We start from the raw sequence: 114,547 nt of genomic DNA on the forward strand, positions 1-114,547 counted from the left end.
CCGAGAAGCGGGGTGGCGGGGAGTTCGACGAGGAGGACGAGGCGATCGTCGTGGCGCTGGCCACGGCGGCGGGTGTGGCGGTGGAGAACGCCCGGCTGTACGAGGAGACGCGGCGCAGGGAGACGTGGTTGCAGGCCTCCTCGGAGATCACCACCAGCCTGCTGTCGGGGGCCGCCTCGCACGACGTGCTCAGCATGCTCGCCGCCAGCGCCCGCAGGATGACCGGCGCCGACGCGGTCATGGTCCTGCTGCCCGAGGCGCCAGGGGAGGGACTGTCGGTGGCCGTCGCCGAGGGTGAGGACGCCGAGGACCTGCTCGGCACCGGCTTCCCGCTGGAGGGAAGCGCCGTCGGCGCCGTCTACACCAACGGGGAGTCCAGGCTCGAGAAGAGCATGCACGACTCCGCCGGCCCTGACGCGCCCGGCCTGCTGGTGCCGCTGGGCACGGCGCTCCCGGTGCGCGGCGTGCTGGCCCTGGTCAAGCAGCCCGGCCGGATGCCGTTCACCGGCGCGAACGTGGAGATGCTCGGCTCCTTCGCCGCGCAGGCCGCGCTGGCCTTCGAACTGGCCGAAGCGCGCAAGGACGCCGAACGGCTCGGCCTGCTGGAGGACCGCGACCGCATCGCCAAGGACCTGCACGACGTGGTCATCCAGCGGCTTTTCGCCGTCGCCATGACGCTGATGGGCGCGGTACGGCTGGTCGAGCACCCTGAGGCGGCCGACCGCGTGCAGCACGCGATCGACGAGCTCGACGAGACCATCAGGCAGATCCGCTCGACCATCTTCGCCTTGCAGGTGCCGCGCGATTCCGGCTCGCCCAGCCTGCGGGCCCGCGTCGTCGACCTCGTCGAGAACGCGCGCGGTCACCTCGGGTTCATGCCCGGCCTGCGCATGGAGGGCCCGCTCGACCACCAGGTGCCCGAGGAGGTCGCCGCCCACCTGCTGGCGGTGCTGCGCGAAGCGCTGTCCAACGTCGTCCGCCATGCCAAGGCCTCCAGGGCGGAGGTGTCGGTCGAGATCGCCGACGGCACGCTCACGCTCGTGGCGCAGGACGACGGCGTGGGGATGGGCGACGGCGGTCACCGCAGCGGCCTGCGCAACCTGGAGGACCGCGCCACCCAGCTCAACGGCGTGCTGGAGGTCGAGGAGCCGGCCGGCGGCGGCACGCGGATCTGCTGGCGGGTCCCGCTCTGAACCCCCCGCCCGGCGCCTCCCGCCGCGGCGCGCGTCAGCGCCCGCGATCGGCCTTCAACCTGGCGGCCATGGCCGCGACCTGAGTACGGCGCTGCAGGTTGAGCTTGCCGAGCAGGTTGGAGACGTAGTTCTTGACGGTCTTCTCCGCCAGGTGCAGCCGCTGACCGATCTGCCGGTTGGTGAGGCCCTCGCCGATCAGCTCCAGGATGTGGCGCTCCTGCTCCGACAGCGCCTTGAGCGGATCGGTCCGGTCGGCCTGCTCGCGCAGCCGCTGCAGCATCGTCGCGGTCGTCTGCGGATCGAGCAGCGACTGCCCCTTCGCCACCGTGCGCACCGCGCCGACCAGGTCGGAGCCGTGGATCTGCTTGAGCACGTACCCCGCGGCGCCCGCCATGACGGCCTCGAACAGCGCGTCGTCGTCGGCATAGGAGGTCAGCATCAGGCACTGCAGCTCGGGCATCTGCGAGCGGACCTCGCGGCAGACGTCGACGCCGTCGCCGTCCGGCAGGCGCACGTCGAGGACCGCCACGTCGGGCCGGAGCGCGGGGATACGAGCCAGGGCCGAGGACGCGGTGCCCGCCTCGCCGACCACCTCGATGTCGTCCTCGGACTCCAGCAGGGCGGCGACGCCCCGTCGTACCACCTCGTGATCGTCGAGGAGGAACACGCGAATCATGATGCCGACGCTATCCATTCGGCATGGGCGCTGGTAGGGACCAAAGTCCCGGACACTTCGGCGGGCGGTGGCGCCATAGGTGCCTTATGGAAGGGTTGCAATGACGCCATGATGGCGCCATAGTGATGCCATGCACCTCGCGCCGTATGTCGACCGCCTCCACCACGAGCTCGCCGCCTCCGCGGAGGCGGCCGGCGAGGACGCCCGCGCGCTCGCCGAGCGGCTCGTCGTCCCGCTCGACTCCACCGCCAGGCTCGTCCTCCTCGAGGCGCTCTCGACGGCCGCCGTCGAGATCACCCGCGATCTCGCGCCGGGCTCGGTCGAGCTGCGTCTGCGCGGCCGGGATCCCTGCTTCGTCGTGACGCCGCCGCCGGGCGGCCCCGCCGTACCGCCCGGCTCCCACCCGTCCGCCCTCTCCTCGGCCTTCCCGCCCGCTGCCCCGCCCGCCGACGGCGAGGAGAGCGGCACCTCGCGGATCTCCCTGCGCGTCCCCGACCCGCTCAAGCACCGCATCGAGACGGCCGCCGGCGGTGAAGGGCTGTCGGTCAACGCCTGGCTCGTCCGAGCGGCCGGCGCCGCGCTCGACCGCGACGGCGGGCGGCGGCACACCGGCTGGGTGCGCTGAAAGCCGCCCGCTCTCCCTCCCCGACTCCCCCGAAAGGGCCTGAACGTGTCCGAACACACCGGCCGAGACCCCCGCCGCTGGTGGGTCCTCGTCGTCCTCTGCCTGAGCCTGATGGTGCTGGTCATCGACACCACCGTGCTCAACGTCGCCATCCCGTCACTGATGACCGACCTCGGCGCCACCCCCTCCGACATCCAGTGGATCATCAACGCCTACGTGCTGGTCTACGCCGGTCTGCTGCTCACCACGGGCAACCTGTCCGACCGGTACGGCAGGCGCCGCCTGCTCGTCCTCGGCCTGGCCGTGTTCGGCGGCGCCTCCCTGCTGGCCACGCTGGCGACGCAGCCGTGGCACCTGATCTCCGCCCGCGCCCTGATGGGCGTCGGTGGCGCCATGTTGATGCCATCCACGCTGTCCATCCTGATCACCACGTTCGACGACGACGAGCGGCGCAAGGCCATGGCCGCCTGGAGCGTCGTGGCGACGGTCGGCGTGATCGGCGGGCCCACCCTCGGCGGGTTCCTGATCGAGCGCTTCTCGTGGAACTCGGTGTTCCTGCTCAACGTCCCCGTCGCGGTGATCGCGATCGTGGCCGCGTACGCGCTGATGCCCGAACGGCGCGGCCCCGAGCGCAGCCTCGACCCGCTCGGCGTGCTGCTGTCCACCGTCGGGCTGACCGCGCTCGTCTACGTGGTGATCGAGGCGCCCCAGCAGGGCGTGAACCTGCCGGTGGCCGTCATCGCCGCCGTCGCCCTCGGCGGCTTCGCGCTCTGGGAGCGCAGGACGCCGCACCCGATGCTGCCGCTGGAGCTGTTCCGCAGCCGCGACTTCACCGGGGCCTCGTTCTCGATCCTGCTGATGTCGTTCGGCATCGGCGCGGTGATGCTGATGCTCACCCAGTACCTGCAGTTCGTGCTCGGCTACGGGGCCACGCAGGCGGGCCTGGGGCTGCTGCCGTACGCGCTGGCGGCCACGGTCTTCAACTACGTCGGCGTGGCGCTCGGCCAGAAGGTCTCCAACCGGACGCTGGTCGCCGTCGGACTGGCCGTGATGGCCGTCTCCTTCGCGGGCCTGGCCATGACCGGCGGCTACTGGTCGATGTTCGCCTCCATGCTGGTCATGGGGGCCGGTGGCGGCCTGGCGGGGCCGGCCGCCTACACGACGCTGATGGGCGCGGTGCCCGTGGAGCGGGCCGGTGCCGGCTCCGCGCTGAACGACACCGTCCAGCAGGTGGGCATGGCGCTCAGCATCGCCGTCCTCGGCAGCGTGCTGGCCGGGGTCTACACCGCCCGGATGCCGCACTCCGCGCCCGCGGCGGCCCGCGAGTCGATCGGCCAGGCGGTCGTGCTGGGTGATCCCGCCGTGCTCGCCGCCGCGCGCGACGCCTTCGGCGCGGCGATGTCGCTCGGCTCGTGGGTGGGCGTGGCCTGCAGCCTGGCGGCCGCGGCCCTGGCGATGGCCGTGCTGCGCCGTACGGCGCCGGCGCCCGCCCCGGCCCCCGCCAGGGAGGACAGCGAAGTCACCGCGTAAACCCCTCAGGACGGCCGGACCGTCGATCCAGCAGGCCGGCGCGGTGCGCGCCCCCGGTCTGCTGGATCCTCTCGTCCAGGCGTCGCCTGGTAGCCGGATTCTGTCAGTAGTGATCTCTACTGTCCCGCGCATGACATCTGCGACGCAGGCGTACAGCTACGCCGCGCCCTCGACTCTGGTGGACGGCCGCCTCGGACTGTCGACGTCCGGCGGCACCGCGCTCAGCGGCCCCGCCCTCGCGCCCCGGTTCTTCAGCGGGGTGGTGACGCAGGCCGCGCCCGCGGCCGCGGCGCTGCTCGGCGTGGCCGACGTGGCCCTCACCCGCTACCACCAGCCCCGTCCGGGCTGGACCCGCGACCCGGTCGTCACGTGCGGCGGCGACCGGCTCAGGTTCGAGTCGTTCTCCGCCTGCGGCGGCGTCTACGCCCGCCTCGACCTGCTCGACGGAGCCCTGGACGGCGAGGTGTTCGACCGGGGCACCACCAACGTCGACGTCAACGGCCCGCTGCGCGAGGCGCTGGCCAGGGTCGGCCCGCGTGACCCGCTCCACCTCGGCGTCGGCGCCGACGAGCTGACCGTGACGACCCTCGACGGCGCGGTCGTGGAGAAGAAGGTGCCGCTGCCCGAGCGCTGGCTGAGGGGCTTCGCCGAGGTGCAGGTGATCGCGGCGGGCATGGACCTGAAGGCCGAGCTGCCGGGGATGAACGCGGTGCGGTTCCTGCGGTCGCTGCCCAAGCGGGCCACGGCCGACCTGTGGGTCACTCCCGTGGGCCGCGAGCTGCGGATGGGCGACCGGCCCGGCGCGGGCGCGGTGTGCCTGTCCGGCGTGGGCCGCCTGGCGACGCTCCTGCCGCTGCTGCGCTTCGCCAGAAGCCTGCGGGTGTACGGCCCGGCCGGCGGCGCCGGCGGCGCGGCGTCGAGCGCCTGGGAGCTTGAACTGCCCGGCATGCGCTACACCCTCGCCCTGTCGCCGGAGCGCTGGCGCGGTTTCTCGGGGGAGGGCGCGGTGCTGGAGGACCTGTCGTCCGAGGAGGCCGAGGCCGACGCCGACGTGGTCGGCATGCTGCTCAACTTCGAGCCCGAGGTGGAGATCGGCCTGCTGGCCGACCGGGCGGGCCTGCCCACCGCCCGGGTCCGGGCCGCGCTCACCCAGCTGGGTACGGCGGGCCGCGTCGGCTACGACCTGTCCGACGCCGCGCACTTCCACCGCGAGCTGCCCTACGACAGGGAGCACGTGCAGAACCTCAATCCCCGCCTGGCCGCCGCGAAGGCGCTGGTGGCGGCCGCTGCCGTACGGATCGAGGGGGACACGGCGCGGGTGCGGACCGGCGGCGGGGTGCGCGAGGTGAGGGTGAGCGACGGCTCGTGCACCTGCCCGTGGTGGTGGGACCACCGCGGCTCGCGCGGACCGTGCAAGCACGTGCTGGCGGCCAGGATCGCCGCCCGCGCCGACGTGGCGGCCGTGCGATGAGCGTCTGGCAGGAGGTGCGTGACCTCGTCACCGAGCGCAAGACCGTGGCGCTCGCCGACCTGGTGACCACGCTGACCGAGGCCGAGCGGGCCGAGGCGGGCCGCCGGCTGCCGGGCTTCCTCAAGGAGTTGCGCGAGACCGCGACGCGGATGGCCAGGGAGAGCCGGCGGGGCGGGGGTGCCGAGGGCGACGCCGCCGAGGACGACGACCCCGAGTGGATGCGGCTGGAGGTGCGCTGGGCGGTGGCCGACGCGGTCAGCGCGTTCGGGCCGCCGCTTCTGGTCGCCGGCGCGGGCACGCTCTCCGCCCCCGCGGCCACGGCCGCCTGGCTGACCCGCCGTGACCTGGTGCCGGCCCCGGACCCGTGGCGTGAAGAGCCGGACGAGCTGGACGAGGTGTTCCGCGCGCTGGCCGCGCGCCCCGTCGCCTTCCAGGCCGATGTGGCCGCACGGCTGGCGGCGAAGATCCGCAGGCCGCGCGACCGCGTCGTCCCGCTGGCCCTCGGGGCGCTGCGGGCCTCGGGCGCCGAGCCGCCCGAGCACGACCCGCTCGTGGTCGCCTGGCTGTCGGCCCCTCCCGTGGACGACGACCCGCTGGTCGGCCCGCTGCTGCCGAGGATCTTCCACGCGGAGGGCGCCGGCCGGGCCCTCAGGGACGAACGGCCGAAGCCAGGACCCACCCGCTGGCTCGCCCTGTTCGGGCAGCTCCTGGCGGCGGGCACGGTGTCGCGCGAGGAGATCCTCGACGGCTGCGTGAGCCGGTTCCTGCGCGGCGGCGACGCCATCGACCTGCGCTTCTTCGTCCGCCTGCACGAGCTGGTCGACCCGCGGCCGCACGAGTCGGCCGGGCGGGCCCGCGACTATCTGCGGCTGCTGCCCGCCGCCCCCGGCACGGTCGCCGAGCTGGCGATGGCCCAGCTGCGCCGCACCGGACCCCACGACGCCGCCGACGTCGTCGACGCGGTCGACGCGCTGACCTTCCGTCCCGAGGCCAAGCTGGCCCGCGCCGGCCTGACCTGGCTGGAGGAGGAGGTACGGCAGGCGCCCGGGCGCGCCGCCGACCTGGCGCCCGCGCTCGTCACGGCGTTCTCCCACACCTCCTACGAGGTGCGGCGGCGCGCGGCCGCCCTCGCGGTCAAGCACGCCACCGCGTTCGGCCCGGCGGCTCCGCTGATCGCCGAGGCCGTCCCCGCCCTGCCCGCCGACCTCGGCGCGCAGGTGGCGGCGGTGTTCGGCGGCGACCTCGCGGCCGAGGAGGCGCCGGAGCCGTTCACCCCCGCGCCGCTGCCCGTCCTGCCGGGCCCCGGACGGTTCCCCGCGCCCGCGCTCGACGCGTGGCAGCGGTACCGGCGCGGATGGACGCAGGACGAGCGGTGGCTGGCCGCCTTCGTGGCGGCCGCGGGCGACCGTCCGGCCCTGCGCGCGAAGCTGAAGCGCGCCTTCGACGACGACCCCGCTCAGCTGGACGACCCCGCTCAGCTGTACGCCAAGGAGCGCTGGACAGAGACCGGCGACTGGATCGCCGCCCTGGTCAGGGAGGTGATCACGCCGGGCGCCGATCCGGGTGTGCCCGCCGCCGAGCCCGCCGACCGGTGGATGTCGACAGCGGGGCCGCACCCGCTGACCGGTCACGAACAGGAGCCCGACCCCGCGGCGGAGCTGCGCAGGCGGCAGCGGCTGCCCGACCCGGGGCGGGCCTCGCCGCCGCACCTGTTCCTGCTGCGCCGGCTGAGCGAGATCTACGTGGCCCTGCGGGAGGGAACGCTGCCGCCCGTCCTGCTGGCCACGCCCACCCTGATGACCGGGCACCTGGACCCCGCGACGCTGGTGGACCGGCTCGAGGCGTGCGCCGCCGCCGGTGTCGAGCCGCTGGCCGCCGACCTGGGACAGGCGCTGCTGCGGCTGCCGCGCGGAGCCCACCCCGCCGCCGCCGAGCGGGCCGCACGCGTGGGCTCGCGGGGAGCAGTCCAGGCCGCCGCCTGGCTGTCCGCGGGCGGCCCGCCCGACCCGGAGACCGGCGTGGCGTGGGCCTACGTCGAGGGCGGCACCCGCCATCTCTTCGAGGAGCGCACGCCCGAAGACGCCACGCAGGTCGAGCTGGTGTCGGTGCTCCGCGCCGAGCCGACCGGGCACGACCTGGTCGACGAGCTGCTGAGCGAGCCGTCGTCCTGGCACTGGGACGACCACAGCAACTCCATGGCCTGGTGGGCGGCGGTCCTGCCGTCGCACCGCGAGGTCGTCGCCGTCAACTACCTGCCCTACCTGCTGTACCGGTGGACCCGCCCCGGGATCCACCCGCCGCACCTGGCGATACTCGCCGACGCCGACGGCCCGGCCGGTGACGCCATCGCGGTCATGCTCGCCTACTTCCTCGCCAAGGGCGAACCGAAGGCGGTGCCGCTGCTGCTGCGGATGGCGGCCCGGGACAGCCTGCCCGCCGAGGCGGTCGGCCGCCAGCTCGCGTTCCTGATCCGCCGCGCCGGACACCCGATCCCTCCGGTGCTGGACTCCCTCGCCGGCGCCGCCCGCCGGGGCGCGCACGAGCAGGTCTGGGACATCCTCAGGGGGATGCTGCCGGTGCTGCTGCCGGGCCGGGGGGAGCGGCCGACCGCCGGCCACACCGCGGCGGTGGCGCTGGCCACCGACGTGGCGGCGTGGACCGGCGCCCGAGGCGAGATCCCGTGCGTGTCCGACCACGCGGACAGCGGGCGCGGCACCCGCTTCGCCTACGAGTGCGCCCGCCTGCGCGACCGGCTCCGCTGACCGCGGAGGGCCCGCCCGTAGGAGGGGTTCTCCCGGATGGGCTTCGCGCGGGCATTCCCACCCGGCGGCCGGGCGCAGGTCACCGGTCGCCGGTCCAGCGGTCGTGGTGGACGGCGGCGTCCAGCGGGCGGCGCCGTCGCCAGCCGTGCCGTTCCAGGTCAGGGACCTCCTCCAGGTGGGAGACGGGGCCCACGCACAGCCACGCGACCGGTCGCACCACGCCGGGGACGCCCAGCAGGTCCCGCAGGAAGGACTCGCGGTAGAACGACACCCAGCCGACGCCGAGCCCTTCGGCGGTGGCGGCCAGCCACAGGTTCTGGATGGCCAGGCACACCGAGTAGAGCCCGGCATCGGCGATGGCGTGGCGGCCGAGCACCGCGGGCCCGCCCCGGTCAGGGTCGTAGGTGATCACGACGGACAGCGTCGACTCGAGCACCCCGTCGATCTTGATCCGGGCGAACCGCCGGGCGGCCTCGCCGTCGAGGGTGGCCGCGAACGTGTCCCGCTCCTGCCGTACGTGATCGTGGAAGGCGGCGCGGACGGCGCGGTCGCGCACCAGGATGAAGTCCCACGGCTGGGACAGGCCGACGCTGGGCGCCGCGTGCGCGGCCGACAGCACGCGGTGCAGCACCTCGTCGGGCACCGGCGCGCCGGTGAACTCGCCGCGCACGTCGCGGCGGCGGTGGATGACGTCGTACAGCTGGCTGATCATGGGCAGGCTCCCGCTGACTCGCGCCCCCGTGGGGGCGGTGAACGCGAGGCCGGTCTTCGGACTCCCGGATCAGCGCCTGCCCGCCGGCCTTCCCAGCCCTGTCGGGCCAGTGACTGCGCTCGCGCGCGTGGGCGGAGGCTCCCCGGTAACCGCGGCGGGCCCGTGCCGGACTCTCACCGGCTTCCCGATTCTCCCCGCGAACGCGGGGCACCTCGCAACAGTTCGCCGGGCAGTACGGTAGCCGATCACTTCACCCGCCCGGCCGGCGAGGTCGGCCGGGACTCCGGCGCCCTGCCCGCGGTCGTGTCACCACGGCCGGTGCGGGCTCGTCCAGGCTTCCTCGCGCGAGAGGGGCGGACGCGTGCGCCGCGACGTCTGCCGTGCCTGGACGGTTGTCACCGCCGGGGGGACAGCCGCAGGACGACCCGGTCGGCGGACAGGGACAGCACCTGGACGCCGATGCCGTTGACCGATCCGGTGGTGCCCGCGCCCAGTCGCGCCTGCGAGCTGACGCCTGGACCGGTGCCCTTCACCTTCACCTGGTCGCCGGTGAAGGTGACGGCCAGCCTGGTGATGCCGAAGCGCGAGCTGACGCGGAAGGACACCGCCCGGCTGAGGGAGAGCCTGCACGCGCCGTCGTAGCAGGCGCGCAGGTCGGGCGCGGGGGAGAGGCCGGTGACCGGGGACGCGGCGGTCACCAGCACGGGGGCGGTCGAAAGGCGACGGGTGGCGGCGGGCAGGGGTGCGGTCGCGCCTGCGGTGATGGGGGGCGGAGGGGCGGTGGTGCCTGCGGTGAGGGTCGCGGCGAGAAGCGCGAGGGTGGCGACTGCGAGCGGCATGGTCCTCTCTTCCTACGGTGGGTCGGGTCGGCGGCCGTTCTCCCACCCTGGGTCAGGCGCCACGCTCCGTCCACCCGTTCGGCGCAGGAGGTGGTGCTCGAGGTCGGTTGTGCGGCGAAGAATCCGCTTTGGGAGGCGGCGGGTAAGCGTGGGATGATGGCCGGGCCATGTCAGCCACGATGCCGCTTCGAGCTCTGCGAGCCGCCGCCTTCGCCGCGGTCTCGGTCATGCTCGGCATCGCCGCCCATGCGTTCGCCGGCGGGTCGGTGTCGGCGCCGTCGGTGGTGGTGGCGCTGCTGGTGTCGTTCCTGCCGGCCCAGGCGCTGGCCGGGCGGGAGCGGTCGGCGGCCGTGATCGCCGTGACCCTGGCCGCCACGCAGCTGGTGCTGCACGTGCTGTTCGCCGGCGCCCATGCCGTCGAGCCGGTGGTCGCGGGGCACGCGCACGGCCAGTCCTGGCTGGTGCCGGGCCTCGGCATGCTGGTCATGCACGGATGGGCGATCGGGCTGACGGCGCTGTGGATGTCGCACGGCGAGGCGGCCCTGTGGGCGCTGCTGCGGCGGCTGGCCGTACGGCTGCTCGTCGCGGTGCTGGCGTTCGTCGATCCGGCGGCCCGCACGGCCGTCCCCGCGCCGGCCGAGCGGCCGGCGATCCTGCGCTCCATCCTGCTCGGCCACGAGATGGGCCGGCGCGGCCCTCCTGGCGTCATGCGCACCGTTCCCGCCTGACCTCCCGTTCGAGGAGGCCGATGCGGGCCACCCCGGGAAAGGGGTGCTCCCCGGCGTCCCTGTCGTGACGGGCGCCGGGTCGACATCAGTGCCATGACACCAGTGCCGGCTCAGCCGGAAGAAGGGCTTTCCATGTTCTCGCGCGTCATCGTCGTTGTCGTCGGCGTGGCCAGCTTGGCCGCCTGTGGCGTCCAGGAGGCGGCCGACTCCGTTCCGAAGCAGGTCGCCGTGGCCTCACCCTCCGGGCCGTCCGGGCAGTCGGCTGCCGCTTCCGCGCTCACCATCACCGACCCGTGGATCAAGACCACGAAGAAGGGGATGACCGCCGCCTTCGGCACGCTCGTCAACAACTCCGGCACGGCCGTCGCCGTCGTGGCGGGCAGCAGCCCCCTGTCGCCGAAGGTGGAGCTGCACGAGGTGGTGGAGTCCGGCGGGAAGATGGTGATGCAGCCGAAGAAGGGCGGCTTCGTCATCCCCGCCAGGAGCTCCCACGTGCTGAAGCCCGGTGGCGACCACATCATGCTCATGGGGGTCACCGAGGAGGTGAAGCCGGGCGCGGAGGTTCCGTTCACGCTCGTCCTCGAGGGCGGCGGCACGTTCACCTTCACCGCCATGGGCAAGGACTTCGCCGGGGGCAAGGAGGACTACCAGCCCGGCATGGACATGAGTGGCGACCATGGCTGAGCTCGGGCTCGCGGTGAATCGCCGCCGGTTGCTGGCGGGCGGGGCCGTGGCGGCGGTGGCCGCCGTCGCCGGCTCCGTCCCCGCCGCGGGGGCGGGCACGGTCACGGCACCCCCGGTGGTCGCCGACGGCAGGGCGGTCGAGCCGTTCCACGGCCCGCACCAGGCGGGCGTGGCGACCGCGCCGCAGGCGCACGCCGTGTTCGTCGGGCTCGACCTGCGCAAGGGCATCGGCCGCGAGGAGGTGTCCAGGATGATGCGGCTGCTGACCGACGACGCCCGGCGGCTGACCCAGGGACGGCCCGCGCTCGCCGACACCGAGCCTGAGCTGGCGGCGCTGCCGTCCAGGCTGACCGTCACGTTCGGGTTCGGCCCCGGCCTGTTCGCCGCGGCCGGGCAGTCCGGGCGGCGGCCCGCGTCGGTGGCCCCGCTGCCCGCCTTCAAGATCGACAAGTTGGAGAAGCGCTGGAGCGGCGGGGACCTGCTCGTCCAGATCTGCGCCGACGATCCGCTCACCGTCGCCCACACGCTGCGGATGGTGGTCAAGGACGCCAGGGCGTTCGCGAAGGTGCGCTGGACCCAGCGCGGGTTCAGGCGGGCCGCGCACACGCAGCCGAGCGGGCTGACCCAGCGCAACGTCATGGGGCAGCTCGACGGGACGGTCAACCCGGTTCCCGGCACGCCGGAGTTCGAGCGGGCGGTCTGGATCCCGGCGGAGGGCGGCCGGCTGCAGGGCGGCACCACCCTGGTGCTGCGGCGGATCAGGGCCGAGATGGAGACGTGGGACGCCGCCGACACCGTGGCCAAGGAGTTCACGGTGGGCCGCCGCCTGGCCGACGGCGCCCCGCTGACCGGCGGGCGCGAGCACGACGCGCCCGACTACGCCAAGCTCACCCCCGCCGGATTCCCCGTCATTTCCGAGTACGCGCACATCCGCCGGGCCCACGTCGCCGACCCGAACCTGCGGATGCTGCGCCGGGTCTACAACTACGACGAGGGCGTCGCGGCCGACGGCCGCGCCGACACCGGGTTGCTGTTCGCCTCCTACCAGGCCGACATCGCCCGCCAGTTCGTGCCCGTGCAGGAACGGCTGGCCGAGGCGGACCTGCTGAACGAATGGACCACGCCGATCGGTTCGGCGGTTTTCGCCATACCGCCGGGCTGCGGCCCTGACGGCTGGATCGGAGAGGGGCTGCTGTCATGAGCAAGGGATCGGTTCGCAGGGGCCTCGTGCTGGTGGCCGCCTGCTGGTTGCTGGTGGTGCTCGGTGCCACGCCGGCGCTGGCGCACGACCGGCTCAAGAGCAGCTCGCCGGCCAGGAACGCCACGGTGGCGTCCGTGGAGGAGATCGAGCTGGAGTTCACCTCCTCGGTACGGCTGCCCGCGATCGTGCTGCACGACGGTGACGGCTCGGCCGTCACCCTCAGGAAGCCGAAGGTGGATGACAAGATCGTCACCGTGGCGGTGCCGGAGCCGCTGCCTGCCGGGCGGTACGTCATCGGGTGGCGCGTGGTCTCCACCGACGGGCACCCGATCGAGGGGGAGATCCCGTTCTCGGTGAAGGGCGGCCCCTCCGCCACCCCGACGCCGACCGCCTCGGCCGCACCGTCCTCCTCGGGGGACCCCGCGACCGCCGCATCGGCGGAAGCCACGCCCGCCGTCTCGGGAGAGGCCACGCCGGGATCGTCGGCGGAAGCCGCGCCGGATTCCTCGGCGGTGCCCGCGCCCGCGGTGACCGGGTCCTCGCCGGGGGCGCCGGACGCGGTGGCCGCCACCCCGGCCGCGAATCCGGCAGCCGATGGCGTGCCGGTGTGGTTGTGGGCGACGGCCGGCGTCCTGGCGGTGGCCGGCGGCGCCCTGCTGCTGCTCAGGCGCCGCCGGGAGGAGCCCGACGAGGAGGAGTGACCCTGGCGGACGCTTCAGGTGGGGATCGGCGGGTTGTGCCTGGAGTACCCGCCGAACTCCCAGCGCAGCGGCGAGGCCGCCGTCACCTCCACCACGCCGTCCACCTCGAAACGGACCGTGCGCTCGGCGCCCCATTCGACGTGCGCCCGCCCCGTGACGTGCAGGGCGTCGCCGGTGTCCCAGTCGGGGAACAGCAGGCCGCAGGCAGGGTCGAGCTCCAGGTTGCCCAGCGTCATGTACATCGAGTTGCCCACGTAGTCGGGCCAGGCCAGGTGCCGTTCGTCCAGCACCGTGACGAATCCGGGGTTGCCGCCGCGATGCGAGGCGTCGGCGCCGAGACCTTCGGCGTGGGTGGCCACGAAGAAGGTGTCCGCCTCGGAGATCCACTCCTGCTGCCGCCCGCTGAGCGTGTTCGAGGTACGGGCGGCGGGGGAGGTGACGGCCGGTCCTGGGATGATCGTTCTGGCCTGGATGTACTTGGGGCAGTTGCTGTAGACCTGTTCGGTGTGCACGAGCAGGCCGGCGCCGGCCGCGTGCGCGGTGCCGTTGACCCGCATCCTGCGCCGGGTGGCGGGTTCGATGGCGATCATGCCGATCTCGTGTTCGCTGGCGAACGCCCCGGCCAGCGGGTCGCCGGGCCCCGGCAGGGCGCCCACCATGATGCGCCGCTCGTCCAGCGCCTGGGCGAAGCCTTCAGGGCCGGTCAGCGCGCCGGCCCACATCCGGCCGTGGGTGTCGGCGGCGGCGACGACGAGCAGGCGCTGCCGGCTCAGGAAGTCGGCGGCCACCTCGGGGATCTCCGGCCGGGCCCGGGCCGATCCCCACGTCCCCGCACTGGGCACTCCCGCCCGGCGCTGGACGGCGGCCTCTCCGGGGTGCTCCATGGCCTAGAAGAACCCGCACGTGGGGGCGGAGCCGCTGGGGGCCCGCCGGTCGCCCGCGGCGTCGGGGGCGTAGATCTCCAGGCGGATGCCGTCGGGGTCCTCGAAGAACAGGCCGCCGGAGGAGGCGCCCTCGCGGTGCGGAACGATGCCGCCGTGGTGGATGGTCGCGCCGATCTCGCGCAGCACCGCCTCGGCCTGCTGGACCTCGTGCAGGTTCCCGACCTGGAACGACAGATGGTGCAGCCCGGGCTGCGCGGTGGGGAAGCGGCCCTCGCTCTGCCGCCACAGGGTGAGCCTCAGGGTGCCGTCCTGGGCGAGGAAGGCGAACTCCTTGCCGTCCTGGTCGGACCTGCCGCTCACCTCGAAGCCGAAGACACGCTGGTAGAAGTCGGCCGAGCGGTCGAGGTCGGTGACGTTGAGGCCGATGTGGCCGGTCTGGAAGGTGGACATCGAGAACTCCTCCGTCGATTCGATACCCACGAATATAACGGAGTTTGATGCGTTATCCCATTAGAAGTTTGTGGTGTGCGTCACTCACTCCGCCTTGTGGGCGCGGTAGTGGCGCGCGGCCCTGGCCCGGTTGCCGCAGGCCGTCGAGCACCATTCCTGGCGCGGGTGCTCCTTGACGAAATACAGCACGCACCGAGGAGCGGGGCAGGTGCGCAGCTCCGCGACCTCGGGACCGGCCAGGAACCGCAGGGCGGCCTGCGCGAGGCGCGCGGCCAGGAACGCCGCCGGAGGTCCGACGGGCACGAGCGACAGCGCCGGCCCGTCCTCGTCCCAGGCCAGCTGAGGCGCCGCCGGTACGGCGAGCGCCGCCGCGTTCACCTGGGCGAGCGCCAGGTCGAAGGCGGGCAGCCGGGCGGCGTCGGCCGCGCTGGGCGGCCTCGGCGCGACGGCCCTGGCGAACAGCGCCCTGACGGCCAGCCGCAGCTCGACGACCTGGCGCCACTGCTCGGACGTGGCGGTGAAGCCAGGATCCAGGCCCAGCTCGCCGGCGCGCGAGCGGGCCCACGCGGTGAGCGCGTCGGGATCGGACAGGGCGTCGAGGAGACCGCTGCGCGTCGCGCGGATCGTGCTGACGAAGTCGAGGGCGAGCATCCCTCCAGGCTAATGGGTGATATGCGGTCTCCCCGTTAGGCGGAGCAGGGTCCGGCTGCTCCGGTGCCCGGCCGCGCTAGTCGAGACAGGGCTCGGCGTGCGGCCCGCCCTTGAGCTCGTGGAAACCCGGGGTCGCCGCGACCAGCAGGGTGGCGTCCCAGAGCCGGCCGGCGGCCTCCCCTCTGGGGATGCGGGACATCACCGGACCGAAGAAGGCGACGTCACCCGTCGCGATGATCGGGGTGCCGACGTGGTTGCCGACCCGGCTCACACCGTCGGCGGTCGAGGCCCGCAGGTGGTCGTCGTACGACGTCGTGGTGGCGGCCTCGGCCAGCTCCTCGGGCAGGCCGGCGGCGGCCAGCGCGGGGGCGAGGTCCCAGCCGCCGAGATCGTGCAGGGTCTCGTAAAAGCGGCCGAGCGCCGCCGTGCCGTACCGGAGCTCGACCGCCGCGCACACCCGTGCCGGGTACCAGAGGTAGCCCTCGGTGTCGCCTTCCGGGTTCACCTCGAGGTGCTCGTTGAGCGCGGACAGGCTGAGCAGCCGCCAGCGGATCTCGATCGGGCGCACCCGGGCGGCCTCGGCCAGCCACCGCGAGGTCACCCAGGTGTACGGACACGTCGGGTCGAACCAGAAGTCAGTGATCACCGCACGAAAGTACCGACTCGGCCGCGCCCGCTTCAGGAAAGTCGCACCACCGGGCTCGAGAGGAGGTCAGCGACGGGAGAACAGCCAGGGGTCGCGCAGGTCGTAGAAGACCAGCTCGCTCTCGTACAGCGCCATCTCCTCGTCGAAGAGCTCCTTCAGATCGGCGGGAGGCTGCTTGCGCTCGCCCTCCCTGGCCGCCGACTCGGAGGTGAAGTAGATGGCCTGGGTGAACGAGCCGTCGTCGTACAGGGCCGCGATGCCGCCCAGGACGTCGGGGCGGAAGTTGCTGAACTGCGCCTCGTACAGCTCGTTGAGCTCGCGCAGCCGCCGCACGTCGCGCACCCTGCCCTCGATCACCTGCACGAAGCCCGCCTCGTCCGAGCCGCCGCCGAGGAACGGCACGACCTCGGCGGAGTCGTGGAAGACGACGTCGCCGCTGAGCAGCTTGGAGGTCTCCATCCACCACTGGTGCTGCTCGGAGCGCCCGCTGTTGGCGCGGGCGGCGTCCTCGGACTCGAAGCGGGCCAGGTTGACGAAGGTCCCGTCGTCGGTGACGCCCGCGGTCGTGCCGAGCCATCCCGGCGCGCCGGAGGACAGCTCCTCGACCCACCGGTCGAGCGCGGCGCGCAGCTGGCCGGGGTCGCCGGTGCGGCCCTTGATGACCTGGATGAACATGGTGACCTCCGCCTTCCCCGCCCCTCCCGATCTCCGAGGCTACGGTGGCCGCACCGCCCGGTCGAGCCGCGCCGATGCAGGGTTGGGACAAGCAATGGCAAACGCGTGGAGGCGGCCGGCCCGGTGGGGAGGCGGGCCCCGCCGAGCCGGGAGCGCTACGGCCGGCTCGACGGCGTGGCGTACTCGGCGGCGCCACCCGAGAAGTCGTACACCACGCACTGCTGGTCGCCGACCACCCACGCGTCGTGGCCGGGCGGGCAGACGAAGACGTCGCCGGGCCCCATCTCGGCCTCGGCGCCGTCGTTCATGCGGATGCGGAGCCTGCCGGAGACGACGAAGCCGTTGTGGTGGACCTCGCACGAGTCGGTGCCCGCGATGGGTCTGACCGACTCCGACCAGCGCCACCCGGGCTCGAACGTGGCCACGCCGAAAGCCAGGCCGGTCAGGTGGCATACCTCCAGGTGACCGTTCGGGAAGTCGCGACGCTCGTCCGGCTTGTCGATGCTCTTGACCTCGATCATGACGTCCCCCCTTCCGTCGGCTCCAGTCTCGCACCGGGCCGTGGGCCCAACAACCTGCCCGCTCAGGCGTCGGCCGGCCGCGGCAGCGCGGCCATCAGCGCCACCAGGACGATCGCCACCGGCACGCCCCAGGCGAGCACCTCGGGGATCGCCGCGCCCACGCCCCGGCCGTGCGGCTGCCGGGCGAGCAGGCTGCCGAAGAGCGCGACGCCGAGCGACAGGCCGAGCCCGCGCGCCGACAGCGCGGCCGACGTGACGGCGGCCAGGTCCGCGGGGACGGCGGCGTTCTGCGCGACGACCACCAGGTTCTGCATCAGCAGCCCGAACCCGAGGCCGAGCACGCCGAACTCCACGGCCACCAGCGCGTACGGGGTGCCGGGCTCGAGCCGGCTCAGCAGCGCGAAGCCCGCCACCACGATCACCGCCCCGGCGACCAGGTAAGGCTGGGGACGGCCGGCGACGCGCGCCCCCGACACCGAGGCGACCGCCATGAACGTGATGACGTACGGCGTGAGCGCCAGGCCCGCCTGCATGGCGCCCATGCCGTAGGTGGCCTGCAGGTAGCCGGGCAGGTACACGATCGAGCCGCCGAGCAGCGCGCCGAGCAGGGCGGTGGCCGCCAGCGTGACGCGCAGCGCCGGGACGGCGAACAGCCGCGGCGGCAGCAGCGGGTTGTCCGCGCGGCGCTGCCGCCACACGAACAGCGCCAGCAGCGCCGCGCAGGTCGCGGCCGGCGTGAGGACCGCGCCGGAGGTCCACGCGTGGACCCGCCCGCCCCATTCGGCCACCAGCAGCAGGCTCACCGTCGCGCCCGCGAGCAGCACCCCGCCCGCGACGTCGATCCTGCCGCCGCCGGGTGTGGGCAGCCGCAGGGCGAGGCCGACGAGCGCGATGCTGAGCAGGCCCAGCGGGAGGTTGACGAAAAAGATCCAGCGCCAGCCAGCGAGGTCGGTGATCGCGCCGCCGGCCAGCGGGCCGCCGATGCTGGCCAGCGCGAAGACCCCGCCGGTCAGGCCCTGGACCCTGCCGCGCAGGCGCTGGGGGTACAGCTCCGACAGCGCGATCGTCGGCAGCACGAACAGCGCGCCCGCGCCGATGCCCTGGACGGTTCTGGCGGCCACCAGCTCGGGCAGGGTCCGCGCCAGGCCGCACAGCATCGAGCCGGCCAGGAAGACGGCCACCGCGGTGACGAAGACGGCGCGGCGCCCGAACCGGTCGCTGACGCGCCCGTAGAGCGCGCCGGTGGTGGTCGAGGCCAGCACGTAGGAGGTGACGATCCAGCCGATCGCGTCCGTGCCGCCGAGGTTGGCGGCGATGTCCGGCAGCGCGATGGCGACCACCGTCTGGTCCAGGACCGACAGCAGCATGCCGATGAGCAGTCCGGCGGTGGCCGGCGCCACGCGCGCGGGCGTGCTCCTGGCGAGGTGGGTGGTGCTCACGGCGCTCATCCCTTCGCGCCGGCGAACGGGCCGGGCAGGCCGAAGTCGTCGCCGAGCAGGTCCTGGTCCAACGCGGCCCCGGCGACGGCGCCGCTGGCCGCGGCGGCCACGACCGCGGCCAGCGGCACGGGTACGGTGGCCCGCCGTGCCATGTCGCCGGCCGCGTAGACGCCGTGCACGCTGGTCCGGGCGAACTCGTCGACCTCGACGCACCCGTCGGCGAAGGTCGCGCAGCCGAGTCGGGCGGCCAGGTCGGAGCGCTGGCGCGGCGCGTTGACGACGAACACCGCCTCCCTGGCCAGCGGCGGTCCGCTCTCGAACACGATCTGGTCGAGCCGGTCGCCGCTCCCCTCCAGCCTGGCGACGGCCTCGCAGCGTACCGCGACGCCGTTCGCCTCCAGCGTGGCCCGCTGGGCGGGGTCGAGCGGCCGGCCGTCGGTGCACAGCGTGACGTCGGCGGCCAGGCGGGTGAGCTGCAGCGCCAGCCGTACCCGTGCCGGCTCGGCGCCGAGGACCGCGACGGTCCTGCCGGTGCACTCGTAGCCGTGGCAGTAGGGGCAGTGGAAGGCCGAGCGGCCCCACAGCGGGCCGACGCCGCGCGGGCCGGGCAGGTCGTCGGCCAGTCCGGTGGCCAGCAGCAGCCGCCTGGCCTGTGCCGTGCCGCCGCCGGACAGCTGGAGGCGGAAGCCGGCCCGTACGCCGGTCACGGTCTCCTCGCGGACCTCGACGGTGGCGTAGGCCGACAGCTCCTGCCTGCCGAGCTCTCGCAGCCGGGAGGGCGGCGTGCCGTCCCTGGTCAGGAAGTTGTGCACGGCCTCGGCGGGGGCGTTGCGGCCGTGGCCGGCGTCGAGGAGGAGCACGCTGCGGCGCATCCGGCCCAGGGTCAGGGCCGCGGCCATGCCGGCGGGACCGCCGCCGACGACCGCGACATCGAAGATGTTTGACATGCGCGCAAGTCTGCAAGTTAATGTCAACATGAAGTCAAGTGGTTCGATGCGCATCGGGGAGCTGGCCGAGCGGTTCGATCTGGCGCCGCACGTGCTGCGCCACTGGGAGGCGATGGGCCTGCTGACCCCTGCCACCAGGGTGAACGGCAGGCGCCTCTACACCCGCGACCATGTCGTCAGGGTGCTGACGATCATCCGGGCGAAGGCGGCGGGGATGAGCCTGGAGCAGGTGGGGGAGGTCCTCAACTCGGCCGGCCACGCCGAGCGCACGGCGATCCTCGAGCGGCACCACGCCGAGCTGGAGCGGCGGCTGCGCGAGATCGCCGCGTCCAAGGCGCTGATCGAGCACATCATGCAGTGCACGGCCGACGACTTCACCCGCTGCCCCGGCTACCTGCGCGTGGCCGAGAGCGCGGCGGGCCTGACCGACCCCGGCCAGGCCACCTGCGTGGTCAGGGCGGATCCGCCCGCGTGACCGGGCACTGACAGCCGGCGGGCAGGGCGTCAGCCGGGCAGGGTCTCGCCGCCGACCGGGGCCAGGATCTCGCCGGTGTAGTAGGACGACAGCCGTTCGGCGGCGAAGAACACGTACGAGGGCGCGATCTCGTCGGGGTCGGCCGCCCGCTGCATCGGGGCCTGCTTGCCGAACTGCTCCACCTTCTCCTGCGGGAACGTGGCCGGGATCAGCGGCGTCCAGACCGGACCCGGAGCGACCGCGTTGACCCGGATGTGCCGTTCGATCAGGGTCTGCGCCATGGAGTAGGTGAAAGCGTTGATCGCGCCCTTGGTGGCGGCGTAGTCGATGAGCGACTTGTTGCCGCGCAGGCCGTTGATGGAGGAGGTGTTGATGATCGCGCTGCCCTCGCGCAGGTGCGGCAGGGCCGCCTTGGTCACGCGGAAGTAGCTGTGGATGTTGACCGCGAACGTGTGCTCCCACTGCTCGTCGGTCAGCTCCTCCAACGCGTCGACCGGCTTCTGGTAGGCGACGTTGTTCACGACGATGTCCAGCCCGCCCAGCTCGGCCACCGCCTGCTCGACCACCGCGATGCAGTGGTCGGGGTCGGCCAGGTCGCCCGGCAGCAGCACGCACCGCCGGCCCTCGGCCTCCACCACCTTCCTGGTGTGGTTGGCGTCCTCGTGCTCGCTCAGATAGGCGATGGCCACGTCGGCGCCCTCCTTGGCGAACGCGACGGCGACGGCCCTGCCGATCCCCGAGTCACCCCCGGTGATCAGTGCTTTCTTGCCGCGCAGCAGGTCACGGCCCGCGTAGCCGCGCATCTCGTCGCGCGGCTCCGGCGACATCTGGCCGGTCGTGCCCGGGTACTGCTGGCGCTGGGCGGGCGGTGTGGCATTCGGTTCTTCTGGCATGACGTGCGATTGCCCAGGTCCGCGCCCCTCTAACGGCGAAAGGTCCGCGCCCCTCTAACGGCGAAGCGGCACGGCGCGCGATCGCACCGTGCCGCGACGGGTCACTACCCCCTGGCGAGCCTCGCGCCCGGCCCCAGCCTGCGGGGGCCTTCGCGGGTCACAGCGGCGGCACCAGGGCGAAGTAGCGGTCGAGCCGGTCCCGCTCGCCCGTGACCTGCAGCCGTCCGGCCGGGATCCGCCCCCACAGGAACAGCATCAGATCCGACGCCGTGCCGCTCACCTCGACGTCGCCCGGCGTGCCGTCACGGGTCAGCACGACCTCGTCGCCGTCGAAGCGGACCGTCCAGTCGCCCAGGCCGTCGCTCTGCCGGAACCTGAACCGCTCGCCGGCCCCGGGCGGGGCCTGCCGCACCATCCGGCGGGCCGGCGCCATGACGGTGAAGGTCTGCTCGACGGCGTCCGCGGCCAGCTCGGCCGCGACCGGCTGGGCGGTCCCGACCGCGCCCTCGGCGTCCCAGCGGTGCACGGCCGCCTCGATGGTCTGCATCCGCAGCCAGAACCCGGCGGTCTGCTCGGGCGCCCACGTCCACACGCGCTCGTCCAGCGGGGTCTTCCTGAACACCGACTCCAGCGCGAAGGCGCCCTCGCCGAACCACTCGATCAGGCTCGGCGGGACCGGTCCGGTCGTCGGTTCGTGCCCGGGGCCCTGCCAGCCGCGAAGGTCCTCCGGCAGCCCCATCAGGTCGGGGTCGAGCGCCTCCGGCGGCTGCCGCAGGCGCTCGGTGATGATGCGGGCCACGAACCGGTGCACCCAGCCCAGGTGTCCCACCAGATCTGACATCGACCATTCGGGGCACGACGGCACGACGGGCGCCGTGGTGGCCTTGGCCGCGGTGCGGGCGGCGGTCTCGAAGGCGAGGATCTCGCGACGGAAGTGGGGAAGGAGGTCCATGCCTCCACTGTGTCATCCGGCCGCGGAGACTTTCCAGGCTAGACCAGCCGGGTGACCTGGCCGGTGTCGAGCGAGTAGTAACAACCCACGATCTTGAGCTGCTTCCGGCGGACGCGCGGGGCCACGGGACACACGGGCGGCTCACGAGCCGGAATCCCGCAGCCGGGAGCGGTACTGGCGGGGCGACAGGCCGTAGGCCGCGCGGAACGTCCTGCTGAAATGGAACGGGCTGGCGAAGCCGCAGGCCGTGGCGACCTGCCCGACATCCATGTCGGTCACCTCCAGCAGCCGGGCCGCGTGTCGTACCCGGGCCTCCCGTACGGCCTGCATCGGCGACCTGCCGGTCTGCGCCGAGAACAGATGCGCGAACCGCGACGGTGACAGCGCCACCGACGCCGCCAGCGACGTGACACTGTGGCGGGCGTCGGGCTCGGCCGCGATGAGCGCCTCGGCCTGCCGGACACGGGGGTCGCCGCCCTCCTCGGGCCCCGCCGTCGCGGCGCAGGCCAGCATGATCACCTCCTCGACGGCGTTGAGCACCAGCTCGCGCGCCAGCGGCGCCGCGGCGACGGCCGGGCTGGGCGGCCGTCGCGCCGGCGCGGGCGGTGCGCCCTGCCCCGGCCGGCGGGCGTCGGCGTCGGCCCGGCGGAAGGCGCGGTCCAGACGCCCGTGCAGCGCCTCCGGCACCCCGCACAGCAGATGGCAGCGCGAACCCCGCGCGTACGGGCGCAGCCAGGTCAGCCAGGACGGGCGGGGCTGGAAGTGGACCCACCAGAACGCCCAGTGGGCGGCCCCGGGCGCGACCCGGTAGTGGTGGCCGGTCATGGAGCCCAGCACGACCAGGTCTCCGGGGCCGACCGTGCAGGCCACCTCGCCCTGCTCCACATGACCCGCCCCGGCCTGCGTCCACATCAGCAGCCAGCTGGGCGCGCCCGTGCCGCGGCGCACGGCGTAGCCCGGCGTCCGGTCGAAGTGTCCGACGATCACCAGGTCGGCGGCAGGAACGGACATGTCCTCAGCCGTCGCAGGCATACCTTTCACCGGTTGGCCCTCCTAGCGTGGGAATCAGCCGAACAAGGAGTGAACGTATCGTGCTGACCTTCGACGAACCGCAGCTGAAGACCTTCCACGACGAGGGGTTCGCGCTCGTGCGCGGGCTGCTGACCGCCGGTGAGGCCGCCGCGCTGCGGGAGGAGTTCATGGCCCTGCACGCGGCCGGACCGGTGCCCGGGCACTTCACGCCCGGACCGCAGGATCCCGGCGCCCCCTATGACATCCTGCGCGACTATCCCCGGGTCATGCACCCGCACCAGATCAACGACCTCGCCCTGCGCTACCTGCTCGACGGCCGGATCACCGCGATCGTCGGCCGGATGCTCGGCGAGGAGCCGGTGGCAGCCCAGAGCATGTTCTACTTCAAGCCGCCCGGCGCCCGCGGCCAGGCGCTGCACCAGGACAACTTCTACCTGAGGGTCGAGCCGGGCACGTGCGTGGCCGCCTGGATCGCCCTCGACCGGATCGACCGCGACAACGGCGGCCTCGAGGTGGTGCCCGGCACCCACCGCATGGACCTGTTCTGCCCGGAGGAGGCCGACCCCGGCCTGTCCTTCACCCGGGAGTACGTCCCGCCCCCGCCGGGGCTGGCGCGGGTGCCGGTCGACATGGACCCCGGCGACGTGCTGTTCTTCAACGGCAACCTGGTCCACGGCTCCGAGCCGAACACGACCGCCGACCGCTTCCGCCGCAGCTTCATCTGCCACTACGTCGGCCGTTCGACCGAGCGGATCTCCTCCTACTACCCCACGCTCACGCTGGACGGGCAACGGGTGTTCTTCGCGGAGGCGGCGGGCGGCGGCCCGTGCGGCACCGACGCCGGGGGACCGCACTAGCCCGCCACCGCCGGCCGGCCCCCGCACGCTGGCGCCGCCATGTCCAGGCGGGCCGTGCGGCGAAGGCGGGCCGTACGGCGAAGGCGGCCCGTGCGGCGGAGCGTCCAGGCGGGCCGTGCGGCGGAGCTTCTAGGCGGGCCGTACGGCGAAGCGGAGCCTGAAGTGGTCGAGCGTCCCCGGCAGCGGCGTGGGCAGCGCGGTCACGGGCCGCACCCGCCTGGTGCGCAGCAGCGCGGCGAGCACGGTCTCGGCGGTGAACAGCACGAGGTCCCGGCCGGGGCACCGGGCGAAGCCCGCGCCGAATGGGATGCCGGTCCAGCCCGTGCGCCCGGGGACGAAGGCGTCGGGGTCGTCGATCGCGTGCGGGTCACGGTTGGCGTACGGGCTGAAGATCGCCACCATCGTGCCCTCCGGCAGGATCTCGCCCCGCCACTCGATCGGTTCGGTCGTGTCCCTGAGCACGGCCAGCGTCGTCGGCCAGAGCCGGACCGACTCCTCCACCGCGGCACGCAGGTCCTCGGTGCCCGGGTGGGCGGCGACCAGCGCCAGCGCCCGGTAGGCGGCGATGCCCGCGGCGTCGAAGGCGAACAGCCAGTGCGGGGCCTGCCCTTCGGCGTGCACGTCGGGATCGGCGTGGGCCGCCATCAGGAGGGGGGCGAGGCTGCCGGGTTCGGCCCGCCGGAGGTGGACGTCGAGGCGGCGCTGGAAGGCCGCCCGCGCCTGGTTGTGGCGCCGCCTCAGGTAGAACCAGTTGGCGTCGGCCCGCAGCCGGTTCAGCAGCAGGGTCAGCCGCTCGTCGCCGCGGGCGCCGTCGCCCAGCACCAGGCGGCGGGCGATCCGCCCGTGCGCGGCGGTGAACACCGGCCAGGTCAGCTCGCCCTCGCTCGGCAGCGCGGCCACCTCCTCCTCGATCACCGCGGTGAACGGGCCGGCGAGGCTGTGGCGCGGCCGGCCGGGCTCCAGTATCTGCTCGTTGAGCCGGCGGCGGCGCTCGCGCAGGCCGGGGTCCAGGGTGATGAGCACCCCGTGCGGCTGGAAGTGGCCGAGGGCGGCGCGCTTCTCCAGGTTGGCGGGGGTGAAGGCGTGATCCTCCAGTACCCGGCGCACGTCGGCGGCGGCCAGCGGGATCAGCGCCGGGCCCCGCACCGGGATCCGGACCAGCAGCGGGCCCTCGCCGTGCCTGGCCCTGAGCCGTTCGAGAAGGCGCGCGCCGCGCCGGTCGGCGTCGAGGAGGGCGGCCAGCCGTACGCCGAGGGGCCGGCGGAGGACGACGCCCTGGGCAAGCGCGGGCAGCAACACGCCCACGCCCAGGCGCGCGCTCTCCAGCACCGAGGCGCGCGGCAGACCTGCGCGGCCGAGCCGGGAACGCGCGTAGGCCCTGCCGCGCAGGCGCTGCACCCAGCCGGCGGGCCGCAGCGCGGGGTGGTGGTTGACGATCGGGTCGAAGTCGGCCTCGCCCTCGGCGTGCCCGGTCAGGCGCAGGATCGCGATCCTGCGCCCGTTGGCCTTGAGCGCGAAGGCGAGCGGCGGATGCGCGCGCACGGGGTCGGCGGGCGGCTGCTCGCCGAGCGGTTCGGCGGTGAAGCGGACCCGTCCCCCGTCGTGCCGGTAGGACAGGATCGTCGAGTAGTGCCGGGTGCCGGGAAGGCAGGACAGCAGCAGGTCCAGGTCCCCGTCCGGGCTCAGGATCTTGATGGCGAGGCCGAGCACGTCGGGCAGCGAGCCCGGCAGCGACAGGCCCTTGGACAGCCGTGCCCGCACCGGCCGCGGCCCGCGGTCCAGCGCGGGCACGCCCAGCGGCGGGTGCTCGTCGATCTCGAGCGTGCCGGTGAAGAGCTCGCCCACGGTGTGGAGGGCTCGTCCCTGCCGGAAGTGCGCGACTCGGGTGATCGTCGACATGCGGGAACGGCTACCCCGTGCCGTGGCGATGACACCGTGCCCCCTGTCAGCTCCCGCCATGGTTTCCCTACATGACCGCCAGCTGGCCGCCGTCGATGACCAGCTCGGTGCCGTGGATGAAGGCCGCGTCGTCGGAGGCCAGGAAGGCGTAGCCGGCCGCGACCTCCGCGGCGAGCCCGGCCCGGCCCAGGGGGATGTGGTCGCGCTCGTAGGAGGAGACGAAGTCGCCGGCGAGCCCGGCCGAGATGGCGGCGTTGAGCGGGGTCCTGATGTAGCCGGGGCACAGGGCGTTCACCCTGATGCCGTGCTTGCCGAGCTCGACCGCCATGGTCCTGGTGAGCAGCAGCACGCCGCCCTTGGAGGCGTTGTAGTGGGCGTAGTCGGCCTCACCGCCCAGCCCGTTGGTCGAGGACATGTTGAGGATGACGCCGCCCTCGCCCCGCTCGACCAGGTGCCGGGCCACGGCCTGGGCGACCAGGAACATGCCGCGCAGGTTCACCGCGATGATCCGGTCCCAGTGCTCGGGGGTGATCTCCAGGAACGGCTCGCGCCATGCCGTGCCGGCGTTGTTGACCAGGACGTCGATGCCGCCCGTCGCCGCGATCGCCCCCTCCACCAGGCGGGTGACGTCGGCCTCCGCGCGCACGTCGCCCGCCAGCCCGCGCACCTCGCCGAGGCAGGACAGCTCGGCCACGGTCGCCTCGACCTCGTCCCGGTCGAGCCCGCCGAGCACGACCCTGGCACCCTCCTCCAGGAACCTGCGGGCCGTGGCGGCGCCGATCCCGCTGCTGCCGCCGCTGATCAGCACCCGCTTGCCGGCCAGTCCGCGCATGGCATGCCTTCCTTCAACGCACCGCGCCGCGAGCGGCGACGCGTAGTTCGGTGATGACGTGTCCATCCTCGACGCCGTGGGCGACGTCGAAGAGGTTGACGACGGAGCAGGCGTGGCCGGGGACGAACACCACCCGCTCCGGGGTGGGCCTGGCGATGACGGTGGCCAGCACGCGGGCGGCCGTGGTCGCCTCGGTCGCCACGCCCAGGCGCACCATCGAGGCGTCGTTGAAGATGTAGGTGCCCGGCCTGATCTCGGTCACGCCCGTCACCCCCGCGTCCGGGCGGTGGGGGGTGGAGCCGACGCTGATCTCGCGCAGCTCGATCCCGTCACGGGCGCACAGCGCGGCGGTGGCCACCAGGTCCTCGCCCTCGCGGCGGGCGGTCGTGGCCAGTTCCTCGGCGGTGCGCGCGTGGTAGGCGTGACCGGCCAGCGTGAGCAGGCCCACCACCTCGACGCCGGGGACCGCGGCGATCTCGGCGACCAGGTCGGCGGTGGGCCGGCCGGGTGGGCGGCCCAGGCGGTGCTGGCCGGTGTCGACCTCCACCAGCACCTCCACGGGCGGCCCGCCGAGGCGGCCGAGCCCCGCGGCGACCTCGGGCGAGTCGAGGCTGACCCGTACCCTGACCCGCTCACGGAGCGCGGCCAGGCGGCGCAGCTTCGGCTCGCCCCAGATCGGAAAGGCCAGCAGGATGTCGTCGATGCCTGCCTCGGCCATGATCTCCGCCTCGCCCAGCTTGGCGCAGGTGATGCCGGTGGCTCCGGCCTCGAGCTGCATCCTGGCCAGCTCGGGCATCTTGTGGGTCTTGACGTGCGGTCGCAGCCTGACGCCGTTGCGTGCCGCCACCTTGGCCATCTCGGTGATGTTGGCGCCGACCACGTCGAGGTCGATGACCAGCGCGGGGGTGTCGATCTCGGGGTACATCGGTGGACCTCCCCTCTCGAAGGTCTCCAGAACGTAGCATTCATTCCGTATCGTGCACCAGCATTCTGTATGACGGAACAGCCAGTCTCCTGCGGATGACCCTTGACAGCCGCCCCGCATGCTGGTGTCCTTGCGCTGATTCGGAACAGCATTCTGCGATACGGAATGGAGCACTATGAGGCTGGGCACGGTACGGGTCGGCGGGGCCCGTTTCGCCGCCACGGAACGCGAGGGACTCTGGTACGCGCTGGACGTCCCCCCCGGCACCCCCATGGGAACGGTCCTGGTCGATGGGCCCGAGGAGGTCGCCCGCCTGGCGGTCTCGGCGGCCAGGCCCCTCACGGGGGCGACGCCTGTGGCGCCGCTGCGGCCGGGCAAGATCGTGGCCATCGGCCTGAACTACCTCGACCACATCCGCGAGGCGGGGACGGACAAGCCCGAGCGGCCGCTGATGTTCGCCAAGTTCCCCTCGAGCGTGATCGGGCCCGGCGAGCCCATCGTGATCGACGCCGGCCTCACCGAGCGGGTGGACTGGGAGGTCGAGCTGGCGGTGGTCGTCGGCACGCCGCTGCGGCACGCGTCCCCCGCGCAGGCGCTGGCGGGAGTGGCCGGCTACACCGTGGCCAACGACGTCTCCGCCCGCGACCTGCAGTTCGCCGACGGCCAGTGGACGCGCGGCAAGAGCCTGGACACCTTCTGCCCGCTCGGGCCGGTCATCGTGACCCCCGACGAGCTCGGCGACCCCCAGGCGCTGCGGCTGTGGACGGCGGTCAACGGCGAGACCGTGCAGGACTCCAGCACCGCCGAGATGCTCTTCGGCGTCGCCGACCTGCTCGCCTTCTGCTCGCGCGCCTTCACCCTCGAACCCGGCGACGTCGTGCTGACCGGCACCCCGTGGGGCTGCGGCGAGTTCATGGACCCGCGCCGCAGCCTGCGGCCGGGCGACACGGTCGAGGTGGGCGTCGAGGGGATCGGCACGCTGACCAACCCCGTGGCGGGAGGCGCCAGGTGAAGGCGCTGGTGTTCACCGGGCCCGGCGCCGTCGAGATGCGCGAGGTGCCCGAACCCTCGGTCGGCGAGGGCGAGGTGCTGGTCCACGTGGTCGCCTCCGGCATCTGCGGGAGCGAGCTGCACGGGGTCAGGACGCCGGGCTTCCGGGTGCCGCCGCTGGTGATGGGGCACGAGTTCGCCGGCCGTACGGACGACGGGCGGCAGGTGATCGTCAACCCCATCCTGTCGTGCGGCGACTGCGACGTGTGCGCGCTGGGGCTGCGGAACGTGTGCAGGCGACGCCAGATCGTCGGCGTGCACCGGCCTGGAGGCTTCGCCGAGCGCGTGGCCGTGCCCGCGACGGCCGTCACCACCCTGCCCAGGGAGCGGGACTGGACGGCGGCGGGCGTCGTGGAGCCGGCCGCGAACGCCGTGCACGCCTGGTCGCTGGCCGCGCCCGCGCCGGGAGCCCGCGTGGGGATCATCGGCGCGGGCGCGATCGGGCTGGCCTGCCTGCAGGTCGCCCTGTCCCGCAAGGCCGCCCGCATCGAGGTCGCCGACCGCGCGGAAAGCCGCCGCTCGATCGCGGGACGCCTCGGCGCGGACGCGGCCGTCGCCGAGCTGACCGGCGAGTACGACGTGATCTTCGACGCGGTCGGCGCCGCCGCCACCCACGAGCGGTCGCTCGCCCTGCTGCGGCCCGGCGGGGTCGCGGTGTGGCTGGGCCTGGCCGATCCTGTCGCGGGCTTCGACGCCGCCGCCCTCGTGCGCGGGGAGAAGCGGGTGCTCGGCTCCTTCGCCTACACCGACACGGACTTCGCCACGGCCGCCGAGCTGGTCGGCGGCTGGGATCTCGGCTGGGTCGACACCTTCCCGCTGAGCGAGGGCGCCGAGGTCTTCACCGCCCTGATGAACGGTGCCACCGTTCCCGTCAAGGCCCTGCTCACGCCATGAAGCGAGGCAGCGTGGACCTCCTCCTGTCCCAGTACCGCCCGGTCTCCCAGCTGCGGGTCCCCGTCACCACGGTCGAGCGGGCGCGCGTACCGGCCGTGGACGCCCACGCCCACCCCGGCCGCCGGCTCGCCGACGACGGCGGCTGGGCGGTGCGTCACCCCGGACGGGTGCTGTCGAGACCGACGAGATCCCGACGCACCCCCGACGTCCACCGCATCCACTTCCGCTTCACGGAGACCGCCGACGAGGCCTTCGCCCACTCGCTGGAGGACCCGCCGCTGATGGGGCGGTGGACCATCAGCGGGCTCGACCTGCCCGAAGAGGCGCTCGGGCAGGTCGACGCCGGCAACGCGCTCAAGCTCGTGCCGAGGCTGGCATGAGCGGGCGGCCCCGCGTCCGGCCGGGCCGCGGCGCGGGCTCACCTACACGGCTTGTACGGCTTGTCGTACAGCGAGTAGTCGGTGGCCTTCTTGATGGAGTTGAACTTCAGCTGGTTCGCCTTGGCGCAGTAGCCGCCGGGCGAGGTCTTGTACTCCACCTGGAAGACCGGCTTGCCGGCCCTGACGAAGGCCGACAGGGCGGAGCACTCCTGCCACTGGAAGCACTCCTCGTTGACGGCGTAGTCGAAGACCGACACCAGCTCGTCGATCTGGCTGAGGTCGTTCTTCAGCGCCACGGACAGGCCCTTGCGGTGCGCCATGTCGGCCAGCGCCTTGTTGTAGACCAGCTGGGTCTGCGGGCTGATGTCCCAGCCGGTGACCGACCTGCCCTCCTCGTGGGCGTGGACGACGTCGAACTCGACGCCGTCGAAGCCGGCCTGCACGCACTTGTCGACGCGGGCCTCCATCATCTTCAGCAGGAAGTCGCGCTGGCCCTTGTCGTTGTTGATGTTGGCCCACCGCTCGTTCGGGAACTCGTCGCTGAACGGCTTGCCCAGCAGGGACTTGCCGTGGCTCTCGTGCCAGTCGACGAACTCCTGGTAGTCCGGCCGGAAGTCCTCGATGGAGCCGGCGTCGACGTAGCAGACGGCCTTGGCGCTCCTGGCGTGGATCGCCTTGACGGCCGCGGTGTTGAGCGTGGTGTTGTTGCCGGCGATCTCGGCGTCCGCGTACAGGTCGATGTCGAAGACGCTGGGCCGTACGCAGGCCCCGCCGCTCTGCGGCGTCTCGCAGATGCCGACGTTGATGCCGCCGGTCGCGGCGAAGGCCTTGGTGCCCTGGAGCTGGTACTGCCAGCGGCTCTGCACCGGCGGGCGCCAGATCGCCGCGCTTGCGCCCGACCGCCCGCCGCTCGTGGCGGCGCCCGTGACGGCGCTCGCAGCGCCGCCCGACGCCGTGCCACCCGCCGGGCCTGCCGTGGCGGCGCCGGCGGTGACGGTGACACCGGTGGTCCCGGGCGCCGCCGTCGTGGCGGCCTCGGCGGAGGCGTACAGGCCGGTGACGGCGAGCGGCAGTAAGGCCGTGACCGCGGTCAACCGGGTCGAGATCGATCGGAGCGTGGTCAATCCACTCACCTGCTATTCCATATAGCGGAACGATATTCCGCGATCAAGGAAATCGGCCTTGATCGGAGGTTGTCAACCTTCATCTTGGTGTCGAGAAGTCCGCAAAAAGGATGAACGCCGCCAGTTCTCCGAGGCTGTCCAGATCGTTCCGCATGACGGAACTCTGGTCTGTATCGCGGATGGATGGCTATACTCGCCGCACGCAGTGGGCCCTCACGCCCGCCGCGTGCTCTGTGGAGGGAACCCCATGGCACGCATCGTCTTCATCGGCGCCGGCAGCGTCGAGTTCACCAAGAACGTCCTCTCCGACATCCTGACCTTTCCAGAGCTCGGGGAGTCCTCTCTGGTCCTGCACGACATCGACCCCGAACGGCTGGCCACGGCCGAGGCCATGGCCGGCTGGATGGTCACCAGGCTCGGCCTGGGCGCCAAGGTGGAGGCGCACCTCGACCGCCGTGCCGCCGTTGACGGCGCCGACTACGTGATCAACGAGATCGCCGTCGGCGGACACGCCGCCACCCGCGTCGACTTCGAGATCCCCCGTCGCTACGGACTGCGCCAGACGATAGCCGACACCCTCGGCATCGGGGGCATCTTCCGGGCACTCCGCACGATTCCGGTGATGGTCGGGCTGGGCGACGACCTGGCCGAGTTGGCGCCGCACGCGCTGCTGCTCAGCTACACCAACCCGATGGCGATGATCCCGCGCGCCGTCTACCAGGGCACGCCCTTCACGAACGTGGTGGGTCTCTGCCACTCCGTGCGCGACACCCAGGCCCGGCTGGCCGCGCTGGTGGGCCTGCCGGTGGAGGAGATCTCCTTCGTCACGGCCGGCGCCAACCACCAGGCGTTCGTGCTGACGTTCGAGCACCAGGGCCACGACCTGTACCCGGTGCTCGACGAGGTCATCGCGCGCGACCCGGAGCTGCGCAGGACCGTGCGGGTGGAGATGTACCGCCGCTTCGGCCGCTTCCCGACCGAGTCCAGCGAGCACGGCTCGGAGTACCTGCCCTGGTTCCTGCGCCACGACGACCAGGTCGAGCACTTCCGCATCCCCGTCGAGATCTACCTGCGCTGGTCGGAGGACAACCTCGACACCTACGAGGAGACCAGGCGGCGGCTGGCGGCGGGGGAGGGCGTCGAGATCGAGCCGGCCATGGAGCTGGCCTCGGAGGTCATCCACTCCATCGAGACGGGCACCCCCAGGGTTGTCCACGGCAACGTGCGCAACGGGGGCCTGATCGCCAACCTGCCCGCCGACGCGTGCGTCGAGGTGCCGTGCCTGGTGGACAGGGCCGGGATGCGCCCCACCCGGATCGGCGAGCTGCCGCCCCAGCTCGCCGCGCTGAACAGCACCTTCCTCAACGTGGGGGAGCTGACCGTGCGGGCGGCCCTCGAAGGCCGCCGCGACCACGTCTACCACGCGGCCATGCTCGATCCCAACGCGTCGGCGACGCTGACCCTCCAGCAGATCCACGACCTCGTGGACGAGATGATCGCCGCCCACGGCGAGCTGCTGCCGGAGGGCGTCCGATGAGGCGGGCGCCGGCCGCCGCCGCGCTCGTCGGGCTGGTCGTCCTGCTGACCGCCGCGGCGTGCGGCGGCGGCGGGCCGGAGCAGGCGGCCGGCGGCCCCGTCGAGATCACCATCTGGCACGGCCAGGAGGACGCCTCCGCCAAGTCGATCGAGAAGCTGGTGGCGCGGTTCAACCAGAGCCGGCGGGACATCAAGGTCAACACCGAGTCCGGCGGGGCCACGGCCGACGGCCTGCTGCCCAAGATCACCGCCGCGCTCACCTCCGACGCCTACCCCGACATCGCCTACCTCTACGGCTCGTGGGCGCCCAACATCGCCAGGAACCCGAAGACGGCCGACCTCACGGAGTTCGTCAAGGACCCGGCCGTGCGCTGGCAGGACTTCTGGGACAACGAGCGCGAGGCCGTCACCGTCCAGGGCAAGGTCATCGGCTTCCCCGCCGTGGTCGACAACATGGTCGTCCTCTACAACAAGAAGGTGCTGGCCAAGGCGGGCGTCGAGCCGCCCGGTCCGGACTGGACGTGGGACGACTTCAGGGCCATGGCCAAACGGGCGACCGACGTCGATTCCGGCGTCTTCGGCACCACCTGGCCGATCAGCGGCGGCGAGGAGGCGGTCTGGGGCCTGTGGCCGATGATCTGGCAGGCAGGCGGCGACATCCTCACACCCGACCACAAGAAGGCCGTCTTCAACAGCGCCGCGGGCCAGCAGGCGCTGGGCAGGCTGCGCGCCATGGCGGTCGACGACAAGTCCGTCTACCTCGACTCCAGCCCCGCGGAGAAGGGGCAGAAGCTGTTCGAGTCCGGCCGGCTCGGCATGTTCCTGTCGGGGCCGTGGGTGCTGCCCGACCTGCAGGCGGCCAAGGTCGACTACGGCGTCTCGCCGCTGCCGGGCACCGACGGCAACCACGAGACGGTCTCCGGGCCCGACAACTGGGTGGTCTTCGAGCACGACGAACGCCGGGTCAAGGCCGCGGCCACGTTCCTGACCTGGCTGACCGCGGCCGAGCAGCAACTGGAGTGGATGACCGACACCGGCTCGCTGCCGATCAGGGAGTCGATCACCAAGCTGACCGGCTACCAGGGCTACCTCGACAAGTACCAGGGCATCGAGGTGATCTCGGACAACCTGGCCAACGCCAGGCGGGTCAGGCCGCCGACCACCAGGTACCCCCGGGTGTCCGCCTTCGTGGCCGAGGCCATCGCGCAGGCGCTGCTGGGCAGGAGCGACGCCAGGACGGCCCTCGACGAGGCGGCTACCAAGGCCGACGCGGCGCTGGCCGTACCGGGATCATGAGCAGCACCACCGCGGTCGGCGCGGCCGCCACGCGGCACGGGCGGCCGAGGGACCGCAGGAAGCTCGGCGACACCGTCGCCGGCTGGTCCTTCGCCGGGCCGGCGACGCTGGTCATCCTCGGCTTCTCGCTGGTGCCGATGGCGTGGGCGCTGGCGCTGTCGTTCACCGACTCCGACCTGATGTCGCCGGGACGCAACGTCGGGCTCGACAACTACCGGGCGCTGCTCGAGGATCCGGTCTTCTTCCAGGCGCTGCGGAACACCGGGTTGCTGCTGGTGCTCTACATCCCCGCGTCGCTGGTCGCCGGGCTGCTCGTGGCGGTGCTGCTGAACAGGAAGGTGCGCGGGATCGGGTTCTACCGGACGTGCTTCCTGGTGCCCTACGTCGTCTCGGCCACCGCGACGGGCCTGCTCATGGGCTTCGTCTTCGACCGCGACTTCGGCCTGGTGAACGGGCTGCTCGTGCAGCTCGGGCTGCCCGTCCAGGGGCTGCTCAGCAGCCCCTCCGAGGCGATGTTCGTCCTCACGCTGATCTTCTTCTGGACCCGCTTCGGCTTCTCCGTGGTGATCTACCTGGCCGCCATCCAGGAGATCAGCAAGGAGGTGATGGAGGCCGCCGCGATCGACGGCGCCGGGCGGTGGACTACCTTCAGGCACATCATCGTGCCGTCGGTGCGCCCGATGACGATCTTCCTCGCGGTCTGGGGCGTGATCGACGCGCTGCAGTTCTTCGACCTGGTCATGACCACGACGAAGGGCGGCCCGGCCAACGCGACCGTGACCATCGTCTACTACGTCTGGCAGCTGGCCTTCTCCTTCTCCACCGCCGGGTACGGCGCCGCCGTGGCCTACGTCCTGTTCGCCGGAACCCTCCTGCTGATCGTCGCGGGCCTGCTGGTCGCGCGGCGGAGGGGAGCCATGACATGAGACGCCTGCGCCTGCCCGGCAAGTGGCACCTGGTGCTGGTGCCGATCTCGGCGGTGGTCGTGCTGCCGTTCGTCTGGCTGCTGCTCAGCTCGGTGATGACCCAGGCCGAGCTCAACAGGTTCCCTCCGGCGATCTGGCCCGAGGGCATCGACCTGGGCGGCTACCGCACGGTCGTCGAGCGCTCGAACTTCCCGCGCTGGTTCCTCAACAGCGTCATCGTCTCGGGGGCGATCGTGGCGGCCCAGGTCGTGCTGTGCAGCATGGCCGGCTACGCCTTCGCCAGGATCAGGTTCGCCGGCGCCAAGGTGGTCCTGGTCCTGGTCATCGCCACCGCGCTGATCCCGTTCCAGCTCACGGTGATCCCCACCTTCCTGATCTTCAACCAGGCCGGGCTCACCGACACGCTGGGCGCGCTGATCCTGCCCCAGCTCAGCTCGGCGGTCGGCATCTACCTGATGACCTCCTTCTTCCAGTCCTTCCCGAAGGAACTGGAGGAGGCGGCGCGCATCGACGGCTGCTCGCGCGTCGCGGTGTTCTACCGGGTGGTGCTGCCGGTGGCCAGGCCCGCCCTGGCCGCGCTGGCCGTCATCACGTTCATCACGGCGTGGAACGACCTGTTCTGGCCGCTGGTGGCGATCAACTCGGAGGACAACTACACGGTGCAGGTCGGGTTGACGACCTTCCAGGGCCAGCACCGCGCCGACTGGCCGGCGATCATGGCGGGCACGGTGCTGACGACGGTGCCGGTGCTCGCGGTGTTCCTCGCCGGCCAGCGCCGCTTCGTCCAGGCGCTGACCGGCGCGGTGAAAGGCTGACGGCGCATACCGCACCCACCGGCGCCGTCAGCCGACGTCCCGGCGGGCAGACCTGCGCGCTCCCCGCCGGGACGTTCAGACCTGCTCGGCGACCGCCCGCTTGAGCACGTTGCCCACCTCTTCCATCCTGGCCGTGGACATGCGGTCCTTGATCGCCGTCACGCTCACCGCCGCCACGGGCGCCGTCCTGCCCATGAAGACGGGGGCGGCCACACACCGCACGCCCGGCTCGTTCTCCTCCAGGTCGAGCGCGTAACCGCGCTGCCGTACCTGGTCGAGATGCGTGGCCAGCTTCGCCGGGTTGGTGATCGTGTTGCGGGTCCTGGCCGCCAGCGGGCCGTACCTGTCGGCCCACGCCTTGATCGCCTCGTCGGTCGGGTACGTCCAGGCCAGCAGCGCCTTGCCGACGCCGGTGCAGTGGGCGGCGTTGCGGCCGCCCACGACCGAGGTCATCGTGATCGACCGCACCGCCTCGACCTTGTCGAGGTAGACGACCTCGCCGCCGTCGAGCATGGCCATGTGCACCGTCTCGGTGAACTCCTCGCTCAGCCGCAGCAGCAGGGGACGCACCAGCGTGCGCAGGTCCATCGTCTCGTAGAACCTGAACGCGGTCGCCAGCATCTCGGTGCCGAGGAAGTAGGGGCCGCTCGGCTCGGGCTGGGCGGCGAACCCGCGGTGCTTCAGCGCGCCCAGCAGGCGGTGGAGCGAGCTCTTGGGGAGGCCGAGCCTGGTGGCCAGCTCGTCGAGCGTAACGCCCCTGCTGTGTTTTCCGATCTCCTGCAGGATGAGCAGGGCGCGATCGACGCTGCCGACGGGGGACTGGACCTCAGCCACTGCACTCTCCTCCAAGTTCCGCTTTGTGGAATGCTAGCGCGTGATACGGAACTTGGCGCGCTTCGCGAGCCGCGGGTTCACGTCACCGGGACGATCCGCGCCTCCGCCAGCACCCCGTGCTCGATCGTCAGCACCCCCAGCGTCCCGTACGGCTGGCGCCGCCGGTCCGTGGGCGAACCGGGGTTGAAGATGCGCAACCCCTCGCCCGACTCATCCAGCGGGATGTGCGAGTGGCCGAACACGACCAGGTCGGCCTCGGGGAACAACCGGCGCATCCGCGCGAGCCTGCCCCTGGCGGGGCCGCTGTCGTGGACCATGCCCACCCGCAGACCGTCGAGCGTCAGCTTCAGCGTCTCGGGCGCCGCCAGCTCGGGGCCGTCGTTGTTGCCCTTCACCACATGAACCGGCGCGAACGCGGCCAGCTCCGCCAGCACGGACGGCACGCAGACGTCCCCCGCGTGCAGGATCGCGTCGGCGCCGCGCAGATGCTCGGCCACCCTCGGCGGGCATGACCTCCAGCGGCGCGGCGCGTGCGTGTCGGACAGCACCACGACGTTCATGGGCTGTCCCTACCCGTCAACCGCCGAAACCCGATGAACCGCCGAAACCCGATGAACCGCCGAAACCCGACGAACCGCCGAAACCGATCGACCGAGGAGACCGATCAACCGCCGAAATAGGTGACCGCGTTCTTGGTCGCCACCGACGTCCACGGCACGATGACGACGCCGCCGTTCCGCTCGAACACCATGGCGTTGTCGCCCTCGGTGCCGAACTCCTGCGGCAACGTCGCCACCGGCGTCGCCTTGCCCGACGCGGCGTCGAGCCGTACCAGTCTGGGGGCCAGGTCCCGCCGGTCACCCACCTCCAGCGCCAGCAGCCCCTTGTCGTCGGCGCGGACGTAGGTGAGCTTGGTGGCGTTGGTGCCCGACGACTCCCACAGCCGCCTGCCCGTCTTGAGATCGAAGGCCAGCGCCTTGTTGCTGGAGCGGAGCTCGTTCGGCACGTTCTCGGGGAAGGTCGCCAGGTACAACCGGTCGCCGTGGACGGCGTAGCGGTACTTCTCCGCCATGCCGTCGAACGTCGCGACCTTGTTCATGCTCAACATGTCCACGTGGCCGGGCTTGATGGTGACCTCGCGGCCCCCCGCGTCGAAGGCGAGGAAGATCTCCTCACCCCCGCGTTCCACCTGGACGATGACAGGGTCGGCCGACAGGACGGAGGGGCCGAGGCCCGTCTCGCCCAGCGGATAGCGCTTGACGGCCTTGCCGCTGTGCGGGTCCAGCACCTCCACGCGGTTCGGGGTGCCGGCGAACGAGCAGTCGTAGATCACGACCACGCGGGCGGCGGCCGCGTCGACGTCCTCCAGGTGGCAGCCCTCGGGCGGCGCGACGGTCCACCGCTTCGCGCCGTCGGACAGCCGGTGGCCGTACACCGTCTCCTTCACCGACAGCACCACCATGTCGCCCGCGCTCATCAGCTGCGGCGCGGTGATCATGTTGGCCAGGCTGGACTTCTCCGCCGGAATCTTGATCTTCCAGGTGAGCCGGCCCTTGGCCGCGTCGACGCCCGCCAGGTGGTCGCACAGGCTGGCGCTGCCGTACGCGACGGCGCCCTTGCCCGCCGCCAGCTGGCCGGTGCCACCGCAGAGCTGCTCGCCGGGGGAGGGCACGCCCCACGCTCGCTTGCCGTTCTTGAGGTCGTAGGCGAGCAGGCCGTCCTTCTGGGCGCGGACGATCGTGGTGTCGGTGAGCCATGCCGCGAAGGCCATGCCCGCGGTGAAGTCGGTGCTGTCGGCGTTCGTCAGCGGCACCGCCCACTGGCCGAGCGCCTCGCCGTCGCCGCTCTGCGCGGTCGTCCCCTGCGGTCCGGAGCCCGAGGTGGCGACGAACCACGCGGTGCCGGTGCCCACGGCCAGCAACGCCACGAGGCCGAGCACGACGAACAGCGCGGTGCGGCCCTTGCTCCCCTGCGCCTGCCGCGGCGGCTGCTGCGCCCCGGCCGGGCCGGTCGGGTACGGCGCCTGCTGGTTCCACGACTCGGCCTGCTGGCCGGGCCCCGAGGGCGGGCCGTAGGAGGGCCCGCCGGGCGGCCCGAAGGAGGGCTGGGCCTGGGGCGGCGGACCATAGGGAGGCTGCGCCTGGTTCGGTGGCCCGTAGCCGGGCTGCCCGTGGTCGTGGTTCGGCGGCGCCGGCTGAGCGGGGTGCGCCTGGCTCGGCGGCCCGTAGGGCGGCTGACCCTGGGGAGCTCCATAGCCCGGCTGGCTTTGAGGAGGGCCATAGCTCGGCTGGCCCTGAGGAGGTCCATAGCCCGGCTGGCTCTCAGGAGGCCCATAGCCGGGCTGGGCCTCAGGGGCGCCGTAACCCGGCTGGCCCTGGTGTGGGGGCCCGTAGGCCGGGTGGCCCCCGGTCGGGGAACCGTACCCGGGCTGCCCGCCGTACCCGGGCTGCCCGCCGTACCCGGGCTGCCCGCCGTACTGGTGGCCGTTGTGCTGATCGGTCATCCCCGCCCCCCCTTACGCCAGCTGGCGGCGAACGTAGGCCGCCCACTGCCGCTCGAACTCCGCCTTGCTCACGCCGAGCACCTCGAACAGCGCCGCCTCGCTCTCGCCGCCCTTCGCCCGGTAGGCCGCGACCACGCCTTCGGCCAGCTTGCGCTCGCCGAACTTCGTCGCGATGAAGCGCATGGCGAGGTTGCCCATGAAGTAGTTGGTGTTGACCATGTTCTTGTAGTCCCAGAACACGTTGTCGGGCAGCCGGCCGTCGAAGGGCCTGGCCATCCGTCCCGCCACATAGGCCCTGCCATCCGGGTACCGGCGCACCTGGGCGACGCTCTGGTGCCGCGTGGCGACGTAGTCGGCGAAGCCCTCGACGATCCAGTTGGGCTTGCCGAACAGGGACATCTCGGCGCTGTCGAGGCTCGCGACCAGCGAGTGGGCGATCTCGTGCTGGCTGACCTCCTTGATGCCCGCGGTGTCGGAGAAGAAGGGCGAGGTGGTGTCGAGCACGATCCGGCTACCGCCGATCTTGACGTCGTCGCCGGGGCGCCAGCTCAGCATCGGGATCGACACGCCCGCCTCGTGCGCCTTCTCCTTGCGGAACAGGTTGCCCAGCTGTGCCTGGCCCTTGGTCAACGCGACCACGAACCCGCTCGGCACGGTGGCGTCCGGCGGCCCGTTGCGCCGCCAGTAGCCCAGGTCGTCGGCGGTGGCCTGGGCGACGGTCGGCGCGATGCGCCTGGCCAGTCCGGCGTCCTCCGGTCTGGCCAGCACGAGGCTGGGGCCCGCCTCCACCACGGCCACGCCGGGCCAGATGTCCCAGGGGCCGGGGTAGTACACGGTCTTGGAGCCCTCACCGCCCGTGATCGGCGGCGGCGCGCCGCCGACCTTGGTGACGACCAGCGGGGCGTCGGCCGACGCCTTCTTGATCGTCCAGCGGTACCACTCCGAGACCGGCTTCAGGTCGATGCGGGTGAAACGGTGGACGAACGCGACGTCCTGGGTGAAGGTCACGCCGCGCCCGAAGCTGTCCTCCGCCCGGCCGTTGCGGCGCAGCGTCTGGTAGGACATCTCGCTCAACGGCATCTTGCGCAGGTTGGCGAAGAGCCTGGCCTGGCCACGGACCAAAGCCGCGTTCCCCGGGTCGAAGATCGAGGTGAACGCCTTGGCGTCGCCCGCGGTCAGCGCGGCGCCGTGCGACTTCAGCAGCGCGTCGATCTCCTGGTCGGTGACCACGACGGCGGCGGGATCCTGCCCCTTGCCGTTCTGTCCCTTCTCGGCCGCTCCGGTCGGGGCCGGGTCGAGGGCGCTCGCCGAGCTCCCGCCCCTCAGCACCAGTCCCACGCCCGCGCCGACGCCGATCACCAGGACCAAGGACAGGACGCCGAGCGTCACCCACAGCCCGGTCCTGCGCCTGGGTGACGGCGGCGGGGGCGGGGGAGGCGGTGGCTGCTGCCACTGCGCCTGCTGCCCCTCCTGCCACTGCCCTTGCTGCCCCAGCTGCCACGGCGCCTGGTACTGCTGCTGTCCCTGCGCCTGCGGCCACTGCGCCTGATACGGCTCCTGCGCCTGCTGCCCCTGCTGCCACGGCGGAGACTGCGCCGGGTACTGCTGCTGAAAACCGGGCCCCGTCGTCACAATTGCCCCGTTAGAGCTCGTAGGTCACGAAAGGCCAAAATCGTATCAGCGGTTACAGAGACGGTCATGCAGGGTCAGGGGATCAGGCCATCCTTCATCACCGGCGTGCCCTGCGGCGCCTGGAGCGGTCAGCAGTCCGCGCTCCCCACGGGCGGCCGCCGCGAAGGAGGACCTCAGTCATGGCAGCTCCCTGACGTTCCGTCCGGCGGGGCGGGCGGGCGGCCGCCCAGGTGGGTGAGGTAGTGGTGGAGGTGGCCTGAGCCCTCCAGCATGGCCGTGGCCCGCTCGACCAGCTCCGCCTGGCGCTGGGCGATGGCCGCGCGCAGCGCGTCGCTGCTGCCCGTGCGGCGCAGGCCGTCCAGGATGACGTGGATCTGCGGGAACAGGTAGCGGCCCCGCCTGAGCATGCTGATCATCCGGGCGTCGCGCACGTCGGCGGGGCCGAAGACGCGGTACCGCGTGCCGGGCTCGCGCCTGGGGGACAGCAGGCCCGCCGACTCCCACACCCGCAGCGCCGAGGTGCGCACGCCGAGGTAGGCGGCCACCTCGCCGATGCGCATGCCCGCACGGGGCAGCGCCGAGTCGTCCGGTGCCTGCTCGGCGACCGCCTCCAGCGCCTCGCCCACCGCCTGGAGGGACAGCCGCTGCTCGTGCAGCGCCGCGTGCCCCGCGTTCACGAGGGTGAGCGCCTCGGGCAGGTCGCCCGCGTGAACGGCCTGCATGACCGAGCGCGCGGTGTCCCACCCGTATCCCCTGGCGAGCGTCCGGTAGGTCACCAGCGCGGCGCGGTGCCCCTCGTCGAATCGGCGGTATCCGGCGGCCGTCCGGGGGCTGGGGGGCAGGATGCCGGTGTCGGCGTAGTTGCGGATCTGCTGGGTGGATATGCCGGCCATGCGCGCCAGATCGATCGGACGCAGCGCCGTCCGCTGTGGGCTCATCGCCTCTCCCCTTACGTCGTGGTTGAAGGTTATCGGTACCCAGCCTCGGCGAGAGCGCCGGATCTTCGGAAAAAGTCTTCACGAGCACTTCAATGAGACACTTGAAGCGCGGATGCCGGCGGCGGCGACGGCCGCCCGATCACCGGCTCGCTCCCTCTTTCCGGGCACGCACGGGCATCCGCCTGACCTCTCGGCCGCAGTGACCATCACACGAGTATGGAAAGGTTTCCGTGGTTTCCAGCCAGCAGGCAGACAACCTTCGTCATGACAGCGTCCGCGGATCGCAGCACACCGCCGCGGACGGCCACGATCTCATCCAGGTGCGTGGCGCCAGGGAGAACAACCTGACCGGGGTGTCGCTCGACATCCCGAAGCGACGGCTCAGCGTGTTCACCGGGGTCTCCGGATCCGGCAAGTCCTCGCTCGTCTTCGACACGATCGCCGCCGAGTCGCGGCGGCTGATCAACGAGACCTACACGGCCTTCGTCCAGAACTTCATGCCGAGTCTCAACCGTCCGGACGTCGACGCGCTGCGCAACCTCAGCGCGGCGATCATCGTCGACCAGGAGCGGATGGGCGCCAACGCGCGATCCACGGTGGGCACCGCCACCGACGCCCACACGATGCTGCGGATCATGTTCAGCCGGATCGGCCTCCCGCACGTCGGCCCGCCCTTCGCCTTCAGCTTCAACAGGGCCGAGGGTATGTGCCCGGAGTGCGAGGGGCTGGGCAAGGTCACCGACATCGACATCGACGAGCTGGTCGACAGGGAGCGGTCGCTGAACGAGGGGGCGATCAAGGTCCCCGGGTTCGCGGTCGACACCTGGTACTGGCAGCTCATGGCGCACTCGGGCCTGTTCGACCCCGACCTGAAGCTGCAGGACTTCACCCCCGAGCAGTGGGAGGACTTCCTCCACAAGCCCGCCACCAAGATCAAGATCGGCTCGAACAACCTCACCTACGAGGGACTCGTCACCAAGGTCAGGCGGCTCTACCTGGCCAAGGACCGCGAGTCCATGCAGCCGGGAGCCCGCGCGTTCGCCGACCGGGCGGTCAAGCTCACCGGCTGTCCCGCCTGCGGCGGCACCCGGCTGAACGCCGCCGCCAGGTCCGCCCTGATCAACGGCCGCGGCATCGCCGAATGCTCGGCCATGCAGATCAACGACCTGGCCGCGTTCGTCCGCGACATCGACGACGCCTCCGTGGCGCCGCTGCTGGCCGCCCTGCTCGAAACCCTCGACGCGCTGGTCGAGATCGGCCTCGGCTATCTCAGCCTCGACCGGGAGTCCGGCACGCTGTCCGGCGGCGAGGCGCAGCGCGTGCGGATGGTGCGCCACCTCACCTCGAGCCTGACCGACGTCACCTACGTCTTCGACGAGCCCACCGCGGGGCTGCACCCGCACGACATCCAGCGCATGAACGGCCTGCTGCTCAGGCTGCGCGACAAGGGCAACACGGTCCTGGTCGTCGAGCACAAGCCGGAGACGATCGCGATCGCCGACCACGTGGTCGACCTCGGCCCCGGCGCCGGCACGGCGGGCGGCCGGGTCTGCTACGCCGGAGACCTGGACGGCCTGCGCGCCTCCGGCACCCTGACCGGGCGCTACCTCGACCACCGGGTCAGCCTGCGCGAGAAGGTCCGCACGCCGGCCGGGCAGCTGCCGATCCGGGGCGCCTCGCTGCACAACCTCAGGGACGTCGCCGTCGACATCCCCCTCGGCGTGCTCACCGTCGTCACCGGCGTCGCCGGATCGGGCAAGAGCTCGCTGATCCACGGCTACGTCGCCGGGCGCGACGGCGTGATCGTCGCCGACCAGTCGGCCATCCGCGGCTCTCGCCGCAGCAACCCGGCCACCTACACCGGGCTCCTCGACCCGATCAGGGCGGCCTTCGCCAAGGCCAACGGCGTCAAGCCCGGCCTGTTCAGCGCCAACTCCGAAGGCGCGTGCCCCGCCTGCAAGGGCATCGGCCTCATCTACACCGACCTGGCGATGATGGCCGAGGTGGCGACGGTGTGCGAGGAATGCGAGGGCCGGCGCTTCACCCCCGAGGTGCTGACCTACCGGCTGCGCGGCAAGAACATCAGCGAGGTCCTCGGCATGTCGGTGTCCGAGGCGCGCGAGTTCTTCACCACCGGCCAGGCCAGGACCATCCTCGACCGGCTGACGTCGGTCGGGCTCGGCTACCTCGGTCTCGGCCAGCCGCTCACCACGCTGTCCGGAGGCGAACGGCAGCGGCTCAAGCTGGCGATCCACATGGCGAAGAACGGCACGACCTACGTGCTGGACGAGCCGACCACCGGGCTGCACCTGGCCGACGTCGACCAGTTGCTGGACCTGCTCGACCGGCTCGTCGACGACGGGAACACCGTCATCGTGATCGAGCACCACCAGGCGGTCATGGCCCGCGCGGACTGGATCATCGACCTCGGGCCTGGAGCCGGCCACGACGGCGGGCAGGTCGTGTTCGCCGGACCGCCGGCCGACCTGGTCGACACCGGGACCTCGCTGACCGCCCAGCACCTGCGCCGGTACGTCGGCTGAGCGACGGGGTGCTCCCGGTTGCCTGGGGCACCCCACCCGTCGCCCGGTGTTCCGGGGGACGCGCCGGCGACGGCGTCGCGTGTCAGGCAGGGGGTGGGGTGCCTGCCGTACGGGCAGGCCGATTCACGAGCCGACGTGGTCGTGCGCGTCCTGACCGCCGACGGGCGGCGGGGTGCGCTACGGCTTGCGGGCGATCCCGCCGTACATCAGCCGCTGCCCCACCGTCAGCTTGGCGGGGACGTCCTGCTCGGGGCGCCACAGCGGCAGCGGCACCACGCCCGGCTCGACCAGCTCGAACCCGTCGAAGAACGCGGTGATCTCCGCGGCGGTGCGGAAGCGGCCGGTCCCGAGCAGCGCGAGGAACTTCTTCTCCGCGTCGCGCGAGTCCTGGCTGGAGTCGCAGAAGTGCGTGATGAACAGGTGGCTGCCCGACGGGACCGCGTTCATGTAGGCCTCGACGATCCCGCGAGGGTCCTCGTCGTCGTGCAGGTGGTGCAGGATGCCCACCAGCATCACGCCCACCGGGCGGTCGAAGTCGATCAGCCGCTGGACGGCCGCGTCCTTGAGGATGGCCTGCGGGTCGCGCAGGTCGGAGGTGACGACCGCGGTGCGCTCGTTCTCCGCAAGCAGCGCCCTGCCGTGGGCCAGCACCATCGGGTCGTTGTCGACGTAGATGACGTGCGCCGCGGGGTTCGCGCGCTGGGCCACCTGATGGGTGTTCTCGACCGTCGGCAGCCCGGAGCCGAGGTCGACGAACTGGGTGATGCCCTGCTCGACCATGAACCGCACGCCACGGCCGAGGACCTGCCGGTTGTAGGTGGCAACGTCGTAGATCTCGGGGACGACCTTCACGATCTCGGCGACGAACTCACGGTCGACCTCGAAGTTGTCCTTGCCGTTGAGGACGACGTCGTAGGCCCTCGCGATGCTCGGCCTGGTCGTGTCGATGGCGTTGTTCCACTCGGGCTGCTGGTCGGCCACAGGTTCCTCCTCACGGGCAGTGAAGATCATCATAGGGCCCCGGTACGGCGGGCAGAGCGCGATTCGGCAGAGACTGTCGCTTTCGTTCCGCCTGGCAGACCCCGCCGGCCCTCGGCCCGGGAAGGACGTGCCCGATCGGGACCTGACCCCATCGGGCACGCCTCTCTCCTCGCCGGGGGATGGCGCTGCCATCCACGCGGGCGCCCTGGCCGAGCCTGCGCATGATCCCCGCGGCCTGCTCGGGGCGAGACCGCCCGGGACCGCCGCTGCCCTCGCCGACCCCGTGCGGGCCACCCCTTCCACGGCCGCGAGGGCGTCCCGCTCCACTCACGGCCGCGAGGACGTTCCGGACTCGGCGGCCGGGCGGCCGGGGCGTCACGTCAGGGCGTAGATACGCAGGTAGTCGACCTCCATCCAGGCATCACCCGCACTGCCCTCGCCGGGGAACCAGTCCAGCTGCAGGCACGCCGACATCGGGGTGGTCGCCGCGATCGAGGACCTGAACCACTCCTGGCCGTCGATGTAGCCGACCACGCCCTCGGGGGAGTTCTCCACCGCGTAGGTGTGCCAGGTGGTCATGTCGAGGTCGGCGTGCGCCTCCTGCCGTCCCGAGGGGCTGTGCATGAAGAAGTTCGGGCGCTGCCGTTCCGGATCGTCGATGACCTCGAGGAAGTCGATCTCCTGACCGCCGTTGGGCACCACGCCGCCTCCTCCGCCGGCCGGCCACAGCAGCGCGACCGGATGGTAGGAGCCCGCGCCGGGATACAGGCGGATGCGCGCCTCCCACCGCCCGTACAGCTGGGTGTACCTGGCCGCGAGGCCGGCGGTGGTGCCGTCGGCCGCGCCGTACAGGAACAGTGAGCCGTCGCCCAGGTACAGCTGGCCGGGCGAGCGACGGCCGTTGCCGGCGTGGCCGGCGGAGTCGTAGACGGCCCACTCGTTGGGGTCGAGATAGTCGTCGAACTCGGCGCACCACACCGGCTGCCCCCAGCCGCGCTGGTCGGGAAGCTGCGCGCAGGGGGCGGCCGTGGCGACGCCGACGAACCCCGGTGTGCTCCAGTACAGCGCCGCCACCACCCCGATGACGGCGAGGCGGGATCGCGTGGTCGACCTCACGGCGCACCCCCTTCCGCCCTGGCGCAGCCGGCCGCGGGCCCGAACACCCAGCACATCGTAGGACCGAGGGTCGCTTGGGCGGCGCCGGTTCCGGCCGGCTCACCGGACACGGCCGGCGGCTGGGCCGCGGGTGCACCGGCCAGGTCACCGATCGCGCGGGCGCCGGGCTGCCTGCCGTCCGTGGTGAACGGCCGGTCGCCGGCGGCGAACGGCTGGGCCCCGGTGGTCAACGGCTGGGCGCCGGTGGTGAACGGCTGGGCGGCGGCGGGCGGGACGAAGGCCCACCCGGGTGCCGGCGCCTGCACGCCCGTCCCGGTGCCGGCCGTGCCGTGCCACGGCGACAGGCCCCAGCAGGCGGCGCTGTCCTGGGCGAGGCAGGTCTGCCCGGTGGTGGTGGCCGGAGGAGCGAGCGCGGGCAGCGGCAGGACGGTCCGGGCGGTGAGGGCGTTGAGCGGGTTGAGGGCGAGCGCGCGGGGCGCGGCCTGTCCGGTGCTCGGGGCGGGCTGGGCGGTGGGGGCGCTCACGGAAGCGGGCGGCGCGGAGGGAAGCGCCACCGGAGGAGGCGCCGAGGCGGGCACCGAGGGGGGCACCGAGGGAGGCACCGAGGGCGGGACGGAAGCCGGGGGGCTCGCCTCCGCCGGCACCGGCGGCTGGGGGGCGGGTTCGCGGGCCGGGGTCGACGCCCGGACCGGTCCCGTCGTGACGGCGGGCTGCTTGACGGGGGGCTGTTTGACCGCGGGCGGTTGACCGGCGGGCGTCGGGCGGGCGCCGGGCTCGGCGGTGCTCTTGGGGGCACTCGTCGCGGCCCCGGTGGGCGTGACCTTGACGGGCGTGGGTTTGGGCGCTGTGCTTGCCGTCGGTTTCGGCGCGGTGCTGGCCGTCGGCTTGGGCGCGGCGCTGTTCGTGGCGGCGGGCTTGGGGACGCTCGGCACGGTCGGCTTGGCCGTGCTGCCCTTGCCGGGCAGCGGGAGGGGGAACTCCACCTTGGCGGGCGGCCACTCGACCGGCGCGGGCCGATCGGACGGCAGCGGCTTCGGCTCCTCCTGCTTGGGCGCCGGCTTCGCGGTGGCAGGAGGGTCGGGCTTCTTCCTCTCGGGCGAGTGCGTGGCCTTGGGGGCCTTCGTCGCCGTGGGGCTGTCGGATGCCGTGGGCGTGTCGGTCGGCTCCTCGCTCGGCTCCGCCGTCGATCGTCCGGTCGGTTCCCCGGACGGTTCCGATGTCGGTTCCGACGTCGGTTCCGAGGTCGGTTTCGAGGTCGGCTCCTCCGTCGGCTCAGGGGCAGGCTCGGGAGCCGGCTCAGGGGCGGGCTCGGGAGCCGGCTCGGGCGCGATCGTCCCCGCGGGACCTCCCTCAGGCGAGGACGGGTCGACGTCGGCGTGCGAGGTCCACGGCTGGGCGAGCGCTCCGCCACCCACGACGGACACGCAGGCCAGCAGCAGGCCGGAGGCTAAGGAAAGGCGCCGGGAGGGGCGGCTGGGGGTCATGAGCGGCTGTCTCCTGGAGTCACGAGGTGGGCTGGGTACGGGCGATGGGCCGCCAGCCCGCCGCGGTGAACTGGGGGGTGCCCGGCGCGGCCGCGGGCGGCGCCGCGGCGGGCCGGGTGTCGGGGGTGTTGACCCAGTCCCCGCCGCGCAGCGTGGGGTGCCAGGTCATGAGCAGGTTCATGGCGTAGGGGCTGGAGTAGACCGGGCCCGAGTCGCCCTTGGTGGCCGTCACCTGGACGAGGACCGAGACGAGGATCTGGTCCTCGGCGCGCTCCTGCCAGCGGATGCCGATCGTGCTCGACCGCATCGCCGCTCCCGCGGGCAGCGACCCCACCTCGGGCAGGCCGAGGGTGCGCCGCCAGCCCTTGGTCGCGCTCACGGCGCCCGCGCGGGCCGCCTCCTGCTGCTCCGGCGGCGCGTACAGCTGCGCGGCGGCCGTCGCCTGCACGTCGTCGAGCGACCAGGCCGCCTCCAACGTCGCGGCGGCGGCCGAGGCGGCGCCCAGCTCGGTGTGCGGGAAACCGATGGGGAAACCCGCCGCGCCGTGGTACCCGGCGGGCTCGGCCAGGGTGACGGGCCCGTCGTCCGCTCCTGGACGCAGCAGCGTCCAGGCGGCCACGGCCAGCGCGAGGACCGCGACCACCGCGATCGCCACCCGGCGTGCGCGGTGGCGGCGCCGTACCGGACCCAGATCCCAGCGCAGGGCCGGGTCCTCCATCACCGGCGGCACTAGCGGCCCCGATCGGGACGCAGGCTGAAGGCCTGCCCGGCGGCGGCGGCCAGACGCAGGTAGGCGCCCGCCGTGGTCGGCCGCAGCCGCAGCAGGTCGACCTCGGCGCCCTCCTTCAGGTGCGGGTCGAACGGCACGCGGATGACGGTCCTGCAGCGGGCCGCGAAGTGCTGCTCCAGCAGGTCCACATCGACGTCGCAGCGCTCCTCGACGGCGTTCAGCACCACGATCGCGTTCTTGACCAGGTCGGCGTGCCCGTGCGCGGTGAGCCAGTCGAGCGTGGCCGCCGCCGAGTTGGCGCCGTCCACGGCCACCAGGCTGACCAGGACGATCTGGTCGGCCAGGTCCAGGGTCGCGCCCATCGCGCCGTGCAGCAGCCCGGTGCCGCAGTCGGTGATGCAGATGGAGTAGTAGCGCTCGATCAGCCCGGCCACCGTACGGTAGTCGTCGGCGTCGAACGCGTCGCTCACCGCGGGATCGGTGTCGGAGGCGAGCACCTCCAGGCGCGCGGGCGACTGTGAGGTGAAGGCCCGCGCGTCGGCGTACCTGACGATGTGCTCGGCCTCGGCCAGCAGCGTGCGGATGGTCGCGGCGGTCTCCGACTTCACCTTCAGCCCCAGCGTCCCCCTGTCGGGGTTGGCGTCGATGGCGATGACCCTGTCACCCCGCAGCGACGCGAGCGTGTTGCCCAGCGCGGCCGTGGTGGTGGTCTTGCCGACGCCCCCCTTCAGGCTCATGACCGCGATCCTGTGGTGCCCGCTGGCCACCGGGGTCTGCGCCTGGGCGATCAGCTTGCGGCGCTCAACCTCGGCCGTCGACTCGGCGGGGATGTACCGGCGACCCGACAGCTGCCACACCAGGCGCCGCCAGCCGGAGGCAGGTTCGGGCCGCCGGTTGGTCAGCAGGCGTTCGGCGGTGAGCGGGATGGTCTGGTCGAACTGCTCCGCCTGTGTGGCCGGCTTCTGCAGTTTGGAAGGGGTCTCCGTCATGGCAAGCGTCCTTTCACAGGGGTCAGCAGGTGTTCCAGCGAACGCGGGTGGTGAGCGAGTCGGCGGGTCCCTGCACGGTCAGCACGATCTCGACCGGCGACGGGTCGCCGCACCAGTGCCGGAAGCGCACGGCCCGCACGTGGATCACCGCCGGGTCGCCGTCTCCCGAGGTGCCGCTCGACGGCGTGACGGCGAGGCCGGGTGCGATGATCCGCCAGCTCACCGGCTCGCCGGGAAGATTCAGCGTGATCGTGCCCCTGCCGAACTCGTCCAGCGTGACCGAAGCGGGAAGGGTCAGCCGCCCCACGAGCGCGTCGCTGCCCGACGAGGGGGTGAACGTGGTCTCCCGCGGCGGTTCCGGGGCGGGCCCGAGGATCTGCAGGCCGGTGACCATGCCGGCCGTACCCGCGACGAGCATGATGGCGACCTTGACCGCGGTACGGCGGGTGCGCGCCCCGGCGGCGGCCAGCGCCTCCGGCAGCCGCGAGCGCGGCCGCAGCGACGGGCGCAGCGATGGCCGCAGGGAAGGACGCGGCGATGGCGGGGACTCGGTGGGCGACAGCGCCGTCTCGCCCGGCCGGTCCTGGACCGGATGGGCGGGCGGCGCGCTCGCCTGGTCGGTGGGGGAGAGCACCTCGCGCGCCCACACCACCGACGCCAGCGCGTTGAACAGCGGCGTGTCCTGGCCGGGGGTCGGGATGGCGGGCGGCCGCACGTCGAGATCGGCCCCGGGCTCGGCGGGCGTGGCCTGGCGCGGAACGGCCGGCGGCGAGGGGTCGGGCACGGCGGGCAGCAGGCCCAGCACCTCCTCCCGCCGCGCGGCGCTCAGCGGGGCCACCGGCACCTGGTCGATCATCTGCGGGACGGTGTAGTGGATGTTGAACGGCCGGTTGCACGCCGCGCACTCGATCATGTGCGTGACCAGGTCGGCGCGCGCCGCGTCGGAGCCGGCGGGGAAGGCCGCCGACACCAGCGCCACGAGGCCGTCACACGTCGGACGGCCGCGGGCGAGCGCGTCCAGCCCGCTCACCAGCGTCTCGATGAGGTCCTGCGTCCTGGTGACCAGCCGGTGCGCCTCGGCCTCCGGCAGCCCCAGGACATGGGACAGGTCGGCCAGCGTCAGCTCGTGCCGGAACAGCAGCAGCAGCGCCTCCACGCCCAGCGGGTCGACGAGTCCCCAGGCCCGCGCCATGAGCTCGGCGTCGGGCAGGCCGGGCCCCGTCCCCGGGTGGTAACCGTCCCGGCACGCCGGATCGGCCAGGCACACGCCCCGCAACGCCGCGAACAGCAGGCCGCGCTCGGAGACGTTCTCCGGCACGGCACGCCAGTGCGACGCGCCGAGCGCGGCGGCGACGGCGGCCGGCGCCGCCGCCTCGCCGAGCCGGTAGCAGGCGTAGTCCATGAGGTGGCCGCCGTGCTCCCGCACCCACGCGGCCGCCCGATCGGGTCCGAGGATGGCGCTTCCCGTGTCGTGAAGAGAGCTCATGGCCCCTGATCCGGGTCGACCGCGCCCGGCGCGGTCTCGGGCGGCTGGAGGCTTGCCCTGTTCGGGTCGACGACCACGAGCTGGAGGTTCCGGTCGGGCAGGCCGGTGAACTTCGTCCAGTTGCTCACCTCGCCGGGGGCGGGATCGGCGTACAGCCAGCGGATGAAGGCCGGCCACAGGCACGAGTCGCGCGGCAGGCTGGCGGGCGAGGCGGTGGAGACCCCCATGGCCTGCAGTTGCTGCTCGCTGTAGTCACGGCATTCGGGAGTACCGGGCGGGGCGACGGTGAGGTCCCACTCGCCGTTGGCGTCGACGTAGGACCTGGTGCCGTCGAGGCCGAGGGCCTCCTCGGCGCGGCGCATGAGCGCCGGATCCTGGAAGATCGGCAGGCTCTCGCCCTCGACGGTGGCCGGACGCAGGGCCGTGCCGTCGCCGACGCGCGGGCCCGAGGTGGCGGGCGCCCCGGTGCGCCGGCCCGGGCTGGCGGCGGGCCGCAGCGACGTCGGCATGGACGGCTGCGCTGTCCTGGCGGTCCCCTTCACGGTGGCCCTGGGGGTGGCCTTGGGCGCCGCGGTGGGCGTGGTCCTGCCGGTCGGCGGCGCGGGCCTGGCCGTCGGCAACGCGGTCTGCGCGGGGTCCTCGCAGCCGGGGGCGATCCTGCCGGCCACGGCCGGGCGCAGCGCGTTGCCGTCGGGGCCGGTCACCAGGCACTGCCGGTCGTCGGGGGGCCGGACCGTCGGGTTGCCTCCAGGGGGAGGGGCCGTGGGAACGCGGGTGGGGACCCGCGGGGCCGGCTGGCGGGCCGTGGGGTACTGGTCCGGCGGCCGGACGGTCGGATGCCGGCGTGGCGTTCCCTGGTCCGGGGTGCCGCGATCCGGGGTGCCGCGGTCCGGCGGGTTCTGGCTCGGTGGGGTCCGCCGCGGCGGATTCTGTGGCGGGTTCTGCCGTGGTGGGTTCTGGCTGGACGGGTTCTGGCCCGGCGGCACCTGGTCGGGCGGGTTCTGGTCGGCGGGGCGGGGCCGTACCGGCTGGCGGGGCGGGCCGCTGGGCAGCGGCTGCGCGTTGGGTTCGACGGCCCGCAGCGTGCCCTTCGGGAAGCCAGGCGCCGGGACCTCGGCCTTCTTGTCCTCCTTCCTATCGTTCTCGTCCTTCCTGTCGTTCTCGTTCTTCCTGTCCGCCTCCGGCTCGCTCTTCCTCGGCGCGGGGGGCTCGCTGCGCCTGGGCGCGGGAGCCTCGCTCCTCCTGGGCTCGGGGGAGTCGTCCCGCTCCCTCGCGGGCGGCCGCGGGTCGGATCGCTGCGGCGGCGGCTCGTTCATCCGCGTGGCCGGCGGCGGATCGCTCTTCTTGGGCGCGGGATCCTTCGGCTCCGGCGCCTTCGGCACCGGCGTGGACCGCTCCGCCGGGTTTCCGGGGCGCAGCAGGGGCGGATCCGTCATCTCCTTGCCCAGCAGGGGGATGGACGCGCACGCCTCACCGGACCCCTGGACAGCCAGCCAGTCGACGGTGGCCGCCAGGCACAACGGCGGGCCCCCCGAACCGCCCGACAGCGTGCTGCCGCCGTCCGCGCCGGTGAGCGAGCGGGCGGTGAGCGCGTCCGAGGACGACCCGCCCTCCTGCTCGTCCAGCTGATAGGTGCCCGCCGCCAGGCGGAGGACCTCGCTGCGGGGCTCGGGGGCACGACTCTGGAGGAAACCGCCGAGTCCCGCCCCGGCGCCGAACACGCCGATCGTGAGTGCTGTCGTGACGACCGTTGACCTGGAAGGTCTGCGTGGGGATGTCGCCATGGTGCTCCTCTTATCTGGTGGTCCGTCAGGTGCCGTGGCTCTCCAGTACGTCTGTCCAGTCGCCCAGGACCCTGATGGGCTCGGTGGAGTCGATCGGCGGAACGTACGCCAGGTACATCCGCCCGTAGGTCGCGCTGGCCGTCTGAGCGAACGGCCGGTTGGCGGTGCGGACGGCGGCCGAGCCCTTCAGCGTCACCGTGGTGCCCGGCCGCTCGGCCGTGCGCACCTCGGTGGAGCGGGCCGCGTACCAGACCAGGGCGCCGCCGTCGACGGTCCTGAGCGCCCGCACCTTCCCGGTCAGGCGGTAGGACAGCTCGAGCTTCCAGCCGGCCTTGCGGAGCTGGGCGCGTTCGCGCTGCCAGAGCCGCACCGCCGTCGACGTCCACGGCCCGTCGGCGAACCGCTCGTCGTCGGTGGCCCGTTCCAGGCTTCTCAGGTGCGCGAGCGCGACCTGTTTGGGCGTGCCGCGCAGGCCTGAGGTGAACTCGTCCAGGCTGGTGGCGTACCCGTCGGCGTCGACGGCGATGGCCGGCAGCTCGGGCGCGGGGGTGCGGGTGTCGGCGGTGGAGGCCACCAGCCGCCACCCCTGCTTCGTCCTGACCAGCACGTCGGTCACGCGCGCCACGCCCGGCTCGTGCATGGCGGCCACGAACCACTCGCCTGCCTCAGCCGTACGGCGTGGCACCCACACCTTGGTGCCCGGCCAGATGCCGGCCGCCACCGGGTCGTCGCGCAGCCTGGCCGTCTCGAAGCTCGCCCTGGTCATCTCCAGCGCCAGCCCCTGCTCGAGCTGGGCCACGGCCTTGTCGTCCATGTCGAGCTGGACGGCCGACAGGTCGCGCTGGAAGCGGTCGTGCACCCGCCTGGCCTCCCGGGTCGAGACCGCGGGCTCGGCTCCGCCCCCTCGCGGCGGCGCCGAAGCCCCCGGCTCGACCGGCTCGCCCGAGGTCCCGGGTCCGACCGGCGTGGCCTGCTGCTGCGCCGCCCCGGCCTGGGCGGATCCCCGGTCGGTCGCCGGCGCGGACGCGCTGGCCACGGGCGTGACCACGCTCGGCGCGGGCGTCCACGACGAGCGAATCGCGCCGATCCCGATCCCCACCACGGTCAGCGCGACGAATACGGTCCCCGCACGAATGATCAGCCGCCACGGGCCTGCGGACAGCCGTTCGGGCTCCCACTCCTCCGGCGGCTGCGGCTGCGACCTGTGCCTGGCAAGCGGAGGGATGGGAGCTGTCACGGCGGTGTCATCGGAGTGGCCGGGTGGCCAGACCTGCTTGTCCGGCAAGTCCGATGGATCATGGGACACAAACCCAGATATTAGACTTACGGCCCGTCCTTTCAAGGGCCATTAATCTAGTAATCGAACTTTCCGGATGTTATTAGAACGCCATTTCGGCATTTCTATAGAGAAGTACCAAAAGGTATAATTTGCGTTCTTGACTGGCTCCTGGCGGTGCGTTATAGATAGACGGCCCGTCCGTCGTGCCCCGGCCCCTCTAGATCATTTGGGCGGCGTCGGGATGAACGTCTTCAGTTCCGCCCGCCGGCTCGTCGTCAGGCAGGACGGGGAGGGTCGCCAGAGTCGCCGCGAGCGGCGAGCCGGTGGCTGGATCGACCGGCCTATGGTGATCAGCAGGCGCAGCCCGGCGACCGCCATGTCCGCGATCACATTCTTGGCCCGGCCGAACGGCAGGCCGCGCACGCGAAGCGCCTCCGGCGCCGGGCGCTGAAGCTCGTGCGCATCGGTCACGGTCGTCCCCCTGTCCGTGGAGTAATGGGGGCTTTCTAGTCGAAGCCGGTTGCAAGTCCCTTTTGTCGTGCTTGCAGGGGCCGGCTCACGCGAGTCCGCCGGCCGGCGGGAGGAGATCGTCGCGGCCCTGGGCGCGCCGGCGTCAGCCGAAGATCCTGTCGCGGGCCGTGTCGAGGGCCGTCAGCACCGCGCCCTGCAGGATCGCGTTGCCCGCCACGGTGCTCGCCAGCACCCTGGTGGGCGCGGGCGACAGCGCGCCGAGCCGCTCGCCCACCAGCCCGGCGAGCGTGTCGCCCCCGGCCCGCCCCGTCTTCCCGCCGAGCACGACCACGCCCGGATCGAGGATCGTCACCATCGCGAAGGCGGCCAGCGCGATCCGCCCGGCCAGTTCCTCGCCGCCGAGTTCGCGCGCCGCGCCGCTGGCCACGCTCTCGCAGAACGTCGTGCCGTCCACCTCGAGCAGCCCGATCTCGCCCGCGCCGCCCGACGCCCCGCGCCGCAGCCTGCCGTCCAGCACGACCGCCGCGCCGACGCCGTCATCTAGCCACAGCAGGACGAAGTCGTCGCTCCCCATGGCCGCCCCGGTGCGGTGCTCGGCGACGGCGGCCAGGTTCACCTCGTTCTCCAGGATCACCGGCACGCCCAGGCGGTGCCGTACCTCCTGGACGAAGCCGGGCCCCCAGCCGGGCACGCCGTTGCCGGCGACCAGCTCGCCGTGCCGCGGATCGACCAGGCCGGGCGCGCCGATCACCACCGTGTCCAGCGCGCGGCCGCCGGCGGCCGCGCTGACCGTGCTCTCCACGAACGCGGCGAGGTCGGGACGCCCGGGCAGATCGCGTACGGCGGTGCCGACCGTCGTCCCTGTGATGTCGGCGACGGTCACCTCGACCGTCGCGCGCCGCAGGTCCACGCCTGCCACGTGGGCGCGGCCCGCGACGATGCCGTAGAGGCGTGCCTTCGGCCCGCGCCGGTCCTGGCCGCACTCCCCGGTCACCTCGACCAGGCCGCCCTCCATGAGCCTCTCGACCAGGTCGGAGACGGTGGGCCTGGACAGGCCGGTGAGCTCGCGCAACTGGGGAGCGGTCAGCGGGCCGCGCTCCAGCAGCAGGTCGAGGGCGAGCCGGTCGTTGATCGCGCGGGCCATGGCCGGCGTGGCGGTCTTCACGCTCCACATAATAAGCAGGGAGCCTGCCTATTACCTCTTTTCATCAGGAAGGCTTCCTGATAATTTCGGCGCCATGAGCCCCCACCGTGCCATCGCCGCCGTCTTCGCCGTCCACGGCGCCGTCGCGGGCAGTCTGGCCACCCGCATCCCCTGGATCCAGGACCACCTCGGCCTCGGCGCCATCACCCTCGGACTGGCCCTGCTCTGCCCGTCGATCGGCGCGTTCGTCGCCATGCCCATGGCCAGCCGCCTCAGCTACCGGCTCGGCAGTGCCAGGGCGACCAGGGTCGTGCTCGCGCTGTGGTGCCTCGCGCTGGCGCTGCCCGCCCTCGCCCCCGTGCCCGCCGTGCTGTTCGCTGTCTTCCTCCTGTACGGCGCGGCCGCCGGCATGTGCGACGTCGTCATGAACGCGCACGGTGTCGTCCTGGAACGGCGCCTGGGCCGCCCGATCATCTCGGGGCTGCACGGCATGTGGTGCCTGGGCAGCCTGGCCGGCGGCGGCGTCGGCGTCCTGGCCGCCCAGACGGGCACCGACGCCCGGACACACCTCGGCGCGATGGCGCTGGTGATGCTGCTGGCCGGCACGGTCGCGGGGCGCGGCCTGTTCCCCGACCCGCCGGGCGGCGCGCTCGGCGACGCGCCCGCACCGCGCCGCTTCGCGCTGCCGCCCAAGGCCGTCCTGGGCATCGGCGTGGTCGGCTTCTGCGGCACCTTCGTGGAGGGCGCGAGCGCGAACTGGTCGGCCGTCTACCTGACCGAGGTCGCCGACGCGGGCCCCGGCACGGCCGCCGCCAGCTACACGATCTTCATGCTCTGCATGGCGGGCGCCCGCCTGGCCGGTGACCGTCTCGTCCACCGGTTCGGGCCGGTGACGGTGGTCAGGGCGGGCGGGGCCCTGGCCGTCGCCGGCGGCGTCACCGTGGTCGCCGCCCGCACGCCGGTGCTGTGCGTCATCGGCTTCGCGCTGATCGGGCTGGGCGTGGCGGCCATCGTGCCGCTGGTGTTCGCCGCGGCGGGCAACGCGGGGCCCACGCCCGGCGAGGGTGTGGCGGGAGTCGCGACGATCACCTACCTGTCGGGCCTGACGGCTCCCGCGGTGACCGGCTGGGTCGCGGGCGGCGTCTCCTACCCGGCGGCCTTCGCCATGATCACCGGGGTGGCCGTGCTGATGGTGCTGCTGTCGGCGGTCATGCGCCCGCGCGTGCGACAGGCCGAGGCGGCCGGACTCACCCCCTGCAAGGTGTGAACGAGACCCGGCCGGTCCGCCCGGCACGGGGCCTCGCGTGGATGGAGCTGTCCGCCGCCCCGGACCCCGTGGAGGGCCGCAGGCCGGCCTGGCGCGGGATCTCGCGGGCGGGCTGCCTTCCTTTCCGGTGCGGGACCTCGGGAACGGAGGCCTACGCGCCGGGCGGGCGGGCCTCCAGGAGGCGGACGATCTCGGCGTGGCCGGTCCCGAGGAACGACTCCGAACGCAGCCGGCCGTCACGCTCCCGCACCTCGGCCACGACGCGCTCACCACCGCCTTCCGACTTCTCGCGGCGCACGCTGATCCGCGCGCCCGCCGGGGCGTACTCCCCGGCCCGGTCGCGGACCACCGTTTCGATGTCCTGGCCGGCCAGGTCGCGGGCCAGATCGAGGGCAGGCCGTCCCTGGCCGTCGGTGATCGAGGGGTCGGCTCCGTGGTCGAGGAGCACCCGGACCACGGCCGCCGCGCCGTACCGGGTGGCGTGGACGAGCGCGGTGTTGCCCACACTGTCCAGGACGTCGGGGTCGGCGCCCCTGCCGAGCAGCGCTGAGACGACGGCGAGATGGTCCTTGGCGGCGGCCCAGTGCAGGGCGGCCATCGCGTGTCTGTCCGGATCCTCCTTCAGGTCCGGGTCGGCGCCCGCGTCGAGCAGGGCGACCACCACGTCCAGCCGCCCCCAGGTGGCCGCGGCGCACAGCGGCAGCCCCTCGCTGCCGCCGCCGCTCTCCCGGTTCGGATCGGCCCCGGCCGCCAGCAGCGCGCGCACGATCTCCGCGTGCCCCTGGACGGCCGCTCGGTAGAGGGCGGTGCTGCCCTCGTCGTCGGGCGCGTCGGGGGAGGCTCCGCTCTCCAGCAGCCGTCTCACCTCGTCCGCGGCTCCGGTCGTCGTTGCCGTCACCAATGCGTTCTCTGTCACGCGGCCCAGTGTGGACGGCGCTGCGCGCCGCTCTCCACCGGTTTTCCCTGCGTGCGGGCTTCCTCCGCGTGCCGGGGCGTTTACCCCCGGGCGTGCGAGCTCTCCTCAGCGTGTCGGGGCGTTTACCCCGGGCGTGCGGGCTTTCCTGTGCGTGCCGGGGCGTTTACCCCCCTGCGAGCTCTCATCTGCGTGCGTGGGCGTTTTCCCGGGGGGTGCGGGGCCCTTCCTCCTCCTGCCTGGGCGTTCTCCCGTGCGCGTCCTTCTCGGCCCGTGTGGGCGCCTTTTGCACGGGCTCCCCGTCCGGCGCGGGTCCCAGGCCGGTGCACGGGCTGCCGGCCGCCGCGGCGACCACGAAGCGGGGGAGCGGCGGCGACCCGACGCGGGGCGCACCGGACGTGGGCCTCAGGCCTGCCGGAGCCCGAAGGCGAAGTGCTCACGCAGGTGGGGGACGAGCTCGCCGGCCCGCTCCTCCACGAAGAAGAGCCTGCCGCCCTCGATCTCGACGACCTTCCTGACCCCTGGAACGGTGTCGCGCAGCCACCGCGCCCACCGCAGCTCGAAGAACGGGTCACTGGTGCCCCACACCACCAGCGTGGGTACGGCCAGCCGCCCCAGCTCCGGCTCGATGGCGACGAGGTCCTTGGCGTCCAGCCCCACCAGGAAGCGCTCGAAGGCGCGGCCGCGCTCGGGATCGCCGAAGATCGGCCGGAGGAATCGCTCGACCAGCGCCTCGGGGTCGTCGATGCGCTCGTAGCCCGCGCCCAAGGCGCTTCCGGTCACGAGCGCGGGCCGGTCGAGCAGCACGGCGGTGAGCGGCACGAGCTCTCCCTTCGCCGCGAGCTCGACGGTGGGCTTGAAGGCCTCGGGCGGCAGGTTGTCGTGCACGTCGCAGTTGGTCAGCGTGAGCGTGCGCAGCCGTTCCGGGTGCCTGACCGCGAGGACCTGCGCGATGGCGCCGCCGCTGTCGTTGGCGACGAGGTCGACCGTGCCGAGGCCGAGATCGGCGCAGAACTCCTCGACCAGCTCGGCGAGGGCGGGCAGCGACAGCTCGTCCCTCGCCTCGCTCCGACCGTGCAGCGGCAGGTCGAGGGCCACGCACCTGCGTTCGGCGCGCAGTTCGGCGATGGCGTTGCCCCACAGGCTCGCGTTGGTGCCGGCTCCGTGCACGAACAGCGCGACGGGCCCGTCGCCTTCGTCGACGTAGGAGATGCCGTGACGTGTTCTCATCGTTCCTCCATAACAAACCGACTGTCGGTCTGGAAAATAACCGACCGTTGGTCGGTATGTCTAGAGTGGTGGTCATGAACCGCAAGGCAGAGCGCGGCGCCGCCACGCGCGACAGGGTCCTGGCCATCGCCACCCGCCTGTTCGCCGAGCACGGCTACGAGGGCACCTCGATCGAGACGGTCCTGCACGAGTCGGGTCTGAGCAGGGGAGCGCTCTACCACCACTACGCCGGCAAGGACGCCCTGTTCGAGGCGGTCCTCGAGGCGGTGGAGACGGAGGTCGGCCGCCGGATCGCCGACACCGTGCGCGATGCCGTGAGCCCGGAGCAGGCGCTGCGCCTGGGCGTCCTGGCCTGGATCCGCCTGGCGGGCGACGAGGTCGTCCGGCGGATCGTCCTCGTCGACGCCCCCTCGGTCCTCGGCTGGGAGAAATGGCGCGAGGTCGAGGCCCGCCACGCCTTCGGCATGCTCAGGGGGGCGCTGCGGGCCACCGGAGCCGTCCGGGACGACCACCTGGGGATGTACGCCCACATGCTGCTGGCGGCGATCAACGAGGTGGCGTTGCTGGTGGCGCGCACGGGTGAGACGGAAAGGGCCGAGCGGGTGGTCGACGACCTCCTCGGCCGCCTGCTGGGCGCGCCGCCCTCGCGCTGAACCTGACGAGCTGGGTGTTCTCCTACGTCGACGGCCAGCGCAGCGCACCACCACCTGGGAGTCGCACCTCCTGCTCGTCCGCTCCTGGCGGCCGGCGGCCCTGCCCTCCGTCGACGTCCTCCTGCCCACCCTGGGCGAGCCGGAAGAGGTGCCGGCCAACCCCTTTCGCCACGTGGCGGCCCTGAGCTGGAACGCTCCACTACGCGTCCTCGTGCTCGACGACTCCGCCCGGCCCGAGCGCCTGGCACGCCAGCACGCCTTGGACTACGACTCGCGGCCCGACCGCGGCCACCTGAAGAAGGCGGGCAACCTCAACCACGGCCTGACCCTCGGCGACGCCGACCTGGTCGCCGTGTTCGACGCCGACTTCTGCCCCCGGCCCGACTTCCTGCGCCATCTCGTCCCCTACCTGGAGGACCCGCAGAGCCGCGCGGGATCACCTCGGGCGAGCGGCCGTGCCCACCTGCCACAGCTCCTTCCACACCTAGGCGGTCGAACTGACCGAGCGCGAGGTGCGCTGGTACCTGGACGGGCGGCTGCCCTTCACCGTGGAGGCGACCCGGATGGACGCGGCCACCTGGGAACGGGCGACCCGTCACGGCTTCTTCCTGATCCTGAACGTGGCCGTCGGCGGCGGGCTGCCCCAGGCGTTCGTTAGCGGACCCACGGCCGCCACCGCGCCGGGACGGCCCATGCTGGTCGACCACGTGCGGGCGCTCACGAAGTAAAGCTCCCTTGACACCCGCCGGTGTCAAGGGTACTTTCCATTGTGAGATTGAAGTAAAGGGAGCTTTACGTTGTGGACAACGACATCAGAGAGCTCCGGAACGCCGCGGGGCTCTCCCAGCAGGCCCTCGGGGAGCGTCTCGGGGTCTCCCGGCAAACGATCAACGCCATCGAGCAGGGCCGGTATGACCCGTCGCTCCCGCTCGCCATCCGCATGGCCCGATTCTTCGGCCGGACCGTCGAGGAGATCTTCCACTGTGACGACTAACCGCTGGTTCATCACGGCGTTCAGCCTCGTGCTTGGGCTGCTGCTCGGCGTGCCGTTCATGCTCCGCGGCCAGGTCGTCCTCGGGCTCGCGCTCTTCGGGATCATGGCCGGATACGCCGCCTTCCTCGTGCTGACGCGCAAGGCCAGTGAGACCACCGCGATGCTGAGCGGGGAACTGGGCGACGAGCGGCGCAAGCTCAACGAGCTGCGCGCCCGCGGCGCCACCGCCCACGTGCTCAGCATGGTCGTGGTCGGCGGGTTCTTCGTGCAGGTCTGGCGCGGGGAGGATCCCATGCCGTTCGCCTTACTGGGAGCCGTCGCGGGCGTGTCCTACGTGGCCGCCCTCGTCTACTTCTCCCGCCGGGGCTGACCACCGGATCCGCTCATCCGCCGCATTCCGCGAAAACCCGGCACCCAGGCCCTCCCGACCCGACCCACCCAGGCCCTCCCCGGCCCTGCCGACCCGACCGACTCAGCCTGGGCGGTCCCAACCAACCCGCGGGCCAGCTGGGCGGGCCCAGCCGACCGACCCAGCCTGGACGGGCTCAACCGACCCAACCGACCCAACCAACCCAGCGGGCCAGCCTGGCTCAGCCTGGCTTAGCCTGGCTTAGCCTGGCCAACCGACTCGGCCCGGCCAACCAGCCCAGCTCCGCCGCGACGGCCGCTGGCCCGGTCCGCCGGCGCACCCCGGTGCTCGGGCTCTCGGGTTCGCGCTGGTGGGCGCCATGCCCAACCCCGGCTTCCGGCCCGACAAGGACGATCACCGGGTCTGGCGGTGTGCGCCGCCCTCAGCAGGGGCCGTGCCGTGGGTGGCGGTCGGGTGCCGTCCCTTACGAACCGGCGCTCATCCGTGCGGGCGGTGGCCGTCCCTCACGAACCGGCGCTCATCCGTGCGGGCGGTGGCCGTCCCTCCGAGGGGACGGGTGCGCACCTGCTGCGCGGTCGTCCTTGGGGACGGGTCCACCCGCGGCCCCGGTGGGGGAGTGCTCATGCCGTCGCCGGGATCCCGCTCGTCATTCCCGGGCGTGGCCCCTGACCGCCCTCGTGGTCCGGTCGGTCACGCGTGAATGCCGCCATGCCGTTCCCCGGATCCCCGGGACACGGCGAGGGGGCCCACGCGGAACCGGTCACACCGTTTGCAAGCGATCCGATCCGACCCTGAGAGGCGAGGGGGCCCTGGCGAAACGGGTCACGCCGTTTGTAAGCGATCCGATCCGACCCTGACAGGCGAGGGGGCCCACGCGGAACCGGTCACACCGTTCGCAATCGATCCGATCCGACCCTGAGAGGGGATGCGTTCCATGTTCCAGCGGAGCGACCTGGTGCTGACACCGGGCCGGCTGACGTCCGTCCTGGTCGCGGCCGTGCTGGCCGCGGTCGCGGCCTTCGCCGTCGCGCCCGCGCCGCCGCGCCTGGGGGCCGTGACCACGGGTGACCGCGCGCTCGCCCAGGCCGTGCGCCACGCGGCCGGCTCCGACGGCTACCGCGCGCTGTCCGTGGCGCTGATCGAGAACGGCGCCGTCCGTACGGCGGGCGTCGGCGACACGGGCGGCCCCGTCCCGCGTCCGGTCGACGCGTCCACCCCGTTCGAGATCGGCTCGGTGACCAAGGCGCTCACCGGCATGCTCCTCGCCGACATGGCCGCGAGGGACGGCCTCTACCCGCGGTCCCCGGTGCCGGGCCTGCAGGGCTCGATCACCTACGAGGAGCTGGCCGGCCACCGATCCGGCCTGCCGCGGCTCGCGGGCGGTCTCGGCACGCTGGTACGGGCAGCCGCCGCGAACTACACCCACGGCAACCCCTATTCCGGCCAGGACGTCTCCGACGTGCGCGCGGCGGCGAACTCCGCGACGCTCTCCGGACGCGGCACGGTCGCCTACTCCAACCTCGGCATGGCGGTGCTCGGGCACGCGCTCGCCGAACGCGCGCGGCAGCCGTACAGCGACCTGTTGAGGCGGCGGGTGCTCGACCCGCTCGGCATGAGGGCCACCACCACCTCCGTCCCACCGGAGGGCAGGGCGCACGGCTACGTGGAGGCCGGGCACGAGGCGGACCCGTGGACAAGCGACGGCTACGCCCCGGCGGGGGTGGGGATCTGGTCCACGAGCGCCGACCTCGCCCGCCTCGTCGACGCCATGCTCAAGGGCGGCGCACCTGGAGCCGAGGCGGCGGCGCCGCGCTTCACGGACGACGAGACCAGCCGCATCGGCTACGGCTGGTTCACGACGAAGACCGCGGAAGGCGAGGTCACCTGGCACAACGGCGGCACCGGCGGCTTCCGGTCATATGTCGGGTTCGACCGCGCGGGGCGGCGCGGCGTGGTCGTGCTGGGCAACACCGACAAGGACGTCGACCACGTGGGCCTGTGGCTGCTCGGCCACGAGGAACCCACGCCCGCGTCCACCGACCCGCTCCTCCTCACGGTCACCGCCGGGCTGCTCGCCGCCGCCGTGCTGATCACGTGGGAGCCGGCGACCCGGCGGCGGCCGAGCCGTAGCCGTCCGCAGGCCGACCGGCTCGGCGCCGTCAACGCGACGGCCAACGCCGCCCTGCTGCTGTGGGTGGCCTGGATGGCCGGGGCCTGGGGCACGGTGCCGTTCGCGGCGTTCATCCTCGTGGCGGCGGTCACCGCGGCGGGCACGGCCGTCCACCTGGCCCGCTGGCGGGAGCTGCCCACGGCCCGCCATCGCAGCCGCTGGCTGCCCGCCCTGCTCAGCCTCGCCATCGACGCCGCGATCGTCGCGCTCCTCGTGCTCGTGGTCTGACGCGTGCGCCCCCGTCCGCGTCCCGGCCGTCCGGTCCGGATCCCCTAGGGTCGTGCCATGAAGATCGCAGAGGCGCGGGCGGTGGCGGCGCGATGGGTGGCGGAGCATCAGGTCCCCGGATTCGTCGGCGCTTACGTCAGCGGGTCCGCGGCCTGGCTTCCGGCCGAGGCGGAGCTTCCGGCCGCCTCCGACGTCGATCTCGTGATCGTGGTAGACGGCGAGGCCCCGCCGAAGCTGGGCAAGTTCCGGCACGAGGGCGTGCTGCTGGAGGTCGGCTACGCCCCGCTGGAGTCCGCGGCGGACGTGCTGTCGTCACCGGCGCTGGCGCCCGCCTTGAGCAGGGGAGTCCTCCTGGCCGATCCGGACGGACGGCTCGCCGCGCTGCACACCGCGGTGGCGGGGGAGTTCGGCCGCTCCCGTTGGGTCCGCATCCGATGCGCGGCGCTGGAGGAGCGGATCGCCCCTCTGGCCCGGTTCGACGTCGGCCGGCCGCTGGCCGACCGGGTGCTCTCCTGGGCGTTCCTGGCCAGCCTGCCCACGCTGGTGATCCTGACCGCCGCCCGCGCCAACCCGACCGTCCGCCGCCGGTACGTGGCAGCCCGGGAGGTCCTGCTGAGGCACGGCCACGCCGGCTTCCACGACGTACTGCTCGACTGGCTCGGGTGCGCCCACCTCGACGCCTCCCGCGTCGCCGCGCACCTGGACCGGCTGGCCGACGTCTACGACCGCGTGCCGTACGATCCGGCGAAGCCGTACGGGACGGACCTGACCCCCGAGGCCCGGCAGATCTCCATCGACGGCACCCGCGACCTCATCGAGCAGGGCCTGCACCGGGAGGCGGTCTGGTGGATCGTGGTCACGTTCGCGCGCTGCCTGACGTTCAGCCCGTACGGCACGGCCGCCCTTCAGGACCTGCTCGACGACCTCGGCGTCGGCACCCCGGAGGAGATGCGGCGGCGGGCCGCGGCGGTGCCGGCCGGGCTGCCGGGGCTGCGGAAGGTGCGCGACGCGCTGATGGCCGAGACGGCATGACGGCCACCGAAACCGGCCCGCCGCGGCGCACGGCGCGCCCCTTCAGAGACGGACACGTCAGCCGCCACGGGGGACCACGGCCGGATCAGAGCGGCCAGGGTTCGTAGCCTGGAGGCCGGTAGTCCGAGTCCACGGGCACCCGCCCGCACCAGCCGTGGACCTCGCAGATCACCATCACCGACGCCTGGACGACCTGCCGGGTGAGCGTGTCGCGCCCCTCACCGTCCACCAAGGGGACGTGTCTCTGGGGCTCCCACCCGGTGACGGTCAGACGATCACCGTGGGGGACGACCTGACACACAGGTCCACGACTCACGGACATACCTGCCTCCAACCCATGCTGAAACGGATGTACAGAAGGCGGGGGTCATCTGAGTACAACACATCACGGAGCGTCACATCCGCAGGGGGTACCCCGCGTCGTTCAACCTTTTCCCAGACGCGCATCAGCCGAGCGGCAGCGCGATAGGCGTATCGGGCGGCGGGACCGACCGGCCACCGGGCCACTGCCGTGCCGCACCAACCAGGAAGCACCGTCAGCCGGCAGAAGGTCGCGCGGGCTCCCAGATGTCCCACGAGCAGCAGCAGGCAGTCACGGCCGTGCTCGCCGTCGCAAACCTCGGGGCCGGAACAGCCCACGCGGATGCCCTCACCGCAGCGGTCCAGCAGGCCGAAGGCCGCCTGCGCGCCCTGCTCGCCGCCATCGCGCCCGCAGCCCAGCCTTCAGGAACACGCCATGACCGGCCTGGAGACGACACCCAGCTCACGCTCGGCTTCAGGCGTTCGTTGACCGTGGCCAGCACGGGCCCCGCCGAGCGGCCCCACCGGTCGGACCTCCAGAACTACAGGGTGTCGCCCGCCTGGGGCAGCGCCAGGAGCGCCTCTCATGCGGCTGACCACGCGCACGGAGCCGTAGCGCGTCGTGTTCGTGCAGGCTTCCCGGTCCTGCGGGCCGACCAGGTGGAACAGCCCTGTCAACACGGCTCCGCGGTTCTGCCGGGGTCGCTGTTGTGCCGGTTGGCCAGGGCGATGATGCCGGCTACGGCGGCGGTGGCGAGGTCGGCGACCATCGCATCGTCGACGGGCACCTGGAGAATGTACAGGGCGGCGGTGAGGGAGCCGGCCAGGAGCACGTGGGCGATCGCGGGGTCGACGGGCCCGGTCAGCTCGCCGCGGGCCACGGCCCGTTCGATGATGCGGGCAACATCGGCGTGTTCGGCGGCCAGGAAGGTGTCCTGGAACCGGGTCACCAGTTCGGGATTGACGGCGAGTTCGCTCATCAGGGCCGGTCCCAGATCCCGGGTCGCCGGGGCGGCCAGGCGGACATGGAACGCGCGGGCCAGCGCCAGCAGGTCTCCGTGCAGGGAGCCGGTGTCGGCCGGCGGAGGCAACTGCTGTCCGTGCACGGTGGCGGCGAACGCCATCTCGGCTTTGGAGGTGTAGCGGCGGTAGATCGCCGCCTTGCCTACCCCGGCGCGGGCCGCGACCTGGTCGACGGTCAGGGCGGGGTAGCCGATCTCGTCGATCAGCTCACGGGCGGTCTGCAGGATTCTGTGATCCACACGACTGTCGCGGGGGCGTCCTCCCCGTTGCTTTCTCGCTGCCACGCCTGCATTATACGGAACGCGAGTATCGAAACCAGAGTTTCGTAACTGGAGTTCGCCCGGATGCGCGTGACTCCGCGAAAGAACGGAGAACTCAGATGATCAAGTGGGCCGGTTGGCTCATCGCGCTTTTCGGGGCCGCGCACACGCTCAGCGCCCTGACGCTGGAGGGCGCCGCGCGCCACGCCGGGGCATGGTTCAGCGGGGAGCTGTGGGGCGAGGACTTCGCCGCGATGGGCCCGGCGAACAGCGCGTACTGGCTGAGTCTGGCCAGCTTCGGCGTGCCGCTCATCGTGGTCGGCCTGATCGTGCTGTGGCTGGACCGCCGCGGCATTGTGCCGCCGCCGTTCATCGCGTGGACGCTGGGGATCTGGACCGTGGCCGGCGCTGTGGTCCTCGCGTTCACGCCCTGGCCGATCCTCCTGCTCGCGAACGTCCTGCTGCTGGTCGGAGCCCGCCGCGCCGCCCGCCAGGACAACCCCGCGCCCCAGGCCGGGCTTCGATGAGCGTTACCTGCAAGCCGCGCCGGTTCCCGATCGAACCCGTCCCCCGACCGGCTGGCCTCCTGGCGGCCGACGACCACCGCCCGGTCACCAGCGGCCGGGCCGGCCTCGCGCGGGCGGCTGCGTCGACCCGGACCGCCACCAGCGTGCAGAACCCGCGATTGATCCGTCTTACGGCCTGTCGGTAAGGCTCGCCCCATCAGCCGCCATCCATGACGTTCGCGCTGGTGAGCCAGGATGGCGTTCGCGTGAAACCTGGACAGTCAGACGGTTGATCGGGTAGCGGCGGTGTGACGCGAGTGTGGTCGGGTGCCATGCGTGCCTGGCGCCCGACCACCGGCCGAAGAAGGCCCTGCGCGAGCCGGTTCAGCTCTTACGCGGTCACCTGGGGGTGTCGGTCTTCGGGGGTTTTCTCCTCGTCCGCCGATGTGGAGAGCTTGTTTCGCGGACCGCGGACGGCGGTGTAGACGAACAAGACGCCCATGACGACGACACCTGCCCACATGGCCTGCTGCCAGCCGTCGACGAAGGACTGCCGGGCGGCATCAACCAGCGCCCGCGCGTGGGAGCCGGCAGTGCCCGCAGCCTCGACGGCGTTGGCGACGCCCTGGCGTGCAGCGTCCGCCGCGCCTTGAGGGACGCCGCCGAGCCTGTCGTCGATGGCACTGCGGTAGCCACTGGCCAGGAGGGTACCGAGGAGGGCGACGCCGAGTGCGGTGCCGAACTCGCGGGTGATGTCGTTCCCGCCGCCATGGTCGAGCGGGCGCCGATACGCGCGGCCAGCTTGTGCGCCAAGCCGGAGGTCGATGCCGCCACCGCCCTGCTGGTCAGCGCCGGGGAGCAGGCCCGCCGGCTACGCCGGCGCCACAGTGGGTGCGTCAGGTCCAGCTCGCCGAATCCGGGTCGATGCCTCGATCGCGGGCGTTGGCGTCGATGATGTCACGGAGCCAGATGGTCAGGCCTGGCTCGATTGCGTCGTAGTAGGCCGTGAAGCCAGGATCGGCGGCGTACTTCCTTCCCAGGCAGACCTGCATCGAAAGGGTGCAGTCGAAGTACGCGTCCATGGAGGCCCTGTGTCGTTCCGCCAGAGCGTTGGCTTCGGCGCTGCCTGGCCTGACGCCGGCGCGCTTGGCTGCTGCCAGGTCGTGCTCGAGCGTTGCGATGTTGTCGGCGATCCGCTGCCAGTCCTCGGGGGTCATGCCCGCGGCGCGCTCGGCGTACTGTGCCCATTGAGCTGTGTCGCCCCACCGGTCACGTGCGCCCGCGGTCAGTGACGGCTTCCAGCGCTGCCCGAAGATCGCGACTTGTTCCTCCGCGGAGAGCAGGATGCCGGTGCGTGCTGCTTCGATCATGCGATCGACCGCGTCGACCATTGCCTGCAAGCGGGAGATGCGATCGAGGAGCTGGGCGCGCTGTTGTCTCAGCGGCACGGTCATATCGACCGTCGGAGCATCGAGAAGTTCACTGATGTCGTCGAGCGACAGACCGAGCTCGCGGTAGATGAGCACCCGGTGGATGCGTGCGATGTCGGCCGCGGAGTAGAGCCGGTAACCGCCGGTGGTCCGCCCGGACGGGCGGACGAGCCCGATCGCGTCCCAATGATGGAGGGTGCGGACGGTGACTTCCACGTGCGATGCCGCGGCCCCGACGGTCAGCCCGCCGGGTCCCGCGGCATCGTCCATCGCGGTGTCGGTCACGCTGCCGAGTCTGACATGCGCGTCTGACTTACCCGGTTTCACCCCTTGGGAAGCGTGAAGCCGTTTGCTTCGAGGTAGCGTGCCTCGGCGCTGTCGAGGTCGAGGGGACGGGCCGCAGTCATGATCACGCGAGCGTTCTCCGGCGTGATGACCTCCAGTTCCACGGTGTTCCACGGAGTCTGTCGCGGTCCTGTCGTGCATCCGGGCACCAGTGCGGTGCACGCCTGCGCGATCTCGTCGACTTGGCTCAGCACGCAACTGAAGCCGATGCTCACCGTCGAAGGGGCCGGCAGGGCGTCGGTCGGGACGAGCAGAGCGTCTTGGAACGCCCACCGTCGAAGGTGCGTGACCTGGCCCGGGACCGTGAACAGGTCGATGAAGCCGAGTCCGCGGGTCCAGAAATCCACGGACGCGGCCAGGTCCGGCGTCGGCACGGTGACGAACATCGGCATGCCGTAGATGCCCCGGTAAATCTCAGGTGGCGTCGCGTCGGGCCCGGGCGGGGGGACAGGGCTGATATCGAATGCCTCGTAGTAGTCGGTCATGCGTTCATCGTGGTGCCTGACGCAACGTCAGGGTCAAATCCGGATCAGCACGTGCGTCAAGCCGCACGAGTCTCGATCTGCGGGGCAGGAGTGCTCAGGCGGCTCGGGTCTGACCCGCTTGGTGCTGTCGCTGGAGCGTGGCTGGCCTTCCCCATGCACGTACGACAAGCGCGCCCGGGCCCCGGTTCGGCTTGCGGTGGGAGTGAGCCCAGGTTGCCCACTCCGTCGGATTCGAGCATGACCATCGGGGAATGGTCAGTGCCCTGCGTGAGTGCACCAGGGGTCATTCCCACGAGACAGGCAAGGCCCCATCACCGCTCGCGCACTGCCTTGGGCTTCACCGCAGCAGATGCAGACCCATCTCCGGGGTTTCGACGTCGATCCCGATCTGCGATGGGTGGATCACCTGCGCCTCGGTGGCGGAAAGCCCCGATGGGGTGCCGCGGACGATGGCCAGCATGCCCTGCCACGCGTTCTTACCCGGCGCGCTGGTGATGAGCTCAGCCTTGCCGTCGCCGGTAACGTCCAGGACCGAGACGGCCGCGCCGAAGGCGTCGCCGCGAACGGACTGCTCGCTGATCGGATCGGGCAGCGGCGTGGGAGCCGATCCGGACAGCGGCCGGACGCCGTCCTGCGTGATGACCTGCCCGTCCGCGATCGCCGGGCCGTTGCGGGACCCGGGGATCAGCACGACCGCGCCTCCTGCGGGAGCGGTGGAGCCGCCGACGTCGGGCCTGCCGAGAACGATGTCTTCGGCCCCGTCGCCGTTGACGTCCCCGGTGGTCACTCCGCGCCACAGCACGCCGCCCGCCCAGTCCACGTCCCGCGCCGTGAAGCCGGGAACGGTGCTCGGACCGGAGGACGAGCCGTAGAAGACGTGCAGGGTGCGCTTGCTGGGCGTGAGCATGATGACGTCGTCGTACTTGTCTCCGTTGACGTCGCCGGTCACGACCTGTGAGTCCGACTCCGGGCAAACGCGGAGAGCGGGATACGGCGAGGCGGTGCAGGTCGCCGGAGAGCCGAGCTCGATGATCCGGACGGGGCTCTCCTCCAGGTCGTCGGCGAGCACCAGGTGGTGCTCCACCCACTGCTCACCGGTCGAGGGCTCGCGCATCGACCTGGCCTGAACGATCGCGATCTCCTTGTCATAGCCGCCGTCCACGTTGCCGGAGGCGGTGTGCCTCGGCTCATTGCGGGTGACCCGGACGTCCGTGTCGGGCAAGGGGAAGGACTTGTACTGCCCCTGGCCGTCGTACCAGCCGCTGATGCCCGTCCACGGCGGGGTGACGCCGCGGACGACGGTGTCCGCCATGACCACGTCGTTGGCGAACTGGCCGCCGAACTGGCCGACCTCCATCCTGCCGTTGTACATGACAGTTGACACGTGCCGCTCGACCGTCCCGAACCCTCCGGACTGCCAGGACATGGCCTGCGCCTCGCTCAACCCGGAGAAGTACAGGTCGGTCCTGCCGTCACCGTTGGCGTCGGCGGCGGCCATCGTCAGCCCCCAAGACTGGCACGGGACGGTAGAGCCCCACCTGTCCACCGTGGCGCATCCGGCCGGGGGTCGGATGAGGTGGTGGCCACTGGTCCCGTTGGGTCCGCCGTAGAGCACGGCGATCCCGCCCGAGCTCCGGTACGCGAAGGTGAGGGCCACGTCGTTATAGCCGTCGCCGTTGAAGTCGGTGTTCCGCGCGGCCACGGCATGTGCAGGACCGGCGGGGAACACGAGCGCCGCGGTCAGGGCGAGCAACGTCGCCGACCGTACGATCTTTCTGACGTGCATGGCAGCAGCATCAGCACGCCGACTTGGGGATCACTTGTGCCTGACCGTAGTTCCTGGTCAGCCACCACGTGATGTCTGGGAGAAAGCCGAGAGCGACGAGGCCCCCCGGTGCGACCTGCGCCCCCTGAAGACTTCTGTGAGTCGGCCATCCGGGACTCCGGCCTGAACAGCCACGGTGGCTGGACGGCACCGCCGCGTCCCCGTCGGCGCGCCTCCCGCAGCGGCCCGGGATGATTCGCGAACGACCGTGTACACGAGTCGGGAAATCGATTACTTTCTTGGCAAGGAGGCTGTCATGAGAGCTGCGTTAGCGGGAGTGTTAGTCGCGGCCGGGCTGGTGGGGATCTCCTCGCCCGCCGCGGCCGCCACCTGTGACACCAAGATGATCTTCGAGGTGGGTGGCCACCTCGATCCGGACGCCAACGTCTACGACCGGACGAACGCCACCCTGCCCCCCGGCGTCGGCTTCACGAAGATCCGCTATTCGGCGTCCATCGCCCCCTACCCGGGCGACCCGGTCTCGCTGGACGACTCGGTCGCCGAGGGCATCGCCACCCTCGACCGGGCGGTGCGGGCTTTCCACGCGGCCTGCCCCGGCAGCCGCATCACGATCGCGGGCTACTCCCAGGGGGCGATCGTCGCGGGGGACGTGCTCCACGCCCTGTCCGGGTCCGGCGACATCCCGCACCAACTGATCAACGGCGTCCTGTACGGCGACCCGCGCAGAACCGGCGTCAACGGCGGGCCCGGCGGCATCGAGACCAACCTGCCCACCGTGGTGCCCGGCATCACCATGAAGGGCCCGCGCGGCTTCGGCGACCTGCGGGTGAAGCAGATCTGCAACCAGAACGACGGCATCTGCCACTCCGAGAACCCGATCACCAACCTGCTGGGCTTCGCCAACGGCGTCGCCGGCTACTTCCTCGGCGACCACGCCTACGACATCGACCCCGACGCGGTGACCGGCTCCGGTGACGTCGTCATCGCGCAACCCCCGAGGGTTCCGTACGGTCCCCCGCTCCCGCTGCCGATCCCCACCCCGTACGAGCTGTTCAACGGCGATCGCCAGCGGGCCGCGGACGCCGTGGCCGGTTACCGGGCGGCGATGGGGCCCGTCCTGCCGGCGGCGGTCCGCGACCGCCTCCACGAGTTCCCCTGGTTGCCGGTCTCCTAGGAGTCGCCCATGCGTTCCGCACGTCTCGCCTTGTCGGCCGTCGTCCTGCTGCTGGCGCTGTTACCCGCCCTCCCCGCCCACGCGGCGCCGCTGTTCAAGGCGCCCTTCCCCTGCGGCCAGACCTGGACCTACAGCCACCACTCCACCGAGGTGCGCCTCGCGCTCGACTTCGTCAGGTCGGACGGCGGCGCGACGGGCGGGACCCCGGTGCTGGCCTCGGCCTCGGGCACCGCCTACCGCTACTGGGAGGCCGGGGGCGCCGGCAACTACGTGGTGATCGATCACGGCGGCGGCTGGAAGACGTACTACTTCCACCTGGCCTCCTTCTCGGTGCCGCACGGCGCCTCCGTGTCGCAGGGCCAGCAGGTCGGCGTGACGGGCACGACCGGCGGCTCCAGCGGCCCGCACATCCACTACGAGCAGCTCTACAACGGCGCCGGGCAGACGATCGTGATCAACGGCCAGTCGTTGGCGCCCTACCCCCCGTACTACAACCAGCGCTACCTCACCAGCGACAACGGGTGCTCGGGCGGTGGCCGGTCCTGGGTGGACACGTTCGCCGACGCCACCGGCTACGCGGAGCCGAACACCGCCGACGCGCAGGGCGTGCTCAAGGCGGGCACCAACTACGTGTACTGCAAGGTCTGGGGCCAGGAGATCCGCGACGGCTCGGGCAACTACAACCACTGGTGGCTGAAGACCGACCTCGACATCGTGTACGCGGGCAAGAACGGCTGGGGCGCCTACGTGTCGGCCTACTACCTCAGCCGGTGGGGCAACGACGAGGCCAGGGACAACAACGGCGCCGTCATCCCCGACTGCTGACCGTGAGGAGCCGCTCGGCCATCCGGGTCAGCGGCTCTTCCAGGGCCACCAGGCCGTCGAGATCGTCTGCCATGAGGTGCGCGGTGACGAGCTGGGCGACGGCGGCCACCAGGGTCACGCAGGCGAACCTGTCGTCGTCGGTCCGCGCCTCGAAGATGTCGCCGATCTCGGCGGCGAAGCGCCGCTGCATCTCCATGCGCCTGGCCACCGCCTCGGGACCGGCGGCGTAGACCTCGACGAGGAAGAACCGGGCGCGGGCCGGCTCGGCGGCCAGGGCGCGCAGATACGTCCGCAGCAGCACGCGGAAGCGTTCGAGCGGCTGGAGCCGGGGATCGCGCGCGGCGTCGAGCAGCGCGGCCAGCAGGTCGATCGCCTCGTCGAGGCCCTGGACGAAACAGGCCTGTTTGGAGGCGAACTGCTGGTAGAACGTCTCCCGCGACACCCCGGCGCGGCGCACGATGTCGGTCACCGACGTGCCGGCGTAACCGCGTTCGAGCATCGACTCGCACATCGCCTTCAGCATGCGGGCGCGCTGGGAGGACACGACCTCCTCGCGGGTCAGCTGATGCCGTCCGCTGGGCAGGGGCCGCAGGTCAGTCACGAACGCTCCGGTGCGCGTCGGGCGCGCGATGCGCAGGGTCCCGATGAACGTCGCCAGCATCTCATAATGGCCGACCCGCATCACCAGCCGTACGGGTGACCCGGCCGGCGGGGGCGCTGGTCCACCCCCGGCGATCTCGACGGTGTCGGTCAGCGGTGTGTCCACCCCTCCAGGGCACACCGGCGTCACCGCGATCCCGCGCCTCATCACTCAGAGGCCAGCAGTCACGAACACTCCTGTACGTGAACCTTCAGGTCCCCGTGGGTGCAGGAGACCCGCACGCCGTCGTCGTCGCGGATGAGGGTCCCCCATCCCGTCGGAAGCAGCAGCGGCCACCGCCCGTGCCCACGGGGCGACACGGTCAGCCGCTGGGTGACGGCGTCGTAGGTGGCGCCGGACAGCGCGTCGAGCACCGACCAGCCGGCCATGGCGCGCACGTAGTGGTCGCCGCACTCGATCTCGTTGTACGGGTTGCGCCGCCGGCCGTCGTATCGGGCCCACACCCCGTCGAGGATCGCGCCGGCCTCCTCCTCCAGCCCCTCCCACAGGCAGTGGGCCGCGACCTGGTACTCGCTGCCGGTCCACACCTCGTCGCAGTAGCGGGTCGGCACCCGCGGCCTGCCGCCGCGCGGCCAGGTGCACAAGAGCAGGCCGGTGTCGGCGCCGTCGGCGAACACCCGGTACGGGTGGTCGAAGCCGTCGAACCCGGTACGCAGGTTGTGCCTGACGACCGCGCGCAGCGCGCTCACCACGTGCTCGCGCGGCAGCACGTGGCCGAGGCCGAGCTGGTGGGCCCACCACTGGCCGATGAGCTGGTCGGCCAGGCAGCCCTCCAGCCACTGGAACTCGGCCGAGTCGCCCTCCTCCAGCACCTGCGTGTAGTACTCCCCGTTGAACAGCGCCTCGTCGTAGCGCGTGCCGCCCTTGGTGAACAGCTCGCGCAGCTCCGCCGCCATGGCGGGCTCGCCCATCAGGATCGCCATCTCCTCAGCGGCGCGCAGCGCCGCCAGCCAGAGCGTGCCCATGAACGGGTTGAGCCCGCACAGGTCGATGTCGTGGGTGGAGGGCTGAACGCCGACCAGCACACCGCTGCCGTCGGGGTCCCATTTCTCCCTGATATGGGCCAGCAGGCGCTTGATCCGCGGCCAGTACCGCTGCAGCCAGTCCGCGCCGTGCCGTACCTCTCTGTAGGTCTTGAGTATCGTGCCGAGCATGCCGTCGAGCGCGGGTTCGACCGGGCCGCCGATGGGCACCTCCCAGAGCTGACGCAGGTAGGTGGGCGCGATCACCCGGTGCGGGAGGTAGCCCTCCGGCGCCTGCATGACGTCGAACTCGGTGGCGCGCATGCTCCTTTCGAGCGAGGGGAAGAGCCTGGCCACCGCCTGCGCGTAGTTCCACACGTGGGTGCAGTTGAGCGGGCAGGATCCGCCGACATCGCCCGACCACATCACGGTCGAGGCTCCGAGGACTCCCTCGAAGCCGAAGAACGCGCCGTCGGCCGTGCGGAAGCAGGACGGGCTGCGCAGGATCGCCGCCTGCGCGGCCAGGTGCTCGACCGCTGCCGGAGACAGACTGCTGCCGGCCAGCGTGTCCACCCAGCTCAGCGACGTGTCACGCAGCCGCGCCCACTGTTCGCGCACGTGTCCTGCGACGTCGACGGCGTCGGCGAACCTGGTCGCGTAGGCGTTGCCCAGCCAGAACCTGGTGGGCCCCCACTGCGGGTTCGGCGGCCCGAACTGGACGAAGTCGGCGTAGCGATTGGGGAAATACCACGCCAGACAAATCCGGATATTTCGGGACTCGCCAGGCTGGAGGATCATCGGGCGACCACGCCCCCGTTCCACGTCCGACCGGCCGGGCTGGGGCCGTACCCCTGCTGCGGCCCGCTGCCCTGGTAGTCCGCCAGCCACGGCGCGTGCCGCGCCTTCTCGGCGTCGGCGTAGACCGCGCGCCCGGCCAGGAAGGCGAGGAACTCGTCCGGATGCGTCCACTGCGGCATCGTCACGGCGTCGGCCGCGTCCACGGCCAGCACCGCCTGACCGGCGCCGGGCGCCGCCGGGTCGACCGCGGTGTTGTCCATGACCAGCGAGGTCCACCCGCGCTCGCGGCGCACCCGGTTGGTGTTGCCGCCGTAGCCGAGCGCGCGCACGCCGTCGACAGGGGTGCTGCCGTCGTGCCCGACCGGGTTCTGTACGGCCGCCGCCAGCCACACCTGCGCGGGAAGCGGCCCCGGGTTGCTGATCGTGAAGGTGAACAGCGCGGCGGGCAGCGAGCTGTCGTCCACGTCCAGCGGGATCAGCGGGTTGAACGCCTCCAGCCCGACCTCGACGGGCAATCCGTGATACTCCACGTGGGCGAAGGGGTAGAGCCCTCGGAAGGTCGTCCCAGTCACCCCCCGATGGCCGCGCAGCAGCTCGCGCTGCCACCCCGGCACGTGGTCGTCGTCGACCAGCGGCGTCGCCGGGGCGTCGGGAGCCTGCGCCTGCAGGACGAACACCTCGTTCGCGGGCGGCTCCCACGTGCTCACCCGCAGGGCGAAGAAGGTGTACGGCAGGACGCCGCGATGGTTGCCGACGTTCTGCAGCTGCCACTGCCGGAGCGCGCCGTCGGCACAGATCGCCAGATTGCCGGTGCCGATCCCGCCCAGGGGCATGGCCACGTGCCTGCCCTCGTCGTGGGATATCGGCCGGGCGTTGCCGAGGTGGGCGTTCACTTGAGTCCCGAGAGGCGCACGCCGCGGATGATGTGCCGCTGGAAGATCAGGAACAGGATGATGACGGGCAGGGCGGCCAGCGTGGATCCGGCCATGAGCAGGCCTTGCTCGCTGGTTCTTTCGGAGCGGAAGGTGGCCAGGTACTGCTGGATCGGGAACAGCTCAGGGTCGGTGATGGTGAGCACCGGCCAGACGTAGGAGTTCCAGAACAGCAGGAACGAGGTGGCGCCGACCACCACGAACGCGCCCTTGGACAGCGGGATGAAGATGTGGCGGAAGATCCGCCACGGCCCCGCGCCGTCGAGCTGCGCCGCCTCCTCCAGCGCGGTCGGCACCGCCAGGAAGAACTGGCGCAGGAAGAAGACCTGTACGGCCGAGGCCGCGCCGGGGACCACCAGGACCGCCATGCTGTCCAGCATGCCCAGCTCGGTGACCACGATGAACGAGGTCAGCATGATCGCGATGCCGGGGATGAACATGGTGGTGATCACGATGGCCCAGATCGTCCGCTTGAACGCGAACTCCAGCCTGGCGAAGGCATAGGCGCCCAGCGCGTTGACCACCAGGCTCAGCGCCGCGAACAGGGCGGCCCCGGCGAAGGTCACCCCGAGCGCGCGCACGAACGCCTCGTCGGCCAGCAGTTGGGCGTAGTTGTCCCAGCGCCACACCTCGGGGAAGAACTGGAACGGGGTGGCCGCCACCTCGGTCTTGGCCTTGAAGCCGGCCACTGCCAGCCAGGCCAGGGGGAACAGCGCGGCGACGATGATCGCCACGGCCAGGCCGTACCGGATGATCCAGCCGAGCGCGCCTCTCATGCGTCCATCGCCTTCTCTGATCTGACCAGCCGGAAGATGACCGCCGACACCGCGCCGAGCACCCCGAACAGCAGCAGCGCCGCGGCGATCGAGTAGCCGACGTACAGGTCGGTGTTGAAGTGCTGGAGGATGAACAGGTTCGGCAGGTTGGTGGAGTTCACCGGCCCGCCCTGCGTCATGAGCCACGGCAGGATGAGGAACTGCAGCGACGCCGCGAAGCCGGTGACCAGCAGGAACAGGATGACGTTCTTCATCAGCGGCAGGGTGATGCGGAACATCTTGGTCCACGGCCCCGCCCCGTCCAGCGAGGCGCACTCGTAGTACGCCTCCGGGATGTCGAGCAGGCCGGCCAGCATGATCAGGGACGCCACACCCATGCCGATCCAGATCGCGGGGATCGCCACCGCCGGCAGCGCGGTGGCGGTGTCGCCGAGCCAGGGGACCGCCTCGATGCCGAAGAAGTCGAGGAACCAGTTCAGCAGGCCGCCGCGATGGGTGTAGATGAGCGCGAACACGATGGCGGCGATCACCTCGGAGATCACGGCGGGGACGTAGATCGTCACCTTCATGACGGCGGCCATCCGGCGGCTGACCGTCTTGACCAGGTTGGCGAAGACGAACGCGATCGTGACCTGGACGGGGACCACCATGGCGGAGAACAGCAGGCCGCGCACCACCGAGTTGACGAATTCCTCGTCGGTGACCACGTTGATGTAGTTCTCCAGCCCGACGAACACCGCCGGGTCGTAGAAGCTCCAGGTGAAGAAGCTGATGTAGACCGCGTGGATCAGCGGCCAGATCACGAAGACCGCGAGAAGGACCAGCAGCGGCGCCAGCATGGTGAACGCCGCCCTGCTCTCCCGCCTTGGGCGGGCGCGGACGCCGGCGCGGCGTTCCACGCGTGCCGCCCGCAGTGACGTGACAGCCACGGGCGCTCCTTTCTCCGCTGCCGGTCCTGTGCGGGACCGGCAGCGGGCTCACTGGTCAGGAACCCTGTCCGGCCAGGTTGTTCTTGGCGATCACGTCCTTGATCTCGGCGTCGGCCGCCTGGAGCGCCTGGTCGATGTCCTTGCCCTGCAGCGCCTTCTCGATGGCCTTGCCGAAGGCCAGGCTGACGGCCCAGTCATAGGCGGGCTCCGGCTTGGCGTACTTCACGACCTGCTCCTCGATCGTCCGGGCCCAGGGGTTCTCCGCCGCGGCCGGGTCGTTCTTGATCGCGTCGGCCACGGCCGCCCGCGGCGAGTACTTGGAGAACTTGGTGTTCTTGAAGAACTCGACCAGCAGCGTGGGGTCACCGGCCAGCAGCCAGGAGACGAAGTCGGCCGAGGCCTTGGCGTTCTTGGACTTGGCGTCGACGACCAGCGTCCAACCGCCGAGCGTGGCGGTGGGCTTGGTGGTGTCGCCGTCGAAGGAGGGCAGCGCGGCGGCGCCGATGTCGGCGACCATCTTCGGGTAGTCCTGGAGCAGCACGCTGGCCGCCCACGAACCGCAGACCATCATCGCGGTCTTGCCCTGACCCAGCGGGTTGGCGTCGGCGTAGGGCGCCAGCGGCTGCTTGGGCATGATCCCCTGCTGGTACAGCGTCTGGTAGACCTGCAGCAGTTGCTTGTACTTCGCGTCGGCCGCCTGCGGCGTGGACCAGTCGTCGCTGATCGGCAGGTGCCCGGCGGCGTTCCACTGCAGACCCCAGGTCGACCAGGCCATGTCGATCTGATTGGCGGCGGTGACGACACCCGCGACGTCCTTGGTGGTCAGCTTCTTGCCGTAGTCGATGAGCTCCTGCCAGGTGGCCGGCGGCTTGTTCGGGTCGAGCCCGGCCTTGGCGAACAGGTCCTTGCGGTAGTAGAGCACGGCCGACGGCTCGACCAGCATGGGGTAGCCGTACTTCTTGCCCTTGTGCTCCACCGAGCCGACCACCGACTCCTGCAGCCCGGCCCACTTGTCGGCCGGGATGAGCGGGTCGAGCGCCTGGATCTGACCGGTGCGGGCGAAGCCGGGCACCTTGCTGTAGTTGACGGTGTAGACGTCGGGCGCCTTGCCGGCGGCCTGGGCGGCCTTCATCTTCTGGTCCCACACGTCGGCCGGCACGATCACATGCTTGAGCACGACCTTGTCCTGCGACTTGTTGAACGCGGCGACAGCCCTCTTGTACCAGGCGTCCTCCTGGTCGGTGAACTTCTGCTGCCACAGCGTGATCTCGGCCTTGCCGCCTGCCGCGCCCTGGCCCGTGCCGCCCGACCCGCAGCCGACGGCCAGCACCGCGGTGCCGGCCACGGCCGCGATCAGCCGGATGAGTTGTGTGCGCACGTCGTCTCCTTCGGTGACGTGGGGGGTGAGCCCTGTCGATGCGCCGCGGACCGAGGTACGGCTCGCAGAGCGACAGGTTGGAGGACACCCGGCCGCCGGCGGAGGAACGGCGCCGGGTGCGGGAAGCGCGCGGCCCGGGTGATCACAAGATGGGCAGCCGCGCGCTGACGGGTGGGAGCGTGAACGGCCGGTGCGGGAGTTCCTGGTACCAGTAGGCGACCGAGGACAGGTCGTCCTGGCGGCGGTTGGCGTGGCCGTGCTCGATGGTGACCTTGATCGAGGTGGTGAACGGCACCGGGTCCTCGACGTGGAAGCGGTACATCGAGATCTGTCCTGACCAGTTCTCGCCGCCCGGCAGGGTGAGCCCGTGGTAGGGGGCGTGGTACGGCTGGCTGGGACACCACGCGGTGTTGAAGTAGTCCTCGGTCCCTGTGCCGTGCAGGCTCGGCGGGAACGCCTCGCCGTCGATGAAGATCATGTCGTCGCCCTCGCCGTACCAGTTCCAGTCGCAGGTGCGGCGGAGGTTGGTGACGTTCAGGACGCAGCCGACGTAGTGGCCGCGGCCCTCGGCCTCGAGGATGACGTAGTTGCCGTCGCCGTCGAGGTTGGTCCCGCCGAACAGGTACTCGGCGTTGGACATCTGCCCCTGGTCGAGACCGTCAGCGGGGCACTCGCGCCGCCACTGGGCGTGGAAGCGGCCCAGCCCCTCACCGAGTTCGTCGAACTCGTCGTAGTCGATGTAGTAGTAGAACCAGAGCACCTCCGCCTCGCACTCGCTCGTCAGCTCGAACCTGGCCCGGCTGCTGAACGGCATGTGGAACCAGCAGTTGAAGGCCTTGCCGTCCTGCGGGCTCATCTGGAGCGGTGCCGAGACGAAGTTGGCGGTACGGGCGTGGCCCATGCCGAAGAAGTCGCCCAGCGGCACGAGCACGCTGGGGTGTTCGTTGTCGTCCCAGAAGACCCGCAGGACGAGCTTGCGCAGGAAGTCCCGGTCGTGGGTCTCGGGCGTGCCGGGGTCGCGGGGCGCCACGGTCATCCAGATGTGGTTGATCGAGCCGGCGCCGCGGATGTCGGCGAGGGTGACCGTCTCTCCCGGCGCGACCGTCACACGGTCGTCGTTGCCGCCCGAACGGTCCCAGCTCGACGCCCTCCTGCGGCGGTGCGAACGCAGGCGCGGAAGGTCGCGCAGGCTGCTGCCGTGCTGACCGTAGGTCACGGGTCCTCCTATGAGAAGCGAGAAGATGACTGTCACGTCGATGAGGTCAGGTCCTGGTCAGGGCGAAGTCGTCCAGTTGGAGCCACATGTCGCCGTTGTCGGTCCAGATCCCGGCGAAGACCTCGACGGAGCTGCGGCTACCGCTGTCGAAGGTGACGGTGAACTTCGTCCAGCCGCCGACGGCCCCGAAGTTGACCTCGGCGAACGGCGGGCCGCCCGGGTTGCGCACGCCGAAGAACCCGTTGTCGTTGTTGGGCGAGGTCCTGAGCCAGCCGCTCAGCGTGTAGGCCGTGTGCGGGGTGACGGAGACGGTCTGGTGCAGGTCGTGCCAGCCGCGGTTGTACCTGACGAAGCCGTTGCGATCCGCGGTGAAGGCCCAGGTGGCCTGGTCGATGCCGCCGTTGCCGGTCACCGCCCACGGCGCCGACACCGTGCCCGTGGTCTGGCGTTCGAAGCTGGGGTCCCGGACGAGGTTCGGGTTGGTGATGCTCCCGTCGCGGTTCAGGGTGACGCGGATCAGATAGACGTTGTACGGCGTCCACTCCGACAGCGCCAGATACAGGTTCGGCCCCGACGACCAGGGATGCATGAAGCCGCCGTACAGGCCGGGGAAGTCGGCGAAGCCGGCCACCACCGCGGGGGCGCTCCACGGGCCGGTGGGCGCGGGCGCGGTCCTCAGCACCACGTCGCTGCCCTTCAGATAGGTCATCAGCCACTTGCCGGTGAAGGCGTTGAACTGCACCGACAGTTCGGACACGGGCGCCGCGACCACCGGGGTGGCCAGCGTGTCAGGGCCGGACCGCCAGGCGCTTCCCGTCCAGTACCGGTAGGCGGCCTTGTCCAGCACGGCGGCCTCGGGGACCCTGGCCAGGTAGGCGGCGCCGTTGCGGCCGTTCGGCGTGCCGTACATGTAGACGAAGCCGTCACGCCGGACGAACGCCGCCATCTGGAAGTGGTTGTCACCGCCGGGGTTGTCCCATCGGGGGCCGCCGGTGACCCAGTTCTGGCCGTTGTCGTCGGAGTAGGCGATCGAGGAGTGGTTCGTGGTCCAGACTCCGGGCTCGCCCCAGTGCCGTACGGACATGTAGGCGAGGTACTGCCGTGTCCCCACCGACACGCCCGCCGTGGGGATCACGGTGATCTCGTCACCGTCGATCTTCTTGCTGGGGATGAGTTCCTTGGCGTGGCCGGGAGCGTCGGTGGCCGCGCTGCTGAACGACATGCCGTCGGCGAGGTCGGGGTCCGTGCTGCGCAGGAGCACCTGGCTGCGCCAGTCGTCGCCGTTGGCGCCAGGGGGTCGCCAGGTGTCGCCGAACGTGTCGCCGAACGCGGAGAGGATCTCGCCGCTGCCGTTGTCCCACATGACGCCGAGATCGGTGGCCTTGATCTTCCAGTTGGTGTCGGTGGCGCTGACGGAGCCGGGTCCGGTCATCTTGCTCACCACGATGGCCGGTGAGTGGGCCGACGAGGCCTGGGCGGGGCCCGCTCCCACCAGACCGGACAGCAGAACCATGGCGATCGGGACGCGTAAGAGCTTCACCGCTCTCTCCCTCCTGGGACAGGCGCGGAGATTCCGCACAGGTGCACGTGCACGCCGAGCTCGGCGAAGGCCGCGGCCTTGGCCGTCAGCGCCCTGTCGGCGCTGTCCGCGTCGTGGGCGTAGGCCACGTTGAGGTGGTTGGCCCGGTGGCGGGCCATGAACTGGTTGCGGGTGACGCCGTGCAGCACCGCGTGCATGATCGGCCACTGCGGGGTGGTGGCGTCGAGCCTGCGCCTGGTCTCCTCCTCCGGCAGCTCCACCACGCTCGCCCGGCCGAGGTCGACGTGCAACTCGCCGTCCATGATGAACACCCGCGACCAGACGATCTCGCCGGGCTTGGAGACGCCGCTCAGCGTGCCGCCGCCGAGGGGGAAGTACATCGGCGGCTGCCGCATGCTCCACGACTTGTCGTAACCGCCGTTGTGCGACGCCGGCACCGACCCCGAAATCTCCAGAACCCAGACGAACCGCCCCTCGTACTCCTCGCCCCATCGAATGTCGTGCAGCGTGGTGGCCGGGTCGAGGCCCATCGCGCTCCACACCCTGTTGGTGATCAGCGAGTCGACCGCGACCCCCTCGTCCACCTCGTTGAAGTGCGGCAGCGGACGGCCGGCGTAGAGCTCGCGCAAGCCGTCGCGGCTGCGCACCGGCGGGCGCTCGACGTTGTTGAGCAGCCCCTCCACCAGGTCGCTGGCCGGTACCACGTCCTTGAGCCCCTGCTGGTACTGGATGCCCACGGCGTCCAGGCCGAAGTCGTCGGCGATGCGCAGCGCCGCGACGTACATCTTGAACTGGCTGATCAGCTGCGACTCGGTCAGCTCGGTGGCCTCGTCGGCGCCGGTGTGGAAGGTCAGGCCCGCCTCGTCGAGCCACGCGCGCACCGCGAGCGCCTCGGCGTCGCCGACCCGGTTCATCTCGGCGACGAGCGCGCTCTGCGACAGCCGCTCCTTGTAGATGCCGAGCGGGTTGAGCTGCTCGTCGTCGATGATGGCGTTGTACATCCCCATGCAGCCCTCGTCGAAGACGCCGATGATCGCCTTCTCCGTGGCGAGCTGGCGGGCGAGCGCCCGGCCCAGCTCGGACTCGGGGGTCGGGGGCAGCTCGCCCAGCCTGGTGACGTGGCTGGTGTCGTGGGTCAGCTCGCCGTTCTCCAGCCAGGTCTTCAGTCCGTGCCTGGCCCACTCGTCGGTGAAGTCCTCGCTCCACAGCACCGAGTACGGCCTGCCCGCCTTGGTCAGGCTGCCGGCCAGGTTCAGCAGGCCGACCAGGCCAGGCCACTGACCGCTCCAGTTGGCCACGATGAGGATCGGCCCGCGGTGGCTGCGCAGCCCGGCCAGCACGTGGTGGCTGTACTGCCAGACCGCCTCCACCACGATCAGCGGCGCGTCCGGCGGCAGGGCCTTGAACACCTCGATGCCGGCACGCTGGCTGTCGATGAAGCCGTGTCCCTTGTCGGGATCGACGTCGTGGCCGCGCCGGACCGACCAGCCCAGGTCGCGCAGCGTGGCCGCGAGATCGTTCTCCAGTTTCTCCTGCACCGGCCAGCAGGTCTGGTTGGCGCTCTGACGCAGGTCGCCGCTGGCGACGGTGTAGACGACGCCGGGCTCCGCCGCGGGCGGTTCGTTGAGCTCGGGGAATCGGTACATGGGCTGCCCTTCACGTGGGGGGTCAACGATGCTGGCGGCCGGCCAGGGCGTGCGCGATGCCGGCCGTGCTCGGGTAGAGCTGCTGGTAGAGGCGGTAGAGCTGGTCGTACTGGGTGACCGCGTCCGGCCGCGGGGTCACCAGGTGCCGGACGGGGTTCCACGCGTCGATCGACGCCTCACCGACGAGCCGGGCGGCCAGGAAGGCGCTGCCGTACGAGGCTCCGATCGAGGTGGCGCGCACCTCCTGGGGTGTACCGGTGACGTCGGAGACGATCTGCGTCCACAGACCGCCCTGGGTGCCGCCGCCGACGGCGACGATGCGCCGGATGTCGCCGCCGGCCGCCCGCATGGTCTCGACGTTGTGCCGTACGGCGAAGCCGGTGGCCTCCAGCGCCGCCCGGTAGAGGTCGCCCCGGGTGTGGGAGAGAGTGAGCCCGGCGATCACGCCTCTGGCCTGAGGGTCCATGACCGGGGTGCGCTCTCCGGCGAAGTAGGGCAGCATCAGCAGCCCGTTGGCGCCGATGCCGGACGCGTCGGCCTCCTGGAGCAGCTCCTGGTAGGCGGCCCCGAACAGGTCGCGCAGCCAGGCGGTGATCGCGCCGGAGGTGGCCATGCCGCCGGCCAGGTTGTAGGTGCCCGGCAGGGCACCGACGGTCCCCCACAGGCCGGGCCAGGTCCGGTGTTCCGGCGTGGTGTGGACCAGGAACATGGTCGTGCCGTACATGAGCATGAGATCGCCGGGGTGGTGGGCGCCGACGCTGAGCGCCTCGGCCCAGGCGTCGACCGTCCCGGTGATCACGGGGATGCCTTCCGGGAGATCGGTTTCCCGGGCGGCCTGCCGGGTGAGCGTCCCCGCGGGCTCGCCCGGCCAGCGCAGCGGGGGCAGCTCGATGCCCGGCGCGACCGTGTCCGCCCACGGCCGGTGCCAGTCGAGACGGCCGACGTCGTAGAGCGGGGTGCACTGGCTGGCCGAGTGGTGGTCGAGCACGTACGCCCCGGTGAGCCGGCGCACCAGCCACGAGCTGGGCATGTACAGCCGCCGCGCCCTCGCGTAGAGCTCGGGCTCCTCGTCGGCCACCCATGCGATCTTCGCGCCCGCCGCCTGGCTCGACAGGTCGGAGCCGCCCCTGCGGCGGATCTCCTCCACTCCGAGCTCGCGTTCGAGCCTGGCGATCTGGGCGGTGGAGCGGGTGTCGACGCCGTAGAGGATGGCGGGCCGCACCGGGCGATCGGCGGAGTCGGCGAGCAGGACGCAGGGCCCCATCCCGCTCACTCCGACCGCGACCACCTCGGCGTCCCGGCCGAGCTCGCGGGCCAGCTCGCGGAACTCCTCCCACCAGAGCCGCCCGTCCATCTCGAAGCGCCCGGGGCCGGGGCGGTCCACCGCGTGCTCGCGGACCGCTGACCGCATCAGCGTGCCGTCCAGGCCGACCAGCACTCCCTTGCTGCTGGACGTCCCGATGTCGACCCCGAGCACGACGGGCACAGACATGCGCACCCCTGAGAAATCGATTGCTGATTGCCCAGAACGTAATGAACGCAGACACCGGAGTCAATGGTGTCGGCGGCGGTTCGCTGGGGTCAGTGACAGTTCGCCGGTGCGGCGGCAGTCGCTGGGGTCAGCGGCGGGAGCTCTCGCGGACGTGCAGCTGGGTGTGCAGGGTGACGCTGCCGGCCGGGCGGGACGGCTCGGCGATCCGCTCGGCCAGCAGCAGGGCGGCGGTACGGCCCAGCTCGTAGGTGGGCTGCCCCACGGTCGTCAGCGACGGCCTGACCAGATGCGCCCACGGGATGTTGTCGAAGCCGACCACGCCGACCTCCTCGGGGATGCGCACACCCTGGTCGACCAGGCATTCCACGGCGCCGACCGTCATCAGGTTGTTGGCGGCGAACACGGCGTCCGGCGGGGAGTCCTGCCGCAGCAACGCCTCCATCGCCGCATACCCGCCTTCCTCCCGGAAGTCGGCATATCTGACCAGCTCTTCCCGTACGGCACGGCGGTGCCCGCGCAGCGCACGCTGGTAGCCGCGCAGCCGCTGGACGGCCGTCGACAGCCTGCGCGGCCCCGTGATGCACGCGATGCGCTCATACCCCGAGTCGATGAGGTGAGCGGTGGCCAGCTCGGCGCCGTGCTCGTTGTCCACCAGCACGGTGTCGACGGCGATGCCGCGCAGCTGCCGGTCGATGACCACCACCGGCACCCGGGCGTCGACCAGCCGGTTGACATGCGTGGCCCGCCCGGACGGCGAGATGATCACACCGGCCATCTGGTCGTCCAGCGCGGCGGTGACGTACTTGCCCTCCTTGGCGGGGTCCTCGTCGCTGTTGCACAGCACGACCGAGAAACCGGCTTTCTGGGCGACGTCCTCCACGCCCCTGACCATCGCGGTGAAGAACGGGTTGCCCACGTCGGAGATGATGACGGCCCACAGCGTGGTCTGGCTCTTGCGCAGGTTGCGCGCCACGGCGTTGGGGCGGTACTCGAGCTCGGTCAGGGCCCGCCTGACCCGCTCGGCCAGCACCGGATCCACGTTCGGCCGGCCGTTCACCACCCGCGAGACCGTCGCGGCGGACACCCCCGCGTGGCGAGCCACATCGTAGATCGTCGTCATCCTGTCCCCGTTTCGGATCCTCTGGAGGGAAAGCGTAGCTGCAATCGATTCCTCACAGCAGATCCGTGCGCTCACCGGGCCCTGGGCGTCCCGCGCGGCGGGCCAGGGAGCGACCCCGCCTCCCCTGGAGACCTCGGGACTCCGCCCGAGGGTCAGCTTGCGGGATGAGCGTGTCGGCGAAATCGGTGACGGCGGCGATGAACTCCCTGGGCTTGTCGTCGTGGATGACATGTCTGGCGTCGATGCGGCGGTAGACGGTCTGAGGCGCGAGTCCGGGCACCCGGCGGGCGTCGTCATCGTCCATGGCGCCGACGAGTCCGTACCTGTCGTACCGGCTCCACCTGGTGTGCGACGACAGAGACCCAGCTCGCCGCGCACGGACAGCCCGCCCTGCTCGCCGGCATGCGGCTCGAGATCATTTCGTGACGCCGGAGCGACAAGATCCTCCGCATGAAACGTGTCGCAGTCGTTGCCGTCACGGCCGTGGTCGCCGCGTTCTTCGCGGGTGGCGGACAAGCTCAGGCCGCCGCGCCCGAGGACCCGGTCACGGCCGTGCAGAAGCGGTTCGCCCCTGGGCGTGGCGTCCGGGTGTCCGAGGCGAACCGGACCACCGTCAGCGGGATCAAAGGAGTCTTCCTCACCCGGACCAGCGGCGTGATCGGGTTCGGAAAGTCCGCGGCCGTGGACTACGACCTCACGTCGAAGACGAAGCTCACCGACGAGCAGAAGGCGGCTCTCGGGCTAGGCGAGGACTACGAGCCGGCCACGCTGCGTGCGATCAAGGTGGGCCGCGCCACCTACGTGAAGGGCTTCGAGTGGGGCGACATGCCCGAAGGCAAGCACTGGGTCCGGTTCAGCGGCAGCTCCTCGTGGAACAACGACGGGCAGCGCGGCGACCAGCGTGTCGACGTCCTGAACCCGGCGATCCTGAAGCTGGTGATCGCGAAGGCCACGTTCGCCAGGGCCGGAGAGTACCGCGGCGCTCTCAGCGGGAAGGAGCTGTACAAGGAGAAGTACGGCAACTCCGAGGTGGGCAAGATCTCCTTCAGGCTCTTCGTCGACCGTGACCGGCTGCCTGTCCGTCTGATCACGGAGTACAGCCTGAAAACCGAGGTGCCCAAGGACGGCAAGCTGGTCAAGGCCACGGTGCACGACATCGTCGACACGCGCTACAGCGGCTGGGGCGCGAAGGTCGCGATCGCGGCGCCTCCGGCCGGCGAGGTCGTCGACTTCGATGATCTGAAGTGGCCGTCGGTCGACGACGACCCGATCAGCGCGCTGACCGACGCAGGCCGAGGAGCTGGGGGAGCGTCAGCCGTTCACGGGGCGGAGGGCGCCGGGGGCGGCCGGTGAGGCGGTCGAGCGCGGTCATGTTCACCGCCTGCGGCCAGAGGCCCGGCTCGCCGTCGACGCAGAGTTGTGGCATGTCCGGCTCTCGTCCACGGCGGGGTGGGACGAGGGCGGCTACCCCGTCAGGGCGGAAGGTGGCGGTGACGTGGCGCTTCGCTGCTGCGGCCGACCGTTGAGTCTCCGGGGTGGGCGCGGACCCCGGAGATGCTCAGAACCCGTCGTGGACTTCCACGGCGGCGCGTACCCGCTCGATGCGTGTGGGAGGGAGTCAGCCCGCCTGGCAGGCGGTGTTCAGCGCCGTCGTCTTCGCGTCCGTGCCCTTCTGCGCCGCATCGATGCCCGCCTCGTCGCCTGCGTCGATGGCGGCGTTGGCAGCGTCGAGCGAAGCGGCCATGTCGTCCATGGCCGACTTGACCGCGCCGTCCACCTTGCCTGCCTGCTCGACCAGCACCGCCTTGTACGTGGTGTTGACGCCCTTGACCGCCTCCGCGCCTTGAGCGGAGCCGAGCTCCTTTTCCCAGGTCGCACTGGCCGCTGCCGCGGCGTTGCACGCGTCGGCGGAGGCGGAGCCGCAACTGGTCAGGAAGGGTACGGCGGTCATCAGGGCGATGGTCATCACAATCTTCTTCATGGCGTCAGAGCCTACGAACCCCACTTTGACGGTTGATGAACGATCTATAACCGCACAGCTCTCCTCCTAGGCGGGCCGCCTGGGCCGGGCAACCGGCGGCAGTCGGCCGGCGGTCCCCCATGAGGTGCGGCTCAAGGCCGTCCATCAGGAACGGTACGGTGACCTTCACCATCGGCCTGAGCCTGCTCGACGTCGTTCTTCAGGCGGTGCAGGCCGAGTTCAGTTTCGACACGGTCGCACTGGCCTGGTCGGTGTACTGGTCCGCCTCTTCTGGCGCGCTGATCCCCGCCAGTTCCTCGTAAAGGGAGACGACCGCGCCCTGGGCCTCCTCGACCTTCTCGTCGACGTCCAGTTCCTTGATCTTCTGTGCGCTGTCGCCGTAGAACTGCTTCATCGCCTCCAGGTCCTCGGCGTTGCTCTGGAGCTGGGTCACCGTGCTCGCCATGATGGCTCGTATCTCCTTGCAGCCCTTGGTGTCGGCCACGGCGGCAGTCTCGCCTCCCGAGCCGCAGGCCGCCGTACTCAGGGTCAGGAACATGAGAGCGGAGACGCTCAGGGCGAGTTTGTACAAGGACATGGCTTTTCCTCCGTGCTGTCGCTATGGTCACGACAGCCTTCACCGCGGCCATGGACAGCCGATCGTCAACCGGTGAACGCTCGCCCTGCCGTCAGCCGATCCCGGGATTTCGGCGAACGGCGCGCCCCGCGGCGACCCTCGGCGTCGTCCCAGCTGGATGCTCAAGCATCAGCTGCCGGACCCGCGCGGGCGCGTGCGGGGCGTGGGTCAGCGCGAGCCATCCGCCGTAGGAGTGCCCGCACACCGCCGCGCTGTCGACCCCCAGAGCGGTAGCACCGGACCCGGAGGTGGTCGAGGTGCGGTTGTCGGCTATCGCCCGGTGTGCCGAAGGATCGCGGCGGAGATACGAGGAATCACCGGCGGCGGGAACCCGTGCCCCATTCCCTCGATGGGCAGAAACTCGCTGTTGGGAATCGCCGCTGCCAGTGCCTCGCCATGGGCGATGGGTGCCATCGGATCGTCCGACCCGTGAATCACCAGAGTCGGGGCGGTGATCGAGCTGACAAGCCCGGAGCGGTCGCGAGAGGCGAAGGCCGCGAGGACGTGGTTCTTCGAGGCGTGGCCCGCATCGGTGGCACTTTCGATCTGCTGCTCGATGAGCGCACGCGTGGCGGTCTCGTCGAACGCCGTCACCTGTCCGGTGAGAATGCGAGCCAGCTTCAGATGTGCCTCAACGTGCTCCTCTCGGGTGCTGGGCGGATTGGCGATCTGCTCGGCGTCCCAGGCGGCCAGCCGTGGATCCCGCTGCGTGCCCCGGAAGGTGTTGGTCACGGGATCGAGAGGCTCGGCGCTCGACATGATGACCGTCAGGCTGCGCAGCCGGTCAGCGTGTTCGAGCGCGATCTCCTGGGCGATCATGCCGCCCATCGACGCGCCGACCACGTCCGCCGCGGCGATGCCCAAGCCGTCGAGCAAGCCGACCGCGTCCTGGGCGAGGTCGATCATGGTGTACGGCTTGGCCTCGTAATCGACACAGCTGGACAGCCCGGTGTCCCGGTTGTCGTAGCGGATGACGTGCCGCCCTCCCTCCTGGAGAAGCCGGCAGAGCTCATCGGGCCAGGTGGCGCCTCGGGCACCGAGACCCATCACGAGCAGCAGCGCGGGATCGGCCGGATCCCCGAACGTCTCGCACCACAGGCGGATCCCGTTGGCCTCGACCATGCGTTCCATCAATTCTGCCCTTCGTTCTGGCTTGGACCAGTTGCGACGACTGGCGCTACGGCGTCCCGCACGAGGCCGAGCGCTCACTGACCGTCCGCCGAGTCCGCGCTCTCTTCCCGCAGCACCCTTCCAGAAAAAGTATAGACACGTTAACTTTTACTCGAACCGGAACCGTCACAAGACAGCCGGCGCATGCAGGACGGCGATCATCTGGGTCCGCAGATGCACGCTCAGCGCTTGGGTGTCATCGCTCAGCCGGGCGGCGAGCACCGACGTCACCATCCCCATGACGGATGTGACGGCGATCCGCGCCGCGAGGTCGGACAGCTCCGGTCGCACCTCGATCAGCAGCCCGACCCACTCCTCACGTATCTGCCGCATCTGGCGATTGAGTCGCCGCCGATCCTGCTCCGGCAGCCACAGCAGCTCGGCCTGCATGACCAAAGTCAGACTCCGGTTCTCGACGGAAAACCGGGAGAACCAGTCCACCAGGGCAATCAGCGCCTCCTGAGGCTCCCGGTCCTGGTCGGCCAGCGCGGCTTGCGTCCCCTCCCGCAGACGCTCCAGCGACAGCTCGATCAGGGCGAGGAGGATGGCCTGCTTGCCGGGGAAGTGCCGGTAGACCGCAGGCCCGCTGATGCCGACCGCGGCCCCTATGTCGTCGATTCCGGTGTCGGCGTAACCTCGCTCCACGAAGAGCCGGGCAGCCTGCAACAGGATGATGCGCTTGCGCACCCCATGCTTGCGCCCCTGGGAGATGAGCGATTCCAGCTCATCGGACTCGGCCACTGGCGTACCTCTCTGAGAGAAAAACGGGAACCACGGTTAACATATCGGAGTCTCCGGCCGCGGATGGAGATCGGCGCCGAGACGGTGCGCCAGGAGGTGGAACGCGCCGGGCAACTCTTCCCCGACGCGGTGGCGCGCTTCCACAACGCCCTGCGGGCCCTGCCTGCCGAGCAGGCCGACAGCCCGTTCGTGAAGGCCCTGGTGGAACCGGTCACGCTGAAGGACGACACGTTTCGCGGCCGCGGCGGTTTCGTCATCCTGCCGGAGTGGGCCGACATCCTGGACCGGCATTTCCCGCGACCTCGCAGTAGCAGACACGGGTCAGCCCTCGGCTCGGGCAGCATCCCAGGTGGCCAGGTGTTCTGTCCCGTGAGGTTGGTGACGCGGCCGGCGGGCGGTCGGCCTCCGAGCGCGGTGTGTCCGCGGTGATGGTTGTACAGGTGCAGCCAGGCTGGCCAGGCGGCGCGGCGTTCGGCCACGTCGGTCGCCGATGACGTAGGCGCACGGGGACCGGCTGGGGCTGGGGTGTGTCGGCCGGTTAGCGGGGTGGCGAGGCGTGGGGTCCGGGGTGGGGCCGGCTGGGGTGGGGCGCGTTGGCCGGCTATCGGTGTGGTGGGCCGCTCTCCGTGGTGCGGGCGTCGTGCGCGGGCTGGGCGGGGTTCGGTCGAGCCGGCCGGTCACCGTACCTGGTCGGTGGTGTGATCCTCGTCGAAGATGTCGGCGGCGGAGATCACGATCCGGGGATCGGGGGTGCCCACGACGTGGGCGTCCTTGTCGGCGTAGTCGAACCGGCTCAGGACGTGACGCATGGCTTCCAGCCGGGCGCGCTTCTTGTCGTTGCTCTTGATGACGGTCCAGGGCGCCACGTCGGTGTCGGTGTGCAGGAACATGTCCTCCTTGGCCCGGGTGTACTCGTCCCACTTGTTCAGCGAGGCCAGGTCCATCGGCGACAGCTTCCACTGCCGGACCGGGTCGACCTGGCGGATGATGAACCGGGTGCGCTGCTCGGCGCGCGAGACCGAGAACCAGAGCTTGATGAGATGCAGGCCCGACTCGACCAGGAGCCGTTCGAGCCGCGGCGCCTGCTCGATGAACTCCAGGTACTCCTCCTCGGTGCAGAAGCCCATCACCCGCTCGACGCCCGCCCGGTTGTACCAGGACCGGTCGAACAGCACGATCTCGCCCGCGGCCGGCAGGTGGGCGATGTAGCGCTGGAAGTACCACTGGCTCCGTTCGCGTTCGCTGGGCTTCTCCAGCGCGACCACGGTCGCGCCGCGCGGGTTGAGGTGTTCCATGAAGCGCTTGATGGTGCCGCCCTTGCCGGCGGCGTCGCGCCCCTCGAACAGCACCACGAGTCGCAGGCCGGTCCGTTTGATCCAGTACTGCAGCTTCAGCAGCTCGATCTGCAGCAAGCGCTTGTCGTGCTCGTACGCCGGCCGCGGCAGGCGTGCCGGATAGGGGTAGTGCTGGCGCCAGGTGTCGACCTGCGTACCGTCCGCGCGGTACAGCCTGGGGTCGTCATCGTCGCGATCATCGACCCACAGGCCGGGCGTGCTGTCGAGCAGCTCTCCGGTGTCGTCCGCGTCCTGGGAGCCGAGGACGACCAGGCGTCGTCGGTGCGGATCGTTCATCGTGCACACCCGGCGAGAGTGGTGATGCCCATACCGTCACCATGCACCCTCGGCGGCCGATCTAACCACCTTCCGCCACGTTCGCCGATAAATCCCGCCGGGCAGGAGCCGCCAGCGGAACGACCCGCTCGTCTGCTCCCCGCTCGTCCGCTCCGTCTGCTCGCCCGCTCCGCCGTCCCCCCCCGTTCGCCCGCTCGGCTCGTTCCGCTCGTTCCGCCCAGCGGCGGCGAGCACCAGACGACCGAAGGCGACGCGTGTCCATCGATGGATGTACACGCAGTTTCGTCTGGCGGTAGGAGATCACGGTCTCCTGCCGCTGGAAGGCTTGATGCGTGACCACACGTATCGACGCGCTGGACGTGCTGCGGGGTGTCGCCATCATGGGCACCCTCGGCACGAACATCTGGATCTTCACCGATCCGGCGGGCCCCGCCGGAATACTCGCCATGGGCGGCGCACCGGGCACGGTGGAGACCCTCCTGCGGTTCCTGTCCAACGGCAAGTTCCTCGGGCTGCTGACCCTGCTGTTCGGCATCGGGCTCGAACTCCAGTACCGCAGCGCCGTGCGCAAGGGCCTCACCTGGCCGGGAAGATACCTGTGGCGGGCCGCCCTGCTCTTCGCCGAGGGACTCCTGCACTACATCCTGATCTTCGAGTTCGACGTGCTCATGGGGTACGCGATCACCTCCATGGTCGTCGCGTACCTGATCGGCAGAAGCGAGCGCACGGTGCGGATCTGGATGGTCGCCGCGGGTACGGTGCACGTCACCCTGGTCGCGCTGCTGACACTGGCCCTGCTCGCGGAGGACGCCCCCGGCGGCTCAGGGGCCGTCACCCTCTACAGCCAGGGCGGCTGGACCGACCAGGTGGCCGCGCGCCTGGAGCACGTCCTTCTCCTGCGCGCGGAGCTGGTCTTCATCGTGCCCATGGGGATCGTGCTGTTCCTGCTCGGCTCGCGGCTGCTGCGAGCCGGGGTGTTCGAGGAGAGGGGCGCGGGCCTGCGCAGGAAGCTGGCTCTCGCCGGGCTCGGGGTGGCCGCCCCGCTGAACCTGGTCACGTCCTTCGCGGGCCCCGCGTGGTTCGCCGTGGACCGCTACATCCTGCCGCCGCTGGTCGCGCTGGGCCTGCTCGCGCTGCTCACCTCGATCGTGCTCGGAATGAAGGGCGCGCCGGGCGTCATGCGCAGGGGGCTGGCCGGCGTCGGCCGTACCGCGCTGTCCTGCTACGTCTTCCAGAACCTGGCGGCGAGCGTGCTCTGCTACGGCTGGGGGCTCGGCCTGGCCGTCCGGCTCGACGGGCTGCGACCCTGGTGGGTGCCCGTCGCATGGGCGGCCATCTGCCTGCTGTTCATGACGCTGGCCGCCCTCTGGCTGCGCCGCTTCGACCGCGGACCGCTGGAGCTGGCCTGGCAGTGGGCCTACCAGGCCCCCTGGAGGCGGCAGGCCGAACTCCAGCGGTCGTGACCGGGCGCCCGTACCCGCGCCGCGCCGCCCGACCAGCCGAGCGCCCGCCCGGGCGAGGCCCAGGACCCCTCGGTCTACGCCGGCACGAACGGGGAGGAACGGCCGGGCCCGGAGCCGCTGGGGCGCTCCGGGCCCGGCCCATGCCGTCCGGCGATCAACCGGCCTGCCAGGACGCCCGCACCAGGGCCCGCTCGGTCGCGGCCAGGTGGGCCGCGGCGGCCAGCCAGGCCCACGCGTAACGATCGGTGTCGGACTCGGCCAACCGGCCGAACACGTCGCGAGCCCTGCGGTCGGCCTCGGCGGTGAGCGCGGTCACCAGGTCCGCCGCGGCAAGGAACCCCGCACCGCGCAGGGCGGCCGCCTGCGCGCGGGCGTCGCCGTTGCGCGCTGGTTCCGCCACCGCCCTGCGGCCACCGGCGACGGCCAGCTCGACCAGCCGGCGTACCCGCCAGAGCGGCGCGCCCGCCACCGGATCGACGCGTTCCTCCGCCCCCTCCATCCGGTACGGCAGGCAGGCGTCATCCGGAGGCAGGTGCGAGCGTTGCAGGCGGTCGTAGCCGAGGTCGGCCCGATCGTGCCAGTCGGCGGGAAGGCGCAGGGTCGCCTCGGCGCCCGGCACCGGACCCACCGCCAAGGGGATCAGGGTGGCCGCCCGGTCCGGATCGACCCGGCCCACGACGCGCACCAGCATGCCGGGGCGCGAGGCGAGACGTCGCAGGTTGTCGAGGTGGGCCAGGCCGGGGTGCCGGCCGGCGGGGACGAGCCGGATGAGCGGGCCGCCGGGTCGCGCCGGCCGGACATCGTCACCGGCCAGGCCGCTCGACGGGGCCCGCCACACCGGATCACCGTCCGCCGGGCCGCCGGGTGGTGCCTGAGGGGTGGGACCGTCGGCATCCGCGCCCGCCGTGGCGGCGGGCCACAGCTCGCGGGCCAGCACGGCGTCGCCCGCCGTACCGACGATCACCAGATCGCAGCCGACCGGCTCGCGGGCCGCCTCCGCCTCGCTCCACCCGTCGTCGGACAGCCGGGCGGCGGCGGACTCGGCCAGGGGACGCGCGAACAGGGCGGCCAGCGGACCGGCTGTCCACGGGATGCCGGTGAGCGGGGTGGCGCGCACCCCGCGACCCGCGCCGAGGCGGCCGTCGGGCGAAACGGTCGCTCCGACGATCAACAGGCCCGCCCGCGCCAGCTGGGCATGGCTCAGCATGGCCGAGCCGATGGCCACGGTCGCGGTGGCCGCCCCGCGCGCGCGAGCGGCCCCGCCCGGTTTGACGTCGGCGACCGAGAACCACCGGCCGTCCTCCGCGACGAGATGGGTGACCACGCCGCCGTAGCCGGTGGCACTGATCACCGGCTCCCTGAAGACGCCGTGCGCCCGCAGGCTCCCGCCCTGCTGGTAGCTCCGGCGAACGCTGCCGACCAGCGCGGGATCCGGGTCCGCCAAAGCCAGCCGGCCAGCGGTGAGCAGCAGCTCGCGCAGCGCGGACACCAGGTCGGCGAGACGGTGACCGTCGTGGCGTTCGCGGGCCGCGCGCAGACCGCGCACGACGCGTACGGCGGCGGCCTCGGCGTTGGGCAGGCCGGCCAGCCGGGCGGTGTGCGCTGCCCTGAGCAACTCGGCCTGCGGAACCGCGCCCGCGGCGGGCACCCCGGCGGACAGCACCGCCGCGGCGGCGGCCCACAGCCCGGCCGCCGCGGCCACCTGCGCCGCACTCGGCCCCGCGCGGGATGGATCGGCGGCCTGGGCGGAGCCGTCCGTCCCGGTGGGGGACCCGGAACCCGCGCCCCCGCCGGCCGTCGCCTCCGCGCCCGAGCCCGCACGGGTGGCCGGTGCCGTGCCGGCGGAGTCCGCGTGGGTGGTCGGACTCGCGCCGGAGTGGTCGCCGCCGGCCGGTGCCACACCGGAGCTCGCGTCGGCATCCGCGCCGGTGCCGGCGACCTCTCCGGCGGAGACCTCTCCGGTGTTGGTCTCTCCGGTGCCGGCCGTCTCTCCGGCGGCGTCGGCCACGGGGCAGGCGCTGAGAACGGCCGCGCGGTGCAGGCACCGCGGCGACAGCAGGCAGCTGCACCGCGCCTGGTCCTCCTCGAGGATCGCACCCGACGTCCCCGGCGAGAGTGTCACGACCGCGTCCTCGCCGCAGCGGATCGTGATGCCGTCGCCGTCGGCGACGGGGGACACGGCGGCGTACTGCTCGACCGCCGCGTCCAGCTTCTTGCGCAGCCTGGAGGTCAGGACCTCGACGGCCGCGGCCACCACGTGCGGCGCCACGGGCGGCAGGGCGGGGGGAACGGTTGGCGTGGGGGAGTTCACCTGGCTTCTCCGCGGAGGCGGTCGCCCACCCAGCGGGCGAGGGCGAGCGGGCTGAGGGCGGCGACCGGCATGCCGGCCGCGACGAGCTGCTGGGCGACGGGCAACGAGTAGCGGGGGACGCCTTCGTCGTCGAGGGCGGCGCAGCCCAGCAGGTGGACGCCCGACCCGACGAGCGAACGCACCTCGCCGAGAAGGCCGCCCAGGGGGTATCCCTCCTCGAAGTCGCTGACGACCACGACGAGCGTACGGCTCGGCACGGTGACCAGCGAGCGGGCGTGAGACAGCCCCGCCGCGATGTGCGTACCCCCGCCGACCTGCACCTCGAGCAGGAGGGAAAGCGGGTCGGCGACCCTGTCGGTGAGGTCGATCACCTGCGTGGAGAACGCCAGGAAGTGGGTGGAGAGCGTGGGCACGCCCGCCAGGACCGCGGCGGTCAGCGCCGACCACACCACCGAGGCCTCCATCGAGCCGGACACGTCCACCACGAGGATCAGCCGCCAGTCGGCCTCCTGGCGGGCCCGGCTGTTGAACACCGGCCGTTCGGGGACCACCACGAGCCGTCCGTCGCCCATGCGGCGCGTGTGGGCCAGGTTCGCCCGCAGCGTGCGCGGCAGGTCGAGCCTGCCACCCGGACGGCGGGTCGGACGCGGGTTCGCCACCCCGGTCAGCGCCGGCCGGAGCCGGGTGGCCAGCTCGCGGGTGAGCTCCGCGACCAGATGGCGGACCAGCGGCCGCAATGTGGCCAGCCGCTGCTCGGGCAGGCCGCCCGCCAGCGTCAGCACCGAGGTCAGCAGCTCGATCGACGGCCGCACCGCGCCGGGCCGCAGAACGTCGAGGACGTCGGTCCTCCCGGCCTCGGCCGCTCGCGCCAGGACCTCCTCCCGCACGTCCGCCCCGAACAGGGCCTCCAGCTCCTCCGCCCACTCGCGTGCGGTGGGGAAGGAGTCGCCGGTGCCGCCGGGCCCGTCGCTTTCCCCGAAGTCGTCGGCGCCTTCGCCGCGGCCCGCGCCGTACAGCTCGTCCAGCGCTCGCGCGTAGGAACGGGCGCCCGCCGCGAGCCGCTCGGACTCCCGCCCGAGCAGCAGCCGCCACCGGTCTGTCGGCGCGAACCTGCGCGAAGCGTCGCTTGAGGCGGCGGATTCGGGGATCGTCAGGGCTCGGGGTCCGTCGTCCGAGGTGGCGGAGTCGGCGGCCGTCAGGGCTCGGGGTCCGTCGTCCGAGGTGGCGGGCCCGGGGGTCGTCTGGTCCTGCCGTGCCACGAGGAGGTCACCGGTCGCCTGGTTCGGTGCGAACGGCAGCCCGAGCGCACGCAGCGCGCCCAGCCCCGCCGTGTCGGCGGCGGCCCACAGGGCGAGCAGCGCGGGCGGAGCCTCCAGCGTCACGTCGAGCCGCCCGCCGAGGCGCGCGGACACCTCGCTCAGCAACCGGGTACGGCCCGCGGGCGCGAGCGTGTCGAACCCGCCCCGCAACGCCGGCAGCCGATCGAGGAACTCCTGGTCGGCCAGCGCGTCGATGCGGTCCATGAGCGGCACGAGGGCTTCAGGGGCCGACTGCAGCAGCGGCGCGGCCGCCGTGAGCACGCCGCTCAGCAGGCGGCTGAGGCGTCTGCGGCTGTCGAGGTCGGTCGCGGTGTCGACCCACCCCGCCGCCCTGGCGCCGAGAGCGTCCGGACCGTCCAGGTCGAGCAGGACGCGTGCGGCCATGGCCGCCCCCTGGATCAGCGGCGAGGCGGTGCGCGCGAGCCCCGCCAGCGTGTCGTCCATCCGCAGGCCGAGGCGTTCCTCCCCGGCCCTGGAGGCGAGGGCGACCAGGGCGACCGCGTCCTCCGGCTGGTCGCTGCCCGCCAGGCCGGGCAGCGCGCGTACGGCGGCTTCGAGCAGGGTGCCCGCCAGTTCGGCGGCCTGCTCGCGACCCTGCGGGGTGGTGCCGGGCAGATGCTCGCGGCGCAGGGCCTCCAGCATGTCGAGCGCCTCGAGCAACTCGGCGAGCGTGGCGGCGGCGGGAAGCGTGACCGCGGCGTCGTCGAGGCGGGCCGCCACCAGCTCCGGCAGGTCGCAGCGGGCCGCGGCGCGCAGGCCGTCGAGGATCAGCGCGCAGGTGGGCCCGCCGTCGGCGGACTCGCGGCGGAACCTGTCGCGCAGCGTGCCCGCCGCGGCCTGGGCGAGGGTCACCCCGCGAACGCCGGCCAGGTCGAGCCGGGCCGGGACGGCAGGCGTCCACGCCAGCCGCCATTTGGTGGTGAGCGCGCCGGCGTCGCCCGTTCCCGCCACCTCGATCGGCTCGCCGTAGCCCGCCCCGCAGACCAGGAGGCGTCGCAGGGCCACTTCCCTGCGCGCGTCCAGCTCGGAGCGGAGCGGGTCGAGCCGTACCTCCCGATGGTCGGGATCGTCGGGGCACGGCAGGCGCAGCGCGGCGAGCTCCGCCTCGACGGCGGGGCCGAGGCCGGAACGGGGCGTGCCGGGGGCGATCCTGCCCCGTTCCGCGCCGACGAGGACGGTCTCCATGGCCTGCGCCAGGGCTCGTCCTCTGCCCAGGGGTTCGCCCTGGCCGAGCACGGTCGTCACCGCCTCGACCAGCTCGCCGCGCCCGGGGGCGGGCAGGCCGCGCAGCCGTGCCAGGTCGCAGGCCATCCGGAGCGTCTCGACGGCCTCGCCGGTGCCCGCGGTGTGCCCGGCGGCGCGCAGTTGCCGGCACACCTCGGTGATGGCGTGGGCGGCGCCGTCCCTGACCCGCCCGGGATCGCCGCCCGCCGCGAACACCGCCTGCTGCCAGCGGGGGTCGCGGATGCCCGCGGGGTATCCGGACCTCGAGTCGAGCAGGTCGAAGGCGTACGGCACCAGCGAGGTGACGGGTGTGCCGGCCGCCGCCGGCGCCTCTGCCTGGGCGCCGGGCTGGAGGCCGAGCAGGGCCGGGGCGTGGAAGGCGCCGACGACCGCGGCGACGCGGCGCCCGCCTGCCGCTGCTCCGGCGAGCACGCGGCGCATGTGCGCCTCCCGCGCCAGGTCCCTGGCCGGGACGCCGCCCGCCGACTCCGTGCCTGTCTCGGCGTCGCGGCGCAGCGCCCAGCCGACGCCGAGCGCGGCACGGCGCACCGCCTCCGGCTCGCAGCCCGGCGCCAGAACCTCCACGGCCCTGTCCCACAGGTCGTCGCCCTCGCGTCCGGTGCCCGAGGCGGCCAGCGCGTCGGCGAAGGCCACACCCGCCTTCGGGCCGGGCGTGGACGGGTCAGGAGCGGGCAGGCCGGGCGGGTCGGCCGCCTGCCAGCCGGGGTCCGACAGCGGAAGGTCGCAGCAGAGCACCTCGGCTCCCCGCTTCCACGCCCAGCGGACGGCCACCAGCTCGGGCGAGAAGTCGGCGAACGGGTAGAAGCCGAGCCGCCCGTCCACGCCTGACCCGGCGAGGGCGACCGGCGCGACGGTCGCGGGGTCGGCGAGGTGCTGCAGCCACGGCTGGAAGTCGGCGGGCAGCTCGACGCACACCACCTCGGGGTCGGCGGCGTCGAGCAGCGCGGGCAGCGCCACCGCCAGCGCGGGGCTGTGGTGGCGCACCCCCACCACGTACGGCACCGCCGAGGCGGCCAGCGCGGCGACCGCCTCCCTGGGGTCGGGGCCGACCGTGTCGTGGTCCTGGACGGTCACCGGAGGGTCTCCCGCAGGTCCCACAGCCGCCGCCACATCGCCGAGCCGTCCTCGGCGCGGCGCCGTACCGGGCCGTCCCAATAGCCGAGCAGCCGCCCGTGGTCGGCCGGGTCGTCCTTGCGGACCACCCCGAGCAGGTGTCCGGGCACCAGGTCGAGGACGTCCCCGCCGGGCAGGTAGGCGGTGGCGACACCGAGGGAGGCCGCGACCTGCACCGCCTCGGCGGTGGACATCACGGTGCCGGGCCGCTCCACGTCCCAGCCCTCGTCCGAACGGCCGGAGCGCAGGTCGCGGAAGACGGTGACCAGCGCCTCGAGCACGGCGTCGTCGACGGCGAAGGCGGCGCCGGCCCGCTGCACGACCGCGGTGGCCTGCCGGCGCACCAGGGAGGTCTCCGCGGCGGCGTCGGCGATGGGGTCGACGGTCTCGAAGTTGAAGCGCCGCTTCAGCGCGGCCGACATCTCCGAGACCCCGCGGTCGCGCAGGTTGGCCGTGGCGATCACGGTGAAGCCCGGCGTGGCCGCCACCTGGGCGTCGGGGGTGCCGGCCAGCTCGGGCACGCTGACCCGCCGGTCGGACAGGATCGACACCAGGGCGTCCTGCACCTCGGGCAGGCAGCGGGTGATCTCCTCCACCCTGGCGACGCGCCCGGCGCGCATGGCCGTGAGCACGGGGGAGTCGACCAGCGCGGCGGGACTCGGCCCCTGGGCGAGCAGCAGGGCGTAGTTCCAGCCGTAGCGGAAGGCGTCCTCGGTGGTGCCCGCGGTGCCCTGCACGGTGAGCGCGCTGGTGCCGCACACGGCGGCCGCCAGCAGCTCCGACAGCATCGACTTGGCGGTGCCCGGCTCGCCGACCAGCAGCAGGCCGCGCTCTCCCGCGAGCGTCACCACGCATCGTTCGACCAGCGCCCGCTCGCCGACGAACTTGGCGGCGATCTTCAGCCGGGCCGGCGCGCCGTCGGCGGGCCGCCGGTTCTTCGGCAGCTCCAGCGTCTCGTCGCCGCTGCCGCAGATGAACGTCACCACCGCGCGGGGCGTCAGCCTCCAGCCGGGCGGCCGGGGGCCGTCGTCGTGAGCGGCGAGAAAGGCGAGCTCGGCGGCGTGACGCTCCTCGGCGGGCAGCACCTGCCGGGGCGCGGTCGCCTGGTCCTGTGTCAGGGTCATGAATACACGTCCTCGTCGGTACGGATGTCGGTCAGCGGCGCTTGCCGCGCCTGATCTGGAGCTGGGCGAACCTGGGGGCGTCGCCGTCCCTGACCCGCCGCCAGGCCCCTGCGTACAGGTCGGCGGCCGGCTCGGCGGGCACGAGCGGGGTGCGTCCTGCCGTGGTGCCGAACAGCGGTGCCTTCCACTCCTCCAGCGGCAGGCACGGGGACCGCAGCTCGTTCCAGCCGCCGGGCAGGAACAGCGAGCGGCCCGCCCGGTTCCTGGCGGCCTCGACGACCAGGTCCGTGGCGGCCAGCTCGGCGCGGGCCGCCTTGAACCGGGCCGGTTTCCAGCCCGTCCACCGGGCCACGTGGCGATCGGTGGGGTCGGGCATGGCCAGCAGCATCAGGTAGAGGGCCGCGGCGTCCTCGCCGAGGCCGTACTCCTTGGCCGCCTCGACCACCAGGTCGGGCACCGAGCGGGTGGGGTCCTGCGGCCACCACGTGCCGTCGGCGTCACGCGTGCCGGCCACCGGATCGCCGGGGTCGGCCAGCAGCGCCGCGAAGCGCGGGTCGAGGGCGGTGCGCAGAGCGGTCTCGACGGGGAACGGCTGCTCCATGCCGAGCAGGGTGCGCAGGTAGGGGTCGGCGCCGGACGGGTCGAGCAGCGAGGTGCGGACGCCGGGCGCGGGCCGCTCGTCGTAGGTCGCCATGACGAGCGCGCCGTACCTCTCGTAGCCCGTGCCGACCTCGGTCGGCGCTCCGGCGGCCGTCCTGAACGCGGGCAGGTCGACGTACCGGTCGAGGTCGAGCATCAGCTCCGGGTTGGCCAGCCGCGCCCTGACCGCCGCCAGCGCCTCGGGCAGCGCCGCGCGGATGGGGTCTCCCGCGGGCAGCCGATGGGCGAGCCAGCCCGCCGTGGTGACGACCATGGCGAGCGTGTGCCCGGTGAAGCCGGTGGCCTCCTCGTCGGCGGGCCTGACCCGGTCGCCCCGCACCGTCCAGACCAGGTCGCGGCTCAGCTCGGGCGCGGCGGCGGGCTCGGCCAGCGTGCGCAGCGCCGTGCCGGGCGCACCGACGCCCCGCAGGTCGCGGTTGGCGTCGGCGGTGAGCCACTCGGGGATCGGCGTCTGCCGTCCCATGGCGCCGCTCCAGATCGCGGCCGCGCGGGCCACGTCGGGTCCGTCCGTCCAGAGCCGGGCGGGGTCGTCGGGCAGGAGCGCCGAGACGACCGCCCGCCGCAGCCCGTGGTCCGTCCCGCGCAGCTCCTCCTTGGCGATGGCGGCGTCGCCGACCTTCACCCCGAGCGTGGTGCGGGCGTCCTTGGGGAGGAAGCTGCGCTCGTAGCTGTCCACGTACGGCATGCCGGACACGACCAGCCGGGCGAGCGTCAGCGAGACACCGGTGAGCCTGGCGAACTCCTCCGCCGCCGCGGGCAGCCACGGCGCGGGACCGCGCGCGTCGAGCTCGGCGAGGAAGGCCTCCAGCCAGTCGGCCCGCCTCGCCTCGCCCACCGGGCCGGAGGCGACGACGGTGTACGGGGCGGGAACCTCGAACCGGCCCGTGGGGTCGTGGAACAGCGCCGACCACGAGGCGCCCGTGTCGCCGAGCGACTCGCAGAACAGGAAGGCGAGCACCGCGCCGCCGCCGAGCGGCAGCAGCGCGTCCCGCATCTCGCGCCTGTCGCCGTCCGGGGCGAGCAGGTGGCTCTGGTCCAGGCGTAGCGTCATCGTGCGCCACCGGGCCGGATCGGCCGCGACGGGCAGCCCGAACTCGCCGAAGTGGCGCAGCAGCTCGCGCAGGACCGCGCGGTGCTCCGGCTCGCTCACCTCCGCGGCGGCTCGGAACGCCACGGCGGCGAGGTGGTCGAGCAGGCGATCCCACGGCAGGCCCGTGACGGGCAGCTCGGGCTGGTCGAGGTGCAGGCGGCCGGGGGCCGCGGCTTCGGCGCCCGCCGCCACCGCCTCCCCGATGGCCCGCATCCGCCGGTAGGCGGCGTCGGTGTGCCGGCGGTTCCAGACGTTCCTGACGGTGCTGGTGAGCCCGTTGAGGGCCGCTTCGAGCAGGTCGTCCGAGGGGCCGGCCGGTCCCTCGTCCTGGGAACGGCCGTCGAGGACCGCCGTGAGCCGCGCCTCGACACCGCGCAGCGCGGCCTGCTGAACGGCGGCGAAGCGCACCACCCCCGCGATGCCGGCGATCAGCGCGTCATGGCTGACCTGCGGTATCGCCGCGCGGATCCGTGCGGGCAGGTCGACGTCGCGGCTCTCGCCCGCCGCCAGCAGGGCGGCCGCGGTGTCCCTGTCGAGGCGGCGCAGGGCGGCCGAGCCCTCCGGGTCCCGTGGCCGCAGGCAGTGCCAGTAGCGCACCGGCGGCAGGATGAGCGTGCCCTCGGCGAAGACGCCGGGAGCGGCGTCGGTCCTGGCCACGGCCGTGACGACACCGTCGGGGTCGGAGAGGCCGACGCGGTAGCTGCTCTGTCGTACCAGGGCTCTGGGCCGGTCGTCGCCGGGGAAGGTCAGGGCGCGCAGCACGGCGTCGGTGCCGGGCGGCACCGTGACGGTACGGCCGGACAGGTCCTCGCCGCGCAGCGACCCGTCGGGCAGCACCACCACCCGCCAGCCGTACAGGCCGCGCACCGGAACGGCTGCGGGGGTGGGCTCGTCCGAGGACGCCGGCAGGAGCCAGCCCGAGTCGAACGTGCTGCCGGTCGGCGCGGCGCGCAACGCGTCGGCGAGGAAGCCGGGCATGGCCTTCCTACCCACCTGCCCGTCGGCGGGGTCGAACTCGTACCAGCCGGTGGTGGTGCCGTCGCCGCCGTCCCACGTCCACACCCAGTGGGAGGTGCCGTCAGTGATCACCGACCGCTCGGACGGCACCGCCGTGTCACCCTTGCGCAGCGGCGCGTGGCCGGTCGTGCGCCCGCCGCCGGGCAGCGGCAGGGTGACGGGATCGTCGCCGCGGTACCAGTCGAGCCGGGTGCCGCGGGGGTGATCGCCTTCCACGTGGTGGAGCCGGCCGGGAGAGGTGTGCCAGTATCCGCACAGCTCGCCGTCAAGCTGGCGGGACTGCCAGTACACGAGCAGCTCGCCGTCCACGTAGTGGAATCCGGCGTCGCCCCAGTCGTCGTCGGCCGGGCGGCGCAGGTCGTGGGTGAGCACCGCGCCGTCGGCCGCCAGCACCCGCGCCTGCGCGGAACCGGCGACGATCAGGTGCGGCCAGGCGTCGGCCACGATCAGGTCGTCGACGTCCTCCTTGCGCACGAGCGCGGCGGCCGCCTCCTCCCACGCCGGCCAGCCCAGCTCGTCGAACAGCCCCGCGCGCAGCGTGCGGGCCAGCACCTCGGCCACGTCGGCGCGCGCGGCCCGCCGCACCTCCTCCTCGGCCAGGGCCAGCGCCTCACCCGGCAGCCAGGACAGCCGCCGCATGGCGTCGGGCAGCTCCGGCAGCCCCGCGGCCGAGGAGCGGGCGGCCACCGAGCGCACCCACGCGGCCAGCAGCGGCCGCCCGCCGGGCGAGGCCGCCAGCAGGCGGGCGGCGCGCCTGCCGTCCTCGTCGTCGGTGAACCGGTCGGCCGCCCGCTGGAAGGGCAGGTGGAAGCGGTCGTCGGCGGCCAGGGCGAGCAGGTCGCGCTGGCCCTCGCCGCGCGCCCACTGCTCCAGCAGCAGAGTGTTCGGCTCGGCCACGGGGATGTCGAGGGCGAGCAGCAGGTCGAGCAGGTCGAGGTCGTAGGGGACCCGCAGCGCGCGGCCGGATCCGGCCAGCTCGGCCCGCACGACGCCGGCCAGCCGCTCGACCAGCAGGTAGAGGGCGGGCAGCCGCGGCGGGACGCCCCAGGCGTCGTCGCGGGCCTTCAGGAAGCGCTCGAGCCAGCCGGCGGTGCCGTCGCCGGGGCGCTCGCCCTCGGGCACCTCGCCACCGGCCAGGCCGGCGGTGGCGCCGCAAGCCTCGAGGATGTCCAGCCACACCGCCGGCAGCTCGTGGTCGTTCGCCTGCGGCATGACGTTCAGCAGCCTGCCGCGGACCTCGGGCTCGCGCCGGCCCAGGGCGACGATCGCCGCGCGGTGCGCCTTCCACCAGCCGGCCGGGGCCAGCAGGGTCGCGGACAGGTCGAGCAGCCGGCCCAGGAACGCCTGCTCCTCCGCGTCGGCGTCGGCGCCCGCCGCCTTGGCGAGCCGGCGCAGATCGGTCGCCATCTGCGTCGAGGGCGGCAGCCCGCCCGCGGTGCGCCGCACGCACAGCCGCGCGAACCTGCGCAGCGCCTCGTCGGCCGGCAGGCGGGCGGCCAGCTCCTTCGCGTAGCCGGACAGCACCTTCACCGGCAGCGCGCCCGCCAGCGCGAACTCGAGGAACACCGCGTCGAGCCGGTCCTCGTCGATGGCGAGCCCGTGCCGCGCCTCGGCCTTGCGGGCGTGGCCGAACAGCTGGGCGGCGTAGGTGGCGTTCTCCACCTCCAGGAACACCCGGCCGGCCTGCTCGTAGAACGTGGGCAGGAAGTGCGGGACCGCGGCGGCCAGCCTGCCGGCCAGCTCGTGGTAGGCCTCCAGCGCGGCCTTGGGCCTGGACTTCGCCTGCCGCGCCGCGCGCTCCAGCTCAGGCACGACGGCGAGCGCGTGCTGCCCGTCCTCCGGGTGGTGCACCAGCACCCATTCGGGGAAGCCGAGGGACCGCCGCGAGCCGAGCCCGACGACGGCGGGCTCGCCGTCAGGGATCAGGCCCAGGAAGCCCGCGGCCAGGTCCTCCGCCGCGCCGAGCTCCGCGGCGACCAGACGGACCACCACCCGGTCGTCCAGGCCGGGGTGGCGGTAGGCCCTGGTGGTGAGCGGCACCGCCCGCTCGCCGGCCCCCTCGGTGTCCGGCGGCAGCACCGCCCCCGCCTTCAGCAGCTCCTCCGCCGGCGACATCTCCATGGTCACGCGCCCTTCCCCTCCTCGACCCGCCGCCCCGCGTAGAGCGCCGCCGCCATCCGCATCCCCTCCGACCAGGCCACCGGGCCGACCTCGCGCAGCGCGAGCGTGCGGCCGTCCTGGTCACTCCACCGCAGGTCGCCCGTCGCCACGTTGTCGTCCCAGTACGGCTCGCCGATCCACACCGCGGCCTCGGTGATGCGCCCGGCGTCGCGCACCCTGCAGGTGGCGTGACCGCCGGACACCCGGTAGCCGAGCGAGGTGGCGCGGGCGGCCAGCCCGAAGCGCGAGTCGAAGCTGCCGCCGGCGAACTCCTTCACCGCGCTGTCCCGCTCGCCCAGCTCGGCGGGCTTGCGCCAGGTGGCGCGGTGGATCTGCTCGACCTTCTGGACCACGCCGAGCTCGGCGGCGAACTCGCGCAGCTCCTCCAGGTCCTGCAGGAGCACGGGGTGCGGCAGGGTCACCGTCCGCGGCGACAGCCGTACGGTCTCGCCGTCGAGGTCGACCACCCGCAGCTCGCCCGCGTCGGTGGCGTCGCGCAGGAAGCCGACCTCGTCGGGATCGTCGCCGACCACGACCAGGTCGCGCAGTGCCGACTGCCACGCCTCGTCGGGCCACACGCGGGCCAGCAGCTCGGTGGGGACGGGCAGCGACGAGACCATCCACGCGTCGACCTGGGCGACGCAGGAGGCGGCGTGCCGGTCGAGCCACTCGGCGAGGCGGCGCAGCCGGTCCACCTCGGGATGGTCTCGCAACGCCTTCGGCAGCGACTTCAGCTGCCGTCCCGCCGCCCTGCCGGCGGTGGCTCTCGCCGCCACCCGGCCCTCGATGAGGGCGACCTCATATCCGTCGCCCGCCGCCAGCCAACCCAACGCTGCCGCCTTTCGCCCATGCCGAAGACGCGGGACGCAGCTCCCGCGGCTGTGATGATGCGCGGAACGCTAGCGGCATCCACCGACAAATGCGCCCGGAAGCCCTGCGGGCGCGGGCTTCCGGACTGCGCGAGAGCCACCGGAGGAGCGAGAGCCACCGGAGGAGCGGGGGCCATCGGAGGAGCGGGGGCCACCGGAGGAGCGGTGGCTACCGAAGGAGCGGGGCCACCGGAGGAGTGAGGGCTACCGGAGGAGCGGGCGCTACCGGAGAAGGTCGAGCCGGCGCGGCGAGGGGTGCGGGGTCAGCCGGCGGGTGCTCGCGCACGTTCCCCGCCTTCAGCGGTGAGGATGACGCCCGCCAGCGGTGTCGTGCGTGGTTGGGGGCCCGGGTGCAGCGCGCCGGTCAGCTCGATCCGGTCGGCGATGCCGGGGGGTCGCGTTCACGACGAAGCGGCTGCCGCCGTCGAGCTCGACCGCGAGCGAGGCCTGGCGGCGGCGCCGCCACGGATGGGCGCGTGCCCCGGAGCAGCCGGGGCACGCGCAGTTCCACTGGGGAGACCACCACCGGCCGCCGTGCCCAGCACGCGCAGGCCCATCGCGGCGCTCTCGGTTACCCGGTGGCCAGGACGCAGGCCGACATCTCCACCGAGGCCTCCACCACCTGGTGGTCGGGCTTGTGCCAGGTGGTCTCCTCGCCGCGCGACTTCACGCGCCTGCGGGGAGGGGCCCCTGGTCATCGGATGCATTCGCGGCAAAGCTCGCGAAGTAGCTCGCCGCCATGTCGTCGTCCCCGTGTCCCTGAGCCTCCGCCCTCCTGAACCGCTCGCCCGCGGCCTCGGCCAGGTCCACCGCGACGCCCGCGCCCGCCGCCGCCTCGGCGATCAGCCGGGTGTCCTTCTCGGCGTTGCGCACGGTGAAGCTGGGCGTGTAGTCCCCGGCCAGGATGGCCTTCACCTTCGCCTGCAGGTACGGGTTGTCCATCGGCCCGCCGGTGATGACCTCGCCGAACAGCGCCGGATCCACGCCGAGCCCCTTGGCCAGCGCCAGCGCCTCGGCGACCACCGAGGTCAGCGAGATCCCGAAGCCGACCGTCGTGAGCTTGAGCCGGGTGGCCGCCCCTACCTCGCCGACCCACAGGGTCTTGGCGCCGATCACGGAGAAGATCGGCTCCAGCCGCTCGTCGGCGGGCCCCGCCGCGAGGATGACCAGTGTCCCGGCCTCGGCGGGCTGCCGGGTGCCCTGCACCGGCGCGTCCACGAACACCAGCCCGTGTGACCGGGCGACCTCGGCGAGCCGGTCGATGGCGGCGACGCCGACGGTGCTCATCTGCGCCCACACCTGCCCGGCGCGCAGCCCGGGCGCGGCCGCCGACATCGCCTCCTGGACCGCGTCACCGTCGTTCAGCATCGTGATCACGACCTCCGCGCCCGCCACGGCCTCGGCCGGGCCGGCGGCGACGACCGCGCCGTCGGCCTCCAGCGGCAGCGCCCTCTCCCTCGTCCGGTTCCAGACCGCCACCTCGTGGCCCGCCCTCGCCAGATTGCGCGCCATGGCCGCGCCCATGATCCCCGTGCCCAGCACTGCGACCCTGGTCATATCGAACTCCAATCGTGAATGAACAGTACAGAAAGCGTCAGTTCGACGACGGCCACCAGCCGCCGCCGGTCGGCGCCCGCCTTGCCCTGGACGCGCAGGCCCTGGATCGTGGTCACGAGGAGGTCGGCCATCGCGGTCACGTCGGCGTCGGGCGGCAGCTCGCCGCGCTCCCTGGCGCGGCGCAGCACGGCGGTGAAGGCCGTGGCGTTGCGGTCGAGCGCCCCGCCCGCCACCCTGCCGGCGACCGGGTCGGCGGGCAGCCGCTCGGTCACGGTGTTGGTGATCAGGCAGCCACGCCGCCCGGGATCGGTGACCGTGGCCTCCACCAGCGCGATCAGCACATCCTTTAGCACCTCGCGGATGGGTGCCGCGCTGTCCAGGCGGGCGGCGATGTCGGCGGAGGAGCGCTCGGCGTAGCGCGTGAGCGCCGCCTCGTACAGCCCCTCCTTGCTGCCGAAGGCGGCGTACAACGAGCCGCGGCCGATCCCCGTCGCCTCGACCAGGTCCTGGATGGAGGTGGCGGCGTAGCCCTTGCTCCAGAAGACGCCGATCGCCGCCTCGACCACCGCGTCGGTGTCGAACTCCCTCGTTCTCGCCACGCGGCTCACTCTACCCCATATCTGGAACGCGCATTCAAGATTCCAAGAGTGGCTCCTGTTGACCATCCCCACCGAGCGCATCGATGCGGCGAAAATGCCCAAACGATGACTTTTCTTCACTTACCGCCAACGAAGCGCCGGGTAAGGAGGTGTCAGATCGGCCTGGGCGGCGGATGCCCGCCTGGAACGACGGGGGGAGTCGCCGTGCGCGTAGTCGTTGATCTCACACGCTGTCAGGGATACGGGCAGTGCGCCTTCCTGGCGCCGGACGCGTTCGTCATGCTCGGCCAGGAAGCGCTTCTCTACGACACCGACCCCGATGACGGCCAGCGCGAGCGGGTGCTCCAGGCCGCGGCCGCCTGTCCCGTGCAGGCCATCCACCTCGACCGGATGGCCACCCAGCACCGAACCGTGGACCCCGAGCTGTCACACCCGACGAGTGACAGCGACGGCAAGTTCAAGCGCAGCGGGCACATCGTCATCGTCGGCGCGTCCCTGGCCGGCGGCCGCGCCGCGGGCGTCCTGCGCAGGGACGGCTTCAAGGGCACCGTGACCCTGGTCGGCGACGAGCCGTACCAGCCGTACGACCGGCCGCCGCTGTCCAAGCAGGTGCTCAAGGGCATGGTCGAGGCCGAGCACACCATGCTGCCCCACCTGCGGGAGATCGACGTCGAATGGGTGGCGGGAACCCCCGCGACCGGGCTCGACCTCGGCGCCAAGCAGGTCCGCCTCGCCGACGGCCGGACGATCGACTTCGACAAGGTGCTGATCGCCACCGGCGCGCGGGCCAGACCGTGGCCGAAACCGGAAGAGGCCGCGCTCGACGGGGTGTACGTGCTGCGCACCCTCGAAGAGGCACGCCAGGTGCGGGACCGGCTGGCCGCCGGCGTCGGCAGGGTGCTGGTCATCGGCGGCGGGTTCACCGGATGCGAGGTGGCCTCGGTCTGCCGCGACCTCGATCTGCCCGTCACCCTCGTCGAGGCCGGGCAGGCGCCGCTGCACGGCTCGATGGGTGAGGTGATCGGCGCCGTCGCGGCGGACATGCAGCGCGAGGCGGGCGTCGACCTGCGGTGCGGGGTCACCGTCAGGGCGCTCGAAGGCGACGCCGCCGGCCGGCTGGTGGGGGCGGAGCTGTCCGACGGCAGCCGGGTCGAGGCCGACGTGGCGGTGGTCGCGCTCGGCGCCATCCGCAACGTCGAATGGCTGCAGGGCTCCGGGCTGGCGGCAGGACCCTGGGGCGTGGCCACCGACGCGGGCTGCCGCGCCTTCGACATCAACGGCCTGGTCACCGACGACGTCTTCGTCGCCGGTGACGTGGCGCGCTTCCCGCACCCGGTCTACCACTACCAGTTCATGGCGCTGGAGCACTGGGGCAACGCGGTCGCCCAGGCCGAGATCGCCGCCCACAACATGCTCAGCGACCAGGCCCACCGCTGGCCGCACCTGTCGCTGCCGGTCTTCTGGTCCATCCAGTTCGGCGTCAACATCAAGTCGGTCGGCGTGCCGACCGTGGCCGACGAGATCGCGATCGTGCAGGGCTCGGTGGACCGGCGCAGGTTCGTCGCCGTCTACGGCTTCCGCGGCAGGATCACCGCCGCGGTCACCTTCGACCAGGCGATGTGGCTGGACTTCTACCGGGACCAGATCGAGCGGGCCGCGCCGTTCCCGCCGGAGGCCCGCATGGTCGGCCGGACACAGGAGGTGCGGCCGGTGCCCGCCGGGGTCCCGCAGCGGCTGGCCCCGGCCGAGGGCGCGACGGTGGTGGTGACCGGGCACGACCCGGCCGAACGCCGCGTCACGCTCGTACGGCATTCGCAGTAGCACCCTCGAACGACAAGACAGGGAGGCACCTTCGTGGCGCCGGCAAGCATTTACGAGCAGATCCTCCAGTTCGCCAACCGGGCCGACCCGTACACGCTGTACACCGAACTCCGCAAGACGCCCGTGGCGCGCCAGGAGGACGGCAGCTACGTCGTCAGCACCTACGACGCGATCGTCGCGCTGCTGCACGACCCGCGGGTCAGCTCCGACGCCGAGAACCTGAACGAGCCGCCGCCCACCGGCGGGCTGCCGCCCTCGTTCATCATGCGCGATCCGCCCGAGCACGACCGGCTCCGGAGCCTGGCGATGCGCCATTTCGGACCGCCGCACTCGCCGCGCGTGGTCGACAACCTGCGCGGGGATCTCCAGCGGATCGTCACGGGCCTGGTCGACGGCCTCGACGGCCGCACGCGGGCCGACGTCGTCGACGACGTCGCCTACCCCTTCCCCGTCACGGTGATCTGCCACCTGCTCGGCGTACCGCGCGAGGACGAGCCCCGCTTCCACACCTGGGCCACGGCGATCGTGGAGAGCATCGGCCCCGGCGAGGGGGACGCGGAGGAGCGGGAACGGCGCCACCAGGCCGCCAGGCTCGAGCTCGGCCGCTACCTCGGCGAGCTCGCCGAGGCCCACCGCCGCGATCCGGGTGACGACCTCATGTCGGGCCTGGTCACCTACAGCGGTCCCGAGGGCTCGATGTCGGACGTCGACGTGATGGCGACCTGCGCGCTGCTGCTGCTCGCCGGGCACGAGACCACGGTCAACCTCATCGCCAACGGCATGCTCACCATCCTGCGCAACCCGTGGATGATCGACCGGCTCCGCAAGGAGCCCGAACTGATCATCCACACCGTCGAGGAGTTGCTGCGCTTCGAGCCGCCCGTGCACTTCCTGCCGCAGCGCGTCGCCTTCGACGACATCACCGTCGCGGGCGTCGACATCCCCAAGGGCTCCTCCATCATCCTGGCGCTCGCCTCGGGCAGCCGCGACCCCGCGCACGTGCACGATCCCGACCGCTTCGACCCGGACCGCCCCTACATCCAGCACCTCGGCTTCGGCGGGGGCATCCACCAGTGCTTCGGCGCGCCGCTGGCCCGGCTCGAGGCCCAGATCGCCCTGCGCGAGCTGGTGAGCCGGCTGGTCAACCCGCGGCTGGTCACCGACCCGCCGCCCTACCGTCCCAGCGCGGTACTGCGCGGGCCGCGCCACGTCGAGATCGACTACGACCAGGTCCTGCCGTCGCAGCAGCCCTGAGCGGGCCGGGCAGCCGCCGGCCGCCCGGCGCGGAAGGGGATCACGCCACGGGGGCCGGAGGCGGGGAAACGGGGAATGCGGTGAAGGGAAACGACCTGGGACTGCCCGGCGGCGTGCGGGCGTGCCTGTTCGACCTGGACGGCGTGCTCACCCGGACGGCCACGGTGCACGCCGCCGCGTGGGAGGAGATGTTCGACGGCTACCTGAGAGAGCGGGCCAGGGCGCGCGGCGAGCCGTACGTGCCCTTCGACCCGGTGGCCGACTACGACGACTACGTGGACGGCAGGCCCCGCGCCGACGGCGTCCGCGCCTTCCTCGCCTCCCGCGGCATCGAACTGCCCGAGGGCAGCCCCGACGACCCGCAGCGGGCCGATACCGTGAAGGGGCTGGCCGACAGGAAGAACGTGATCCTGCTGCGCAAGATGAAGCAGGACGGCGTGCGGCCTTACGAGGGGTCGGTGCGCTACGTCAAGGCGGCGCGGGAGGCGGGGCTGCGCCGCGCCGTGGTCTCCTCCAGCGCGAACTGCCGCGACGTGCTGGTCGCCGCGGGCATCGAGGACCTGTTCGAGGTGCGTGTCGACGGGCTCACGGCGGAGCGGGAGCACCTGGCGGGAAAGCCGGCGCCGGACATGTACCTGGCGGGCGCGCGGGCGTTCGCGATGGACCCGGCCGGCTGCGCGGTGTTCGAGGACGCCCTCGCGGGAGTGGCGGCGGGCCGGGCCGGCGGCTTCGGGTTCGTGGTCGGCGTCGACCGGGCGGGCCAGGCGGCCGAGCTCAGGGCGCACGGCGCCGACGTCGTGGTGAAGGACCTGGCCGAGCTCCTGGAGCACCCGTGATCAGCCATGCCGCCTTCCCCACCGAGCCGTGGTGCCTGCGCGCCACCTACCTCGACCTGGACGTCCTGGCCCACTACGAGTCGCTGTTCGCGCTGTCCAACGGCCACATCGGCTGGCGGGGCAACCTCGAGGAGGGCGAGCCGCACGGCCTGCCGGGCTGCTACCTCAACGGCGTCTACGAGCTGCGGCCGCTGCCGTACGCGGAGGCGGGCTACGGCTACCCGCAGTCCGGCCAGACCGTCATCAACGTGACGAACGGCAAGCTGATCCGGCTGCTCGTCGACGACGAGCCGTTCGACGTCCGCTACGGGGAGCTGCGCTCGCACGAGCTGCTGCTCGACCTGCGCGCCGGGGTGCTGCACCGCCGGGCCGAATGGGCCTCGCCCTCCGACGACGTGGTGCGCGTGTCCTCTACCCGGCTGGTGTCCTTCACGCAGCGCTCGGTGGCGGCCATCTGCTACGACGTGGAGACCCTGGCCCGCCCGGTGCGGCTGGTGGTGCAGTCGGAACTCGTCGCCAACGAGCCGCTCCCGCCGCCCGGCGGCGATCCACGGGTCGCCGCCGCGCTGCAGGCCCCGCTGCTCGGCCTGGAGCACGGCGCCAAGGACGCTCGCGCAGGGCTGCTGCACCGCACCAGGGAGAGCCGCCTGATCGTCGCGGCGGGCATGGACCACGTCGTCGAGGGGCCGGACAACGTGCTGGTCAGCGCCGAGAGCGGGCCCGACCTCGGCCGGGTGACGGTGACGGTGTTCCTCAGCCCGGGGGAGCGGCTGCGCCTGGTCAAGTTCGTCGGGTACGGCTGGTCGGCCGCGCGGTCGGAGCCTGCCGTACGCGACCAGGCGGCCGCCGCGCTCACCGGCGCGGTGCAGACCGGATGGGACGGCCTGCTGGCCCAGCAGCGCGCCTACCTCGACACGTTCTGGGGCAACGCGGACGTGCAGGTCGACGGGGACGGCGAGGTCCAGCAGGCGGTGCGCTTCGCGATGTTCCACGTGCTGCAGGCCGGCGCTCGGGCGGAGGGCAGGGCGATCCCGGCCAAGGGGCTGACCGGGCCCGGCTACGACGGGCACAGCTTCTGGGACACCGAGGCGTACGTGCTGCCCCTGCTCACCCAGGTCCTGCCGGACAGCGCCGCGCACGCGCTGCGCTGGCGGCACTCCACCCTGCCGCTGGCCATGGAGCGGGCACGCCAGCTCGGCCTGCGCGGCGCCGGCTTCCCGTGGCGGACGATCAACGGCGAGGAGTGCTCGGGGTACTGGCCGGCGGGCACCGCGGCCTTCCACATCAACGCCGACATCGCCGACGCGGTCGTCCGCTACGTCGACTGCACGGCGGACGAGGACTTCGACCGCGGGATCGGGCTCGAACTGCTGGCGCAGACCGCGCGGCTGTGGCGGTCGCTGGGGCACCACGACGCCCAGGGCCGCTTCCACATCGACGGGGTGACCGGACCCGACGAGTACAGCGCCATCTCCGACGACAACGTCTACACCAACCTGATGGCCCAGCAGAACCTGGTGGCCGCCGCCGAGGCCGCGGGCCGCCATCCCGAACGCGCCCGCGAGCTCGGCGTCGACCAGGAGGAGATGGCCGGCTGGCGCGACGCGGCGGAGGCGATACACGTCCCCTACGACGCCACGCTCGGCGTCCACCCCCAGGCGGCCGGGTTCACCGGCCACGAGGTGTGGGACTTCGCGGCCACCACCGACGAGCAGTACCCGCTGCTGCTGCACTTCCCCTACTTCGACCTGTACCGCAAGCAGGTGGTCAAGCAGGCCGACCTGGTGCTGGCCATGTTCCGGCGTGGCGACGCCTTCACCCCCGAGCAGAAGGCCCGCAACTTCGACTACTACGAACGGCTCACCGTCCGCGACTCCTCCCTGTCGGCGGGCGTCCAGGCGGTGCTCGCCGCCGAGGTCGGGCACCTGCGGCTGGCCTACGACTACGTGGCCGAGGCCGCGCTGATGGACCTCGACGACCTGGAGCACAACACCCGCGACGGGCTCCACATCGCCTCGCTGGCGGGCAGCTGGATGGCCCTGGTCAACGGCCTGGCCGGCATGCGCAGCCGGCGCGGCGGGCTGACCTTCGCGCCGCGCCTTCCCGACGGGCTGTCGCGGCTCGGCTTCACCATCGTGATGCGGGGGAGCAGGCTGGCGGTGCGGGTGGACCAGGGCAGCGCCACCTACACGCTGCTCGACGGCGACCCGCTGCCCCTCCTGCACCACGGCAAGCCGATCATGGTCGCCCACGGCTCGCCCGTCACCTGCCCCGTTCCGGCGCCGCCGCCGGCGACCGCCGCGCCCCGCCAGCCGCGCGGGCGCGAACCGGCCCGGCGCCGCCTGCGGCCGGCGGAGGGCGCCTCCTCCATGACGGCCGCCACCTGAGCGCGCG

Annotated in this window: 100 protein-coding genes, 1 pseudogene and 1 riboswitch; of the genes and pseudogenes, 37 read left to right on the forward strand and 64 right to left on the reverse strand. The window is 72.5% G+C overall.

From position 1 onward, the window contains the following. Positions 1–1,193 (forward strand): GAF domain-containing protein (locus ACWEVS_RS24240; RefSeq protein WP_452553426.1); only part of this gene is annotated, 1,193 nt, incomplete at its 5' end. Between the two features lie 34 nt (positions 1,194–1,227). On the opposite strand, the gene ACWEVS_RS24245 is transcribed toward ACWEVS_RS24240, so the two are convergent. Then, positions 1,228–1,869, reverse strand: coding sequence for a response regulator transcription factor (locus tag ACWEVS_RS24245; protein WP_354911991.1), 642 nt, complete (start codon positions 1,867–1,869; stop codon positions 1,228–1,230). A 130-nt stretch (positions 1,870–1,999) separates the two neighbouring features. Between ACWEVS_RS24245 and ACWEVS_RS24250 the strand changes: the two genes are divergently transcribed. The 4 genes from ACWEVS_RS24250 to ACWEVS_RS24265 all read left to right on the forward strand — a co-directional run bounded on the left by ACWEVS_RS24250 (position 2,000) and on the right by ACWEVS_RS24265 (position 8,257). Continuing rightward, positions 2,000–2,494 carry a hypothetical protein gene (locus ACWEVS_RS24250; RefSeq protein ID WP_452553427.1) on the forward strand — a complete coding sequence of 165 codons (495 nt, stop codon included), beginning with the start codon at positions 2,000–2,002 and terminating at the stop codon, positions 2,492–2,494. Between the two features lie 45 nt (positions 2,495–2,539). Beyond that, positions 2,540–4,024: an MFS transporter gene (locus ACWEVS_RS24255; RefSeq protein ID WP_449929759.1), complete on the forward strand. Its 1,485-nt coding sequence runs from the start codon at positions 2,540–2,542 to the stop codon at positions 4,022–4,024. A 130-nt stretch (positions 4,025–4,154) separates the two neighbouring features. Then, positions 4,155–5,495: an SWIM zinc finger family protein gene (locus tag ACWEVS_RS24260; protein ID WP_452553429.1), complete on the forward strand. Its 1,341-nt coding sequence runs from the start codon at positions 4,155–4,157 to the stop codon at positions 5,493–5,495. After that, positions 5,492–8,257, forward strand: coding sequence for a hypothetical protein (locus tag ACWEVS_RS24265; protein ID WP_452553431.1), 2,766 nt, complete (start codon positions 5,492–5,494; stop codon positions 8,255–8,257). The genes ACWEVS_RS24260 and ACWEVS_RS24265 overlap by 4 nt, the downstream gene beginning before the upstream one ends. Before the next feature lie 79 nt (positions 8,258–8,336). On the opposite strand, the gene bluB is transcribed toward ACWEVS_RS24265, so the two are convergent. Together bluB and ACWEVS_RS24275 are read right to left on the reverse strand one after the other, a co-directional pair. Beyond that, positions 8,337–8,969 (reverse strand): 5,6-dimethylbenzimidazole synthase, encoded by a 633-nt coding sequence (gene bluB, locus ACWEVS_RS24270; RefSeq protein WP_452553433.1) that lies wholly within the window; start codon positions 8,967–8,969, stop codon positions 8,337–8,339. Positions 8,970–8,999: 30 nt separating this feature from the next. Next, positions 9,000–9,194, reverse strand: a riboswitch (cobalamin riboswitch). A gap of 170 nt (positions 9,195–9,364) precedes the next feature. After that, a complete protein-coding gene (locus ACWEVS_RS24275; RefSeq protein WP_452553435.1) occupies positions 9,365–9,808 on the reverse strand; it encodes a hypothetical protein in 444 nt (147 codons plus the stop codon). A gap of 179 nt (positions 9,809–9,987) precedes the next feature. Between ACWEVS_RS24275 and ACWEVS_RS24280 the strand changes: the two genes are divergently transcribed. The 4 genes from ACWEVS_RS24280 (at position 9,988) to ACWEVS_RS24295 (ending at position 13,122) form a co-directional block, all read left to right on the forward strand. Next, positions 9,988–10,536, forward strand: a complete 549-nt coding sequence (locus ACWEVS_RS24280) for an MFS transporter (protein ID WP_452553437.1) — start codon at positions 9,988–9,990, stop codon at positions 10,534–10,536. Positions 10,537–10,668: 132 nt separating this feature from the next. Further along, on the forward strand, positions 10,669–11,220 hold the full coding sequence (locus ACWEVS_RS24285) for a copper chaperone PCu(A)C (RefSeq protein WP_452553439.1): 552 nt from the start codon (positions 10,669–10,671) through the stop codon (positions 11,218–11,220). Then, positions 11,213–12,421, forward strand: coding sequence for a Dyp-type peroxidase (locus ACWEVS_RS24290; protein WP_452553440.1), 1,209 nt, complete (start codon positions 11,213–11,215; stop codon positions 12,419–12,421). Before ACWEVS_RS24285 ends, ACWEVS_RS24290 begins: the two co-directional genes overlap by 8 nt. Next, on the forward strand, positions 12,418–13,122 hold the full coding sequence (locus ACWEVS_RS24295; protein WP_452553442.1) for a copper resistance protein CopC: 705 nt from the start codon (positions 12,418–12,420) through the stop codon (positions 13,120–13,122). The genes ACWEVS_RS24290 and ACWEVS_RS24295 overlap by 4 nt, the downstream gene beginning before the upstream one ends. Before the next feature lie 14 nt (positions 13,123–13,136). Here the strand turns inward: ACWEVS_RS24295 and ACWEVS_RS24300 are convergent, their stop codons facing one another. From ACWEVS_RS24300 to ACWEVS_RS24335, 8 genes are all read right to left on the reverse strand, one after another. Then, entirely contained in the window at positions 13,137–14,006 is an 870-nt protein-coding gene (locus ACWEVS_RS24300) for a pyridoxamine 5'-phosphate oxidase family protein (RefSeq protein WP_452553444.1), read from the reverse strand. Positions 14,007–14,009: 3 nt separating this feature from the next. Beyond that, positions 14,010–14,456: a VOC family protein gene (locus ACWEVS_RS24305; RefSeq protein ID WP_449929767.1), complete on the reverse strand. Its 447-nt coding sequence runs from the start codon at positions 14,454–14,456 to the stop codon at positions 14,010–14,012. 84 nt (positions 14,457–14,540) lie between these two features. Beyond that, positions 14,541–15,107, reverse strand: a complete 567-nt coding sequence (locus ACWEVS_RS24310; protein WP_452553445.1) for a CGNR zinc finger domain-containing protein — start codon at positions 15,105–15,107, stop codon at positions 14,541–14,543. A gap of 76 nt (positions 15,108–15,183) precedes the next feature. Next, complete coding sequence (locus ACWEVS_RS24315; RefSeq protein WP_452418589.1) at positions 15,184–15,753, reverse strand: mycothiol-dependent nitroreductase Rv2466c family protein; 570 nt, start codon at positions 15,751–15,753, stop codon at positions 15,184–15,186. Between the two features lie 66 nt (positions 15,754–15,819). Further along, complete coding sequence (locus tag ACWEVS_RS24320; RefSeq protein WP_452553447.1) at positions 15,820–16,428, reverse strand: hypothetical protein; 609 nt, start codon at positions 16,426–16,428, stop codon at positions 15,820–15,822. Positions 16,429–16,583: 155 nt separating this feature from the next. Then, a complete protein-coding gene (locus ACWEVS_RS24325; protein ID WP_452418588.1) occupies positions 16,584–16,949 on the reverse strand; it encodes a cupin domain-containing protein in 366 nt (121 codons plus the stop codon). Between the two features lie 62 nt (positions 16,950–17,011). After that, positions 17,012–18,388 (reverse strand): DHA2 family efflux MFS transporter permease subunit, encoded by a 1,377-nt coding sequence (locus ACWEVS_RS24330; protein ID WP_452553448.1) that lies wholly within the window; start codon positions 18,386–18,388, stop codon positions 17,012–17,014. Positions 18,389–18,393: 5 nt separating this feature from the next. Beyond that, positions 18,394–19,335: an NAD(P)/FAD-dependent oxidoreductase gene (locus ACWEVS_RS24335; RefSeq protein ID WP_452553450.1), complete on the reverse strand. Its 942-nt coding sequence runs from the start codon at positions 19,333–19,335 to the stop codon at positions 18,394–18,396. A gap of 28 nt (positions 19,336–19,363) precedes the next feature. Between ACWEVS_RS24335 and ACWEVS_RS24340 the strand changes: the two genes are divergently transcribed. Beyond that, entirely contained in the window at positions 19,364–19,810 is a 447-nt protein-coding gene (locus ACWEVS_RS24340) for a helix-turn-helix domain-containing protein (RefSeq protein WP_354911944.1), read from the forward strand. Between the two features lie 29 nt (positions 19,811–19,839). Here the strand turns inward: ACWEVS_RS24340 and ACWEVS_RS24345 are convergent, their stop codons facing one another. The 3 genes from ACWEVS_RS24345 to ACWEVS_RS24355 form a co-directional block, all read right to left on the reverse strand. Continuing rightward, the gene (locus ACWEVS_RS24345) at positions 19,840–20,703 is read right to left on the reverse strand and encodes an SDR family oxidoreductase (protein WP_452418584.1); all 864 of its coding nucleotides are present in this window, start codon (positions 20,701–20,703) and stop codon (positions 19,840–19,842) included. A gap of 157 nt (positions 20,704–20,860) precedes the next feature. Then, positions 20,861–21,655, reverse strand: a complete 795-nt coding sequence (locus ACWEVS_RS24350) for a maleylpyruvate isomerase family mycothiol-dependent enzyme (protein ID WP_452418583.1) — start codon at positions 21,653–21,655, stop codon at positions 20,861–20,863. 141 nt (positions 21,656–21,796) lie between these two features. Next, a complete protein-coding gene (locus ACWEVS_RS24355) occupies positions 21,797–22,666 on the reverse strand; it encodes a helix-turn-helix domain-containing protein (RefSeq protein WP_452553452.1) in 870 nt (289 codons plus the stop codon). An 80-nt stretch (positions 22,667–22,746) separates the two neighbouring features. On the opposite strand from ACWEVS_RS24355, the gene ACWEVS_RS24360 reads away from it, so the two are divergent. Further along, complete coding sequence (locus tag ACWEVS_RS24360) at positions 22,747–23,544, forward strand: phytanoyl-CoA dioxygenase family protein (RefSeq protein WP_452553453.1); 798 nt, start codon at positions 22,747–22,749, stop codon at positions 23,542–23,544. Between the two features lie 129 nt (positions 23,545–23,673). On the opposite strand, the gene ACWEVS_RS24365 is transcribed toward ACWEVS_RS24360, so the two are convergent. The 3 genes from ACWEVS_RS24365 to ACWEVS_RS24375 form a co-directional block, all read right to left on the reverse strand. Next, positions 23,674–25,443 (reverse strand): cytochrome P450, encoded by a 1,770-nt coding sequence (locus ACWEVS_RS24365; RefSeq protein WP_449929717.1) that lies wholly within the window; start codon positions 25,441–25,443, stop codon positions 23,674–23,676. A 67-nt stretch (positions 25,444–25,510) separates the two neighbouring features. Continuing rightward, a complete protein-coding gene (locus ACWEVS_RS24370) occupies positions 25,511–26,275 on the reverse strand; it encodes an SDR family NAD(P)-dependent oxidoreductase (RefSeq protein WP_449929715.1) in 765 nt (254 codons plus the stop codon). A gap of 13 nt (positions 26,276–26,288) precedes the next feature. Further along, complete coding sequence (locus tag ACWEVS_RS24375; RefSeq protein ID WP_452553455.1) at positions 26,289–27,200, reverse strand: alanine racemase; 912 nt, start codon at positions 27,198–27,200, stop codon at positions 26,289–26,291. A 175-nt stretch (positions 27,201–27,375) separates the two neighbouring features. Here ACWEVS_RS24375 and ACWEVS_RS24380 point away from each other — a divergent pair, with 175 nt between their 5' ends. From ACWEVS_RS24380 to ACWEVS_RS24390, 3 genes are read left to right on the forward strand one after another with little or no spacing between them, the layout of a single operon-like run. Further along, a complete protein-coding gene (locus ACWEVS_RS24380) occupies positions 27,376–28,212 on the forward strand; it encodes a fumarylacetoacetate hydrolase family protein (protein ID WP_452553458.1) in 837 nt (278 codons plus the stop codon). Further along, a complete protein-coding gene (locus ACWEVS_RS24385; protein WP_452553460.1) occupies positions 28,209–29,144 on the forward strand; it encodes a zinc-dependent alcohol dehydrogenase in 936 nt (311 codons plus the stop codon). The genes ACWEVS_RS24380 and ACWEVS_RS24385 overlap by 4 nt, the downstream gene beginning before the upstream one ends. Before the next feature lie 11 nt (positions 29,145–29,155). Continuing rightward, positions 29,156–29,524, forward strand: a complete 369-nt coding sequence (locus ACWEVS_RS24390; RefSeq protein WP_452553462.1) for a hypothetical protein — start codon at positions 29,156–29,158, stop codon at positions 29,522–29,524. Positions 29,525–29,562: 38 nt separating this feature from the next. Here the strand turns inward: ACWEVS_RS24390 and ACWEVS_RS24395 are convergent, their stop codons facing one another. Next, a complete protein-coding gene (locus ACWEVS_RS24395) occupies positions 29,563–30,648 on the reverse strand; it encodes an endo alpha-1,4 polygalactosaminidase (RefSeq protein WP_452553463.1) in 1,086 nt (361 codons plus the stop codon). Positions 30,649–30,895: 247 nt separating this feature from the next. Between ACWEVS_RS24395 and melA the strand changes: the two genes are divergently transcribed. From melA to ACWEVS_RS24415, 4 genes are read left to right on the forward strand one after another with little or no spacing between them, the layout of a single operon-like run. After that, on the forward strand, positions 30,896–32,185 hold the full coding sequence (gene melA / locus ACWEVS_RS24400) for an alpha-galactosidase (protein ID WP_452553464.1): 1,290 nt from the start codon (positions 30,896–30,898) through the stop codon (positions 32,183–32,185). Continuing rightward, the gene (locus ACWEVS_RS24405; RefSeq protein ID WP_452553466.1) at positions 32,182–33,480 is read left to right on the forward strand and encodes an ABC transporter substrate-binding protein; all 1,299 of its coding nucleotides are present in this window, start codon (positions 32,182–32,184) and stop codon (positions 33,478–33,480) included. Before melA ends, ACWEVS_RS24405 begins: the two co-directional genes overlap by 4 nt. Continuing rightward, positions 33,477–34,406, forward strand: coding sequence for a carbohydrate ABC transporter permease (locus ACWEVS_RS24410; RefSeq protein ID WP_452553468.1), 930 nt, complete (start codon positions 33,477–33,479; stop codon positions 34,404–34,406). The genes ACWEVS_RS24405 and ACWEVS_RS24410 overlap by 4 nt, the downstream gene beginning before the upstream one ends. After that, positions 34,403–35,221, forward strand: a complete 819-nt coding sequence (locus ACWEVS_RS24415) for a carbohydrate ABC transporter permease (protein ID WP_449929697.1) — start codon at positions 34,403–34,405, stop codon at positions 35,219–35,221. Before ACWEVS_RS24410 ends, ACWEVS_RS24415 begins: the two co-directional genes overlap by 4 nt. A 75-nt stretch (positions 35,222–35,296) precedes the next feature. Here the strand turns inward: ACWEVS_RS24415 and ACWEVS_RS24420 are convergent, their stop codons facing one another. The 5 genes from ACWEVS_RS24420 to ACWEVS_RS24440 all read right to left on the reverse strand — a co-directional run bounded on the left by ACWEVS_RS24420 (position 35,297) and on the right by ACWEVS_RS24440 (position 41,128). Then, positions 35,297–36,055: an IclR family transcriptional regulator gene (locus ACWEVS_RS24420; RefSeq protein WP_449929695.1), complete on the reverse strand. Its 759-nt coding sequence runs from the start codon at positions 36,053–36,055 to the stop codon at positions 35,297–35,299. A 77-nt stretch (positions 36,056–36,132) separates the two neighbouring features. After that, complete coding sequence (locus tag ACWEVS_RS24425) at positions 36,133–36,615, reverse strand: metallophosphoesterase family protein (protein ID WP_449929693.1); 483 nt, start codon at positions 36,613–36,615, stop codon at positions 36,133–36,135. Positions 36,616–36,719: 104 nt separating this feature from the next. Beyond that, entirely contained in the window at positions 36,720–38,558 is a 1,839-nt protein-coding gene (locus ACWEVS_RS24430; RefSeq protein WP_452553470.1) for an outer membrane protein assembly factor BamB family protein, read from the reverse strand. Positions 38,559–38,570: 12 nt separating this feature from the next. Beyond that, positions 38,571–40,190, reverse strand: coding sequence for a hypothetical protein (locus ACWEVS_RS24435; protein ID WP_452553472.1), 1,620 nt, complete (start codon positions 40,188–40,190; stop codon positions 38,571–38,573). A gap of 173 nt (positions 40,191–40,363) precedes the next feature. Continuing rightward, a complete protein-coding gene (locus ACWEVS_RS24440) occupies positions 40,364–41,128 on the reverse strand; it encodes a MerR family transcriptional regulator (protein WP_449929687.1) in 765 nt (254 codons plus the stop codon). A gap of 230 nt (positions 41,129–41,358) precedes the next feature. Between ACWEVS_RS24440 and ACWEVS_RS24445 the strand changes: the two genes are divergently transcribed. After that, on the forward strand, positions 41,359–43,671 hold the full coding sequence (locus ACWEVS_RS24445; RefSeq protein WP_452553474.1) for an ATP-binding cassette domain-containing protein: 2,313 nt from the start codon (positions 41,359–41,361) through the stop codon (positions 43,669–43,671). A 177-nt stretch (positions 43,672–43,848) separates the two neighbouring features. Here ACWEVS_RS24445 and ACWEVS_RS24450 read toward each other — a convergent pair whose 3' ends face one another. The 10 genes from ACWEVS_RS24450 to ACWEVS_RS24495 form a co-directional block, all read right to left on the reverse strand. Beyond that, positions 43,849–44,652: an SAM-dependent methyltransferase gene (locus tag ACWEVS_RS24450; RefSeq protein WP_449929683.1), complete on the reverse strand. Its 804-nt coding sequence runs from the start codon at positions 44,650–44,652 to the stop codon at positions 43,849–43,851. A gap of 375 nt (positions 44,653–45,027) precedes the next feature. Then, a complete protein-coding gene (locus ACWEVS_RS24455) occupies positions 45,028–45,768 on the reverse strand; it encodes a glycoside hydrolase family 16 protein (protein ID WP_449929681.1) in 741 nt (246 codons plus the stop codon). Next, the gene (locus tag ACWEVS_RS24460; RefSeq protein WP_452553476.1) at positions 45,765–47,252 is read right to left on the reverse strand and encodes a hypothetical protein; all 1,488 of its coding nucleotides are present in this window, start codon (positions 47,250–47,252) and stop codon (positions 45,765–45,767) included. The genes ACWEVS_RS24455 and ACWEVS_RS24460 overlap by 4 nt, the downstream gene beginning before the upstream one ends. Positions 47,253–47,271: 19 nt before the next feature. Then, the gene (locus ACWEVS_RS24465) at positions 47,272–47,970 is read right to left on the reverse strand and encodes a hypothetical protein (protein WP_452418556.1); all 699 of its coding nucleotides are present in this window, start codon (positions 47,968–47,970) and stop codon (positions 47,272–47,274) included. Between the two features lie 11 nt (positions 47,971–47,981). Continuing rightward, positions 47,982–48,971, reverse strand: a complete 990-nt coding sequence (locus ACWEVS_RS24470; protein ID WP_354911897.1) for a MinD/ParA family ATP-binding protein — start codon at positions 48,969–48,971, stop codon at positions 47,982–47,984. Positions 48,972–48,993: 22 nt separating this feature from the next. Beyond that, complete coding sequence (locus ACWEVS_RS24475; RefSeq protein WP_452553478.1) at positions 48,994–50,457, reverse strand: hypothetical protein; 1,464 nt, start codon at positions 50,455–50,457, stop codon at positions 48,994–48,996. Further along, on the reverse strand, positions 50,454–52,241 hold the full coding sequence (locus ACWEVS_RS24480) for a hypothetical protein (RefSeq protein WP_449929672.1): 1,788 nt from the start codon (positions 52,239–52,241) through the stop codon (positions 50,454–50,456). The genes ACWEVS_RS24475 and ACWEVS_RS24480 overlap by 4 nt, the downstream gene beginning before the upstream one ends. A 25-nt stretch (positions 52,242–52,266) precedes the next feature. Then, a complete protein-coding gene (locus ACWEVS_RS24485) occupies positions 52,267–53,478 on the reverse strand; it encodes a hypothetical protein (protein WP_452553480.1) in 1,212 nt (403 codons plus the stop codon). A gap of 264 nt (positions 53,479–53,742) precedes the next feature. Continuing rightward, positions 53,743–53,991 carry a hypothetical protein gene (locus ACWEVS_RS24490; RefSeq protein ID WP_452553482.1) on the reverse strand — a complete coding sequence of 83 codons (249 nt, stop codon included), beginning with the start codon at positions 53,989–53,991 and terminating at the stop codon, positions 53,743–53,745. A gap of 142 nt (positions 53,992–54,133) precedes the next feature. Then, on the reverse strand, positions 54,134–55,156 hold the full coding sequence (locus ACWEVS_RS24495) for an ROK family transcriptional regulator (RefSeq protein WP_452553484.1): 1,023 nt from the start codon (positions 55,154–55,156) through the stop codon (positions 54,134–54,136). A 73-nt stretch (positions 55,157–55,229) separates the two neighbouring features. Here ACWEVS_RS24495 and ACWEVS_RS24500 point away from each other — a divergent pair, with 73 nt between their 5' ends. Then, positions 55,230–56,402, forward strand: coding sequence for an MFS transporter (locus ACWEVS_RS24500; protein WP_452553486.1), 1,173 nt, complete (start codon positions 55,230–55,232; stop codon positions 56,400–56,402). A gap of 151 nt (positions 56,403–56,553) precedes the next feature. On the opposite strand, the gene ACWEVS_RS24505 is transcribed toward ACWEVS_RS24500, so the two are convergent. Continuing rightward, positions 56,554–57,318: an ankyrin repeat domain-containing protein gene (locus ACWEVS_RS24505; protein ID WP_452553487.1), complete on the reverse strand. Its 765-nt coding sequence runs from the start codon at positions 57,316–57,318 to the stop codon at positions 56,554–56,556. 402 nt (positions 57,319–57,720) lie between these two features. After that, positions 57,721–58,545 (reverse strand): alpha/beta fold hydrolase, encoded by an 825-nt coding sequence (locus ACWEVS_RS24510; protein WP_452553489.1) that lies wholly within the window; start codon positions 58,543–58,545, stop codon positions 57,721–57,723. A gap of 74 nt (positions 58,546–58,619) precedes the next feature. On the opposite strand from ACWEVS_RS24510, the gene ACWEVS_RS24515 reads away from it, so the two are divergent. The 7 genes and pseudogenes from ACWEVS_RS24515 (at position 58,620) to ACWEVS_RS24545 (ending at position 63,992) form a co-directional block, all read left to right on the forward strand. Next, positions 58,620–59,198: a TetR/AcrR family transcriptional regulator gene (locus ACWEVS_RS24515; RefSeq protein WP_449929658.1), complete on the forward strand. Its 579-nt coding sequence runs from the start codon at positions 58,620–58,622 to the stop codon at positions 59,196–59,198. A 211-nt stretch (positions 59,199–59,409) separates the two neighbouring features. Next, a pseudogene (locus ACWEVS_RS24520) lies at positions 59,410–59,562 on the forward strand (hypothetical protein); the annotation flags it as partial. A 148-nt stretch (positions 59,563–59,710) separates the two neighbouring features. Further along, entirely contained in the window at positions 59,711–59,926 is a 216-nt protein-coding gene (locus ACWEVS_RS24525) for a hypothetical protein (protein ID WP_452553594.1), read from the forward strand. A 71-nt stretch (positions 59,927–59,997) separates the two neighbouring features. Next, a complete protein-coding gene (locus ACWEVS_RS24530; protein WP_449929654.1) occupies positions 59,998–60,192 on the forward strand; it encodes a helix-turn-helix transcriptional regulator in 195 nt (64 codons plus the stop codon). Then, positions 60,182–60,562 (forward strand): hypothetical protein, encoded by a 381-nt coding sequence (locus ACWEVS_RS24535; protein WP_449929652.1) that lies wholly within the window; start codon positions 60,182–60,184, stop codon positions 60,560–60,562. The genes ACWEVS_RS24530 and ACWEVS_RS24535 overlap by 11 nt, the downstream gene beginning before the upstream one ends. Before the next feature lie 934 nt (positions 60,563–61,496). Next, entirely contained in the window at positions 61,497–62,960 is a 1,464-nt protein-coding gene (locus ACWEVS_RS24540) for a serine hydrolase domain-containing protein (protein ID WP_452553491.1), read from the forward strand. A 57-nt stretch (positions 62,961–63,017) separates the two neighbouring features. Next, positions 63,018–63,992, forward strand: coding sequence for a hypothetical protein (locus tag ACWEVS_RS24545; protein ID WP_452553493.1), 975 nt, complete (start codon positions 63,018–63,020; stop codon positions 63,990–63,992). An 85-nt stretch (positions 63,993–64,077) separates the two neighbouring features. Here ACWEVS_RS24545 and ACWEVS_RS24550 read toward each other — a convergent pair whose 3' ends face one another. Together ACWEVS_RS24550 and ACWEVS_RS24555 are read right to left on the reverse strand one after the other, a co-directional pair. Then, positions 64,078–64,221, reverse strand: a complete 144-nt coding sequence (locus ACWEVS_RS24550; RefSeq protein WP_452553495.1) for a hypothetical protein — start codon at positions 64,219–64,221, stop codon at positions 64,078–64,080. A gap of 745 nt (positions 64,222–64,966) precedes the next feature. Further along, on the reverse strand, positions 64,967–65,554 hold the full coding sequence (locus tag ACWEVS_RS24555; RefSeq protein WP_452418537.1) for a TetR/AcrR family transcriptional regulator: 588 nt from the start codon (positions 65,552–65,554) through the stop codon (positions 64,967–64,969). A gap of 140 nt (positions 65,555–65,694) precedes the next feature. Between ACWEVS_RS24555 and ACWEVS_RS24560 the strand changes: the two genes are divergently transcribed. Continuing rightward, a complete protein-coding gene (locus ACWEVS_RS24560; protein WP_452418535.1) occupies positions 65,695–66,102 on the forward strand; it encodes a DUF6463 family protein in 408 nt (135 codons plus the stop codon). Positions 66,103–66,977: 875 nt separating this feature from the next. Here ACWEVS_RS24560 and ACWEVS_RS24565 read toward each other — a convergent pair. The 3 genes from ACWEVS_RS24565 to ACWEVS_RS24575 all read right to left on the reverse strand — a co-directional run bounded on the left by ACWEVS_RS24565 (position 66,978) and on the right by ACWEVS_RS24575 (position 70,127). Further along, positions 66,978–67,796: a MerR family transcriptional regulator gene (locus ACWEVS_RS24565; RefSeq protein WP_452553497.1), complete on the reverse strand. Its 819-nt coding sequence runs from the start codon at positions 67,794–67,796 to the stop codon at positions 66,978–66,980. 38 nt (positions 67,797–67,834) lie between these two features. After that, positions 67,835–68,341 (reverse strand): VOC family protein, encoded by a 507-nt coding sequence (locus ACWEVS_RS24570; protein ID WP_449929640.1) that lies wholly within the window; start codon positions 68,339–68,341, stop codon positions 67,835–67,837. 337 nt (positions 68,342–68,678) lie between these two features. After that, entirely contained in the window at positions 68,679–70,127 is a 1,449-nt protein-coding gene (locus ACWEVS_RS24575) for an FG-GAP-like repeat-containing protein (protein WP_452553498.1), read from the reverse strand. A 295-nt stretch (positions 70,128–70,422) separates the two neighbouring features. Between ACWEVS_RS24575 and ACWEVS_RS24580 the strand changes: the two genes are divergently transcribed. Together ACWEVS_RS24580 and ACWEVS_RS24585 are read left to right on the forward strand one after the other, a co-directional pair. Beyond that, entirely contained in the window at positions 70,423–71,301 is an 879-nt protein-coding gene (locus ACWEVS_RS24580; protein ID WP_452553499.1) for a cutinase family protein, read from the forward strand. 9 nt (positions 71,302–71,310) lie between these two features. After that, positions 71,311–72,126 carry a M23 family metallopeptidase gene (locus ACWEVS_RS24585; RefSeq protein WP_452553501.1) on the forward strand — a complete coding sequence of 272 codons (816 nt, stop codon included), beginning with the start codon at positions 71,311–71,313 and terminating at the stop codon, positions 72,124–72,126. Here ACWEVS_RS24585 and ACWEVS_RS24590 read toward each other — a convergent pair. The 12 genes from ACWEVS_RS24590 to ACWEVS_RS24645 form a co-directional block, all read right to left on the reverse strand. Next, the gene (locus ACWEVS_RS24590; RefSeq protein WP_452418528.1) at positions 72,110–72,934 is read right to left on the reverse strand and encodes a TetR family transcriptional regulator; all 825 of its coding nucleotides are present in this window, start codon (positions 72,932–72,934) and stop codon (positions 72,110–72,112) included. The two genes, ACWEVS_RS24585 and ACWEVS_RS24590, sit on opposite strands and share 17 nt — an antisense overlap. A 17-nt stretch (positions 72,935–72,951) precedes the next feature. Continuing rightward, positions 72,952–74,547, reverse strand: coding sequence for a GH116 family glycosyl hydrolase (locus ACWEVS_RS24595; protein ID WP_452553502.1), 1,596 nt, complete (start codon positions 74,545–74,547; stop codon positions 72,952–72,954). Beyond that, positions 74,544–75,440: a GH116 family glycosyl-hydrolase gene (locus ACWEVS_RS24600; RefSeq protein WP_452553504.1), complete on the reverse strand. Its 897-nt coding sequence runs from the start codon at positions 75,438–75,440 to the stop codon at positions 74,544–74,546. Before ACWEVS_RS24600 ends, ACWEVS_RS24595 begins: the two co-directional genes overlap by 4 nt. Continuing rightward, a complete protein-coding gene (locus tag ACWEVS_RS24605; RefSeq protein ID WP_449929626.1) occupies positions 75,437–76,255 on the reverse strand; it encodes a carbohydrate ABC transporter permease in 819 nt (272 codons plus the stop codon). The genes ACWEVS_RS24600 and ACWEVS_RS24605 overlap by 4 nt, the downstream gene beginning before the upstream one ends. Then, a complete protein-coding gene (locus ACWEVS_RS24610) occupies positions 76,252–77,184 on the reverse strand; it encodes a carbohydrate ABC transporter permease (protein WP_449929624.1) in 933 nt (310 codons plus the stop codon). Before ACWEVS_RS24610 ends, ACWEVS_RS24605 begins: the two co-directional genes overlap by 4 nt. Before the next feature lie 55 nt (positions 77,185–77,239). Further along, a complete protein-coding gene (locus tag ACWEVS_RS24615) occupies positions 77,240–78,562 on the reverse strand; it encodes an extracellular solute-binding protein (RefSeq protein ID WP_452553505.1) in 1,323 nt (440 codons plus the stop codon). A gap of 142 nt (positions 78,563–78,704) precedes the next feature. After that, the gene (locus ACWEVS_RS24620) at positions 78,705–79,778 is read right to left on the reverse strand and encodes a glycoside hydrolase family 172 protein (protein ID WP_449929620.1); all 1,074 of its coding nucleotides are present in this window, start codon (positions 79,776–79,778) and stop codon (positions 78,705–78,707) included. A 46-nt stretch (positions 79,779–79,824) separates the two neighbouring features. Then, positions 79,825–81,318, reverse strand: coding sequence for a DUF4185 domain-containing protein (locus ACWEVS_RS24625; protein ID WP_452553507.1), 1,494 nt, complete (start codon positions 81,316–81,318; stop codon positions 79,825–79,827). After that, the gene (locus ACWEVS_RS24630) at positions 81,315–82,964 is read right to left on the reverse strand and encodes a hypothetical protein (RefSeq protein ID WP_452553509.1); all 1,650 of its coding nucleotides are present in this window, start codon (positions 82,962–82,964) and stop codon (positions 81,315–81,317) included. Before ACWEVS_RS24630 ends, ACWEVS_RS24625 begins: the two co-directional genes overlap by 4 nt. A 22-nt stretch (positions 82,965–82,986) precedes the next feature. Continuing rightward, positions 82,987–84,456: an FGGY-family carbohydrate kinase gene (locus ACWEVS_RS24635; RefSeq protein WP_452553511.1), complete on the reverse strand. Its 1,470-nt coding sequence runs from the start codon at positions 84,454–84,456 to the stop codon at positions 82,987–82,989. Between the two features lie 127 nt (positions 84,457–84,583). After that, on the reverse strand, positions 84,584–85,576 hold the full coding sequence (locus ACWEVS_RS24640; RefSeq protein WP_452418518.1) for a LacI family DNA-binding transcriptional regulator: 993 nt from the start codon (positions 85,574–85,576) through the stop codon (positions 84,584–84,586). Between the two features lie 52 nt (positions 85,577–85,628). Next, on the reverse strand, positions 85,629–85,880 hold the full coding sequence (locus tag ACWEVS_RS24645) for a hypothetical protein (protein ID WP_452553513.1): 252 nt from the start codon (positions 85,878–85,880) through the stop codon (positions 85,629–85,631). Positions 85,881–86,026: 146 nt separating this feature from the next. Here ACWEVS_RS24645 and ACWEVS_RS24650 point away from each other — a divergent pair, with 146 nt between their 5' ends. Further along, complete coding sequence (locus ACWEVS_RS24650) at positions 86,027–86,929, forward strand: hypothetical protein (RefSeq protein WP_452553515.1); 903 nt, start codon at positions 86,027–86,029, stop codon at positions 86,927–86,929. Positions 86,930–87,194: 265 nt separating this feature from the next. Here the strand turns inward: ACWEVS_RS24650 and ACWEVS_RS24655 are convergent, their stop codons facing one another. From ACWEVS_RS24655 to ACWEVS_RS24670, 4 genes are all read right to left on the reverse strand, one after another. After that, on the reverse strand, positions 87,195–87,542 hold the full coding sequence (locus tag ACWEVS_RS24655; protein WP_449929606.1) for a hypothetical protein: 348 nt from the start codon (positions 87,540–87,542) through the stop codon (positions 87,195–87,197). A gap of 214 nt (positions 87,543–87,756) precedes the next feature. After that, on the reverse strand, positions 87,757–88,134 hold the full coding sequence (locus ACWEVS_RS24660; protein WP_452553516.1) for a hypothetical protein: 378 nt from the start codon (positions 88,132–88,134) through the stop codon (positions 87,757–87,759). A gap of 309 nt (positions 88,135–88,443) precedes the next feature. Beyond that, positions 88,444–89,304: an alpha/beta fold hydrolase gene (locus tag ACWEVS_RS24665; RefSeq protein WP_452553518.1), complete on the reverse strand. Its 861-nt coding sequence runs from the start codon at positions 89,302–89,304 to the stop codon at positions 88,444–88,446. A gap of 165 nt (positions 89,305–89,469) precedes the next feature. Then, a complete protein-coding gene (locus ACWEVS_RS24670; RefSeq protein WP_452418509.1) occupies positions 89,470–90,084 on the reverse strand; it encodes a TetR/AcrR family transcriptional regulator in 615 nt (204 codons plus the stop codon). Between the two features lie 63 nt (positions 90,085–90,147). Between ACWEVS_RS24670 and ACWEVS_RS24675 the strand changes: the two genes are divergently transcribed. Further along, positions 90,148–90,513, forward strand: a complete 366-nt coding sequence (locus tag ACWEVS_RS24675) for a hypothetical protein (RefSeq protein WP_452553596.1) — start codon at positions 90,148–90,150, stop codon at positions 90,511–90,513. A gap of 248 nt (positions 90,514–90,761) precedes the next feature. Here the strand turns inward: ACWEVS_RS24675 and ppk2 are convergent, their stop codons facing one another. Beyond that, complete coding sequence (gene ppk2 / locus ACWEVS_RS24680; protein WP_449929598.1) at positions 90,762–91,715, reverse strand: polyphosphate kinase 2; 954 nt, start codon at positions 91,713–91,715, stop codon at positions 90,762–90,764. 332 nt (positions 91,716–92,047) lie between these two features. Here ppk2 and ACWEVS_RS24685 point away from each other — a divergent pair, with 332 nt between their 5' ends. Further along, the gene (locus ACWEVS_RS24685; protein ID WP_452553519.1) at positions 92,048–93,178 is read left to right on the forward strand and encodes a DUF418 domain-containing protein; all 1,131 of its coding nucleotides are present in this window, start codon (positions 92,048–92,050) and stop codon (positions 93,176–93,178) included. A gap of 154 nt (positions 93,179–93,332) precedes the next feature. Here the strand turns inward: ACWEVS_RS24685 and ACWEVS_RS24690 are convergent, their stop codons facing one another. From ACWEVS_RS24690 to ACWEVS_RS24720, 7 genes are all read right to left on the reverse strand, one after another. After that, complete coding sequence (locus ACWEVS_RS24690; RefSeq protein WP_452553521.1) at positions 93,333–95,489, reverse strand: SWIM zinc finger family protein; 2,157 nt, start codon at positions 95,487–95,489, stop codon at positions 93,333–93,335. After that, on the reverse strand, positions 95,486–99,127 hold the full coding sequence (locus ACWEVS_RS24695; protein ID WP_452553523.1) for a DUF5682 family protein: 3,642 nt from the start codon (positions 99,125–99,127) through the stop codon (positions 95,486–95,488). The genes ACWEVS_RS24690 and ACWEVS_RS24695 overlap by 4 nt, the downstream gene beginning before the upstream one ends. Continuing rightward, a complete protein-coding gene (locus ACWEVS_RS24700; protein ID WP_452418503.1) occupies positions 99,124–100,290 on the reverse strand; it encodes an ATP-binding protein in 1,167 nt (388 codons plus the stop codon). Before ACWEVS_RS24700 ends, ACWEVS_RS24695 begins: the two co-directional genes overlap by 4 nt. Before the next feature lie 31 nt (positions 100,291–100,321). Next, positions 100,322–105,178 carry a DNA-binding protein gene (locus ACWEVS_RS24705; RefSeq protein ID WP_452553592.1) on the reverse strand — a complete coding sequence of 1,619 codons (4,857 nt, stop codon included), beginning with the start codon at positions 105,176–105,178 and terminating at the stop codon, positions 100,322–100,324. Positions 105,179–105,180: 2 nt separating this feature from the next. Continuing rightward, positions 105,181–106,047 carry a DUF4132 domain-containing protein gene (locus ACWEVS_RS24710; protein ID WP_452553524.1) on the reverse strand — a complete coding sequence of 289 codons (867 nt, stop codon included), beginning with the start codon at positions 106,045–106,047 and terminating at the stop codon, positions 105,181–105,183. 705 nt (positions 106,048–106,752) lie between these two features. Beyond that, the gene (locus ACWEVS_RS24715) at positions 106,753–107,643 is read right to left on the reverse strand and encodes an NAD(P)-dependent oxidoreductase (RefSeq protein ID WP_452553526.1); all 891 of its coding nucleotides are present in this window, start codon (positions 107,641–107,643) and stop codon (positions 106,753–106,755) included. Then, positions 107,640–108,242 carry a TetR/AcrR family transcriptional regulator gene (locus tag ACWEVS_RS24720; protein ID WP_452553528.1) on the reverse strand — a complete coding sequence of 201 codons (603 nt, stop codon included), beginning with the start codon at positions 108,240–108,242 and terminating at the stop codon, positions 107,640–107,642. Before ACWEVS_RS24720 ends, ACWEVS_RS24715 begins: the two co-directional genes overlap by 4 nt. 204 nt (positions 108,243–108,446) lie before the next feature. Here ACWEVS_RS24720 and ACWEVS_RS24725 point away from each other — a divergent pair, with 204 nt between their 5' ends. The 4 genes from ACWEVS_RS24725 to ACWEVS_RS24740 all read left to right on the forward strand — a co-directional run bounded on the left by ACWEVS_RS24725 (position 108,447) and on the right by ACWEVS_RS24740 (position 114,540). Then, positions 108,447–110,063, forward strand: a complete 1,617-nt coding sequence (locus tag ACWEVS_RS24725; protein ID WP_354911772.1) for an FAD-dependent oxidoreductase — start codon at positions 108,447–108,449, stop codon at positions 110,061–110,063. Positions 110,064–110,096: 33 nt separating this feature from the next. Then, positions 110,097–111,317, forward strand: a complete 1,221-nt coding sequence (locus ACWEVS_RS24730; RefSeq protein ID WP_449930412.1) for a cytochrome P450 — start codon at positions 110,097–110,099, stop codon at positions 111,315–111,317. 80 nt (positions 111,318–111,397) lie between these two features. After that, positions 111,398–112,153, forward strand: coding sequence for an HAD family hydrolase (locus ACWEVS_RS24735; RefSeq protein ID WP_449930414.1), 756 nt, complete (start codon positions 111,398–111,400; stop codon positions 112,151–112,153). After that, complete coding sequence (locus ACWEVS_RS24740; RefSeq protein WP_452553530.1) at positions 112,150–114,540, forward strand: glycoside hydrolase family 65 protein; 2,391 nt, start codon at positions 112,150–112,152, stop codon at positions 114,538–114,540. The genes ACWEVS_RS24735 and ACWEVS_RS24740 overlap by 4 nt, the downstream gene beginning before the upstream one ends. Positions 114,541–114,547: the final 7 nt, after the last annotated feature.

The sequence above is a fragment of the Nonomuraea sp. NPDC003754 genome, from assembly GCF_053605785.1.

Coding starts and splice junctions, on each gene's coding strand:
- ACWEVS_RS24245 (WP_354911991.1), bottom strand. CDS start 1,869: ATGATTCGCGTGTTCCTCCTCGACGATCACGAGGTGGTACGACGGGGC.
- ACWEVS_RS24250 (WP_452553427.1), top strand. CDS start 2,000: ATGCACCTCGCGCCGTATGTCGACCGCCTCCACCACGAGCTCGCCGCC.
- ACWEVS_RS24260 (WP_452553429.1), top strand. CDS start 4,155: ATGACATCTGCGACGCAGGCGTACAGCTACGCCGCGCCCTCGACTCTG.
- ACWEVS_RS24265 (WP_452553431.1), top strand. CDS start 5,492: ATGAGCGTCTGGCAGGAGGTGCGTGACCTCGTCACCGAGCGCAAGACC.
- bluB (WP_452553433.1), bottom strand. CDS start 8,969: ATGATCAGCCAGCTGTACGACGTCATCCACCGCCGCCGCGACGTGCGC.
- ACWEVS_RS24275 (WP_452553435.1), bottom strand. CDS start 9,808: ATGCCGCTCGCAGTCGCCACCCTCGCGCTTCTCGCCGCGACCCTCACC.
- ACWEVS_RS24280 (WP_452553437.1), top strand. CDS start 9,988: ATGCCGCTTCGAGCTCTGCGAGCCGCCGCCTTCGCCGCGGTCTCGGTC.
- ACWEVS_RS24285 (WP_452553439.1), top strand. CDS start 10,669: ATGTTCTCGCGCGTCATCGTCGTTGTCGTCGGCGTGGCCAGCTTGGCC.
- ACWEVS_RS24290 (WP_452553440.1), top strand. CDS start 11,213: ATGGCTGAGCTCGGGCTCGCGGTGAATCGCCGCCGGTTGCTGGCGGGC.
- ACWEVS_RS24295 (WP_452553442.1), top strand. CDS start 12,418: ATGAGCAAGGGATCGGTTCGCAGGGGCCTCGTGCTGGTGGCCGCCTGC.
- ACWEVS_RS24300 (WP_452553444.1), bottom strand. CDS start 14,006: ATGGAGCACCCCGGAGAGGCCGCCGTCCAGCGCCGGGCGGGAGTGCCC.
- ACWEVS_RS24305 (WP_449929767.1), bottom strand. CDS start 14,456: ATGTCCACCTTCCAGACCGGCCACATCGGCCTCAACGTCACCGACCTC.
- ACWEVS_RS24310 (WP_452553445.1), bottom strand. CDS start 15,107: ATGCTCGCCCTCGACTTCGTCAGCACGATCCGCGCGACGCGCAGCGGT.
- ACWEVS_RS24320 (WP_452553447.1), bottom strand. CDS start 16,428: ATGTTCATCCAGGTCATCAAGGGCCGCACCGGCGACCCCGGCCAGCTG.
- ACWEVS_RS24325 (WP_452418588.1), bottom strand. CDS start 16,949: ATGATCGAGGTCAAGAGCATCGACAAGCCGGACGAGCGTCGCGACTTC.
- ACWEVS_RS24335 (WP_452553450.1), bottom strand. CDS start 19,335: ATGTCAAACATCTTCGATGTCGCGGTCGTCGGCGGCGGTCCCGCCGGC.
- ACWEVS_RS24340 (WP_354911944.1), top strand. CDS start 19,364: ATGAAGTCAAGTGGTTCGATGCGCATCGGGGAGCTGGCCGAGCGGTTC.
- ACWEVS_RS24345 (WP_452418584.1), bottom strand. CDS start 20,703: ATGCCAGAAGAACCGAATGCCACACCGCCCGCCCAGCGCCAGCAGTAC.
- ACWEVS_RS24350 (WP_452418583.1), bottom strand. CDS start 21,655: ATGGACCTCCTTCCCCACTTCCGTCGCGAGATCCTCGCCTTCGAGACC.
- ACWEVS_RS24355 (WP_452553452.1), bottom strand. CDS start 22,666: ATGTCCGTTCCTGCCGCCGACCTGGTGATCGTCGGACACTTCGACCGG.
- ACWEVS_RS24365 (WP_449929717.1), bottom strand. CDS start 25,443: ATGTCGACGATCACCCGAGTCGCGCACTTCCGGCAGGGACGAGCCCTC.
- ACWEVS_RS24370 (WP_449929715.1), bottom strand. CDS start 26,275: ATGCGCGGACTGGCCGGCAAGCGGGTGCTGATCAGCGGCGGCAGCAGC.
- ACWEVS_RS24375 (WP_452553455.1), bottom strand. CDS start 27,200: ATGTACCCCGAGATCGACACCCCCGCGCTGGTCATCGACCTCGACGTG.
- ACWEVS_RS24380 (WP_452553458.1), top strand. CDS start 27,376: ATGAGGCTGGGCACGGTACGGGTCGGCGGGGCCCGTTTCGCCGCCACG.
- melA (WP_452553464.1), top strand. CDS start 30,896: ATGGCACGCATCGTCTTCATCGGCGCCGGCAGCGTCGAGTTCACCAAG.
- ACWEVS_RS24405 (WP_452553466.1), top strand. CDS start 32,182: ATGAGGCGGGCGCCGGCCGCCGCCGCGCTCGTCGGGCTGGTCGTCCTG.
- ACWEVS_RS24410 (WP_452553468.1), top strand. CDS start 33,477: ATGAGCAGCACCACCGCGGTCGGCGCGGCCGCCACGCGGCACGGGCGG.
- ACWEVS_RS24415 (WP_449929697.1), top strand. CDS start 34,403: ATGAGACGCCTGCGCCTGCCCGGCAAGTGGCACCTGGTGCTGGTGCCG.
- ACWEVS_RS24425 (WP_449929693.1), bottom strand. CDS start 36,615: ATGAACGTCGTGGTGCTGTCCGACACGCACGCGCCGCGCCGCTGGAGG.
- ACWEVS_RS24430 (WP_452553470.1), bottom strand. CDS start 38,558: ATGACCGATCAGCACAACGGCCACCAGTACGGCGGGCAGCCCGGGTAC.
- ACWEVS_RS24440 (WP_449929687.1), bottom strand. CDS start 41,128: ATGAGCCCACAGCGGACGGCGCTGCGTCCGATCGATCTGGCGCGCATG.
- ACWEVS_RS24460 (WP_452553476.1), bottom strand. CDS start 47,252: ATGACCCCCAGCCGCCCCTCCCGGCGCCTTTCCTTAGCCTCCGGCCTG.
- ACWEVS_RS24465 (WP_452418556.1), bottom strand. CDS start 47,970: ATGGAGGACCCGGCCCTGCGCTGGGATCTGGGTCCGGTACGGCGCCGC.
- ACWEVS_RS24470 (WP_354911897.1), bottom strand. CDS start 48,971: ATGACGGAGACCCCTTCCAAACTGCAGAAGCCGGCCACACAGGCGGAG.
- ACWEVS_RS24475 (WP_452553478.1), bottom strand. CDS start 50,457: ATGAGCTCTCTTCACGACACGGGAAGCGCCATCCTCGGACCCGATCGG.
- ACWEVS_RS24480 (WP_449929672.1), bottom strand. CDS start 52,241: ATGGCGACATCCCCACGCAGACCTTCCAGGTCAACGGTCGTCACGACA.
- ACWEVS_RS24500 (WP_452553486.1), top strand. CDS start 55,230: ATGAGCCCCCACCGTGCCATCGCCGCCGTCTTCGCCGTCCACGGCGCC.
- ACWEVS_RS24510 (WP_452553489.1), bottom strand. CDS start 58,545: ATGAGAACACGTCACGGCATCTCCTACGTCGACGAAGGCGACGGGCCC.
- ACWEVS_RS24515 (WP_449929658.1), top strand. CDS start 58,620: ATGAACCGCAAGGCAGAGCGCGGCGCCGCCACGCGCGACAGGGTCCTG.
- ACWEVS_RS24540 (WP_452553491.1), top strand. CDS start 61,497: ATGTTCCAGCGGAGCGACCTGGTGCTGACACCGGGCCGGCTGACGTCC.
- ACWEVS_RS24545 (WP_452553493.1), top strand. CDS start 63,018: ATGAAGATCGCAGAGGCGCGGGCGGTGGCGGCGCGATGGGTGGCGGAG.
- ACWEVS_RS24560 (WP_452418535.1), top strand. CDS start 65,695: ATGATCAAGTGGGCCGGTTGGCTCATCGCGCTTTTCGGGGCCGCGCAC.
- ACWEVS_RS24570 (WP_449929640.1), bottom strand. CDS start 68,341: ATGACCGACTACTACGAGGCATTCGATATCAGCCCTGTCCCCCCGCCC.
- ACWEVS_RS24575 (WP_452553498.1), bottom strand. CDS start 70,127: ATGCACGTCAGAAAGATCGTACGGTCGGCGACGTTGCTCGCCCTGACC.
- ACWEVS_RS24580 (WP_452553499.1), top strand. CDS start 70,423: ATGAGAGCTGCGTTAGCGGGAGTGTTAGTCGCGGCCGGGCTGGTGGGG.
- ACWEVS_RS24585 (WP_452553501.1), top strand. CDS start 71,311: ATGCGTTCCGCACGTCTCGCCTTGTCGGCCGTCGTCCTGCTGCTGGCG.
- ACWEVS_RS24590 (WP_452418528.1), bottom strand. CDS start 72,934: ATGAGGCGCGGGATCGCGGTGACGCCGGTGTGCCCTGGAGGGGTGGAC.
- ACWEVS_RS24595 (WP_452553502.1), bottom strand. CDS start 74,547: ATGATCCTCCAGCCTGGCGAGTCCCGAAATATCCGGATTTGTCTGGCG.
- ACWEVS_RS24605 (WP_449929626.1), bottom strand. CDS start 76,255: ATGAGAGGCGCGCTCGGCTGGATCATCCGGTACGGCCTGGCCGTGGCG.
- ACWEVS_RS24630 (WP_452553509.1), bottom strand. CDS start 82,964: ATGTACCGATTCCCCGAGCTCAACGAACCGCCCGCGGCGGAGCCCGGC.
- ACWEVS_RS24635 (WP_452553511.1), bottom strand. CDS start 84,456: ATGTCTGTGCCCGTCGTGCTCGGGGTCGACATCGGGACGTCCAGCAGC.
- ACWEVS_RS24640 (WP_452418518.1), bottom strand. CDS start 85,576: ATGACGACGATCTACGATGTGGCTCGCCACGCGGGGGTGTCCGCCGCG.
- ACWEVS_RS24645 (WP_452553513.1), bottom strand. CDS start 85,880: ATGGACGATGACGACGCCCGCCGGGTGCCCGGACTCGCGCCTCAGACC.
- ACWEVS_RS24650 (WP_452553515.1), top strand. CDS start 86,027: ATGAAACGTGTCGCAGTCGTTGCCGTCACGGCCGTGGTCGCCGCGTTC.
- ACWEVS_RS24655 (WP_449929606.1), bottom strand. CDS start 87,542: ATGACCATCGCCCTGATGACCGCCGTACCCTTCCTGACCAGTTGCGGC.
- ACWEVS_RS24660 (WP_452553516.1), bottom strand. CDS start 88,134: ATGTCCTTGTACAAACTCGCCCTGAGCGTCTCCGCTCTCATGTTCCTG.
- ACWEVS_RS24665 (WP_452553518.1), bottom strand. CDS start 89,304: ATGGAACGCATGGTCGAGGCCAACGGGATCCGCCTGTGGTGCGAGACG.
- ACWEVS_RS24675 (WP_452553596.1), top strand. CDS start 90,148: ATGGAGATCGGCGCCGAGACGGTGCGCCAGGAGGTGGAACGCGCCGGG.
- ppk2 (WP_449929598.1), bottom strand. CDS start 91,715: ATGAACGATCCGCACCGACGACGCCTGGTCGTCCTCGGCTCCCAGGAC.
- ACWEVS_RS24700 (WP_452418503.1), bottom strand. CDS start 100,290: ATGACCCTGACACAGGACCAGGCGACCGCGCCCCGGCAGGTGCTGCCC.
- ACWEVS_RS24705 (WP_452553592.1), bottom strand. CDS start 105,178: ATGGAGATGTCGCCGGCGGAGGAGCTGCTGAAGGCGGGGGCGGTGCTG.
- ACWEVS_RS24715 (WP_452553526.1), bottom strand. CDS start 107,643: ATGACCAGGGTCGCAGTGCTGGGCACGGGGATCATGGGCGCGGCCATG.